The sequence below is a fragment of the Guptibacillus hwajinpoensis genome (genome assembly GCF_020171785.1).
Lineage (GTDB): Bacteria > Bacillota > Bacilli > Bacillales > Guptibacillaceae > Guptibacillus > Guptibacillus sedimenti.
This window is the reverse complement of record NZ_JAIVAE010000009.1, coordinates 115,344-230,686: the sequence shown is the minus strand read 5'-3', so window position 1 is coordinate 230,686 and position 115,343 is coordinate 115,344. Positions and strand designations below refer to the sequence as shown.

112 protein-coding genes, 1 tRNA gene, 3 riboswitches and 3 other annotated features (2 of these 119 cut by a window edge) are annotated in these 115,343 nt (G+C 40.4%); of the genes, 12 read left to right on the top strand and 101 right to left on the bottom strand.

The window, feature by feature from the left end:
• Positions 1-1,139 carry the 5' portion of an ArsB/NhaD family transporter gene (locus LCL91_RS14920; RefSeq protein WP_224883503.1) on the bottom strand. It extends 151 nt beyond the left edge of the window, so the window shows 1,139 of its 1,290 coding nt (coding positions 1-1,139); the start codon lies at positions 1,137-1,139; the stop codon falls past the left edge of the window.
• A 127-nt stretch (positions 1,140-1,266) separates the two neighbouring features.
• Between LCL91_RS14920 and LCL91_RS14915 the strand changes: the two genes are divergently transcribed.
• Entirely contained in the window at positions 1,267-1,656 is a 390-nt protein-coding gene (locus tag LCL91_RS14915; RefSeq protein WP_179886254.1) for a TIGR04086 family membrane protein, read from the top strand.
• Between the two features lie 38 nt (positions 1,657-1,694).
• Here the strand turns inward: LCL91_RS14915 and yajC are convergent, their stop codons facing one another.
• From yajC to nadB, 14 genes are all read right to left on the bottom strand, one after another.
• Positions 1,695-1,967 carry a preprotein translocase subunit YajC gene (gene yajC / locus LCL91_RS14910; RefSeq protein WP_159783435.1) on the bottom strand — a complete coding sequence of 91 codons (273 nt, stop codon included), beginning with the start codon at positions 1,965-1,967 and terminating at the stop codon, positions 1,695-1,697.
• Between the two features lie 40 nt (positions 1,968-2,007).
• Positions 2,008-3,150, bottom strand: a complete 1,143-nt coding sequence (gene tgt / locus LCL91_RS14905) for a tRNA guanosine(34) transglycosylase Tgt (RefSeq protein WP_224883501.1) — start codon at positions 3,148-3,150, stop codon at positions 2,008-2,010.
• Positions 3,147-4,193 (bottom strand): tRNA preQ1(34) S-adenosylmethionine ribosyltransferase-isomerase QueA, encoded by a 1,047-nt coding sequence (queA, locus tag LCL91_RS14900; RefSeq protein WP_224883498.1) that lies wholly within the window; start codon positions 4,191-4,193, stop codon positions 3,147-3,149. The genes tgt and queA overlap by 4 nt, the downstream gene beginning before the upstream one ends.
• Before the next feature lie 127 nt (positions 4,194-4,320).
• Positions 4,321-4,518 (bottom strand): DUF2905 domain-containing protein, encoded by a 198-nt coding sequence (locus LCL91_RS14895; protein WP_224883497.1) that lies wholly within the window; start codon positions 4,516-4,518, stop codon positions 4,321-4,323.
• A gap of 2 nt (positions 4,519-4,520) precedes the next feature.
• On the bottom strand, positions 4,521-5,519 hold the full coding sequence (gene ruvB, locus LCL91_RS14890) for a Holliday junction branch migration DNA helicase RuvB (RefSeq protein WP_224883496.1): 999 nt from the start codon (positions 5,517-5,519) through the stop codon (positions 4,521-4,523).
• A 12-nt stretch (positions 5,520-5,531) separates the two neighbouring features.
• A complete protein-coding gene (gene ruvA, locus LCL91_RS14885; RefSeq protein WP_224883495.1) occupies positions 5,532-6,134 on the bottom strand; it encodes a Holliday junction branch migration protein RuvA in 603 nt (200 codons plus the stop codon).
• A 582-nt stretch (positions 6,135-6,716) separates the two neighbouring features.
• Positions 6,717-7,253, bottom strand: coding sequence for a BofC C-terminal domain-containing protein (locus LCL91_RS14880; protein WP_224883494.1), 537 nt, complete (start codon positions 7,251-7,253; stop codon positions 6,717-6,719).
• A 102-nt stretch (positions 7,254-7,355) separates the two neighbouring features.
• The gene (locus LCL91_RS14875) at positions 7,356-8,105 is read right to left on the bottom strand and encodes a YebC/PmpR family DNA-binding transcriptional regulator (RefSeq protein ID WP_224883493.1); all 750 of its coding nucleotides are present in this window, start codon (positions 8,103-8,105) and stop codon (positions 7,356-7,358) included.
• A gap of 118 nt (positions 8,106-8,223) precedes the next feature.
• A complete protein-coding gene (locus LCL91_RS14870; RefSeq protein WP_224883492.1) occupies positions 8,224-8,850 on the bottom strand; it encodes a YhcN/YlaJ family sporulation lipoprotein in 627 nt (208 codons plus the stop codon).
• A gap of 80 nt (positions 8,851-8,930) precedes the next feature.
• Positions 8,931-9,839 (bottom strand): hypothetical protein, encoded by a 909-nt coding sequence (locus tag LCL91_RS14865; protein WP_224883491.1) that lies wholly within the window; start codon positions 9,837-9,839, stop codon positions 8,931-8,933.
• A complete protein-coding gene (gene safA / locus LCL91_RS22340; RefSeq protein ID WP_425589685.1) occupies positions 9,823-11,580 on the bottom strand; it encodes a SafA/ExsA family spore coat assembly protein in 1,758 nt (585 codons plus the stop codon). Before safA ends, LCL91_RS14865 begins: the two co-directional genes overlap by 17 nt.
• A gap of 184 nt (positions 11,581-11,764) precedes the next feature.
• Positions 11,765-12,865, bottom strand: a complete 1,101-nt coding sequence (gene nadA / locus LCL91_RS14855) for a quinolinate synthase NadA (RefSeq protein WP_224883489.1) — start codon at positions 12,863-12,865, stop codon at positions 11,765-11,767.
• Positions 12,862-13,704, bottom strand: a complete 843-nt coding sequence (gene nadC / locus LCL91_RS14850; RefSeq protein WP_224883488.1) for a carboxylating nicotinate-nucleotide diphosphorylase — start codon at positions 13,702-13,704, stop codon at positions 12,862-12,864. Before nadC ends, nadA begins: the two co-directional genes overlap by 4 nt.
• The gene (gene nadB, locus LCL91_RS14845; RefSeq protein ID WP_224883487.1) at positions 13,658-15,208 is read right to left on the bottom strand and encodes an L-aspartate oxidase; all 1,551 of its coding nucleotides are present in this window, start codon (positions 15,206-15,208) and stop codon (positions 13,658-13,660) included. Before nadB ends, nadC begins: the two co-directional genes overlap by 47 nt.
• Before the next feature lie 119 nt (positions 15,209-15,327).
• Between nadB and LCL91_RS14840 the strand changes: the two genes are divergently transcribed.
• Together LCL91_RS14840 and LCL91_RS14835 are read left to right on the top strand one after the other, a co-directional pair.
• Positions 15,328-16,452, top strand: coding sequence for an IscS subfamily cysteine desulfurase (locus LCL91_RS14840; RefSeq protein WP_224883486.1), 1,125 nt, complete (start codon positions 15,328-15,330; stop codon positions 16,450-16,452).
• A 38-nt stretch (positions 16,453-16,490) separates the two neighbouring features.
• On the top strand, positions 16,491-17,036 hold the full coding sequence (locus LCL91_RS14835) for a transcription repressor NadR (protein ID WP_160918663.1): 546 nt from the start codon (positions 16,491-16,493) through the stop codon (positions 17,034-17,036).
• An 87-nt stretch (positions 17,037-17,123) separates the two neighbouring features.
• Here LCL91_RS14835 and pheA read toward each other — a convergent pair whose 3' ends face one another.
• From pheA to LCL91_RS14725, 22 genes are all read right to left on the bottom strand, one after another.
• Positions 17,124-17,987, bottom strand: coding sequence for a prephenate dehydratase (gene pheA / locus LCL91_RS14830; protein ID WP_224883485.1), 864 nt, complete (start codon positions 17,985-17,987; stop codon positions 17,124-17,126).
• 9 nt (positions 17,988-17,996) lie between these two features.
• Positions 17,997-18,446, bottom strand: a complete 450-nt coding sequence (locus LCL91_RS14825) for an ACT domain-containing protein (RefSeq protein WP_098444400.1) — start codon at positions 18,444-18,446, stop codon at positions 17,997-17,999.
• A 105-nt stretch (positions 18,447-18,551) separates the two neighbouring features.
• Positions 18,552-19,835: a GTPase ObgE gene (obgE, locus tag LCL91_RS14820; protein WP_160918661.1), complete on the bottom strand. Its 1,284-nt coding sequence runs from the start codon at positions 19,833-19,835 to the stop codon at positions 18,552-18,554.
• A 9-nt stretch (positions 19,836-19,844) separates the two neighbouring features.
• Complete coding sequence (locus LCL91_RS14815; RefSeq protein WP_224883484.1) at positions 19,845-20,378, bottom strand: Spo0B C-terminal domain-containing protein; 534 nt, start codon at positions 20,376-20,378, stop codon at positions 19,845-19,847.
• 178 nt (positions 20,379-20,556) lie between these two features.
• Positions 20,557-20,847 carry a 50S ribosomal protein L27 gene (rpmA, locus tag LCL91_RS14810; protein ID WP_098444403.1) on the bottom strand — a complete coding sequence of 97 codons (291 nt, stop codon included), beginning with the start codon at positions 20,845-20,847 and terminating at the stop codon, positions 20,557-20,559.
• 13 nt (positions 20,848-20,860) lie between these two features.
• Positions 20,861-21,193, bottom strand: a complete 333-nt coding sequence (locus LCL91_RS14805; RefSeq protein ID WP_224883483.1) for a ribosomal-processing cysteine protease Prp — start codon at positions 21,191-21,193, stop codon at positions 20,861-20,863.
• Between the two features lie 11 nt (positions 21,194-21,204).
• The gene (rplU, locus tag LCL91_RS14800) at positions 21,205-21,513 is read right to left on the bottom strand and encodes a 50S ribosomal protein L21 (RefSeq protein WP_048312605.1); all 309 of its coding nucleotides are present in this window, start codon (positions 21,511-21,513) and stop codon (positions 21,205-21,207) included.
• Between the two features lie 13 nt (positions 21,514-21,526).
• Positions 21,527-21,601, bottom strand: a sequence feature (ribosomal protein L21 leader region).
• Positions 21,602-21,690: 89 nt separating this feature from the next.
• The gene (locus tag LCL91_RS14795; protein ID WP_224883481.1) at positions 21,691-22,839 is read right to left on the bottom strand and encodes a ribonuclease E/G; all 1,149 of its coding nucleotides are present in this window, start codon (positions 22,837-22,839) and stop codon (positions 21,691-21,693) included.
• A gap of 31 nt (positions 22,840-22,870) precedes the next feature.
• Positions 22,871-23,686, bottom strand: a complete 816-nt coding sequence (locus tag LCL91_RS14790) for a M50 family metallopeptidase (RefSeq protein WP_224883479.1) — start codon at positions 23,684-23,686, stop codon at positions 22,871-22,873.
• Positions 23,687-23,694: 8 nt separating this feature from the next.
• Positions 23,695-24,438 (bottom strand): M23 family metallopeptidase, encoded by a 744-nt coding sequence (locus LCL91_RS14785; protein ID WP_224883477.1) that lies wholly within the window; start codon positions 24,436-24,438, stop codon positions 23,695-23,697.
• Between the two features lie 178 nt (positions 24,439-24,616).
• Positions 24,617-25,417 carry a septum site-determining protein MinD gene (minD, locus tag LCL91_RS14780; RefSeq protein ID WP_224883474.1) on the bottom strand — a complete coding sequence of 267 codons (801 nt, stop codon included), beginning with the start codon at positions 25,415-25,417 and terminating at the stop codon, positions 24,617-24,619.
• Between the two features lie 19 nt (positions 25,418-25,436).
• Complete coding sequence (gene minC, locus LCL91_RS14775; protein WP_425589684.1) at positions 25,437-26,126, bottom strand: septum site-determining protein MinC; 690 nt, start codon at positions 26,124-26,126, stop codon at positions 25,437-25,439.
• Between the two features lie 29 nt (positions 26,127-26,155).
• Positions 26,156-26,701, bottom strand: a complete 546-nt coding sequence (gene mreD / locus LCL91_RS14770; protein ID WP_224883472.1) for a rod shape-determining protein MreD — start codon at positions 26,699-26,701, stop codon at positions 26,156-26,158.
• Positions 26,698-27,576 carry a rod shape-determining protein MreC gene (gene mreC, locus LCL91_RS14765; RefSeq protein ID WP_098444411.1) on the bottom strand — a complete coding sequence of 293 codons (879 nt, stop codon included), beginning with the start codon at positions 27,574-27,576 and terminating at the stop codon, positions 26,698-26,700. Before mreC ends, mreD begins: the two co-directional genes overlap by 4 nt.
• A gap of 16 nt (positions 27,577-27,592) precedes the next feature.
• Complete coding sequence (locus LCL91_RS14760) at positions 27,593-28,630, bottom strand: rod shape-determining protein (RefSeq protein WP_098444412.1); 1,038 nt, start codon at positions 28,628-28,630, stop codon at positions 27,593-27,595.
• 94 nt (positions 28,631-28,724) lie between these two features.
• Positions 28,725-29,396: a RadC family protein gene (gene radC / locus LCL91_RS14755; RefSeq protein ID WP_098445795.1), complete on the bottom strand. Its 672-nt coding sequence runs from the start codon at positions 29,394-29,396 to the stop codon at positions 28,725-28,727.
• A 52-nt stretch (positions 29,397-29,448) separates the two neighbouring features.
• Positions 29,449-30,027, bottom strand: coding sequence for a Maf family protein (locus LCL91_RS14750; RefSeq protein WP_224883470.1), 579 nt, complete (start codon positions 30,025-30,027; stop codon positions 29,449-29,451).
• 251 nt (positions 30,028-30,278) lie between these two features.
• Positions 30,279-31,277, bottom strand: a complete 999-nt coding sequence (locus LCL91_RS14745) for an SPOR domain-containing protein (protein WP_224883469.1) — start codon at positions 31,275-31,277, stop codon at positions 30,279-30,281.
• Between the two features lie 182 nt (positions 31,278-31,459).
• The gene (locus tag LCL91_RS14740; RefSeq protein ID WP_224883467.1) at positions 31,460-32,215 is read right to left on the bottom strand and encodes a prepilin peptidase; all 756 of its coding nucleotides are present in this window, start codon (positions 32,213-32,215) and stop codon (positions 31,460-31,462) included.
• 172 nt (positions 32,216-32,387) lie between these two features.
• Entirely contained in the window at positions 32,388-34,097 is a 1,710-nt protein-coding gene (locus LCL91_RS14735; protein ID WP_224883465.1) for a sensor domain-containing diguanylate cyclase, read from the bottom strand.
• A 112-nt stretch (positions 34,098-34,209) separates the two neighbouring features.
• Complete coding sequence (locus LCL91_RS14730; protein WP_224883463.1) at positions 34,210-35,505, bottom strand: bifunctional folylpolyglutamate synthase/dihydrofolate synthase; 1,296 nt, start codon at positions 35,503-35,505, stop codon at positions 34,210-34,212.
• 52 nt (positions 35,506-35,557) lie between these two features.
• Positions 35,558-38,200 carry a valine--tRNA ligase gene (locus LCL91_RS14725; protein WP_224883461.1) on the bottom strand — a complete coding sequence of 881 codons (2,643 nt, stop codon included), beginning with the start codon at positions 38,198-38,200 and terminating at the stop codon, positions 35,558-35,560.
• A 112-nt stretch (positions 38,201-38,312) separates the two neighbouring features.
• Positions 38,313-38,537: a binding site (T-box leader), on the bottom strand.
• 159 nt (positions 38,538-38,696) lie between these two features.
• On the opposite strand from LCL91_RS14725, the gene LCL91_RS14720 reads away from it, so the two are divergent.
• Positions 38,697-38,897 (top strand): hypothetical protein, encoded by a 201-nt coding sequence (locus LCL91_RS14720; RefSeq protein ID WP_098444420.1) that lies wholly within the window; start codon positions 38,697-38,699, stop codon positions 38,895-38,897.
• Here the strand turns inward: LCL91_RS14720 and LCL91_RS14715 are convergent.
• The 9 genes from LCL91_RS14715 to hemA all read right to left on the bottom strand — a co-directional run bounded on the left by LCL91_RS14715 (position 38,894) and on the right by hemA (position 48,169).
• Positions 38,894-39,859: a phosphotransferase gene (locus LCL91_RS14715; RefSeq protein WP_224883458.1), complete on the bottom strand. Its 966-nt coding sequence runs from the start codon at positions 39,857-39,859 to the stop codon at positions 38,894-38,896. The two genes, LCL91_RS14720 and LCL91_RS14715, sit on opposite strands and share 4 nt — an antisense overlap.
• Positions 39,852-40,727 carry a hypothetical protein gene (locus LCL91_RS14710; RefSeq protein ID WP_224883456.1) on the bottom strand — a complete coding sequence of 292 codons (876 nt, stop codon included), beginning with the start codon at positions 40,725-40,727 and terminating at the stop codon, positions 39,852-39,854. Before LCL91_RS14710 ends, LCL91_RS14715 begins: the two co-directional genes overlap by 8 nt.
• A gap of 61 nt (positions 40,728-40,788) precedes the next feature.
• The gene (gene spoVID, locus LCL91_RS14705) at positions 40,789-41,808 is read right to left on the bottom strand and encodes a stage VI sporulation protein D (protein ID WP_224883453.1); all 1,020 of its coding nucleotides are present in this window, start codon (positions 41,806-41,808) and stop codon (positions 40,789-40,791) included.
• Positions 41,809-41,951: 143 nt separating this feature from the next.
• Positions 41,952-43,238, bottom strand: coding sequence for a glutamate-1-semialdehyde 2,1-aminomutase (gene hemL, locus LCL91_RS14700; RefSeq protein WP_224883451.1), 1,287 nt, complete (start codon positions 43,236-43,238; stop codon positions 41,952-41,954).
• A gap of 24 nt (positions 43,239-43,262) precedes the next feature.
• Positions 43,263-44,240 carry a porphobilinogen synthase gene (gene hemB, locus LCL91_RS14695; RefSeq protein ID WP_224883449.1) on the bottom strand — a complete coding sequence of 326 codons (978 nt, stop codon included), beginning with the start codon at positions 44,238-44,240 and terminating at the stop codon, positions 43,263-43,265.
• Between the two features lie 12 nt (positions 44,241-44,252).
• Complete coding sequence (locus tag LCL91_RS14690) at positions 44,253-44,999, bottom strand: uroporphyrinogen-III synthase (protein WP_224883447.1); 747 nt, start codon at positions 44,997-44,999, stop codon at positions 44,253-44,255.
• Positions 44,996-45,925 (bottom strand): hydroxymethylbilane synthase, encoded by a 930-nt coding sequence (gene hemC, locus LCL91_RS14685; protein WP_224883445.1) that lies wholly within the window; start codon positions 45,923-45,925, stop codon positions 44,996-44,998. The genes LCL91_RS14690 and hemC overlap by 4 nt, the downstream gene beginning before the upstream one ends.
• Before the next feature lie 25 nt (positions 45,926-45,950).
• Positions 45,951-46,778 carry a cytochrome C assembly family protein gene (locus tag LCL91_RS14680; protein WP_224883442.1) on the bottom strand — a complete coding sequence of 276 codons (828 nt, stop codon included), beginning with the start codon at positions 46,776-46,778 and terminating at the stop codon, positions 45,951-45,953.
• 17 nt (positions 46,779-46,795) lie between these two features.
• Positions 46,796-48,169, bottom strand: coding sequence for a glutamyl-tRNA reductase (hemA, locus tag LCL91_RS14675; RefSeq protein WP_224883440.1), 1,374 nt, complete (start codon positions 48,167-48,169; stop codon positions 46,796-46,798).
• 237 nt (positions 48,170-48,406) lie between these two features.
• On the opposite strand from hemA, the gene LCL91_RS14670 reads away from it, so the two are divergent.
• Positions 48,407-48,883 carry a LiaI-LiaF-like domain-containing protein gene (locus LCL91_RS14670; protein ID WP_224883439.1) on the top strand — a complete coding sequence of 159 codons (477 nt, stop codon included), beginning with the start codon at positions 48,407-48,409 and terminating at the stop codon, positions 48,881-48,883.
• A gap of 39 nt (positions 48,884-48,922) precedes the next feature.
• Here the strand turns inward: LCL91_RS14670 and LCL91_RS14665 are convergent, their stop codons facing one another.
• From LCL91_RS14665 to LCL91_RS14550, 24 genes are all read right to left on the bottom strand, one after another.
• A complete protein-coding gene (locus LCL91_RS14665; protein WP_273832618.1) occupies positions 48,923-49,663 on the bottom strand; it encodes an amino acid ABC transporter ATP-binding protein in 741 nt (246 codons plus the stop codon).
• Between the two features lie 20 nt (positions 49,664-49,683).
• Positions 49,684-50,343, bottom strand: a complete 660-nt coding sequence (locus LCL91_RS14660; RefSeq protein ID WP_098444432.1) for an amino acid ABC transporter permease — start codon at positions 50,341-50,343, stop codon at positions 49,684-49,686.
• A gap of 75 nt (positions 50,344-50,418) precedes the next feature.
• The gene (locus LCL91_RS14655; RefSeq protein ID WP_369522962.1) at positions 50,419-51,234 is read right to left on the bottom strand and encodes a transporter substrate-binding domain-containing protein; all 816 of its coding nucleotides are present in this window, start codon (positions 51,232-51,234) and stop codon (positions 50,419-50,421) included.
• A gap of 282 nt (positions 51,235-51,516) precedes the next feature.
• Positions 51,517-52,098: a ribosome biogenesis GTP-binding protein YihA/YsxC gene (gene yihA, locus LCL91_RS14650; protein ID WP_224883438.1), complete on the bottom strand. Its 582-nt coding sequence runs from the start codon at positions 52,096-52,098 to the stop codon at positions 51,517-51,519.
• Entirely contained in the window at positions 52,095-54,416 is a 2,322-nt protein-coding gene (gene lon / locus LCL91_RS14645; protein WP_224883437.1) for an endopeptidase La, read from the bottom strand. The genes yihA and lon overlap by 4 nt, the downstream gene beginning before the upstream one ends.
• Before the next feature lie 282 nt (positions 54,417-54,698).
• Positions 54,699-56,366 carry an ATP-dependent protease LonB gene (gene lonB, locus LCL91_RS14640; RefSeq protein WP_224883436.1) on the bottom strand — a complete coding sequence of 556 codons (1,668 nt, stop codon included), beginning with the start codon at positions 56,364-56,366 and terminating at the stop codon, positions 54,699-54,701.
• Positions 56,367-56,563: 197 nt separating this feature from the next.
• The gene (gene clpX, locus LCL91_RS14635; protein ID WP_098444436.1) at positions 56,564-57,838 is read right to left on the bottom strand and encodes an ATP-dependent protease ATP-binding subunit ClpX; all 1,275 of its coding nucleotides are present in this window, start codon (positions 57,836-57,838) and stop codon (positions 56,564-56,566) included.
• Positions 57,839-58,163: 325 nt separating this feature from the next.
• Entirely contained in the window at positions 58,164-59,456 is a 1,293-nt protein-coding gene (gene tig / locus LCL91_RS14630) for a trigger factor (RefSeq protein WP_224883435.1), read from the bottom strand.
• 259 nt (positions 59,457-59,715) lie between these two features.
• The gene (locus tag LCL91_RS14625; protein ID WP_224883434.1) at positions 59,716-60,744 is read right to left on the bottom strand and encodes a tetratricopeptide repeat protein; all 1,029 of its coding nucleotides are present in this window, start codon (positions 60,742-60,744) and stop codon (positions 59,716-59,718) included.
• A gap of 243 nt (positions 60,745-60,987) precedes the next feature.
• A tRNA-Arg gene (locus LCL91_RS14620) sits at positions 60,988-61,064 on the bottom strand.
• 117 nt (positions 61,065-61,181) lie between these two features.
• The gene (locus tag LCL91_RS14615; protein ID WP_224883433.1) at positions 61,182-61,697 is read right to left on the bottom strand and encodes a metallophosphoesterase; all 516 of its coding nucleotides are present in this window, start codon (positions 61,695-61,697) and stop codon (positions 61,182-61,184) included.
• Positions 61,698-61,716: 19 nt separating this feature from the next.
• Positions 61,717-62,310 (bottom strand): XTP/dITP diphosphatase, encoded by a 594-nt coding sequence (locus LCL91_RS14610; protein WP_224883432.1) that lies wholly within the window; start codon positions 62,308-62,310, stop codon positions 61,717-61,719.
• Positions 62,303-63,061 (bottom strand): ribonuclease PH, encoded by a 759-nt coding sequence (rph, locus tag LCL91_RS14605; protein ID WP_224883430.1) that lies wholly within the window; start codon positions 63,059-63,061, stop codon positions 62,303-62,305. Before rph ends, LCL91_RS14610 begins: the two co-directional genes overlap by 8 nt.
• A gap of 120 nt (positions 63,062-63,181) precedes the next feature.
• Positions 63,182-64,267: a GerMN domain-containing protein gene (locus LCL91_RS14600; protein ID WP_224883427.1), complete on the bottom strand. Its 1,086-nt coding sequence runs from the start codon at positions 64,265-64,267 to the stop codon at positions 63,182-63,184.
• A 203-nt stretch (positions 64,268-64,470) separates the two neighbouring features.
• Positions 64,471-65,268 (bottom strand): glutamate racemase, encoded by a 798-nt coding sequence (gene racE / locus LCL91_RS14595; protein WP_224883425.1) that lies wholly within the window; start codon positions 65,266-65,268, stop codon positions 64,471-64,473.
• A gap of 27 nt (positions 65,269-65,295) precedes the next feature.
• Positions 65,296-65,748, bottom strand: a complete 453-nt coding sequence (locus tag LCL91_RS14590) for a MarR family winged helix-turn-helix transcriptional regulator (protein WP_224883424.1) — start codon at positions 65,746-65,748, stop codon at positions 65,296-65,298.
• A 196-nt stretch (positions 65,749-65,944) separates the two neighbouring features.
• Positions 65,945-67,672, bottom strand: coding sequence for a phosphoenolpyruvate--protein phosphotransferase (gene ptsP / locus LCL91_RS14585; protein WP_224883423.1), 1,728 nt, complete (start codon positions 67,670-67,672; stop codon positions 65,945-65,947).
• Positions 67,672-67,938: a phosphocarrier protein HPr gene (locus LCL91_RS14580; protein ID WP_098444446.1), complete on the bottom strand. Its 267-nt coding sequence runs from the start codon at positions 67,936-67,938 to the stop codon at positions 67,672-67,674. Before LCL91_RS14580 ends, ptsP begins: the two co-directional genes overlap by 1 nt.
• A gap of 31 nt (positions 67,939-67,969) precedes the next feature.
• Entirely contained in the window at positions 67,970-70,006 is a 2,037-nt protein-coding gene (gene ptsG / locus LCL91_RS14575; RefSeq protein ID WP_224883422.1) for a glucose-specific PTS transporter subunit IIBC, read from the bottom strand.
• A gap of 165 nt (positions 70,007-70,171) precedes the next feature.
• Positions 70,172-71,011: a glucose PTS transporter transcription antiterminator GlcT gene (gene glcT / locus LCL91_RS14570; RefSeq protein ID WP_224883421.1), complete on the bottom strand. Its 840-nt coding sequence runs from the start codon at positions 71,009-71,011 to the stop codon at positions 70,172-70,174.
• Positions 71,012-71,348: 337 nt separating this feature from the next.
• Positions 71,349-71,576 carry a helix-turn-helix domain-containing protein gene (locus LCL91_RS14565; RefSeq protein WP_369810531.1) on the bottom strand — a complete coding sequence of 76 codons (228 nt, stop codon included), beginning with the start codon at positions 71,574-71,576 and terminating at the stop codon, positions 71,349-71,351.
• Positions 71,577-71,815: 239 nt separating this feature from the next.
• Complete coding sequence (gene sdhB, locus LCL91_RS14560; protein ID WP_098444449.1) at positions 71,816-72,574, bottom strand: succinate dehydrogenase iron-sulfur subunit; 759 nt, start codon at positions 72,572-72,574, stop codon at positions 71,816-71,818.
• Positions 72,574-74,337 (bottom strand): succinate dehydrogenase flavoprotein subunit, encoded by a 1,764-nt coding sequence (gene sdhA / locus LCL91_RS14555; protein ID WP_224883420.1) that lies wholly within the window; start codon positions 74,335-74,337, stop codon positions 72,574-72,576. The genes sdhB and sdhA overlap by 1 nt, the downstream gene beginning before the upstream one ends.
• A 75-nt stretch (positions 74,338-74,412) precedes the next feature.
• Positions 74,413-75,021, bottom strand: coding sequence for a succinate dehydrogenase cytochrome b558 subunit (locus LCL91_RS14550; RefSeq protein ID WP_098444451.1), 609 nt, complete (start codon positions 75,019-75,021; stop codon positions 74,413-74,415).
• A gap of 306 nt (positions 75,022-75,327) precedes the next feature.
• Here LCL91_RS14550 and LCL91_RS14545 point away from each other — a divergent pair, with 306 nt between their 5' ends.
• Positions 75,328-75,768 carry a YslB family protein gene (locus LCL91_RS14545; protein WP_098444452.1) on the top strand — a complete coding sequence of 147 codons (441 nt, stop codon included), beginning with the start codon at positions 75,328-75,330 and terminating at the stop codon, positions 75,766-75,768.
• Positions 75,769-75,806: 38 nt separating this feature from the next.
• On the opposite strand, the gene LCL91_RS14540 is transcribed toward LCL91_RS14545, so the two are convergent.
• The 21 genes from LCL91_RS14540 to zapA form a co-directional block, all read right to left on the bottom strand.
• Positions 75,807-77,042, bottom strand: a complete 1,236-nt coding sequence (locus LCL91_RS14540) for an aspartate kinase (RefSeq protein ID WP_224883419.1) — start codon at positions 77,040-77,042, stop codon at positions 75,807-75,809.
• A gap of 230 nt (positions 77,043-77,272) precedes the next feature.
• Positions 77,273-77,461, bottom strand: a riboswitch (Lysine riboswitch).
• A gap of 79 nt (positions 77,462-77,540) precedes the next feature.
• Positions 77,541-79,322, bottom strand: a complete 1,782-nt coding sequence (gene uvrC / locus LCL91_RS14535; protein WP_224883418.1) for an excinuclease ABC subunit UvrC — start codon at positions 79,320-79,322, stop codon at positions 77,541-77,543.
• Between the two features lie 77 nt (positions 79,323-79,399).
• Positions 79,400-80,899, bottom strand: a complete 1,500-nt coding sequence (locus LCL91_RS14530; RefSeq protein WP_224883416.1) for a hypothetical protein — start codon at positions 80,897-80,899, stop codon at positions 79,400-79,402.
• A gap of 107 nt (positions 80,900-81,006) precedes the next feature.
• Positions 81,007-81,948 (bottom strand): FTR1 family iron permease, encoded by a 942-nt coding sequence (locus LCL91_RS14525; RefSeq protein WP_224883414.1) that lies wholly within the window; start codon positions 81,946-81,948, stop codon positions 81,007-81,009.
• Positions 81,949-81,977: 29 nt separating this feature from the next.
• The gene (locus tag LCL91_RS14520) at positions 81,978-82,739 is read right to left on the bottom strand and encodes a hypothetical protein (RefSeq protein ID WP_224883412.1); all 762 of its coding nucleotides are present in this window, start codon (positions 82,737-82,739) and stop codon (positions 81,978-81,980) included.
• Between the two features lie 64 nt (positions 82,740-82,803).
• Positions 82,804-83,577, bottom strand: coding sequence for a glycosyltransferase family 2 protein (locus tag LCL91_RS14515; RefSeq protein WP_224883411.1), 774 nt, complete (start codon positions 83,575-83,577; stop codon positions 82,804-82,806).
• Complete coding sequence (locus LCL91_RS14510) at positions 83,574-85,037, bottom strand: alkaline phosphatase family protein (RefSeq protein ID WP_224883410.1); 1,464 nt, start codon at positions 85,035-85,037, stop codon at positions 83,574-83,576. Before LCL91_RS14510 ends, LCL91_RS14515 begins: the two co-directional genes overlap by 4 nt.
• Positions 85,034-85,975 (bottom strand): lysylphosphatidylglycerol synthase transmembrane domain-containing protein, encoded by a 942-nt coding sequence (locus LCL91_RS14505; protein WP_224883409.1) that lies wholly within the window; start codon positions 85,973-85,975, stop codon positions 85,034-85,036. The genes LCL91_RS14510 and LCL91_RS14505 overlap by 4 nt, the downstream gene beginning before the upstream one ends.
• Positions 85,948-86,895: an NAD-dependent epimerase/dehydratase family protein gene (locus LCL91_RS14500; RefSeq protein ID WP_224883408.1), complete on the bottom strand. Its 948-nt coding sequence runs from the start codon at positions 86,893-86,895 to the stop codon at positions 85,948-85,950. The genes LCL91_RS14505 and LCL91_RS14500 overlap by 28 nt, the downstream gene beginning before the upstream one ends.
• Positions 86,896-86,982: 87 nt before the next feature.
• Positions 86,983-88,182: a hypothetical protein gene (locus LCL91_RS14495; RefSeq protein WP_224883407.1), complete on the bottom strand. Its 1,200-nt coding sequence runs from the start codon at positions 88,180-88,182 to the stop codon at positions 86,983-86,985.
• A 158-nt stretch (positions 88,183-88,340) separates the two neighbouring features.
• Positions 88,341-88,652: a thioredoxin gene (gene trxA, locus LCL91_RS14490; RefSeq protein ID WP_098444463.1), complete on the bottom strand. Its 312-nt coding sequence runs from the start codon at positions 88,650-88,652 to the stop codon at positions 88,341-88,343.
• Between the two features lie 251 nt (positions 88,653-88,903).
• Positions 88,904-89,881, bottom strand: coding sequence for an electron transfer flavoprotein subunit alpha/FixB family protein (locus LCL91_RS14485; protein ID WP_224883406.1), 978 nt, complete (start codon positions 89,879-89,881; stop codon positions 88,904-88,906).
• A 13-nt stretch (positions 89,882-89,894) separates the two neighbouring features.
• A complete protein-coding gene (locus LCL91_RS14480; protein ID WP_098444465.1) occupies positions 89,895-90,665 on the bottom strand; it encodes an electron transfer flavoprotein subunit beta/FixA family protein in 771 nt (256 codons plus the stop codon).
• A gap of 29 nt (positions 90,666-90,694) precedes the next feature.
• Positions 90,695-91,468: an enoyl-CoA hydratase gene (locus LCL91_RS14475; protein ID WP_224883405.1), complete on the bottom strand. Its 774-nt coding sequence runs from the start codon at positions 91,466-91,468 to the stop codon at positions 90,695-90,697.
• Positions 91,469-91,520: 52 nt separating this feature from the next.
• Positions 91,521-92,114: a TetR/AcrR family transcriptional regulator gene (locus LCL91_RS14470; protein ID WP_098444467.1), complete on the bottom strand. Its 594-nt coding sequence runs from the start codon at positions 92,112-92,114 to the stop codon at positions 91,521-91,523.
• Positions 92,115-92,356: 242 nt separating this feature from the next.
• Positions 92,357-94,048, bottom strand: a complete 1,692-nt coding sequence (locus LCL91_RS14465; RefSeq protein ID WP_224883403.1) for a long-chain-fatty-acid--CoA ligase — start codon at positions 94,046-94,048, stop codon at positions 92,357-92,359.
• A gap of 344 nt (positions 94,049-94,392) precedes the next feature.
• Entirely contained in the window at positions 94,393-94,800 is a 408-nt protein-coding gene (locus tag LCL91_RS14460; protein WP_224883401.1) for a DUF350 domain-containing protein, read from the bottom strand.
• Between the two features lie 17 nt (positions 94,801-94,817).
• Positions 94,818-97,163, bottom strand: coding sequence for an endonuclease MutS2 (locus LCL91_RS14455; RefSeq protein WP_224883399.1), 2,346 nt, complete (start codon positions 97,161-97,163; stop codon positions 94,818-94,820).
• 31 nt (positions 97,164-97,194) lie between these two features.
• Complete coding sequence (gene polX, locus LCL91_RS14450) at positions 97,195-98,910, bottom strand: DNA polymerase/3'-5' exonuclease PolX (protein WP_224883397.1); 1,716 nt, start codon at positions 98,908-98,910, stop codon at positions 97,195-97,197.
• Positions 98,911-99,430: 520 nt separating this feature from the next.
• Entirely contained in the window at positions 99,431-99,973 is a 543-nt protein-coding gene (locus LCL91_RS14445) for a CvpA family protein (protein ID WP_098444472.1), read from the bottom strand.
• A 6-nt stretch (positions 99,974-99,979) separates the two neighbouring features.
• Positions 99,980-100,240 (bottom strand): cell division protein ZapA, encoded by a 261-nt coding sequence (zapA, locus tag LCL91_RS14440; protein ID WP_159783630.1) that lies wholly within the window; start codon positions 100,238-100,240, stop codon positions 99,980-99,982.
• A gap of 151 nt (positions 100,241-100,391) precedes the next feature.
• Here zapA and rnhC point away from each other — a divergent pair, with 151 nt between their 5' ends.
• On the top strand, positions 100,392-101,342 hold the full coding sequence (gene rnhC, locus LCL91_RS14435) for a ribonuclease HIII (protein WP_224883395.1): 951 nt from the start codon (positions 100,392-100,394) through the stop codon (positions 101,340-101,342).
• A gap of 43 nt (positions 101,343-101,385) precedes the next feature.
• Here the strand turns inward: rnhC and LCL91_RS14430 are convergent, their stop codons facing one another.
• Positions 101,386-102,360 carry a nucleoside hydrolase gene (locus tag LCL91_RS14430; protein WP_224883394.1) on the bottom strand — a complete coding sequence of 325 codons (975 nt, stop codon included), beginning with the start codon at positions 102,358-102,360 and terminating at the stop codon, positions 101,386-101,388.
• 60 nt (positions 102,361-102,420) lie between these two features.
• A riboswitch (purine riboswitch) is annotated at positions 102,421-102,520 on the bottom strand.
• A 139-nt stretch (positions 102,521-102,659) separates the two neighbouring features.
• A riboswitch (purine riboswitch) is annotated at positions 102,660-102,762 on the top strand.
• Positions 102,763-102,900: 138 nt separating this feature from the next.
• Between LCL91_RS14430 and LCL91_RS14425 the strand changes: the two genes are divergently transcribed.
• Entirely contained in the window at positions 102,901-104,091 is a 1,191-nt protein-coding gene (locus LCL91_RS14425; RefSeq protein WP_098445797.1) for a NupC/NupG family nucleoside CNT transporter, read from the top strand.
• 43 nt (positions 104,092-104,134) lie between these two features.
• Here LCL91_RS14425 and pheT read toward each other — a convergent pair whose 3' ends face one another.
• The 3 genes from pheT to LCL91_RS14410 form a co-directional block, all read right to left on the bottom strand.
• Positions 104,135-106,543, bottom strand: a complete 2,409-nt coding sequence (gene pheT / locus LCL91_RS14420) for a phenylalanine--tRNA ligase subunit beta (protein WP_224883393.1) — start codon at positions 106,541-106,543, stop codon at positions 104,135-104,137.
• Between the two features lie 24 nt (positions 106,544-106,567).
• Positions 106,568-107,602, bottom strand: coding sequence for a phenylalanine--tRNA ligase subunit alpha (gene pheS / locus LCL91_RS14415; RefSeq protein ID WP_224883392.1), 1,035 nt, complete (start codon positions 107,600-107,602; stop codon positions 106,568-106,570).
• A gap of 65 nt (positions 107,603-107,667) precedes the next feature.
• Positions 107,668-107,893 (bottom strand) — a binding site (T-box leader).
• A 54-nt stretch (positions 107,894-107,947) separates the two neighbouring features.
• The gene (locus LCL91_RS14410; protein WP_224883511.1) at positions 107,948-108,700 is read right to left on the bottom strand and encodes a TrmH family RNA methyltransferase; all 753 of its coding nucleotides are present in this window, start codon (positions 108,698-108,700) and stop codon (positions 107,948-107,950) included.
• A gap of 138 nt (positions 108,701-108,838) precedes the next feature.
• Here LCL91_RS14410 and sspI point away from each other — a divergent pair, with 138 nt between their 5' ends.
• Positions 108,839-109,045, top strand: coding sequence for a small acid-soluble spore protein SspI (gene sspI / locus LCL91_RS14405; RefSeq protein WP_098444479.1), 207 nt, complete (start codon positions 108,839-108,841; stop codon positions 109,043-109,045).
• Positions 109,046-109,084: 39 nt separating this feature from the next.
• Here the strand turns inward: sspI and LCL91_RS14400 are convergent, their stop codons facing one another.
• Both LCL91_RS14400 and LCL91_RS14395 read right to left on the bottom strand, forming a co-directional pair.
• Positions 109,085-110,170 (bottom strand): M42 family metallopeptidase, encoded by a 1,086-nt coding sequence (locus tag LCL91_RS14400; protein WP_224883391.1) that lies wholly within the window; start codon positions 110,168-110,170, stop codon positions 109,085-109,087.
• An 80-nt stretch (positions 110,171-110,250) separates the two neighbouring features.
• On the bottom strand, positions 110,251-110,733 hold the full coding sequence (locus tag LCL91_RS14395; protein ID WP_224883390.1) for a dUTP diphosphatase: 483 nt from the start codon (positions 110,731-110,733) through the stop codon (positions 110,251-110,253).
• A gap of 96 nt (positions 110,734-110,829) precedes the next feature.
• Here LCL91_RS14395 and LCL91_RS14390 point away from each other — a divergent pair, with 96 nt between their 5' ends.
• Positions 110,830-111,225 carry a sigma-w pathway protein ysdB gene (locus tag LCL91_RS14390; RefSeq protein WP_224883389.1) on the top strand — a complete coding sequence of 132 codons (396 nt, stop codon included), beginning with the start codon at positions 110,830-110,832 and terminating at the stop codon, positions 111,223-111,225.
• A 63-nt stretch (positions 111,226-111,288) separates the two neighbouring features.
• Here the strand turns inward: LCL91_RS14390 and LCL91_RS14385 are convergent, their stop codons facing one another.
• The gene (locus tag LCL91_RS14385) at positions 111,289-111,861 is read right to left on the bottom strand and encodes a TVP38/TMEM64 family protein (protein ID WP_160918604.1); all 573 of its coding nucleotides are present in this window, start codon (positions 111,859-111,861) and stop codon (positions 111,289-111,291) included.
• A 140-nt stretch (positions 111,862-112,001) separates the two neighbouring features.
• Here LCL91_RS14385 and LCL91_RS14380 point away from each other — a divergent pair, with 140 nt between their 5' ends.
• A complete protein-coding gene (locus LCL91_RS14380) occupies positions 112,002-113,324 on the top strand; it encodes a cytochrome ubiquinol oxidase subunit I (RefSeq protein ID WP_224883388.1) in 1,323 nt (440 codons plus the stop codon).
• Between the two features lie 33 nt (positions 113,325-113,357).
• The gene (locus tag LCL91_RS14375; RefSeq protein WP_373560763.1) at positions 113,358-114,398 is read left to right on the top strand and encodes a cytochrome d ubiquinol oxidase subunit II; all 1,041 of its coding nucleotides are present in this window, start codon (positions 113,358-113,360) and stop codon (positions 114,396-114,398) included.
• 38 nt (positions 114,399-114,436) lie between these two features.
• Here LCL91_RS14375 and LCL91_RS14370 read toward each other — a convergent pair whose 3' ends face one another.
• The 3 genes from LCL91_RS14370 to rpmI all read right to left on the bottom strand — a co-directional run.
• Complete coding sequence (locus LCL91_RS14370) at positions 114,437-114,715, bottom strand: DUF1294 domain-containing protein (RefSeq protein WP_224883387.1); 279 nt, start codon at positions 114,713-114,715, stop codon at positions 114,437-114,439.
• 73 nt (positions 114,716-114,788) lie between these two features.
• A complete protein-coding gene (gene rplT, locus LCL91_RS14365) occupies positions 114,789-115,145 on the bottom strand; it encodes a 50S ribosomal protein L20 (protein ID WP_098444486.1) in 357 nt (118 codons plus the stop codon).
• 45 nt (positions 115,146-115,190) lie between these two features.
• Positions 115,191-115,343: the 3' portion of a 50S ribosomal protein L35 gene (rpmI, locus tag LCL91_RS14360; protein WP_048312400.1), read on the bottom strand. The gene runs 48 nt beyond the window's last position; 153 of the gene's 201 nt are visible here — the last part of the coding sequence; its start codon lies off the right edge, out of view — the gene reads right to left on this strand; the stop codon is at positions 115,191-115,193.

The following is a 115,343-nucleotide window of genomic DNA, read 5'->3' as shown; positions in this document are numbered from 1 at the left end:
GAAGCTCCAATTAACGTTCCATTCCCACCAAGACATGAACCTAAGGCAAGCGACCACCACAACGGATCAAGGTTCGTCATTCCATACCCAGAGAATTCTGAAATCACCGGGATCATGGCTGCAACAAATGGAATGTTATCTAAAAAGGCAGAGAGAATACCTGCTCCCCACAGAATAATAAGGGAGGTCTTAGGCAAATCACCTTCAGTATATAAAAGAATCGTCCTGGCAACTTCATCAATAATGCCTACTTCCTCTAATCCACCAATAAGGATAAAAAGACCCATAAAGAAAAATAACGTCACCCATTCAATCGATTCAAAAACTTCTTCCACCTTATGCTCTTTTTGAGTAATCAATAGTAAAAGAACTGCCCCCGCCATCGCAATATTCGTTAATTCAGTATGTAAGACAGGGTGCAAGAGAAAACCAGTAATTGTCATCAGTAATACGGCTGAAGACTTATAGAGCAAAGGTCCTTTTTTCAAATACTGAGACGCATCAATTTTTAACAATGACTGTCGATACGTATCATCTACAATTAATCCTTTCCGATAAAAAAACAAAAGACCTGTCATGATAACAGCATAAATGACCACAACAATCGGAGCTAAGTTATAAATAAAATCATTAAATTCAAGATGGTCAACTGCCTGACCAATCATAATGTTAGGTGGATCACCGATCAATGTTGCCGTTCCTCCAATATTGGATGATAAGATTACCGTTACTAAAAAGGGCATGCTTGTGATGTTTAAAATTTTCGTTAACGTCAGCGTTATCGGGACAAGTAGAAGAACCGTTGTAACGTTATCTAAAAGGGCAGATCCAACTGCAGTTAAAGTACCTATAACAGCGAGGAGTGGCAAAGGCTTCCCCTGCACCTGTTGGGCAAGCTTAATCGCGATATATTCAAATAATCCATTTTGACTTGTAATGGAAACCAGTATCATCATAGAAAACAAGAGGGCGATCGTATTCCAATCAACGTGGTTCATAAAAGCTGAATCAGTGGTTGTAATCCCTGTCAGCAACATAAGCAGCCCGCCGCCACATGCGACGATAGCACGATTGATTTTTTCGGTAATAATGCCTATATAAGCAAGAACAAATATGGTGAGTGCAATGATTATGTCCAATCCATACTGCCCCTTCCCTGTCCCGTTTCTAACATCGTATGACGGGCTGTCCGAATTCATGAATAGACTTCTAATTACTCAGTCGTCGAATAGAATGTACAAACTATCTTGTTTAAGGGGGAGGAAAATGAGATCTAAACACGCATTCTCAAGTATGGGGTCTGGCTTACTTGCGATTATTGTTATTGTGCTTGCGACTAGCGTCCTATTTTCATTAATTCTTCGCTTCTCTTCGGTTTCTGAAAAAGGAATTAGTCCACTCATTATTGTAGCGACTGTGATTGCCTTTTTTATTGGAGGCTTTATTTCTGGAGGCAAAGGGGGGGAACGCGGTTGGCTACTTGGCGGAGGAACAGCTTGTATGTATATCATGCTTCTTTTCCTCATTCAATACTTGGGATATCGCGTAAACATGAACCTCGAGCAGCTACTTTATCATGCTGGTTACGGTCTCATTTGCATTCTTGGAGGAATTATTGGGGTGAATGTTAAAGGTGGCAAGCATCGAGAAGCCTAGTAAAAAAGAGCGCCCTCCCTAGAGGACGCTCTTCTCAATTACTTGCTATTTTCAGTGATTGATTCGCGGATTGCCGCTCGGTCAAACACCATTTTTGTACCGTCTGTAGTGCGGATTGTAATTGTCCCTTCGTCCATTGCATCAATAATTCCATGCATTCCACCGATGGTTACAACTTTATTCCCTTTTTCTAGGCTAGCTTGCATTTCTCTCGTTTTCTTTTGACGCTTCTGTTGCGGGCGAATCAAAAGGAAATAGAAAATCGCGAACATTAATAGAAGCGGGACTAAATTCATTAACGTAGAACTCATACTCTTTTCACCCCTTTCCAGCAGTTACACAATCTATGGATTAAAAGTTTTTTGCATTTGGTTTATTAAACCCATACTGTTCAAAAAACTCAGCCTTAAAGTCTAGAAGACGGTCATCCATAATCGCCTGTCTAACTTGCTTCATCAAGTTTAACAGAAAATAAAGGTTATGGTAAGTCGTTAAGCGAAAGCCATAAGTTTCATTTGATTTTACAAGATGACGAATGTAAGCTCTCGTATAATTCCGGCAAACGTGACAATCACAATTTTCATCAAGCGGACGGAAATCTCGTGCATATTTCGCGTTTCGAACAACAAGACGACCGTTACTTGTCATAAGCGTACCGTTACGAGCAATCCGCGTTGGAAGAACACAATCAAACATATCCACTCCTCTAATTGCACCATCAATAAGAGAGTCAGGTGAACCTACTCCCATTAAATAACGCGGTTTGTGAGTTGGAAGATGAGGTGTTGTAAAATCTAACACGCGATTCATCACATCTTTTGGTTCGCCAACAGAAAGACCGCCAATTGCATAACCTGGAAAATCGAGTGAAACAAGATCCTCAGCACTTTGTTTCCTTAAATCTTCGTACTCGCCTCCCTGTACAATACCGAACAACCCTTGGATATCTTTCCGTTCATGAGCCGTTAAACAACGTTCTGCCCACCGACTAGTCCGCTCTACAGAACTCTTCATATACTCAAATTCTGCTGGATATGGAGGGCATTCATCAAATGCCATCATAATATCAGAACCTAGTGCATTTTGAATTTCCATTGCGCCTTCAGGAGAAAGAAAAAGCTTCTCACCACTCATATGATTTCGGAAGTGAACACCTTTTTCCTCGATTTGTCTGAGGTCACTTAAGCTAAATACCTGGAATCCGCCAGAATCGGTTAGGATAGGCTGATCCCAGTTCATAAATTTATGAAGACCGCCCGCTTCTTTTACAATATCGTGTCCTGGGCGAAGCCAAAGATGATAGGTGTTACTCAAAATAACCCCTGCACCCATTTCTTTCAATTCTTCAGGACTCATTGTTTTAACAGTTGCAAGTGTTCCAACTGGCATAAACATTGGGGTTTCAAACGTTCCATGGGGAGTGTGAAGCTTCCCAAGACGCGCACCACTTTGTTTACATGTTTTAATTAATTCATAGCGGATTGGTTCCGTCATTCTTTCGTACTCCCTTCCAAAATCAACATTGCATCACCAAAACTGAAGAATCGGTATTCCTCTTCAACAGCAGTACGATAAGCAGAAAGCACAAAATCTCTTCCCGCAAGGGCGCTTACGAGCATGATCAATGTTGACTGAGGCAGGTGAAAGTTAGTAATCAGTCCATCGATTGCTTTAAACGTATAACCAGGGTAAATAAAGATATCAGTCCAACCTGATGATTCTTCAAAACGGCCGTCATGGGCTGAAGCCACCGTCTCAAGCGTTCTTGTCGAAGTTGTGCCAACTGAAACGATTCGACCTCCATCTTCACGAACTCGATTCAAAAGGTCCGCTGTTCCTTTCGTAAGCTGATAAAATTCTCCATGCATTTCATGTTCAAGAATATTATCGACAGAAACTGGTCGGAATGTACCTAGCCCAACATGTAGCGTGATAAAAGCGATATGAACGCCTTTGTCTTCAAGACGTTGAAGCATTTCTTCTGTAAAATGCAGTCCTGCAGTTGGCGCTGCAGCAGACCCTCTATGCTTTGCAAAAACGGTTTGATAACGATCTTGGTCATCAAGCGTTTCTGTAATATAAGGAGGAAGTGGCATTTCACCAAGTTGATCAAGGATTTCATAGAAAACCCCTTCATACTTGAACTCTAATACTCGTCCACCATGTTCAAGTGACTCTTTACATACAGCTGTAAGACGTCCGTCACCAAATGAAATCACAGTGCCTGGCTTCACTCGCTTGGCTGGTTTAACTAACGTTTCCCATTTATCCTCTTCCATTTGCTTAAGCAAGAGAACTTCAATCTTGGCACCAGTTTCCTCTTTTGAACCGTATAGTCTTGCCGGCATCACCCGCGTATCATTCAAAACAAGACAATCGCCAGGATTGATGTATTCATCCAAATTGGAGAACTCTCTATGCTGAAGCTTTTGCTCTAATGGGTCTAAAACCATCAATCGCGATTTTGTCCGCTCTTTTAACGGGGTTTGCGCGATTAATCTTTCTGGAAGCTCAAAATCAAAATCATTTACGTTCATTTTTTTCACCACTATTTCTAAAAAATGTTCAACTTTATTGATTTTACCACAGCACTACCGATCCGCGCACCCTTAAGGGGCAGATCTCCTTCCCCCAGCTTGTAACTGACGGTTGGAAAGCTCCCCCTTATCTGAACTTACCTATAATAAAAAAAAGTAGTGACAGGACAATACTAACGATGATAGAAGTAACGATAGGAAAAAAGAATGTTGTGTTTCCTCTTTTAATTACCAGATCACCAGGTAACTTACCGACAAAGGACCACAATACACCAATAGCTAAAAAAGCGATACCTAAAACGATAAATAGCTTTGAAATGCCCATCTTTATTTAGGAACCTCCATACCAAAGTGTTCGTATACATGATGCGTCACCATTCGTCCACGTGGCGTGCGCTGTAGAAACCCAATTTGAAGAAGATAAGGCTCATACACATCTTCAATCGTATGACTTTCTTCTCCAATGGTGGCGGCAATCGTATCAACGCCAACAGGTCCACCACGAAACTTTTCAATAATCGCTAACAGAAGTTTGTGGTCAATATGATCGAGTCCGAGCGGATCCACCTGCATCATCTCTAGCGCTTGTGCAGCAAGCGTTGACGAGATAACTCCATCGCCTTTTACTTGAGCGAAATCTCTTACTCTCTTTAACAAACGATTAGCGATTCGCGGTGTTCCGCGAGAGCGACGCGCTAGTTCTACAGCGGCATTCTGATCCATTTCTACATTAAAAATATCAGCTGTTCTCATGATAATCGTTCGTAATTCATCTTCTAGGTAATATTCAAGTCTGCTTAAGACACCAAACCTGTCTCGTAAAGGGGCCGTTAATAACCCTGCTCTTGTCGTCGCACCCACAAGTGTAAACGGTGGGAGATCCAGTCGAACGGACCTGGCCGTTTCACCCTTTCCAATCACAATATCCAGGCAATAATCTTCCATTGCGGGATAAAGCACTTCTTCTACGCTTCTTGGAAGACGATGAATTTCATCAATAAATAAAACATCTCCAGGTTCAAGGGCCGTTAAAATAGCTGCTAAATCACCTGGTCGTTCGATGGCAGGACCTGATGTTGTACGCAAATTCACTTCCATCTCATTAGCAATGATAGCGGAAAGGGTCGTTTTACCGAGGCCTGGAGGACCATATAACAAAACATGATCCAGAGGCTCTTCACGCATTTTTGCCGCTTCAATAAACACTTCAAGATTTCGCTTTACTTTTTCTTGTCCAATATACTGAGCTAATCGCTGAGGACGGAGGCTATATTCTACGGATGAGTCGTCACCGACTTGTTCTCCAGATAGAATGCGATCTTCCACGTTACTCCCTCCTTATTGCTTCAGCATAAGCTGAAGGGCTTTCTTAATATACTGATCGGTTGTTAGCGTTTCTTCTAACAGTTTTGGTTTAACCTTCTTAATTTCTCGGTCTGCATAGCCAAGTGCTTTCAATGCTTCTATCGCTTCATCAAGTTCATGAGCGCCTTCTTCTTGCACCTCGTCAACTGCAAATAACCCTTCGATTGGAGCTCCAAAACCTTTCAGCTTTCCTTTTAAATCAAGGATAATTTGACGAGCTGTTTTCTTTCCAACTCCAGGAAACTTCGTTAAAAATTTTTCATCTTCCATCTCGATGGCACTAACTACCTTGTCCGGTTCGCCAGTCGCTAAAATAGCAACCGCTCCTTTAGGACCAATCCCTGATACATTTAACAGTTTCTCAAACAAAAGACGCTCTTCTCGAGTTGGGAAACCATAAAGAGCAATAAGATCTTCTCTCACATAATGATGCGTAAAAATTTGAATCGATTGATTTCGATATTTCTGAAACTCAAACGGATTGCCACAGTAGATTTTATAGCCAATCGAATTGGACTCCACCACAATGTATTCTGTATCAATATATTCAACCGTGCCTTTAATATATTCAATCAAAGCTACTCTCTCCCCTGTACATACGAACATGTATTTCTATCTCTCCATTCTACCATAAAAAAACGAAAAGCGGAGACGAGCGTTTAGAAACGGAGATATTGGAGCTCTTGAACGAGAACACGGTTTTTGTGTTCTTGTGAAAGAGTGAAATATCGCAGTTTCTGCGAGTCGCAGCTAGACACGAAAAGCGGAGCGGGCCCGTTTAAATCCGCAGAATGTTGGAGACCTTTCGAATGAGACGCTTTTTGTCTCAATCGAAAGGGCGAAACAGCCGGAGGATTTGGCCCGTGTAGCTAGACACAAAAAGCGGAGACGAGCGTTTAGAAACGGAGATATTGGAGCTCTTGAACGAGAACACGTTTTTTGTGTTCTTGTGAAAGAGTGAAATATCGCAGTTTCTGCGAGTCGCAGCTAGACACGAAAAGCGGAGCGGGCCCGTTTAAATCCGCAGGATGTTGGAGCCCATGAGATTGAGACGCTTTTGGTGCTCTCGTTATAGTTTGAAGTGACCGAGGGTCTGCCCACTGCAGGTGGATCTCATGAAAAGCGGAAGGAAGCTTAAATTAAACGCAAAAACCCGTCCTATTGGACAGGTTCGCTTTTGATTTTCGAAAAAGATTGAATCACATCTTCAAACTGATACCATGACTCTACAGGTATACCATTCATAAGTTGTTCTCGCCTTTGACTTTCAAGCTTACCTACATCAATTTGGAAGAATGTTTGAATCACTTTCTCATCGGCAGGGTCACCATCAAAAATAGTAAGAACACCATCCTCCGTTAAACCAAAATGACCATTTTGTTTACTTGCAGGTGAAATATCTTCAAAATTCCGTTCAAAAACCATTTTTCCTTCTTCCTGATCCACAAGTTGCCAGTCTGCATATTGACTCCAAAAATCCTCCATTGCCCAAATCGTTTCATATACGGATTGTTTTGTTGTCACACCATCAGCATAATTCGTTCGTAGTTCTACTTCGATGACTATCGGCCCTTCTTCTTGTAGAGACTCTGTCGTTACCGTTGCTAAACCGTTATTAGGCTCAAGAGCTTCGGCAGATGTTCCACCAAAAACTAGAAGAAAACCTAACAGAATGAGTGGATAAAGGTTTTTCATATATCTCCAACACCTTTCTTCCATATTCAATAAGTTCATGCCGTTAGCGTTTCCAACTTTTCTCTCTCTATTCATCAAAAAAAGCTACAGAAAATCTGTAGCTTAAAGTTGCTCATACACCTCATCATTTATTTCTGCATTATGATAAACTTCTTGCACGTCATCATTATCTTCAAGCTGTTCAATGAGCTTCACCATGTTCATACCATCTTCATCCTCTAGAGGGGCATACGTTTCTGGAATCATCGTGACTTCAGCAGATGAGAATGTTAAGCCGTCTGCTTCTAGCTGATGCTTAACCTGCTGAAACTCCTGTGGATCCGTATAAATCTCATACGCTTCCTCCGTTGTTTCCATTTCTTCTGCACCAGCTTCAATCACCTGAAGCAATAATTCTTCTCCATCAACTTCGCCTTCAGAGCGGTCAATGATCAGTAAACCTTTGCGATTAAATAAAAAGGATACACAACCATTTTCGCCCATGTTTCCATTATTTTTACTGAAAGCATGTCGTACATCGGCCGCAGCACGATTTTTATTATCCGTGAGCAATTGAACCATGAGCGCTGCGCCACCTGATCCATAGCCTTCATATATTACATTTTCGTACTGTACGCCATTTAAATCACCAGTGGCTTTCTTTATCGCACGATCAATGTTATCGTTCGGCATATTTGATGATTTCGCCTTATCAATCGCAAGTCTTAAAGAAGGATTTGTTTCCGGATCGCTTCCCCCTTGCTTAGCAGCAACAAAAATTTCCTTCGCTAACTTCATAAATACTTTCCCACGTTTCGCATCCTGTGCGTTTTTTCTACGCTGAATATTTTTCCATTTGGAATGTCCAGCCATCGGTACGAACTACTCCCTTCAAATAGAGTGATTTCTTTAACCGTAACATAGGAGTTACTCGACCGAAAAGTGTTCTGCATATGTAGGCGAGCAGGCTTCTGCCCACTCGCTATTTTGGTTACTTGTTGTTCTCAAAAGGACGCTTTGCAGCATTGCCTATGTCATCTAAAATCCCATTCACATCAGCTTGAACCTCTTCAAAGCCATTTCCATCTGCAAGACGGTTATTCACGTCGCCCATGCGACCAAAAACATCTTCGTCTGTTGAGATCGAAACATTTTTCTGCTTCGTTACTTTTGCGACCTCACTACGAACGCTATCCTTTACATCTGCATCATTTTTGTCGTTTGTATCAACGCCAATCATGATCTGATCACCGTATACAATTACACGAGAATCATCCACATTTTTAAGCTTGTTGATTCTCTTTGCAAGTCGAGTAGACAGTTCGTTGTCATAACCTGAATAATTATCATCGGTACGCATGTATCCTGGCCCGTTCATTCCATTACGTTTATCAATTTGCTTTTCATCTGGCGCTTTTACACCGTGTTCATAATCACGATCAATCATGTCTGTAACGGCACCTTCGCGATAATCACCGTTATTATCTTCGCTTGTGTAATATCCAATTGGACGTGTGGAATCATTATAACGTGTATCCATCGCCTCATTATCGGCTGTACACCCGATTAATCCACCTGCAAACATCATCGTAGAAAGCGTTAGAATTGTTTTCCTCAAATTTAAAACCTCCTTTCACCTTTAGAATGTGAGGAGGCTGATGTTTTTAATCTGTTAGTTCTAGGTAACAATGGTACCTATTAAAGCACTTGCCGAATGAATGCCGACCTTTTCTCTTTCTGCTGCTCTGTTTTTACCAATAGTTCATTTCTTCCATTTGGATTCATTAACCATTCACGGTAAAAATCAGCAGGATAAGCAAGAAGTCTTCTAAGGGAAGAATCTTCGATGCAATGACGAAGTGAAGAGATATGTGACTTCTCCCATTCCTCTAGCGACCAGTTACAGTGAGGAAGCATTCGATTTATCAACTGCAAATAATCATACTCACGCGGAGCGTAACTAATAAGATCACCATCAATTAAAAGCAACTGATCAAAATTAAAGATAAAGTTATGATGTGCAGGATCGCCGTGGACAATGCAATGGCGTCGATAACTAGACCGTTCGAGTTGTTCAATTTCCATCATCTCAGAGAGAACACTTTCACCAATCGTTAAAAAATAATTAATAAGCTCTTTCTGTTCACGAGAGAGTACCTCAGTTTCTAAATTATGCTTAAACCGTATGAAGCGGTTCGTCCATTTTCGAGTAAGAGAGACATACGGTATGTGCTTACTAACAATCCCCTGCACTTCATCTTGAAAATGATTGGTTTTTTCCATCGCAAGAAATCGATCTTCTCTAATACTATAGTCAAGCGCTCGCCCTTCTATTGCTTTCATGCAGGCAAACGTCAGTCCACCGCTTTCTTTCATCCACTCGCCATCTGCGAAAGGAATATAAGGAACAAAAGAAGTAGCACCAGCAAATGAAATTTCGATTTGTTTTTCTATCGTTTCTTTCTTTACTGCTGCTTTTAAAAAAACAGGCTCGCCATTGTAAGAAATCCCCCTCCAAACGAGTGAATTTATCTGCTTCATTTGTAGAAAAAAAGGGCGTATCCCCTGTAGGATAGCCCCATTTATTTTACTAACGTGATTCGGCATAGCTACTTTCCATTCCCATATAATCCATCATCGGCGCTTTATTAGCTCCCTGAACGAATCCAGGGTTCGCATATGATGGCATTTGTTGATAAGGCGATATTTGTTGATTTCCTCCACATCCACAGTTATGTTGCTGATAAGGTGAGACCATTGGCTGGTTAGGATAGCCAGGCGGCATCATCATACCACCTAAATTTTGATTGGGATAACCATAAGCACCCATCACAGCTTCAGGATATTCTTCATTTCCTTTATGAGCATATGGCGCAATACCATAACCATTCATTGCTGCCCCGGCTACTGATCCAGGATAGCCGCCATTGTTTCCTTTATGCCCATAGCCTTCATACGCCCCTGCTACGTCCTGATTTGGAAATCCTGGTGTTTGCATGCCTGCTACATTTCCTGGATAGCCGCCATTGTTTCCTTTATAGCCATAACCTTCATACGCTCCTGCTACGTCCTGATTTGGAAATCCTGGTGTTTGCATGCCTGCTACATTTCCTGGGTAGCCGCCATTGTTTCCTTTATAGCCATAACCTTCATACGCTCCTGCTACGTCCTGATTTGGAAACCCTTGTGTTTGCATGCCCGCTACATTTCCTGGATAGCCGCCATTGTTTCCTTTATGGCCGTAGTCTTCATACGCTCCTCCTACGTCCTGATTTGGATAACCGCTACCATACATATGCGCGCCAGCGACTGAACCAGGGTATCCCGGCATGCTTTGATTTGCTTTGTTTCCGTAGCTTGCTCCTGCAACATCAGAGCTTTCTTCACCCATACCATAGCTGTTCATGTTAGTGTTAGCACCAGCTACACTTTGATTTGGATAACCGTTTTGCTGGTAAGCCCCTGCTACGCTCTCTTCTCCTTTTTGACCATATCCGTTCATTTCAGCTCCTGCTACCGCACCTGGATAGCCGTTCCCCTTATTTCCAAAACCTCCATAGGCTCCAGCAACGTTTTGATTTGAATAGCCATAAGCTCCAGCTACTTCTCCAGGATATCCACCAGAATTTGCTTTACTTCCATACCCTTCATACGCTCCTGCTACGTTCTGATTGTTAGCGCCCATTTGTGCTCCACCCACAGAAGTCGGATAGCCAGGATAACCACCATTGTATTCTTTGTTCGCATAACTTGTAGTTCCAGCTACGTTACTAGGATACCCTTGATTCATTGGAGGTGGTGGCATTTCCATTGATGAAGACTCAAATTCACTTAACACTTCTTCATCATTCATTGGATAAAATAAATTTTCTGCTTTTTTGGCTTTTTCAACTGGTTTCTTTTCAGCTACTTTTTTTGCTTTCTCAACCGGTTTTTTCTCAGCTGTTTTTTTCGCTTCCACTTTCTTTTCAGGCTTTGTTTCTTTTGGCTTTACTTTCTTAGGCTTTTCTTCCTTGGGCATCATATTCATATTCATGTTCATATTTAACCCCATGTTTAACTCATTGTTGATTGGCATAGTCATAGACGGCTTTTCTACTGGCTTCATCGGCGCTTCTTTTTTCTTAGGCATTTCTTTGATCGGCATTTCTTTTTTCATTTCTTTGATCGGCATTTCTTTCTTCTTAACGGGAACACCACCCGATGGCACTTTCACTTTCATACCTGGCATAATCATATTAGGATTCTTAAGCTGCGTATTGACAGCTTTTAATTGTTCAAAATCGACGCCATATTTTTTAGCGATTTTCCATAAAGTATCGCCTTTTTGAACGACATGTATTTTCAACCTAAAAACTCCCTCCTGTAATCAGTACAATGAAATTCAGTACAGTGTATGCATGACTGGGCAGATTGCTACCTTTTTGAAAGGATAAGATCATCACATTAATATGCAAAGGAGAGGGCGCCTATGAGTAATGTCAATTTAAAAACGAAAAAGGAATCAAACATAACGTTTGATCCCCTGTTTTTTAAGCGCGAGCAAGCATTCGATTTAACGCTTGGATGGCATAGAATGCTGTATCTGAATCCACTTTAATCTGATTTGTTTTCTGCCCAACTACAGCTTCTTCAAGCGCCCATAGAAGATGAGGCAAATCAATTCGATTCATCGTTAGACAAGGACACATGTTTGGATTTAATGAAACGATTGTTTTATCGGGATGTTGTTGAATAATGCGATTAACAAGGTTCATCTCTGTCCCAATCGCCCATTTTGAACCAGGTTGTGCCTGTTCAATCGTCTCAATAATCATTTTTGTAGACCCAGAGAAATCCGATTGTTCCACAACTTCAAAACTGCACTCTGGATGAACGATGACGTTCATGTCAGGAAACTCTCGTCTCACTTTATCAATATTTTCCACAGTGAATTTTTCATGGACCGAGCAATGACCTTTCCATAATATCACTTTAATTTCATTATAATCTCCTTCGTACTCTAACGTATCTGTAATCGGATTCCATACGGCCATCGCCTCTAAAGGGACACCAAGTTCATAAGCGGTGTTTCGTCCCAGGTGCTGATCAGGCAAGAACAGGATGCGCTCTTTCTGAGTAAATCCCCAGTCAACCATTGCCATTGCATTTGACGATGTAACCGTTGCTCCACCATATTTTCCAACAAACGCTTTTATAGCAGCCGTAGAATTCACGTATGTTAAAGGAAGAATCGTATCACCAAAAAACATTTGAAGCTTCGACCATGCGCGCTCAGTTTGATGAATGTCCGCCATGTCTGCCATAGAACAACCTGCCCGCATGTCAGGAAGAATAACAGTCTGTTGGGTTTCTGTTAAAATATCAGCTGTTTCAGCCATAAAATGAACCCCACAAAAAATGATCGTTTCCGCTTTTTTATTACGTGCAGCAAGCTGCGCGAGTTGGAGAGAATCTCCTGTATCATCTGCAAACTGAACAACTTCATCCTTTTGATAATGATGGGCAGGAAGGTATAACCTTTCCCCCATCTCAGCTTTAATCGCTACAACCCTCTTAACCATCTCCTCTTCGGTAAGGTTTTTATATCGTTCTGGAAGACCAGGCTTTTTTAATGCATCTAAAATGCTCATTTCACTTCCCCTTTCAAACGTAAACTAATATCAAGACTTTTAACAGAATGGGTTAAGCAACCTAGCGAAATCATCGTAACTCCTGTTTGCCGATAAGTTGCAAGATTATCAAGCGTGATGCCTCCTGACGCTTCTGAAATTATCGGGTAGGGAACTAGCTTCGCATATGTGGCCACTTCGTTTGGCGAACAGTTATCAAACATAATCACATCAGCCTGAGCTTTTACGGCTTCTCGTACTTCCTCTTCCGTTGATGTCTCCACTTCGATTTTAGTCATATGACCAAGGCGTTTCTTTACATGTGTTACTGCTTTTTCAATACTTCCAAACTGTGCAATGTGATTATCTTTTAGCATTACGCCACCATCAAGGGTGATTCGATGATTAACCCCACCTCCGCACCTCACTGCATACTTTTCATACATCCGAAGACCAGGTGTCGTTTTCCTCGTATCACAAACACGTATAGAAGGATCGTTAAGAAGCTCAACTGCTCGAGCCGTCATCGTAGCTACACCGCTCATTCGCTGAATCAGATTTAAAATAACGCGCTCGCCTGTTAGTACTGCTCGTACTTTCCCTTTTACAGAAGCAACGACGTCCCCACTTTGAACAACATCACCATCTCTCACGTAAACCTCAACGCGACTACTTCCATCAAGTATTCGAAAACCAATTTCAATCACTTCTCTGCCACAAAAAACGCCACTTTCTTTTGCTATAAATAGCGCTTCTGATTGCTCGTCTGAAGGAAATAGCAGCTCACTCGACAAATCCGAAGTTCCTATATCTTCAATAAAAAATTGTTCGAGATCTTTCCTGACTTTCAACCCAATCATCCTGATACATCCCCCTAAGTATTCTTTTTTGCTTCCATTCTTGCAGTTGCTTCGGATAATCTGCTCGATAATGAGCACCACGGCTTTCTTTACGTAGAACGGCCGAAGTTGCCATTAGCCAGCTGACTAGCCCCATATTAGCTCGTTCAATTGACTGAAAATCCAACTTACCAACTTCGTCCGTTGCAATGGGGTGAAGTAACTTAAGCGCATAACTAAGCCCCACCCTTGTCCTTTTCATTCCAACAAATTTATCCATGGTTTCTTTTAGTTCATGGAGTGATAACGACGGTTCCGGTAATCTCGTATCTTGCTCTATTAACTCTCTTTTTCTTACGTCTTTATGATGATGCAAAATCCACTCAGCTGCTTCACGTGCAAAAACAATACCCTCTAAAAGAGAGTTGCTGGCCAGGCGATTAGCTCCGTGAACACCTGTATGAGCAACTTCTCCAAGAGCAAATAATCCATCAAGAGAAGTTCTACCAACGTGATCAGTTATCACGCCACCCATAAGAAAATGAGCACCAGGTTTCACTGGAATCATTCCTTTTGCCAAATCCACATTATGATTCTTACATTGCATCGCAATCGTCGGAAATCTCTCTTCAAACTTCGAAATCATCGAGATATCTAGGGAAACTGGCAACTCTTCTTCGTAAATTGCTCTTGCTACAATATCTCTTGGTGCAAGATCAAATTGTTCGTGTTTCCCTTCCATGAGACGCTCTCCATTAGCTGTAACCAGTACGCCACCTTCACCACGAACAGCCTCAGATATTAGGAAAGAGCGATCAGCATCCCCTGCATACATCGTTGGGTGAAATTGCATGAATTCCAGATCTGTTAATATTGCTCCAGCCCGATAAGCCATTGCAAGTCCATCTCCTGTAATGGCTGGATGATTTGACGTTACTGGATAGAGCTGCCCCGCTCCCCCTGTTGCAAGCAGCGTATAAGCCGCATTAATAATCAAAGTATCTCCAGCTTGATTGATCACTTTAGCTCCGGTACATTCTCCTTCGTCGATAAGTAGGTCAATCGCCAGATGATCTTCAAAAATGGTACATCGTTTTTTCACTCGATTAATTAGTGTATGGATGATTTCTTTGCCTGTGGCGTCACCACCGGCATGAAAAATTCGCGATACGCTATGCGCTCCTTCCTTACATCTTTGATACTCCCCATTCAAGCTTTTATCAAATCGCACACCCAAGTTGATAAGGTGTCTTAATTGCATTGGACCTTTTTTAACGAGGAGCTCAGTAAGTTCTTCGTTGTTATGAAAAACGCCAGCTCGGATCGTATCAAAAAAATGATTTGTCCAGCTATCCTCTTCTGTGGTAGCTGCAGCAATTCCACCTTGAGCAAGCTTGGAATTGCTTTCGCCAATCTTTGACTTTGTGATAATCATCACATTCTTCTTCAGTGAAAGAAGTTCAGCTACCATTAATCCAGCAACACCGCTCCCAATCACTAATACCTCAGTACTAACTTGATTCATGAAACCACTTCTCCCACTAAACAATGTATAAAAAACACAAAAACTTAACATCTGTCTTGACACCTATATTTACATATATTTAAATAAATAACAAGACTGAATATTAGTGAGGAGAAAAAATGATTTATCTTGATTATGCAGCGTCAACCCCAATCTCTGATATAGCGTTACATGCCTATACGCAATCCGCCAAACAATTCTTTGCAAACACTGAGAGTGCTCATGATGCCGGTACAGATGCTACTCATTTATTAGAAAATGCTCGTCGCTCCATCGCCTCGCTATTAAATGGCGATCCGAATGGAATTTATTTCACTTCAGGTGGAACAGAAGCAAACGTCTTAGCAATCCAAAGTATGGTAAAAACATTTTCACAAGGACATATCATTACATCTAGCGCTGAGCATTCTTCTGTATTAAATACATTTTCACAACTTGAACGTGAAGGTTACTATGTGACATACCTTCCTTATAATGAAAGCGGACAAATACCTCTTGAAAGTCTAATTAAAGCCATTCGCCCAGACACCATTTTAGTTTCGATTACTTTTGGAAATAGTGAGATCGGCACTCTTCAACCTATTAAGAAGATCGGCAAAGAGCTAGCGAAACGTCGGATTTTATTTCACACAGATGCCGTTCAAGCTTTCGGAAAAGTGGAGATTGATGTAAATGAATTATATCTTTCTGCCGTATCGGTTTCTTCTCATAAGTTACATGGCCCAAAAGGCGTTGGAGCTTGCTATATTTCGCCCTCGATCTCATGGAAGCAAATTTTACCAGGGACTGTTCACGAAAATGGATTCCGACCTGGTACTGTGAATGTTCCAGGTATTTTCTCCTTTGCAGCCGCTGCCGAGGATGCGATTAACCGATTGAATGCCGAACAAAAAAAATTCACGAACTTACGCGCTCACCTCGTGAACGAATTGGCACATCCGAATATTGTTATTGAAGGTGAACAGGGACTACCGCATATTATCGGTATCCGGATTAAGGGGCTTGAAGGGCAATATGTTATGTTAGAGTTAAACCGTAAAGGTATCGCTGTCTCAACGGGCTCAGCTTGCTCGGTCGGCCAACATCAACCTTCCAAAACTTTGCGGGCGATGGGAAGAACGAGTGATGAGGCGAGAGAACTCGTCCGCATCAGTCTTGGACGAGACACAACCATGCAAGAGATAGAAAAAGCCGTAGACGGATTTAAAGAAATCCTTACACGCTGTTCCGTAACAAAGATATAATAAGATAAAGATCGTGTTCTTGGAAAGGGGTTTTAGTTATGGGACAAGATGGAGAAAAAATATTAGGAGAGAATCGAAGATCACTACTTCTTCAATGGTTAAAAGAGAGCGAGAAACCATTGACAGGAAGTGATTTATCGAGTCGTACGAATGTTAGCCGTCAAGTAATCGTTCAGGATATTTCGTTATTAAAAGCAAGAAATGAACCGATTATTGCAACTTCACAAGGATATATCATGTTTAATACCGAAAGAGAAAATAGAAAGTATGAACAGGTTATCGCCTGCAAGCATTCACCCAAAGATACAAAAAACGAGCTTTATACGATTGTAGATCACGGAGGGACTGTTAAAGATGTTACCGTTGAACACCCATTATATGGGCATTTAACAGCTTCCCTGTTCGTAGGGAATCGCCTTGAAGCAGATCAATTTTTATCAAAGCTTTCCATGACAAATGCCTCGCTTTTATCTGAACTTACTTCAGGAGTACATCTTCATACCATTGAAGCTAATTCTAAAACACAGCTTGAAGCTGTCATTCAGGCATTAAAAGAACAAGGTTTTTTGTTAGAACAAGATTAAACGAGTGATGTTGAATAAAAAAACGCAAAAAAGAACGGTAGCAACTTGCGCCGTTCTTTTTTGTGGAGCGTATTTCAATGACACCAATTATTTAGGAGTTACGACGAAACATGGATACTCGCCTAGTACAGAAATCCCAATGCCAAGCGCTTGTATTTCCTCCATGACACCTTTTAAAAGCACATCACGGTTAGGACGTTCCACATCGATAATAAAAAAGTAATTTCCAAGTCCTGTTTTCATCGGGCGTGACTCAATTTTCGTTAAGTTTAGGTTACGCCACGCAAATGCAGCAAGCACTTGATGAAGTGCTCCTGGATAATCAGATGGAAGAATAATTTTATATGTGACACGATCTTCACGGAATAAAGGAGTTTTCGGTAAGGCTTTAGCAGTTTTGTGTAATACGAGAAAACGTGTGTCATTATCTTCCGTATCATGAATATCACCTTGAGCAATCATTAAACCGTATTTTTCTGCAGCAAGTTCGTTCCCGATTGCAGCCTCTTCAATCTTCCCAGAGTTTTGCACATGTTCAGCAGCAGCACTTGTTGAAGGCGCATTACTGAGCTCTGCTTCAGGTAACTCCTGTTGAAGAAAAATATGACATTGGGCAATGGCGTGTGGATGCGAAAGGACACGCTTTACTTTTTTCCAATCCTGTTGATCAGGGTGAATAAGCAAGTGCTGTCTGATCGGCAAAACGAGCTCTCCAACGATTGGTAGTGATACTTGTTGTGAGAGCAGGTCAAGCGTCATATTAACAGAACCTTCTATTGTATTCTCTAGCGGAACAACACCATAATCGACGTCTCCGTTTTCCACCGCTTCAAGGCAAGCGCGTATGGTTGGAAAAGGTGTACGATCCTCCTCATCAAATAACGTTTTTGCTGCAATTTCTGTAAACGTTCCTTCAGGTCCAAGAAAACCTATCTTTTTTTTGGTATCCATTTTCTCCCCCTATGCTCCAGATCCAATAATTTCAGCATTGTTAACCGCTTCAATTTCTTTAATTTTCACAAGTAAATCGTTTAAGCGTAAATTGGATTCTCCAATTTCCATTGTTAAGATAACCGTAGCATAGCCCTGTAGAGGGATCGTTTGGTTAATCGTTAATAAATTACACCCGAGCTGTGCGACTGTACTTAGCACTCTTGAGAGTGCCCCTGAACGATCCTCAAGGTGAACAGAAAGTGTTACAATCTGTTCAATAATCATTGTATGAAACGGTAAGATCGTATCGCGATATTTATAAAAGGCACTACGGCTTACCCCTACTTCATCAATGGCTTCTCTGACAGATTCAACCGTTCCACTTTCAAGAAGAAGTTTCGCCTGTAGCGTTTTTAACATCGAATCAGATAACACATCTTCTCGAACGAGATAAAAGTTCTTGTCTTCTTTGCTCATTCTTCCCCTCACCTCTATTTCGGCCAGCTACGGCCCATATTCGTCGAAGCATTGCGGCTATGTAAAAAAAGACCGTCCATCGATCAGGACAGTCTTCTTCGTTCATCAGTCTACGAACTCAAATTCGAACTCCAGAATCCGAACTGCGTCTCCGTCTTCAGCTCCACGCTCTCGAAGCGCTTCATCAATACCCATGCTACGCATCTGTTGAGCGAACCTGCGGACGTTGTCTTCTCGATTAAAGTCTGTCATTTTGAATAGCTTTTCAATTCTAGGTCCATTCACTACGAACGTTCCATCGCTATCACGTGTCACAAAGAATTCTGGTGCACCTTTCTCGTGACGATACATAACGCGAGTTTCTTCTTCCTTCTCTTCATCAAGAGGGAATTCAGGTGTTGTTTCAAGCTTGTCTGCAATTTCAAACAATACTTCCTGTACACCTTGACGCGTTACAGCAGAAATCGGATAAATCGGGAAATCTTCTTCTAACTTTTCCTTGAAAACTTCAAGGTTTTCTTCAGAATCGGGAAGATCCATTTTATTCGCGACAATGATTTGCGGACGCTCCATTAGACGCATTTTATACTGCTTTAATTCATCATTGATCTTTAAGTAGTCTTCGTAAGGGTCTCGCCCTTCCATACCAGACATATCAATGACATGAACGATAACTCGTGTACGTTCAATATGACGAAGGAACTGATGGCCAAGCCCAACTCCTTCATGAGCACCTTCGATAAGTCCAGGTAAATCAGCCATCACAAAACTGCGACCATCTTTCGTATCAACAACGCCTAGATTCGGTGCAATTGTTGTAAAGTGATACGCTGCGATTTTCGGCTTCGCTGCTGATACTACGGATAAAAGCGTTGACTTTCCTACACTAGGAAACCCAACAAGTCCAACATCAGCTAGCACCTTGAGCTCTAAAGTAACATCTTTTTCTTCCCCAGGTTCACCATTCTCTGAAAGCTCTGGCGCTGGGTTAGAAGGTGATGCAAAACGTGAATTCCCACGTCCGCCTCGTCCGCCTCGTGCAACCGTTGCACGCTGACCGTGTTCCGTTAAATCTGCAATTACTTCTCCGGTATCTGCATTTGAAACGATTGTACCAGGCGGAACTTTAACAACCATATCCTCTGCATTACGTCCATGCTGATTCTTTGAACGACCGTGTTCACCGGTTTTCGCTTTAAAGTGACGATTGTAACGAAAGTCCATCAGTGTACGAAGACCTTCTTCTACTTCAAATATGACGCTAGCGCCTTTTCCTCCATCGCCACCTGCAGGACCGCCATCCGGTACATACTTCTCTCGACGGAAGGCAACCATACCATTTCCGCCATCGCCTGCTTTAACAAATACTTTGACCTGATCTACAAACATACTTTCACCTCATTTAATCAAAAACGTGCTAACTAGCTCCTGTTCCGTTTGCTCTAATTCAATCAATTTAGCGCTTTTTACATCAGGATTCTCGAACGCCAGCTTGAGCTTGTTTTGATCGGAAACTTCACCCTGAAAGTCAAAAACAAGATGAATTTCTTCGTGGTACAACTGAAGCGTTAATAACAAGTGGTGATCCGCAGGCACTGTCACATGTGAATCAAGCACTGTTGTACATTGAGCAATTAACGCAATGAGATCTGCTTCGTAACCGCAAATATCATACTCGTCTCCGATCACTTCAAAATCCAACTGAAATAAATGGTTACACCAGTTAAACGTTAATATATATTCTGCAAGTTTCGGAGCATTTAAATTCGACAATTTTGCTTCCTGTCTCGACTGGATAATAATTTCTTCAATAATTTCCTTTGCCCTGTCCACATGATCCAGTGCAAGGTTGCCTTTGATTAACTGCAAACGATTTAACCAATCATGACGAGAATGGCGCAGAACATCAAAGGTATTCCACTTTTTAGACATAATTGCACTCCCAATGCTTTAACCATTTTCTTCATTATAACAATAGATGATTCATTCATGTTACCCTAAAAAGAAAACAATCTTATGCGTATTCATGTGCATCGTCACTTTTTCTAGATCATTTCGTCCATTATATCAAAAAACTCTAACCGAACGGTTAGAGTTTTTCTTAAGCTGCTTATGCTTCTTTAGCAACTGGATATACACTTACTTGTTTACGGTCACGTCCAAGACGCTCGAACTTCACGACGCCGTCGATTTTCGCATATAGAGTGTCGTCTCCACCACGGCCAACGTTTGTACCAGGGTAGATCTTAGTTCCGCGTTGACGGAAAAGAATCGAACCGCCGGATACGAACTCGCCGTCTGCGCTCTTCGCGCCAAGACGCTTGGAGATTGAATCACGGCCGTTTTTTGTACTACCTACACCCTTTTTCGATGCGAAAAACTGTAGATTCATTTTCAACATATTGTCCCACCTCCTATGTGTGAGTAATTTGGATATGCTTGCCGTATTCCTCGGCAATAGCGGAAATGGATACTTCCATTCCTTGAAGGAGAAGTTGAATATTCTCATCCGTACGCTGCTCCAAACGAGCTGGAACGGTACAGCTGAGATAACCACCTTCATCCTCCATGTCAACTATGAGATGTACATCGCAAAGGGATTCAATCGCGTTCACAGTTCCAATCGACACAGCAGAAACACCTGCGCATACTAAATCATAGCCGTACGGACCAGACTCAGCGTGTCCAGATAGGGAAAAAGAAATAATGCGATTGTCAGAATCGCGCTTCAAATTGAAACGTATCATCGTTGATATCCTTAAGCGTTAATTTTGTCGATAACTACTTTAGTGTAAGGTTGACGGTGTCCTTGCTTACGACGGTAGTTTTTCTTTGGCTTATATTTATAAACCGTGATTTTCTTACCTTTACCGTGCTTGTCAACTTTACCAGTTACAGTAGCGCCATCAAGCATAGGAGAACCAACTTTAATATCGTCTCCACCAACCATTAGCACACGGTCAAAAGTAACCGTTTCACCAGCTTCAGTGTTTAGAAGCTCGATGTAGATTTCTTGACCTTCAGTAACCTTGATTTGTTTACCACCAGTTTCAATAATTGCGTACATTACGTGCACCTCCTCTAATACTAAGACTCGCCATTGCAGGTGCTAGTAACTAGCTTAAAAACCTGTTTTTGAGCGGTTGTAGCTCTTTGGGTGCTTCCAAACGAACTAACCACTAAATCATACCACAGCGAAAATTGCGGTGTCAATGCAAGAAACGCGACTTCTTGCATTCCGAGCTTAAATCAGTTTGCTGAGAGGAAGTCCCGCCTTCTTTCGCTGCATTTCAAACAGACCCAGCTTTGTGAAGCCCGCGACCTTCAAACGTTTGTCTGTTTTTTCCTTCTTTTTCATTTGAGCGAATAACGTTTGTCGTTCTTTCTCATCTACCCTTAAAAAATCAACAATAACCATGCCACCAATATTTCGTAGTCGCAGCTGTTTTGCAATTTCATCGATTGCCATCAAGTTTACTTCAAAATGGGTCTGGTTTTTTGTCATTTTTCTAACACCACCACTATCTACATCAATTGCTGTTACCGCATTTGTTTCTTCTATATGTAGAGCTGCTTTCCCTATTTTAACCGTTTCCTCCATTCCCTCAATCGTTCTTTCAAGGAGATGAAGAGCGTTCTTCTTTTCGTCTTGAGACATCACTGTCGCCTCTTTTGACAATAGAGGCAGGAAGGTCTTAACCGTTTCATCGTCATTTGTCGCTAGTTTCGTTACTCGATGAAGAGGATAAAGTTTGCTAATTCGTTCAGCAAGGCCCCCGGATTTTTTTATAAAACACGGTGCTCGCACCGAAGCGGCGTAAACAACAAGCTGCTTCCACTCTTCACGATGGATGTAAAGCTCATCTAAAAGCTCTGCTTCACTCAATTTTCCTGCGCTTGTCCGAAAGATAAGCCCCTCTTGTTCAAGACAATGCTGGTGAGCAATTTGAAGAAGCTCTTCTCTCTTTGTTGGCAGCTGTTTTGATACGGCTGAATAACAGCCGTACGGCATATAGACGAGAGAATCACCAGTTAACGCAACCAATTCTGATACAATGGGACCTTTTCGATCCATCCCAGCGTGCTTGACCTGAACAAGAATGGGCTGACCTTCTTCAATACAATCAGAAACAGCCGGCATCCGTTCCCCGGCTGTCTTTTTTTGTTGTGAACAAACGAGTTCATCACCATTTAAAAGGCCTGGTTTTCCGCTACCAAGTGAAATAAATGCCGCATTCTTATCGTCTAAAATAGACGAGACTCTCCCTAGAATAATGTCTCCCTCATTTGGTTTTTTTGGATTGATTGTCTCAGCCCATATATCTGTTATTTCTTGATCTTTTACAATAGCGGCCGCCTGCCACTCGTTTTTTTTAAGAACAATGAATTCCATAGCCGCTCTCCTTTTTGCACTTTTCTCTAGTTTACCTAAATAGCGTACCAACTGCACAGCCAATTTGATTTTTCTTAAAATAGGCATGAAGTAAAACTTGCTCATCCGCCTTTACGTTTAAATCTGTGATGACGATTTGATAGTGATATCCACGATAAAATGTTGCGAGAAGATCTGTTAGCTTCATTTCAGGAGCTACTGAAACAACCTTTTTTTTCCCATCAAACGTTGTTGAATAACGTTCAAGTAAAAACCGCAAATAAATATAATGATGATGTTTCCACTCTTTGAACAATGATACGGAAAGAAAAATGATTACCATCCACAAATTTAAGTGAAATGGAAAAAAGACGATCGTTGCCACTATGAGTAAACCTAAACAAACAGTGGACGAATGAAGCATTACTCTATGAGAAGCTTTAAAAGGATAACGTAGGGAATATAATAAAAAAAGAAGCTTTCCGCCATCAAGTGGCCATATCGGCAATAAATTAAAGAGGAGAACCATTAAATTATGAAGTAGAAAAAGACTGTACATATCATCCCATAAACCCAAATAATAGAAGATCGCCCCAACTCCTATCATCCATACATGTTGGAATGGGCCAGCAAGAATAACAATAAGCTCTTCTTTTAACGGGCGGTTTCCATGCTCATCTACTACAGCAACACCACCAAACGGTAAAAGCACGATTTCATTAACTCGCCACCTAAAAAAACGAGCTGCTCCCGCATGTCCTAACTCATGAATAAGGACAACGAGGAACAGCAGCAGCATTTCTCGAAAACGCCCTGTTAGAATAGAAAGACCAATTGTCATCCAGAAAAGCGGATGGATCGTTATCATTCTTAACATTATTCGATTGGTACAACTTGAAGCGGATCAATAAACGCTTCATTTTTCTTTATGGCAAAATAAAACGTTCCTGTCTTGCCATCTTCAGAGTTTGAGACGCTTCCAAGTTGGTCCTTCGTTTGCACAAAATCGTAAAGAGAAACATCAATTGAATCCAGCATACCATACCATGACTCGCTTCCATCAGTATGTTGAAGAACAACCGTCTGCCCTATCCCTTCTTTATCTCCTGCATAGGTGACCACCCCTGCATCGATCGCTTCGACTCCAGAACTTAGGACAGTTTCGACCATAATCCCTTTTCCAGTCGTCTCAAAGTTCTCAAGTACTTTCCCGCTCGCAGGTAGCGCGTAGACAGGAGCTTCAGCATCCGAATTAGTTTCTGGAGATGTTGGAAATAAAGCAACTGGATTTCCAAAATTTCCTTCATACCAATCCTTCACTGAGGCAAACTGAAATTCTTCAGCCATCATATTAGTAACATAATCCTGGGCTGGAACGAGTCGATCGCTCTCTGCTTTAAATAAAATCCCTGCACCAAGGAATAAGCAGGCCGCAATCATCGCTCTCATTAAAAAGCTTTGCTTGTTAAAAAGCGGGTGAATTTTCATTTCAACATTTTGATTTGTAAGAGTAGGCATATGATCATGACTTTGTCTTAATCGAGGTGCTCCACGCATTGGCTGACGCTGCTTCTTTCTCGAATGGAGTCGTTTTCTCACATCATCCAGGTCTTTCCGCATTCCTCACCCATCCTTCCTATATGTAGTATTCAGTTTATGACTTGTCCTGAGCGGATATGTCATTTGAATACTTTCAAGAAGGAATGGGTTTGAGTTGTACGCTCAAACAGCGCCATCAATGTGTATGATAGACAAAGAATCCACCAACAAACAAAAAAATCCCGGCCGTGGCCGAGATTTAAGAACGCATTCCAAAAAACTTTTTCACTTTACTGAACATGCCTTTCTCTTCTTGAAGAGAAAGAAGCGGAACGGATTCACCTAAAATGCGACGAGCGATATTACGATAGGCAATCGAAGCTTTTGAACTAGGATCGAGCGCAATCGGCTCTCCTTTATTAGAAGCTGTAATAACCGTATCGTCATCCCCTACAATGCCAAGGAGATCAATCGCAAGTATCGAAACAATTTCGTCCACATCAAGCATTTCGCCACTTTCCATCATGTGGTTTCGAATGCGGTTTACGACAAGTTTCGGGGCTTCAATGTTCTCTTCTTTTTCGAGCAGGCCTATAATGCGATCAGCATCTCTTACAGCCGACGTTTCAGGTGTTGTAACAACAACTGATTTATCTGCACCAGCGATGGCATTTTTAAAGCCCTGTTCAATGCCTGCCGGACAATCAATTAACACATAATCGTAATCTTGTTTTAATTCATCGATAATTTTCTTCATTTGCGCTGGCTGCACAGCAGATTTATCTTTCGTTTGTGCCGCTGGAAGCATGTAAAGCGCCTCAAAGCGCTTGTCTTTAATTAAGGCTTGATGAAGCCTACATCTTTCCTCAGCTACATCGACAAGATCATAAATAATACGATTCTCAAGCCCCATCACTACATCAAGATTTCGAAGACCGATATCCGTATCAACCAGACATACTTTTTTCCCCGATAGTGCAAGAGCTGTTCCAATGTTTGCTGTCGTTGTGGTCTTACCCACACCACCTTTTCCGGAAGTAATGACGATAGCGTCTCCCACACAACATTCCCCTTTCTGTCTACAACCTAGTCAAATTCGGTCGTACTTTAGTCAGTATTTGAACGCGATCAACGCTAATTTCAGATTGACCGTCTTTGACAAAAGCACATTCTGCTTCATGAATGCTTGCCCCTACTTGATCAGGCGGCCTACTGATTAAATCTGCGATTTTAAGCTGCGAAGGTTTCATAACAGCGGCTGTAATAACCGCCTTCATATCCCCATAAGCCCCCGCATGAGCAATGCCTCGAAGTGCACCCATTACAAATATGTTGCCAAAAGCTTTAACAGTACCACCAGGATTCACATCACCAACTAGGAGAAGATCGCCTTCCACTTCAAGAACCTGCCCTGATCGTACCGTTCTCGCTACGGACGTAATCGTAGACCTCTTACGCTCTTCTTCGGCTTCTTCACGCGACATGACATTCGAATCAATGCGATCAATTTCTAGATTTTGCTTAGATTGAATCATCGCACGAAGTTCTTTTTCTTGCTTTTCTGTTAAATAACGATTCCCAAGCTTGAGCGTTACTGTAATTGTATGTCCTTCCGTCTGCTGAATATGACGAGCGGAAAGTTTTTCATCAAGTTCATTTATAACATCACGAAAAGCGCAGGAATCATCTAAAATCAGATTCAAGCCGTCTTTCGTTCCTTTAATCGTAACAAAATGCTGTGTTTGCTTTTGTACCATAGACAATTTCATTCACCTCAACATAGAATAATTCAACGTTGCTAAAGGAAACTCCTTCTTTTGGCCTGATTTTCTTGTCTACGGCTTTCAGATAAATCTTCAAGCAACCGTTTTACAGGGTAGTAAACAATAAGCAAAAAGATTCCATTTAAAAGTATGGAAGGAAGATAACGACTGTAGAAAAAGGAAGAAAAGGATACGTCGGTTACATTTATTAAAGAAAAGAGTTCATATACATAGAATTCCATCAATGTTACACCTAATAACCCAAGTATAAGTGTCGTAAACCAATTTAGATGAAAAACCTTCGATAAGTAACCGATTATGTAGGCTGCAACTGACATTCCAAACATATATACCCCAACAAGATCCGTATAAATCAAATCATGTAGTAGTCCAAAAACAACACCGTATAGGACACCATACGCAGGTGACAAAACCATCCCAATCATAACCACAATCACTGTTACAAAACGCGGGATGAGCTGAAAGTCAAAGCCGTATTGTTCAGGTGCGAACACCTGAAAAACGGTTCCTTCCATAAGAAAAAGAACAAATAGCGTTCCAACTAGAAAAAAACGCCTCATTCTTCTTCACCTTCCCCCTCATCAGGATTTACGTTTTGTGCCCCACGGTCGATGATCATGACATTATTAATATCATATAAGTCAGACGCTGGTTTCACATAAGCAGTCTGGGTTGTACCAACGTTATCCGTTTCAATATCAACAATTTCACCGATAACAATACCGCGTGGGAATATGCCACCATTTCCTGCTGTAATAACGGTTTGGCCTTTTTCTACTTTCGTATCTACCGGAATTTTAGAGAAAAGCAGTACTTCTTTTTCCGTATCATATCCTTCAATTGTTCCGAAAACATTCTTATCTTCCTGCGTCATTGCAGCAATTCGATTCGTACGATCAACATCACTCACTAGTTGAACCGTTGATGAGAAAGGCTGCACATTTTTCACTTTACCAATTAGACCATCAGGCGTAGCAACGGCCATATCCGCTTCTACCCCATCCTGTTCTCCCTTATCAATCGTTAACAAATCGTTCCAACGGTCTGGTGAACGCGCAATCATATTCGCATGGAAGGTTTGATAATTTGAAAGTCCAGTTGATGAGTCAATATTTAACTCACTTTTTAAATCTTCATTTTCTTTCTTGACGGTTTTCAGTTCTTCTGACACCGCAACAAATTCGTTGAGCCTCGACTTCAATAGCTCGTTTTCTTCATACATGTCTTTCATTTCTCCAATACTCTCAAATAAACCCGCTACTGAATTAGCGGGTTTATAGAAGATTGATTGAAGCCATCCAATGGAATCTTTAAAAAACTGCTCAGGCATTGTGAGTGCATCGCGTTCTTTCATTGATGTACCGATTAAGGCAACTAAAATAATAATGCTCACAAGCAATACAATGAGACGTTTATTTGAGAAAAATTGTGGCATGCGTTACACCTTCCAACTACTTCTGTTTAGAGCGGGAAGTTATACCAGCTCTAGATTTGAACAAATGGATATTTTCTAGCGCACGCCCGGTACCAATCGCAACGCACTCAAGTGGATTTTCAGCAACAATAACTGGCATTTTCGTTTCATCGCTAATGACCTGATCCAAGTTTCGCAGTAAAGCTCCGCCGCCTGTAAGAACAATGCCCCGATCCATAATGTCAGCCGCAAGCTCAGGTGGCGTTTTCTCAAGCGTTACTTTAACAGCTTCCATAATACTATTAACCGTATCTCGAAGAGCACCAGACACTTCATCTGCCGATACACTGATCGTTTTTGGAAGACCTGTCACAAGGTCACGGCCGCGAATATCCATCGCGTCAATGCCTTCTGTTGTTCCAGCAGAACCGATTTCAAGTTTAAGCTGTTCAGCTGTACGCTCACCAATCATTAAGTTATATGTTTTCTTCACATACTGAATAATCGACTCGTCCATCTCATCTCCAGCAATGCGAATTGATTCACTGGTTACAATTCCTCCAAGAGAAATGATGGCAACTTCTGTTGTACCCCCACCAATATCAACTACCATACTACCTGTTGGCTCCCAAACTGGTAAATCAGCACCAATCGCTGCTGCAAACGGCTCCTCAATGGTGTACGGTTCACGCGCGCCTGCCTGGCGCGTTGCATCTTCTACCGCTCTCTTTTCGACAGCTGTGATTCCTGACGGCACACAAACCATTACGTTAGGTTTACGTGCAAAAACGGAACGATTTTTTTGAGCCTGTTGAATAAAGTACTTCAGCATCGTAGCCGTCGTTTCAAAATCAGCAATAACACCGTCTTTCATTGGACGAAGTGCAACAATATTACCCGGAGTACGACCGATCATATTTTTTGCATCATTACCTACTGCCTCAATTGAACCTGTATCTGTCCGAAGTGCAACAACGGAAGGCTCACGAACGACAACGCCTTTTCCTTTTACATATGCCAGCGTATTAGCTGTACCTAAATCTATTCCCATATCTCTTGAAAATCCACCAAACATTTATGTTAAATCTCCCTTCAATTCAAGCAAAACTCATAACTATGATTATACTTCATCAGTATTAAAAACGGTAGTGGGAAAACTATTCCACAGCCTATACATACCCTTTTTCTTTTAAACTAATAAACTTCTGATCTCCAATAATAATATGATCGAGCATATCAATACCAAGCATTTTACCACACTCAGCAAGACGTTTTGTAACTTCAATATCTTCCCTGCTTGGTGTAGGATCACCACTTGGATGATTATGAAAGCAAATTAATGAGGCTGCTGAACGTCTGAAAGCCTCTCGGAAAACTTCTCTAGGATGCACGATTGATGCATTTAAACTTCCAACAAAGACGGTTTGACGATGCAACACCTGATTTTTCGTGTTTAAGTATAAGCAAACAAAATGCTCTTGTGATAAAAAACGCATGTCTTCCATCACATAATTCGCACCATCTTCCGGTGAACGAATCGTATAGCGCTCTTCTAATTGAAGACGACTTACTCTTCTACCAAGCTCCATCGCCGCAATCAGTTGAACAGCTTTGGCAGTACCCACGCCATTTAAAGAAGTTAACTCTTCGATACTGGCATCTTTTAATAGACGCAACCCCTCAAAATACTGAATAATGCGATAAGATAACTGAAGGACAGACTCCTGTTTCGTTCCAGTTCTGAGGATAATCGCCAGTAACTCTTGGTTGGATAACGTCTCAGGACCTTCTTTCACTAGGCGCTCTCTCGGGCGCTCTTCTTCAGGATAATCGCGAATCATTAACGGTGTTTTAAGCAACACGCTTCCTCCCTGGATTCATCTTCGTGTCTGACTAACGCTGAATCTCCGGAACAATTCCAAACGCTTGTAACTCTCGAAGCGTTTTGGAAATCGGAAGCCCTACCACACTATAATAATCCCCGTGAATACGTTTCACAAAGGCGGCACCGAAACCCTGAATACCATAACCTCCCGCTTTATCAAACGGCTCTCCGGTATCGAGATAATTCTCAATATCTACATCTGTTAAATCCCAAAATTCCACTTCAGTGGCTTCATAGAACTGTGAATGCTGCTCATTTGAAAGAATGACCACACCTGAATAAACGATATGGGTCCGACCAGACAAAGCTTTCAGCATCTGCCTCGCATGCTCGCGACTTTCTGGCTTTCCAAGAATATCGGCACCAAGCGTTACAACCGTATCGGCACCAATAACTATAGCGTCCGATTGATTCATAAATACATCATTTGCCTTTCCAAAAGCAAGCTGCTTCACAAGCTCAGAAGGGGGGACAGATTGAGAGTGATGTTCTTCAAAGCGGCTAACAATAATCTCAAATTGGAGGTTCACTTGCTCTAGAAGTTCTTTTCTTCGTGGAGACCCTGAGGCTAAGACGAGGCGCTTCATTTTACCACCCTTTTTTTGTAAATGATTCACAAGTGGGAAAAGGGCTTGATAACAGCTTATCAAATCCCTTTTCTTTCCACAATTTAATTTTCTAACGTTCCTCTACATTTTTCGTTTTACTTCGATTCTGTATGTGCATACAGTTAAAATTTGTTTAATCTTATTTTATTTCGTCCCGAAAATCATATTCAGGAGGGTTGCTTCCAACATTCATATCGTACCGTTAATTTAGTTACTCCGCAAATATCAGACTATTTCAAGCTTTCCACAACTTCTTGATAAGTTTCTAGCGCATCCAATAAGTGCTGCTGAGCAATCCATAACGAGGATACTGTTTTTTCTGATGAATAGGTTTCAATCTCTTTTGAGGCAGCACTCAAGTTTTCCGCTAAAGCTTTCCCCTCGCCCTCTTTCCATCCCTCTAACTTATCACCTTTTCCATTCCAGGTTTGAATCGCTTGCAATACATCAGTTACTTCACTATTTGATACTTCTCCATCTGATAAAGCAACTAGATCAAGCTTTGTTAGCTGTTCAATTAATTTCCTACCCTCTTGCAAATGTCTCTCCATTTCCGCACTCGCCACTACGCTAGTTCCATCAATCGTCCATAATTTCTTATAAACCTCCTGACCATTGTTTTCAAAATAAGCGGCAAGGGCATCCTGACCTTCAGCAGAAGCTGAGACGCCAATCAGCAAGAAGTATTTTTCACCTTCAAAAATCGTTGCTGGTAGACCTTGATCTTTTAGCTTTTCTTGAAATTCCCTGGCGGACTCTTTTGTTTCATACGCACCTGATTGCACAACATGAAGATCAAAAGATAAATCCGTCTGACTAGCTGTCACTGGTGCCGCTTCACTTGCCTTATTAGAGGGCGTTGCTACACTTTCTCCACCGAACACCATAAGTAAACCGAAACCAAATAAAACGCCAAGAGCGATCGCAAAGACCACTGAAGCCACCACCTTTTTATGCAAGGTAATGACATTCTTACTTGGTATGAAATGTTTTTTCTTCTTACGTCCAACTGGTAATCTTGGGTTCTTCATTGACTGATCAAAAAAAGAGGAGGCTTTTTTTTGACTATGCCGCTTCTTTAACTCTACGATCTTTTTAGAATCGCGACGCTCCGGTAAAATCCATTCAAATTCCTTTTCTTCAGCCGCTGCGCTTTCTTTATGTGTTTCTGGAGTCTTATGGACTTCATCATCTAGTCGAATTGAAATCGTCCGTCTCTCCTTATCCATTCCCATCCTCCTCAGGTACCGGCTTGTACTACAGTCTATGAAATCTCGGGAAATACTAGAACTTAAAATACTAGAGTTGAGCAGAACAACAACAAAAATACCCCCTCCATGAGCGAGGGGGTTTGAACCAAACTTATGTTAGTTCGAGGTCGAACAAGCTAAAGAGCCTGCTATTCGTTTTTTCATATAAGAAAATCAAAATACCATTGTAAGAGTTTTTCACCATAAATATACGTTATAAGTGCTGCCAACGCCACAGAAGGACCAAACGGAATACGCTGCTTCCTTTTTACTTTTCCAATCAATAACCCTGTGATCCCAATAATCGATCCAATTAAAGTAGAAAAGAAAAAGACGAGAATTAATTCTTGATAACCAAAAACAACGCCTAGCACCGTAAACAATTTAATGTCACCGCCACCCATTCCACCACGACTAATCAAAGCGATCAATAGTAGCAATAAAAAGCCTCCTATCGCTCCTATCAAAGGGCTATACCATGGATCCATCGGAACAACAATTCGACCCAAACTAAAGTAAGCTGCAAAAAACAAAAGAATGCGATTAGGAATCAACATATAGGTGAGATCTGAAACAAAAATAATAACGAGAAGCGAAATTAATCCATAGGTAATCATCAATTCTTTTGACCATCCGACCAAAATAGGTGCGGTTGTAAAAAGTAGTGCTGTAACGATTTCAACACATGCGTAAATAGGTGAAATACTTGAAAAACATCCCCTACATTTTCCTCGCTGAAATAAATAAGAAAAAACAGGTACAAGCTCAAAAGGTGAAAGCTCACGTTCACATGTTGGACATGATGAGCGAGGGATGACAATGGAGCGTTTGATCGGCACACGAAGACCAACAACATTAAAAAAGGAACCTAGCGAAAGGCCAATTAGAAATAAATAACTATGTAACAAAACCCCCATATCTTTCATCCTTCTTTATATTATTGTTTTTATTGTTTAAAGGTAATGGTAGATTTAAACCCAACCTTGTAGAAGAACGTGTCATTGAACCCATGCTGCGCACGAATCAACTGTATAACCCGACCCAAAGTGCTTATCCTTATTTTCCGAATTTTGAAGAATGGAGATTTCCTTATCCAACATAGCTTGCAACACGATTTCTACCCCGTTGTTTTGCACCAGTATACATGGCTCGATCAGCATTTCGTATTAAGGTTTGTGCATCTTTTCCCTGATCAGGCGCTGTTGCAACACCGATACTAGCCGTCACGTAAATAACCTGACGCTCGCCGTTATCCAAATCACTAAAGATCTCAAATGGTCGATCCGCGATGACACATCGTAAGTCTTCCGCAACTTGTAAACTCTCATTATGAAAATGATTTTCAAGCAAAACCACGAACTCTTCACCGCCAAATCGGGCAACGGTACCCTTATCTCCAATTTCCTCCTCAAGTCGATTAGCTACTCCACAAAGCACGTCATTTCCGCTATGGTGCCCAAATGTATCATTTACTTTTTTGAAATGATCTAGGTCGAGCAATATAATTGAAAATGGAGCAGGGTTTTCATCAAAATGGTTGTATTTCTCGTCTAATACCTCGTTAAAAAATCGGAAATTGTACAAATTCGTTAAAGGACATCTCTCACTTCGCCTTTTGGTCTCTTCATAATGCCTTGCATTATCTACAGCTACTGCTAAATAATTGGCTAGAATTTGCATCACAAGTATATGGTGTTTTTCATATGAACGAACGCGATCTGTTGCTAGTGTGATAATGCCGACGACCTTTTTATTGCGTTTCATCGGTACCGAAATAACAGCATTCGCTGTTTGGGGGAGAATTCCCTGGGTAAGATTTTTCCACTGCGCACGCTTCGTGTATAATCGGCTACGTCCACTACGCCAGACTCTTTTGCTAATCCCTTCTTCAAAAGAAGAATCTTTTGCGCTAGCTTGAATGCCTCTTTCCTTCTCAAAGCATTTAATAATTCTTAAATGCTCTACCTGTTCTGCATCCATAATGTAAGCATAATCAACTACAAACATATCCTTAACTTCATATAAAAATAAATCAAGAATTTCGTCTATATCAAGAGACTGAGTAATTTGCTGACCGATTTCACTCGTTTGTTGAAGTAGATCATTCACTTTTCGACTTGAGTAATACAACCTGAGCATAAGAGACGCTAACACAAATGGAACTCCAACAAAGAAAATGGCAATTGTTCCTAGATAGGTATGTAACATATAGAGAAGAAACCCAACCGGCAGCGTTACTCCTGTAGAAATGGCTTCCCAAAGCATATCTTTGTCAAAAAATTTTGTATTAACCTCTTTATAAATATAAATACGTAAAAAATGAAGGAGAATTTGATTAACAATGATTAATGAAAGAATATAGCCGATAGAGGGAACAAGCTGTGTAATCGCATTTCCAGAGAATTCGCCAGTGGATCCTCCAAGTAAATAAAAAAGTCCACCTGATACCAGGGAAACGATCATAAACATGAGCATATTAACTGGATAGCGATGACTATCTTTCTTTGTAACTCGCAAATTCAACAGAAAGACAAGGATCGCTAACTGAGTTAAAATCGTTTCCACGAATAAGCCATATCTGAGAAATACAGCTAGTGAAATCCCCTGAATAAAAAAAAGGTCTGTTCCTTTTACGTTTATTGGCATCATTGCAACGACAGCAAGAAGTACAAATAGCGCAAGAACATCGGCCAAATTCCCAGTAAAATCAGGGGGAAAGAAATAGAACGTTGCAAAAATGAGTAGTGGCCAACACAAGAGCCATACAATCCAAACTTTGCGTTTCATTATTGCAGTCAATTGTTTCCCCCTCCATCTTCTGTGGTAAAGAAGAATATTTTTCCATTTTAAAGTGGTTACGTTTCATTTTAGCAAATAGTAGCGAAAAAGTCCTATTTTTTTGGATTAAATTCTAATTTTTTAGAAAACGACGTACTTCTGATACAAAGTAGAGAGAGCCCGTAATGAGAACTAGCTCATTTTCACTTACTTGCTCAGTCGTTATTTGAATTGCTTTTTTCCAGTTTTCTTCATACGACTTGGCCGAAAAACTTGCTCGTTGAAATAAACTCTCAGCTGAAATAGCTCTTGGAAAACCAAAGGTAGTAAAGGTCATCTTTTGAATAAGGGGATAGAGAGGCTTTAACATTGACTCAATATCTTTATCTCCTAGTGCGCTGAAAATGACGTGAATATTCTTATTCGGATAGTGCTGCTCTAATGTTCTTGCAAGACTTTCCACCCCTTCTGGATTATGTGCACCATCTACAATGATAGTGGGGTTGGAACGAATCTTCTCAAATCGTCCTGGCCATGCTGCTCGTTTAAGTCCGCGCTGAACCATGTCATGTTCGATATGTAGACCATAAAAGACGCGCAAATATTCGAGTCCCATTAGTGCTGCAGCTGCATTTTTTACCTGATGCTCACCTTTCATCTGAATGTGAAGATCAGCTAGTTTACGATAAGGAGATTGAAATGAGAAGTGTTCACCTTCATCATCACTTCTCTTGTCAACAATGGAAAACTCTTCATTCAAACGATAAATTTTCGTCTTTTTCGCTTTTGTTGTTTCATGGAAGAGTGTGAGAACTTCTTCTTTTTCTGCAGTCGTAACAAGTGGTACACCTGACTTAATGATTCCCGCTTTTTCATACGCAATTTGTTTCAGGTCACTACCAAGGATATGGGTATGGTCATACCCTACATTCGTAATGACACTAATAAGCGGATGGATGATGTTGGTTGAATCGAGTCGCCCACCTAGTCCAACTTCCATTAAAACCAGATCTGGGTAGGCTTTAGTTCCAAAGTACAAAAGCGCGATTACCGTTATAACTTCAAACTCGGTAGGTGAACCAAGGGGGGAAGCTGCAGCCATTTCAACAAGCGGCTGAACCCGATTGCATAGCATCACTAAATCTTCTTCTTTAATCGGTTGTCCGTTAACCGCTATTCGTTCACTAAATGATTCGATATAAGGAGAAGTAAACGTCCCTACTTCATATCCAGCCTCCTCTAGCACTGTACGTAAATAAGTAACTGTCGAACCTTTTCCGTTAGTACCGCCAACATGCACCGTTTTTAACCGTCTTTCTGGATGGTCAAGCTGTTCTAGCATCCAGTCCATCCGCTCTAAACCAGGTTTAATGCCGTGATTTAACAAACTATGAATCCAACTTACCGCTTCATCATACGATTGAAACATTTCCTCTCCTCCTTAAAAGAAGACGAACCTCAAAAAGAGATCCGTCATTTGCTTATTTTTTAAGTTCGTTAATACGAGCTTCAACGTTGCTTCTTCTTTCGAGATAGTCTTTTTCTTTCGCTCGTTCTTCTTCAACAACTTTCTCGGGAGCCTTGCTAATAAAACGTTCATTTGAAAGCTTTTTCTGAACACGATCAACTTCAGAATCGAGCTTCTTCATTTCTCCTTTTAGACGCTCAATTTCTTCATCGATGTTAATTAAGCCTTCAAGCGGAAGGAATAGCTCCGCACCAGATACAACAGCCGTCATTGATTTTTCAGGTGCCTGTAGATCTGCTGAAATGGTTAATGTTTCAGGATTACAGAACCGCTCAATGTATTGGCTGTTTAGTTCAAGTTGCTTTTGGGCTTCTCCAGATTTCGGTTTAATACGAAGCTCAATCGGCTTGCTAGGTGCTACATTCATTTCAGCACGAATGTTTCGAACCGAACGAATAATCTCAGTTAAGAGCGCCATGTCAGCCGCTGCTTCAGGAAAGTGCAGCTCATCATTCTTCACTGGCCAGCTTGCAACAGTAATTGACTCACCTTCATGTGGAAGGTGCTGCCAGATTTCTTCCGTAAGGTACGGCATAAATGGGTGAAGAAGACGCATCGTTTGGTCAAGCACATAAGCGAGAACAGATCGCGTTGTTTTCTTCGCTGCTTCATCTTCGCCATATAGCGGTAACTTCGCCATTTCAATATACCAGTCACAGAAGTCATCCCAGATAAAGTTATAAAGGTAGCGACCAACTTCCCCAAATTCATAATTGTTAATGAGGCGCGTCACTTGTTCGATCGTATCGTTTAATCGAGTAAGAATCCATTTATCAGCTGTTGATTTTTCACCTGATAAGTCCAGCTCTTCATATGTCATGCCATCCATATTCATTAAGGCAAAACGAGAAGCGTTCCAAATCTTATTGGCAAAGTTCCAAGTAGACTCTACTTTTTCCCAATAGAAACGAAGATCCTGACCTGGAGATGAACCTGTGGATAGGAAGAAGCGAAGCGAATCAGCACCGTACTTCTCAATCACATCCATCGGATCAACACCATTACCAAGTGATTTACTCATCTTCCGTCCTTCAGAGTCACGTACAAGTCCGTGAATCAATACATCATTAAATGGACGTTGCTCTGTAAATTCAATGCCCTGGAAGATCATACGCGCTACCCAGAAATAGATGATGTCATACCCTGTTACTAAAACGTTCGTTGGATAATAACGGTTAAAGTCTTCTGCGTCTTCATTCGGCCATCCCATTGTAGAGAAAGGCCAAAGAGCCGAACTAAACCACGTATCGAGTACATCTTCATCTTGCTGCCAGTTCTCAATATCTGTCGGTGCTTCCAGTCCAACGTGAATCTCACCAGTTTCTTTATGATGCCATGCAGGAATGCGATGGCCCCACCAGAGCTGTCTCGAAATACACCAGTCGCGAATATTCTCGATCCAATTCAAATACGTTTTTTCGAATCGTTCTGGGACAAAGTTAACTTTGTCGTCTGATTTTTGAAGCGCAATTGCCTGCTCAGCAAGTGGTCCCATTTTAACGAACCACTGAGTGGAAAGGTACGGTTCTACTACAGCACCACTTCGTTCAGAGTGCCCTACAGAATGAACGTGCTCTTCAATATTGAAAAGAACCCCTTTTTCCTGCAAATCTTTTACTAGCTTTTTACGACATTCGAAACGATCCATTCCTTGATAGTCGCCTGCATTCTCATTCATTGAGCCATCTTCATTCATAACAAGGATACGCTCAAGGTTATGACGATTACCAATTTCAAAGTCATTAGGGTCATGGGCTGGCGTGATTTTAACAGCTCCAGAGCCAAATTCCCTATCAACGTAGTCATCTGCCACAATTTCAATCTCACGACCTACTATTGGTAAGATCGCTTTCTTTCCAACAAGATGCTTGTAACGCTCATCTTTAGGATGAACCGCAATTCCTGAATCACCAAGCATCGTTTCAGGACGCGTTGTTGCAATTTCGATATGCCCTGAACCATCAGCAAGAGGATAGCGCATATGATAGAAATGCCCCGTTACTTCCTGGTGAATGACTTCAATATCAGAAAGAGCCGTTTTAGTTTGGGGATCCCAGTTGATAATATATTCTCCACGATAAATTAACCCTTTTTCATAAAGCTTAACAAACACTTCACGCACCGCATCAGAAAGCCCATTATCAAGTGTAAAACGCTCTCTTGAATAGTCTAAAGAAAGACCAAGCTTCGCCCACTGACTGCGGATAAAATCAGCGTATTCTTCTTTCCATTCCCACGACTTCTCAAGAAACTTCTCACGTCCAAGATCATAACGAGATGTGCCCTCTTCACGAAGCTTGCCTTCTACTTTTGCTTGGGTCGCAATTCCAGCATGGTCCATCCCTGGAAGCCAAAGAACATCGTAACCCTGCATTCGTTTCACTCGTGAAAGAATATCTTGAAGTGTTGTATCCCATGCGTGCCCTAGATGAAGTTTTCCTGTAACGTTTGGCGGCGGAATTACAATTGTATAAGGCTCTTTCGTTTTATCACCTGTTGCTTCAAAAAATTTACTATCTACCCAGTACGGGTACCATTTTTGCTCGGTTGCCTTCGGATCGTATTTCGTCGGCATCGTTAGCTCTTTATTCACCATTGCCACTCTTCCTTTCCATTCAATAAGTCTTAGGCCGTTTGCATCGGATTTCTCGTTCTGTTTTCAGCTAAAAGGATTTTTTGGACAACAAAAAAACTTCCTCCATCCTTAGGAAAAGGACGAAAGAAGTATTTTCGCGGTACCACCTTTATTTACAGCTAAATAAACGTTAGCTGTACGCTTCATTCGAATAACGGGATTACCGGATTCTCCTACTACTATTTCAGAGAAACAGCTCAAGGGCGACTTCAAATGCTTCAATCCTGAGAAATCTTTCAGCGGATGATTTCTCTCTCTGAAGGGTTCACATTCTACTACTCCCTGTCTTTGCCTGTCGACTATTTGTATAAATAAGTTTACCGTGTAGATTCACGATCGTCAAGATACTAAGCGCCCTTTTTCTTAGCTTAGCCAGTTCTCTCTCTTCTTAATCACCCCATCCGCTTTCGCACATAGACTATTTGTAAGGACAGATGAAAACAAAGGGGCAAACACTATGAAAAAACGTTTTGGGGGAATGAATCGCTACCAGCTCCCGCCGGCTGTTTATAAATTCAGGGATATTTGCGCTCAATTTGTACCGCCGTTTATTGTATTCCAAACGATTCGAACGATACTTTTTCCAACTTCAGTCGATGTGCTGATCCTCATCATTCTTGTTGCATTAGAAGTGTGTTTTTATTTTGAATGGATCTAGAATGACTGCAGGACATTATGGATGCCATTCATCACTTCTATTTTTTTCGTGAATAACCGGACATGCTTAATATGGGGCCAGTGCTGACGATTCTCATTAAATCGGTTGACACTATTAAAGACTGATTCAGGGAAATATAAATAGCTTGCAAGCAGCTCCTTCTCTTCTTCGAATAATGAAAATTGCGTCTCATATCGAGTGATATGCGCTGTTATAGTAGCAGGATTAAATTGAAATGGGTGAACAGAGGAACGAATAAAATAAGCCAAATCCCGTACAGGCGTATCGACAACAGACCTTTCAAAATTAATAAAGTACCCCTTGCCACCATTCATAACATAGTGGGAAGGTGAACATTTTCCATGACAGAAAACACTACGATATCGTTTCGCTTCAACAACCTGTTCATACCAATTATCCAATCTTGTTTTGGCGAGGTCACAGTACTTCATTAACTGATGAAAATGAGTAACAAAAGTTAATTCAAAAGGTGAGAGATAAATTCGTTTTTCAATTGAGTTAACGTATTTCTCCATTTCAAACTGTCTGCTTTCTCTCATTAAGATCATCTTTTGATACGATTGTTTGATGACTTCTTCAGAGAATGCTTGATCTCTTGCTGTATATCCATGAAGTTCTGCAAGACTTATTATTAAGTTCTCCTCTTTTTGAGCAAATTGCTCTTCACCACCGCCCAGCCATGGTGTCAAATAAGCTACACCCGTACCTGTAAAAACAAAGGAGTCGCCGTATTTTGTTCGAATGAGTGGCACAAAACTTTCAAAATGAAGCTGTTTTAATCGATCCTCAATGGACAAGATACGATCCATCTGTTCTTTACTTAGCTTTGTCTCCTTTAAGGCAAACATTCCTCGATCCGTTTCAACCTTTGTTACTTTCCCCATTCTTACGACACGTTCTGGATATAAATCATATTGAAATAGAATTGCCGGATCACTCACTAACCGAAACCCTCCCCTCCGAAATGGAGAGCTGTACCGTACAGGTTATCTTTCTCATCGTTTCCCACTTTTCAACAAACTCCTCCATCACTTGATTTACGTTGACACCTTTATACTGAAGTGATTGAATACATGACCACCAGTCCCAAGGAGCGATAATCGTTTGAATAAGAACGTGACTCGTTTCGCTGTCGATCTCTTTGAATAAAGCATTAAAGCATTGTTTAAATTCTTCTTGACCTTTCTTTTCATACCACACATACATCGCTTTAGGGAGTACTTCATACACGGGAACAGGCTCTTCATCACTAATTTCAAAGTAGAATTGGCCCATTACTTCTTTTATAGAATGATTTGAAATTGGAATCGATAAATGTGAAATGCTTTTATTATAACTAAGGCGTTTTTTCACTTCTGGAATTAAACGAACAAGGAGTAAATACGGCTGTGGATATAGGGTCTTGATTGGACGTAACGCTTCTAAAGTCTCTCGGTAAGGAAACGTTGCAAGCCCATCATAATTGTTCACATCTACACTCACATCTATCAATGAGGAAAGAAGATAGCCTTCCATTTCAGGGAAATGTTCGAATGCAAACTCCTCTTCAACCGAATCATGAACCGACACATATCCTTGGTGTATTGGAATAAACGCCTCATGATCAATCGTTCGAATCATACGATTACATAGAATGCCATATTTAGAAAAAAGACGGTCGCGGAAGTTGAGATGATACTCAAGCAAATCCCGCTCCCGCCAATATGATAACTTCCGCTTACCTAAGTGTGTCATGATGACTTCGGGCTTTCGAACCCAACTCACTTCTTTAAATCCATATTTTTCAGCTATGATTACTAATACATCCATCTTTATTACTCCTTTTCACACCACCAAAAACAATCGATTCATAACGATGAGGCAAGAGAACTTACCGATTCACTGGTATATATAAGATCTGTCCTTCCTTTACCTCTTCTTCTTCAAGACGGTTTACGCGAGCAAGGTGACTTGGAAGAACACGATAGCGTTCTGCAATTTCAGACAATGAATCACCAGGTTGGATGATACACATTTTCATTTTCGAAAACTGCTCTTCTTCTTTTGTTAACATACTTGTTAAATAAAGGGCATTTTCTTCACGAGGTGTTTGTTTCTTTTGTTCAAGCATCTCTTCCTCATCATAATCGTTGGTTTGAGAAGAGCGCGTTTCTTCTACTATAGGATGATTGTTATATTCAGTTGATCCTTCCAGTTGGCGAGCCATCCGCGTTAGAAAGTCATACGTTGGTTCCAAGTATTCCTCATTTTCTTCAATTTCTGCACTCGTATTTGAATAATCAACTTCATCCGAATCAGCTTGTGCTCGCATATCTACTTGAGGGGTGCGTAAATGAGAGGTCTGTTCAAGTGATTCTTCCTCATGCTCAACGTATTTAATATCATTCTCCCACACGCTTTCCTCTTCTTGACTAAATTCACTTTCGTCTTCTTCCACCTCATCGACCTCTATTTCTACACGATTTGGATCACCCTGGATTCCACTAATGGATATGTCAGCTTTCAACTGAAGGCAATTCTCCTCCACTACCGTGTAGTCAAACGTATCCACCGTAACAAATATATCTTCTAGACTTCTAATACGACTTGCAGGAATCGTAATATCTACCGGAAATCGGTGTCCCATCGACGCCGTACCATCTTCTCTTACATGAACTTCATGAATTGAGCGGTAGGGAGATCCCTCACTGATATCTTCATGACCTGTTTGATCACGCTGCAAATATTCTCCCGTTAAATATAAACAGCCTTTCACAGCTACATAATCTTCATACTCTTCAATCGAAATTTCAGGATCAAGTGATATTGATAGAACCTCTTCAACTTCCTGTCCTTTCTTTAACCAGACCTGCTCCTCTACGGAGAAATGCAAATATGAGCCTTCAGGCATGCTTTCTCCTCCTTTCAAACATTATCCATACATTACACATGTATGAGTAATTCACAGGATTATGTCTATTTTGAATAAGATTGAGAAAGTTCCCTCTGTCTCCTCAATTAAAAAAGCTACTGGCAAATGCCAGTAGCTTTGGATTAAACAAGCTTTGAGAAAGCCGCTTCTGCAGCAGCAATTGTTTCATCGATATCGTGCTCAGTATGAGCTGTTGAAAGAAACATTCCTTCAAATTGAGATGGGGGTAGTGAAATTCCTTGGGCAAGCATTTCTTTAAAATAGTTTGTAAAGTGTTCAAGGTTAGAAGAAGATGCCGTTTCAAAATTAATCACATCCTCGTCCGTAAAGAAGAAACCAACCATCGACCCCGCACGATTCACGGTATGAGGGATATTGTATTTTGCTGCAGCTTTTGAAAGCCCTTCTCCAAGTCGCTCTGCTTTACGTTCGAAAGCCTGGTAGCTTTCTGGAGTGAGTTGGGAAAGTGTTTCATATCCTGCTGTCATCGCAAGTGGATTACCACTAAGTGTTCCCGCTTGATAGATCGGACCGCTTGGAGCAATTTGCTCCATGATTTCCTTTTTACCACCATAGGCACCAACCGGTAAGCCTCCACCAATTACTTTCCCAAGACAAGTTAAATCAGGCGTAACATTATAGTACCCTTGTGCACAATTGTAACCTACGCGGAAGCCAGTCATCACTTCATCAAAAATAAGAAGCGTACCATTATCCTCTGTGATCTTACGAATTTCTTCAAGGTATCCCTGCTGAGGTGGCACAACACCCATGTTGCCCGCTACAGGCTCGATAATAACACCAGCAATATCATCTCCGAACTCCTGGAAGGCATAACGAAGACTTTCAAGATCATTATACGGAACCGTAATGGTATTTTTCGCAATGCCCTCAGGCACGCCTGGACTATCAGGAAGACCAAGTGTAGCGACGCCGGACCCAGCTTTAATTAACAAAGAGTCACCGTGGCCATGGTAACACCCTTCAAACTTAAGGATTTTATTACGACCCGTGTAGCCTCTCGCTAACCGCAATGCGCTCATCGTAGCTTCTGTACCAGAATTTACCATACGGACAATTTCAATCGAAGGGACTCGTTCTATGACAAGCTCCGCAAGTTTTGTTTCATATTGACTTGGTGCACCAAAGCTTGTTCCAAGCTCCGTCACCTCTTTCAATCGATTCACAACCTGTTCATCAGCATGGCCAAGAATGAGTGGACCGTAAGAGAGTACATAGTCAATATATTCATTTTGATCGATATCGTAAATTTTAGAGCCCTTTCCTTTTTCCATAAAAATCGGATCCATGCCTACGGATTTAAATGCCCTAACTGGACTGTTTACGCCACCAGGCATCACTTTAGATGCTTCTTTAAAAGCTTCTTTGGAACGATCGTAATTACCCATTTTTGTAGTCCCTCTCTTTCAGTTCTATTGATCTAGCCAGCGAGCAGCGTCTTTTGCAAAATAAGTGATGATTAGATCTGCTCCCGCACGCTTCATGCTTGTTAGTTTCTCAAGGACAACCTCTTGTTCATTCAGCCACCCATTTTGACTTGCGGCTTTTATCATGGAATATTCCCCGCTGACGTTATAAGCAACCATTGGAAGTGGGAAGCGATCTTTTAGTTCGCGAATGATATCAAGATAAGAAAGGGCCGGTTTTACCATTAAGAAATCAGCACCTTCTTCAATGTCGCTTTCTGCTTCTCGAATGGCTTCGAGTCGATTAGCTGGATCCATTTGATACGTTTTGCGATCACCAAACTGTGGTGTACTATGAGCAGCATCACGAAATGGACCATAAAAGGCAGATGAGAATTTCACAGCATAGCTCATAATAGGAACATCAACAAAACCTGCTTCATCAAGGCCATGACGAATGGCTGCTACGAAACCATCCATCATGTTCGATGGGGCAATCATATCAGCTCCTGCTTTAGCTTGAGAAATCGCTGTTCTTGTAAGTAGTTGAAGTGATTCATCATTTTGCACATAACCATTCTCGATAACACCACAGTGCCCATGATCAGTATATTGACACAAGCATGTATCTGCAATAACAGTTAACTCAGGAAACTCCTCTTTAATTTGTGCAATTGCTTTTTGGACAATTCCCGTATCACAGTATGCCTCTGAACCAACGGCATCTTTATGATTTGGAACACCAAAAATCATAATGGATTTAATACCAAGATCAACGACTTCACGTACCTCTTCATTCAAACGGTCTAGTGAATAGTGATAAACACCTGGCATAGATGGAATTTCTCTTTTCACATTTTCTTCTTCAACTGCAAAAATCGGATAGATAAAATCCTCTTTATGTAAATACGTTTCTCTTACGAGGGATCTCATTGATTCAGAACGTCTTAATCGACGGTGACGATGAAAGTTTGCTTTTTCCATTATCTTTTCCTCCTATTTATTAAAAAAACGCTCAAGGCTTTCAAGCATTCCTTCAATGGTATATTGGTCAGGCACGACTTGCGGTACGATCCCGTAAGATCGCAGCGTCTTCTCAGTGATCGGGCCAATTACTACTATTGTGATCCCTTTAAGCAGATCTTTCAAATTGTCCGCACCAAGAAGTTCAGCAAAATGATGGACTGTTGACGAAGAAGTGAACGTAATCACATCACACGCCTGATTTTCCACTACGTCTCTTAACGCTGCCTTGGATTCAAATGGAATGACAGTGTCATAAATAGGTAGGTCAGTAACATCGTACCCTAATTCATTTAATTGCCCCGGTAATACCGCTCGACCAAGATTTCCCCTTGGTAGCAGTATTTTCTCATTGGGCTCAGCTTGCTTTGCTAGTGCGGCAACTAGTCCTTCCGCAACAAAATCATTTGGCATAAGATCAATCTGAATTCCATACCGCTTAAGGGCTTTTGCTGTTTTGCTTCCAACCGCGCCAACTTTTATACCTTTTGGAATATTCGCCTGCTTTAAGAAAAAACGTACGCCATTGGCACTCGTAAATAAGAGCCAGCTATATTCGCTTAATTCAATCGAATTTAACAATTGATTTCGCGGTTGGAACGAAATAAGAGGGATTTCAATCGAAATCCCCTCTCTTTCTTCAATTAATTTCGTAAATGTCCCTGCCTGCTCCCTAGCTCTCGTGACCATTACACGCTTTCCTGAGAGCGGAGAACTCATTGATCTAATTCCTCTTTCACACGATCAAGGATGTCCTTAGCACCCTGTTCCTTCATTCGATTCGCAAGCGTATTTCCTACTTGTATAGGATCACTACCCATTTCCATCTCTTTAATAATAATAGATCCATCCGGTTCTCCAACAAGGCCCGTAACCGTAATTTTGTCACCATTAAGCGTCGCATGACCTGCAATCGGAACCTGACAACCTCCTTCAAGTGTATGAAGGAAAGCGCGTTCTGCTAACACTGTTCTCGTTGTTTCTTTATCGCTAAATTTCTCAAGAATCGCTTTTAACTCATCATCGCTCTCTCGACACTCGATGGAGAGTGCTCCCTGCCCTACAGCCGGTACGCACAAGTCAGGATCAAGGTACTCTGTGACAATTTCTTTTGACCAACCCATGCGATGTAGACCTGCAGCTGCTAGCACAATCGCATCGTAATCTTCATCTGTTAATTTACGAATACGTGTGTCAATATTGCCGCGAATCCACTTAATTTCAACATCAGGTCGTATCGCTTTTAACTGTGCCCCGCGCCTTAGACTACTTGTACCAATCACAGCACCCTCAGGTAGTTCTCTAAATGTTTTTTTTGATTCAGAGATAATCACGTCTCGATGATCTTCCCGTTCTGGAATACAGCCAATCATTAGACCCTCCGGAAGAACTGAAGGCATATCTTTCATACTATGAACAGCCATATCGATATCACCGTTTAACATCGCGTCTTCAATTTCCTTCACAAACAACCCTTTTCCTCCAACCTTGGAAAGGGTGACGTCCAAGATTTTGTCACCACGAGTGACAATCTCTTTTATTTCAAAATCTACGCCGGGGTTTAACTCCTTTAACTTACTGATCACCCACTTCGTTTGAGTAATCGCTAATTTACTTCTTCTTGAGCCTACGATAATTTTACGCATTGTTACTCCTCCAACCTGTTCTCCCTTATACATACCAGAAATGAAATTCTGACAATGTTCCAGAAAGGAAGACATTAATTAATACAATAAGAAACGCAGCAACATTCCATAACGCTAGGGAACGCCCTTCCATCTCTCTAGCCACTTTTTGATATAAGTAGGTACTATAAGCGCCTAGTACAAAGAATGAAATAATTACTTTAGCATCGAGCAGGCTAAATTGGTCTACCTTTAAAATAGCCCAAACAATTCCTAATATAAGACTTAGTAATAGCAGTGGAACACCGAGAACGCTACATAAATAGGACAGCTTCTCAAGCTGGGATAGGTCGCCAAATCTTCTTAATCGTTTATTCCATTTTTTTCTCTTCAACATCTGGTAAAGAATCAAATACATAATTGAAAAAATAAACGAAAGCGAAAATGCTCCATATGATAAAAATGCCATTGTAATGTGAATAATCGACAGCTCAGACATCAGTTGTTCCGTGAGCAGACTTGAAGCCTGTTCTCTAGTAGCAAATAAATTGATCGCCATAATGCTGAAACCGAGTACATTTGCAAAAAAGACAAAAAAATCGACTCGAAAAAACCAATTAATCAAGAGCGATAGCGAGACAATCACCCACGCATAAAAAAATAACCCCTCAAAAGGTGTTAAAATCGGGAAACCGCCAATTTCAATAATCTGCGTTACAAGAAACGCACTTTGCAGCACCCAGACAATAGAAAGCAACCAGAAAGCAAACTGATTTACTTTCCGGTTGTTCTGCAGGAAATCAATAAAATAACCCAGTACACTAAGAGCATAAAGTAGTATGGTTATATCATAAAGCCAGCTGGCGTTCGTCACAAATCATGTCTCCTCTCCTAGGAGCGCAACTGCGATGCCTGTAATAAAGGGGAGTAGTCAACGGATTCATGCTGCCTTTTTTCTTCGTTTTCTTTCACTCGCTGCTTATGAAGTTCTCTCTCAATTTCTTCTTCAATCGCAAAGATTTTCGTGAAGATCTCAAGCGACTCCTCTGCATTTGGCTCTGCAGCCATCTCCTTTACCCGAACAATAGGATCACGTAGCAGCTGGTTCACTATACTTTTCGTATGTTTACTTAATACTTTTCGTTCTCGATCCGTTAAGTTAGGCAATTTACGTTCAATACTATTCATTGTTTCTGCTTGAATCGCAAGTGCCTTCGTACGTAAAGCTGTAATCATTGGTACAACGCCGAGTGTATTAAGCCACTCTCTAAATTGAACAAGATCTTCTTCAATCATTAGCTCAATTTTCTCTGCTTCTTTCTTACGTTCTGCAATATTGGTTTCAACAATTCCTTCTAGATCGTCAATGTCATACAAGAAAACCGAGTCCATATTATTAAGGGATGGATCTAGATCTCTCGGAACAGCAATATCAACCATAAATAATGGACGACCTCTGCGCTTTTTGAGAAGCGGTCTTACATTTTGCTCGGTTAGAACATAGTTTGTAGACCCAGTTGAACTGATTAGAATATCTGCATCAGTAAGCGCAGTTTCTACTTCATCCATAGAACGAGCCTGTCCCTTAAAACGCGAAGCAAGCTCTGTTGCTTTCTCAAGCGTACGATTCACGACCGTTACTTGATCTACACCGTTACTTTGCAAGTTCTTAGCAGTGAGCTCACCCATTTTGCCTGCGCCAAGAATAACAACGTGTTTATTTTGCAGTCCACCAAAAATCTTCTTCGCTAACTCGACTGCAGCATAGCTGACTGAAACGGCGTTTTCTCCAATTTCGGTTTCCGAATGGGACCGTTTAGCTAGAGTAATCGCCTGCTTGAAAAGCTGATTAAAAATGGTTCCTGTTGTCTCTGAGTGCTGAGCAAGCAAGAAAGCATCGCGAACTTGTCCAAGTATTTGCGTTTCCCCGATAACAAGAGAGTCAAGTCCAGATGCTACACGATAAAGATGTTCTGTCGCCGCATCGTTTTCGCGAATGACTAGATATGGTGAAAATTCTTCTTTCTCAATTCCGAACCATTCAGATAGAAAAGCTTTTGAATAATATCTCCCTGTATGAAGCTGGTCAGCAACAACATATAACTCTGTACGGTTACAAGTTGATAAGATCACAGCTTCTAGAATACTTTTAGAGTGACGCAACTTATCTAATGCTTCAGGCAAATCATTCTCCTGAAAGGAAAGTTTCTCTCGTATTTCCACAGGGGCTGTTTTGTGGTTCAACCCTACGACCAGGATGTGCATCGTTCCACCCCCAAAAAATTGTTAACCAAACCTAATCTTTTGCTATCATCTATCACTATTATAACATGTGACAAATTGCACAGAGTTATATAATGTGAACAGACTATGAAAGCAATTATGATATGATGAATATAGAATTATCTCTGCATATTATTAGTAATCATACAACTATTAATGTACCAGAAAATCAATTGTATAGCAAAACTTGCGTATCTCTTTCAACTAGGAGGATTTTCATTGAAACGTCAAAGTATATTTCCGGGTGTTTTATTTATTGGAATCGGACTTTATTATTTATTTCAAACGCTAAACCTTCCCTTTTCAGATCATCTCATGAACTGGCAAGTTATTTTAATTGTGATAGGTCTCGCCATGATCTTTCAAGGTTTTATTGCAAAAGAAGGGAATATGCTTTTTCCGGGGATTTTGCTCCTTGGGCTTGGCGTACATTTCTATTTTGTCTCTAAAATCGCTGTTTGGCCAGATAGCTGGGGAATGTATACACTAATCCTAAGTGCAGCTTATCTGGTTACATACTATAAAACAAAAAAAACCGGTCTCGTTCCTGGGTTACTTTTACTCGCCCTTTCCATTATTGAACTTCTTTATTCTGGTTTAGAACTCTGGCTTAACTCCACTTTTTCCTTTGTTGGAAAGTTTTGGCCGCTCGCATTAATTCTTATTGGAATTTATCTTGTAACGAAAAAAAAGTAAGGGGCCATCACCCCTTACTTTTTCATTCCAAAATTCATGTTATAAAATAGAACTTAAGAAGTCCTGCGTTCTCTGTTCCTTTGGTTCACTAAACAATTCACTTGGGTGGCCTTTCTCTACAATTTTTCCATCGTGCATGTAGACGACCCAATCTCCAACCTCTCGAGCAAAACCCATCTCATGTGTGACGACAACCATTGTCATACCCTCTTTTGCTAGTTCTTTCATCGTAGATAGAACTTCTCCCACTAATTCAGGATCAAGCGCTGATGTCGGCTCATCAAACAGCATAATATCAGGCTTCATGGCAAGTGCTCGCGCAATAGCAACTCGCTGCTTCTGACCGCCAGAAAGTTTATTAGGGTAGACATTTGCTTTATCTCCAAGACCTACTTTTGCAAGAAGTTCCTTTCCCTCTTTCTCCGCTTCGGCTCGCTTTAATTTTTTTACCATCAACGGAGCTTCAATGACATTTTCTAAAACCGATTTATGAGGAAAAAGGTTAAAATGTTGAAAAACCATGCCGACGCGCTGTCTGACTTTATTTAAATCGTTTTTTTGAGGGTCAATCGTTTCACCTTCAATAATAACGTTTCCGCTATTTTTGATCTCAAGAAAATTCATGCACCGAAGCAGCGTACTCTTACCAGAACCACTGGCGCCTATAAGCACGACAACGTCGCTTTCATTTACTTCAAGATCAATATCTTTTAGGACGTGAAGATCTCCAAATGATTTGTTCAATTTCTCTACTCGAATCATTTCCGCTTTTTCTACCATCGACAGCACCTCTCTCGTTCTTAATCACTAGCAGATAATCGTTTTTCAAGGAGATTAACAAGAAGCGTGAAGATTAATACAAGGACGAGATAGTATACAGCTACTATAAGTAAATACGTCATCTCATCAAACGTTCTTGCCCCCTGTGTAGTTGCAACGCTAAACAATTCTGGAAGGGCTATAAATGCTGCTAGCGAGGAATCTTTCAATCCAATGATAAATTGGTTACCAAGTGGTGGCAACGCTCTTCTAAAAGCCTGTGGGAGTATAATGCGTCGCATCGCAAGTGTATGACTCATCCCAAGAGAGCGACCTGCCTCCATCTGACCTTTGTCGATTGATTGAATGGAACCACGAAAAATTTCTGCAATGTAAGCCCCATTATGTAGGGCAAGTCCAATTGAGGCAGCCCAAAACTTAGGGATGTTGAACTCGGTTAAACCAAAATAGAAGATAAAAATTTGAACTATTAGCGGTGTACCTCGAATAACAGCAATGTACACATTTGCAATCCAATTTAATATCTTTGATTGTGAAATTTTAAATAAAGCAAAAAATAGACCAATAAAAACAGCTATTAAAACAGATACGAATGTAACCCGAATTGTAAGCCAGAGTCCTTCAAAGAATACTGGATAGCTCTCTAATAGCGTTTCAAAAAAATGAGCAAATGTTGGCAAATGCGATCAGCTCCTTAGAATTCAGTAACATTACAGGTAAAAAAGGAATGCGCGCACCGCACACATTCCTCAAACTTACTCACTTTCAGGATTCTGGGTGATATCGACTCCGATGTATTCCTCGCTAAGTTTTGTTAACGTTCCGTCTTCTTTTAACTCTTCTAGAGCTTTGTTAACCGCTTCAAGAAGATTTGAGTTTTCCTTCTTAATCGCAACAGCTTGTTCACTTGTTCCTAACTGCTCTACTTTCTCAATCTTAAAATCCTCTTCCATTGCCTGTTTGCCTGTAATATCATCTGTTATCACCGCATCATGCTTTCCTTCACTTAGGGCGCGTAACGCAGTTTGGTCACTATCGTAATTGGAAATTTTACCGGTGTACTCTTGTGCTGATTTCTCATAAGTTGAACCTTTTGAAACAGCTACGTCTTTACCTTCTAGGTCTTCTACACTCTGAATTTCACTACCAGGCTGAACATAAAGAACAGGTCCTGAATAATAGTAGGGCTCACTAAAATTCACGGCTTCCTTACGTTCATCAGTAATCGTATGACTTGCAACCGCTGCGTCATAACGACCAGATTGAATAGCAGATACCATCCCGCTAAATTTAAATTTTTCAACGGCGGGTTCAAGATCAAGTTTTTCCGCAATGGCTTTACCTACCGCAACGTCAAATCCATCAAGATCACCATTTGCATCTACTGTGCTAAATGGAGGAAACTCCCCTGATACAACATAACTAAATTTCCCATCCTCCGTTAATTCCAATCCGTCTTCTCCTTCAGAACTAGATGTTCCACTACTTTCTTCATTTCCTCCGCACGCTGTTAAAACAAGTAAAAACATTACCATAATAGCTGTGAGAAAACTCCATTTTCTTTTCATCATCCCATGTCCCCCTTGTACGACTTTTCTTATATGCAGTTAGGATTATGTAAACTGCGTTATTCCTATCATACCAATATTTAGACATTTCTTTCAATTCTGACTCATAGTCTTTACACCCCCTATTCCAGCCTAAGCTCTGATAGCACACAAAGAGCCGGTACATTCTTCTTTTTCCTCTACTTTATTCCCATTCCCTTTCCAATCCAATTAAAAACATTCTTTTCTTAATAATCTGAAAATAAAACCCATAGAAAAACCCGGTCCTTTGACCGGGTTCGAAATCTATAAGTAGGATTTTATTGCATTCCAGACATCCTCTTTTCCCTGTCCAGTATGAGAAGAAAATGTAACGAGTCGATCTGTTGGTTCAATTTTTAATGTCTGACTTACAACTTTTAAATGTTTTTGCCATTTCCCTTTAGGGATCTTATCCGATTTTGTCGCTACGACAATCACCGGAATTTCATAGTGCTTTAACCAATCGTACATTACCACGTCGTCATTTGAAGGGGCATGGCGTAAATCTACGATTTGGATGACTGCTTTTAACTGATCGCGATCAGTTAAATAGGTTTCGATCATTTTGCCCCAGGCATCTCTTTCTTTCTTAGATACCTTAGCAAATCCGTAACCGGGCACATCAACAAAATACAAACGTTCATTAATAAGATAAAAATTAAGCGTCTGGGTTTTACCAGGTTTTTGAGAAGTTCTAGCAAGGTTCTTACGATTAATCAGTGTATTAATAAGCGAAGATTTCCCAACGTTTGATCGTCCGGCTAAGCCAATCTCTGGCAAGCCTTCTACTGGGTACTGTTCTGGTTTAACAGCACTGATAATAAAATCTGATTTTGTTACTTTCATTTGTTCTCCCCCACAAGTGCGGTTTTTAACACTTCGTCCAGATGTGACACTGGAAGGAATGTTAAATCTTTGCGAATGCTTTCTGGAATATCATCCAGATCTTTCTCATTTTCTTTCGGCATAATAATTGTTGTTAATCCAGCACGGTGAGCACTAAGGGACTTTTCCTTTAGTCCACCAATCGGAAGAACTCGTCCTCGAAGCGTGATTTCTCCTGTCATCCCTACGTCTCTTCGAACTGCCTTACCCGTTAACGCAGATACAAGGGCTGTAGCGATTGTAATTCCCGCAGAAGGACCATCTTTAGGTGTAGCACCTTCTGGAACATGGATGTGGATATCGTTCGTTTCATGGAATGTTGGATCAATCGAGAGCTCTTCAGATTTCGAGCGAATGTAGCTGAACGCAGCCTGTGCTGATTCCTTCATCACATCCCCTAGCTTGCCTGTTAAGATCAATTTGCCTTTTCCTGGCGAGAGGGATACTTCAATTGCTAACGTATCTCCTCCTGCGGTTGTATAAGCGAGCCCTGTCGCTGTACCAACTTGATCTTCTTTTTCAGCCTCACCATAACGGAACTTCGGATGACCTAGCAACTCTTCCAGCATTGTTTCAGTAACGATAACTCGTTTTTTCTTCCCTGATACAATTATTTTTGTTGCTTTCCGGCAAACCGTTGCAATTTGACGTTCTAGGTTACGCACCCCAGCTTCTCGTGTATAATGACGAACTAGCTTATAAAGACTCTCTTCTCTAATTTGGAGATTCCCTTTTTTCAACCCATGTTCTTCAAGTTGCCTAGGAACAAGGTAGTTTTTAGCAATGTTCACTTTTTCAATTTCCGTATATCCTGCAATTTGAATCACTTCCATTCGATCAAGAAGTGGCTCAGGAATTGTTGAAAGGTTATTTGCAGTTGTCACAAACATCACTTTTGAAAGGTCATAAGGTTCTTCAATATAGTGGTCACTAAACGTATTATTTTGCTGCGGATCCAACACTTCCAATAATGCTGAAGATGGATCACCACGGAAATCATTCGACATTTTGTCGATTTCATCCAATAGGAAGACCGGATTGACAGTACCCGCTTTTTTCATGCCACGGATAATACGACCAGGCATCGCACCAACGTAAGTTCTACGATGTCCACGAATTTCTGCTTCATCACGTACACCACCGAGAGAAATTCGAACAAACTCACGGCCAATTGACCGTGCAACAGATCTTGCAAGTGATGTTTTCCCAACTCCTGGTGGTCCAACAAGACAAAGAATCGGTCCTTTTAACGACTTTGTAAGCTGCTGAACGGCAAGGTATTCGAGCACTCTTTCTTTCACTTTCTCGAGACCATAATGGTCCTCATCGAGAATTTTTTCAGCATGATTAATGTCAAGATTATCTGTTGTCTCATTGGACCAAGGCACTTGTATTAACCAATCGATATAGTTCCGAATGACAGAACTTTCAGCAGAGCTCTGTGGAATCTTTTCATAACGATCTAGCTCTTTATATGCCATTTCCTGAACGTTTTCAGGCATATCGGCTTCCTCAATTTTTTCCTTTAAAGTAGCAATTTCACCAGTTTTGCCTTCTTTTTCACCAAGTTCTTTTTGAATAGCCTTCATTTGTTCACGAAGGTAGTACTCTTTTTGTGTTTTCTCCATTGAGCGCTTTACACGTTGGCCAATTTTCTTTTCAAGATCAATTACATCTTTTTCATTTTGAAGAATTTCAATCAACTTATTCAATCGTTCATGTGAACTATACGTTTCGAGAATTTCTTGTTTTTGGCGAATCTTTAAAGAGAGGTGAGAAGCAATAATATCAGCTAATCGCCCCGGCTGTTCAATATCACTCACTGAAGCAAATGTTTCCGCCGTCACCTTTTTTGAAACTTTAATGTATTGTTCAAACAAATCAAGCACTGTGCGCATTAACGCTTCGTCTTCCACATTCATATCAGCACTTTCATCGATTTGTTCGATCTCAACTTCGTAAAATTCTTCTGTATCTTTAAACTCAATAATCTTGCCTCGCTGAAGTCCTTCAACGAGTACGCGGATTGTACCATTTGGTAATTTCAACATTTGCTTTACAGTAGCAAGTGTTCCAATTTCATAAATATCCTTTACTTCAGGTGTTTCTATCTCCACTTCTTTTTGTGTAGAGAGAAAAATCTTTTGATCATCCATCATGACCTTTTCAAGTGCTTGAACCGACTTATCCCGGCCTACATCGAGATGAAGAACCATTGAGGGATAAACAAGCAATCCTCTTAAAGGTAGCAATGGTAATGTTTTATGTTCATTTTTCAATCATGGCACCTCCAGACAACAAACTATAAAAACGTTATGAAAATCATTTTTAATCCGAGCTTATACTATTGATAAGTTGTACTTCATTGTATCCTAAGTTTCTTCTACTTGTCTAATCATCCCTGCTCAAACTCTAAAAAAACTTATATCCATCAGGAAACTTACTACGTAAAAATAGTAGCAATTTCTTCCTTAAAATGAAAACCGTTTAGGCAATTCGATGTGTAACCGTTGCATAGAAAACTAGATGGATCACTATTGCAAAAAGAAAAACCCCGCCCGTTAACTTCCTGGCTGGGATTTTCCAATAACAATGGAAGGGAATTCTTGGGGTTTTCCAGTTTCAAACGCAGCATCAAACACTTCCGAGAGATGTGTAACGGCTACAACTTTAATACCTTTAATTATTTGCAACATTTCCTCATCGTTTTCTTTCGGAATAAGCGCTAGTTCAGCTCCGGCATCACGCGCAGCCGTAACTTTTGCAAAAACACCGCCTACTGGCTTAACAAACCCATGAATACTAATTTCACCCGTCATCGCAATTTTATTACTAACAGGAGTTCCTTTAATTGCTGAGTAGATCCCTGTTGCAATGGCTACACCTGCTGATGGACCATCTACAGGTACTCCTCCAGGAAAATTAATATGTAACTGATAAGCGTCTACAGGAATGCCCATGGACTTTAATACAGTCATCACATTTTCTACGGAAGATTTGGCTAAACTTTTTCTTCGTATGGACTTTGATTGATTTCCGATGCTTTCTTCTTCTACAATTCCTGTAATGGTAACGGAACCTTCTTTTTCTAATTTTCCTTTAACTGCCGTGACCTCAATCTCAAGTAACGCACCAGTATTAGGTCCATAAACCGCCAGCCCGTTCACAACACCTACAGCCGGATAAAGCGGTACTTTTCTTTCAGGTCGAGGCGAAAGCCGACTCGCATGGACGACCCATTCCATGTCGGTAGCCGTTATCCGATCACGGTTTTCTGTAATGGCTAGTCCAGCTGCTATTTGCATTAAATTAACTGCTTCGCGCCCATTCCTAGCATATCGACTTACTCGTTCAATTCCATCTTCATCAAGAGTTAAATTTAGCTTTTTGGCTGCTCTCGTTGCAATTCGTGCGATTTCATCCTGACTTAGCTCACGAAAATATACTTCCATACATCTTGAACGAATAGCAGGGGGAATGTCGTCAGGTGTTCTTGTTGTAGCTCCGATCATCCTAAAATCTGCTGGTAGTCCGTTTTGAAAGATATCGTGTATGTGATTCGGAATCGTTGTGTTTTCTTCATTATAATAAGCACTCTCAAGATAAACTTTACGATCCTCAAGCACCTTCAATAACTTATTCATTTGGATCGAATGAAGCTCTCCTATTTCGTCAATAAAAAGAATACCGCCATGAGCATTCGTAACTGCTCCTTGCTTCGGCTGAGGAATACCCGCTTGTCCCATCGCTCCTGCACCTTGGTATATAGGATCATGAACAGAACCGATTAATGGATCCGCTATCCCTCTCTCATCAAACCTGGCCGTCGTTGCATCCAACTCTACAAAGACAGCGGACTGTTTAAAAGGTGTTCTCCGATTACGTTTCGCTTCTTCCAATACAAGTCTTGCTGCTGCCGTCTTTCCTACTCCAGGGGGGCCATAAATGATAACGTGCTGTGGATTTGGCCCACAGATCGCAGCCCTTAACGTACGAATTCCTTCTTCCTGACCAACGATTTCTGAAAAGCCTGTAGGGCGAATACGCTCTGATAACGGTTCGCTTAAAGAAATGCTTCTTAATCGACGTAAATGCTCCATTTCTTTTCGTGATTCTTTATCTATAGAAACCTTTTGAGTTCGCTGATTCCGAAGTAAATTCCAGAAATACAATCCTATGACAATCCCAAAAAACAATTGTATTGCTAGTGCTATCCCTGTCCAATTCATACTTCTACCTCCTGATGATTGATCAATAGCACTAGTATCTCCTCAGCATAGGTTCCATAAACCGGAAATGAACAAAATGACTAGCCGAAAGTTAGCATTCAACCCACTAAGTGTAAGACCGAGAAGGATATCATGTTAATTTAGGAGGAGCTATACATACAAAAAAACCAACCACACTTTAGTGGTTGGTTTTTAGATTAAGCACTCTCTTTTGGCGATTTCTTGTCTTCATCGATGACTGAACCATCTTCAAGGATTAATTTAGGTGTCGTTTTTTCGCTTACTGTAGAAGCAGATAATACGCACTTTTTAATTTCATCACGTGAAGGAAGATCATACATGACATCAAGCATAATGCCCTCAATAATGGAACGAAGTCCACGCGCACCTGTTTTACGTTCAATTGCCTGTTTCGCAATTTCAACAAGTGCATCATCTTCAAATTCAAGCTCAACATCATCAAGTTCAAGAAGCTTTTGATATTGTTTAACAAGCGCATTCTTAGGTTTAGTAAGAATTTCAACAAGTGCTTCTTCATCAAGCGGCTCAAGGCTTCCAATAACAGGAAGACGGCCGATGAATTCAGGAATAAGTCCAAAGCGTAGTAAATCTTCTGGAAGAACTTTACCTAGATATTCACCAGGTTTGAGATCCTCTTGTTTCGCTTCACCACTAAATCCGATAATCTTCTTACCAAGTCGACGCTTAATAATTTGCTCAATTCCGTCAAATGCCCCACCACAAATAAAGAGAATATTTGTTGTATCAATTTGAATAAATTCTTGATGTGGATGTTTTCGGCCACCCTGTGGAGGTACGCTAGCTGTTGTACCTTCAAGAATTTTAAGAAGGGCCTGTTGAACACCTTCACCAGATACATCACGTGTGATCGATGGATTTTCCGACTTACGAGCTACCTTATCAATTTCATCGATGTAGATAATTCCTTTTTCGGCTTTCTCCACATCGTAATCCGCTGCTTGGATTAGCTTAAGAAGAATGTTCTCAACATCCTCACCAACATAACCAGCTTCTGTTAACGACGTAGCGTCTGCAATAGCAAAAGGTACGTTTAGAATTCTAGCCAGCGTTTGTGCAAGTAATGTTTTACCACTACCGGTCGGTCCGATGAGAGCAATGTTACTTTTTGCCAACTCTACATCATCAGGTTTCGAAGATGCATTGATTCGCTTATAGTGATTGTAAACAGCTACTGATAATGACTTTTTAGCCTTCTCCTGTCCAATGACATAGTCATCAAGAATCTGGCAAATTTCATGAGGTTTCGGTACTTCTTTGAAATCCACCTCTTCTTCAGTTCCAAGCTCTTCTTCAACGATTTCAGTGCAAAGTTCAATACACTCATCACAGATATAGACACCTGGTCCTGCAACTAACTTACGGACTTGATCCTGTGTTTTACCACAGAATGAACACTTAAGTTGTCCTTTTTCATCGTTAAATTTAAACATGAATTCACCCCTAACCTTTGATCTCGATGAAACCCGAGTAGGTCTATCTGGAAAAGGATCTCCGTCTGTTCATTCGAACTCTGATTATCAAAAGCAATCATAACGGTTATCCACCACTGGTTTCTCATCCTATTTATGTACTGAAATTGTATCATATAACACAAAAGGATACGAAGTAAAACGACTCTTTATAGCTTATTATGTATCGAGTGATTGTCTTACTACTATGTTTAGCAACTTCGTGTCATTTCATTACTACTTCTTTTTGTAAAAACAAGGCGCAATTAAGCGCCTTGTTCAAAATAAGCCAGTCTATTAGCTTGAATTATGCTTTTTTACTGTTATCTACAAGAACATCAATTGCTTTACGAATGCGTAGGTCACCTTTAAGTGCATCAGTGCCACCTTGCATCGTTAACATGGAACGAATTTGTTCTTCTTCCATGTTGTACATTGCAGCCATTTTAGAAAGTTCTTCGTTTACTTCTTCTTCAGAAACTTCCACGTTTTCAGCATCTGCAATCGCTTCAAGCGTTAAGTTTGTACGTACGCGCTTTTCAGCGTCTTCTTGCATTTGTTCGCGAAGAGCTTTCTCATCTTGTCCGGAGAACTGGTAGTACATTTCAAGGTTCATGCCTTGCTGTTGTAGACGCTGCTCAAATTCTTGAAGCATGCGATCTACTTCTGCATCTACCATTGCAGATGGAAGATCAATTTCACTGTTTTCAGCAGCTTTTTCAATCAACGAGTCTTTCTTTTGAACGTCAGCATCTTCTGCTTTTTGTTTTTCAAGATTTTCTTTCGTTGTTTTCTTAAGCTCATCAAGCGTTTCAACTTCTTCATTTACGTCTTTAGCGAACTCATCATCAAGCTCAGGAAGCTCCTTGCGCTTAATGTCATGAATTTTCACTTTAAAAGTAGCTTCTTGTCCAGCAAGATTTTCAGCATGGTACTCTTCAGGGAAAGTTACTTTAACTTCCTTCTCAGCGCCAGCTTTCTCACCAATCAATTGCTCTTCAAAACCAGGGATGAAAGTGTTAGAGCCAATTTCTAATGAATAGTTATCGCCTTTTCCACCTTCAAATGGTTCTTCACCAAGGAAACCTTCGAAGTCAATAACAGCAGTATCGCCTTCTTGAAGCTCGCCATCTTCAACTACTACAAGCTCAGCTTGCTTTTCTTGAAGTGACTTAAGCTCAGCTTCCACTTCTTCATCTGTAACATTAGTGTCTTGTTCTTCTACTTCAAGACCTTTGTATTCGCCAAGTTTCACTTCAGGCTTAACCGTTACAGTTGCTTTAAAGATCAAGTTTTGACCTTTTTCCATTTGCTCAACGTCAACTTCAGGACGATCAACTGGCTCGATACCAGATTCGTCAATTGCTTCTGAATAAGCTTTAGGAAGAATAATATCAAGAGCATCTTGATAAAGAGATTCTACACCAAAACGTTTTTCAAAAAGAGAACGTGGCATTTTTCCTTTACGGAATCCAGGAACGTTAACCTGTTTTACAACTTTTTTGAATGCTTCATCAAGCGCATTATTTACCTCAGCAGCGTCTACCTCAACAGTAAGGACGCCCTGGTTACCTTCAAGCTTTTCCCAATTTGCAGTCATTTACACATTACCTCCAACAATAAATATATTTCCACTAATCGAGCGTTTAAAAAAGATGACGCCTTTTGGAGTATAAAAGCGTCTACTGTCTTTTAAACGGTCTCTTTTACTAGTAAATATGGGTTTGCAACTATTGTATTATAACATAGAACAGCGAGTTTTCAACACATACGGCGTGAATGAAAACCGTTTAGCCATAGTACAGCTTAACGATAATGACGCGTTAGCGCAAGCAAAACCATTTCGTTTCCATGTATTACTATTCGAATGGCCGATAAAAGGGTTGATTCTCAATATTCATGATTCGATTCGCAGCTACTTCGAACTCGGAAGGCTTTACTTCGTAAAACATACGTAGATCTTCATTTGTTACGTCTTCACCGTTCATTTCAGCTGCAACCTTATGGACAGCAGCTGCCCATACTGAACTATTTGAAGGTTCTGCTTCAAATGGTGTAATGGCAAATAAATAGTGCCACCAAATTTGCATGCACATTTCAAATAGTGCAGGATTCCCCTGCTCGACAACATCAGAGAGCTTGGATTTCACACTTAAGGAGAAATCTTGTAAAAAGATATCCTTTAATGTAGCTGGATTCACCTTGATTTCTCTTCCAAACTTATGTACGACAACTTCTTGATCCAATTCCTTTTCTCTCAATACTTGTAAAACAAGACTTTTTAGAAGAGGATCCTTGTTTGTTGCATTTAAATATGTAAGATATACGGGGAGAGACTTTTGTTCATCCACAGTGCTTAATTTTTGAATGGCTAACCACTGTTTTTCCGTCTTATCGCTCTCCAAATAATCAATGAGCTTGTCAACATCTTCCTCGTGACCAGCATCATAATCAGCCTCAGAATCAAGGTCATAGCTTGTCATTTGTCTGCTAAAATGTAGCAGCTGGTAGAGCGACTCCGCAATGTTAGACGGAAGTTGATTTTCTTGTAATACTGCTTCGATCATCGTAACTACTTTCTGATACTTTCCAAGCTGAACTAAAATTGATATGTATACTTGAAAAATGTCGTAATAGTCCCCGATCCCCTGCTGCATCATTGTTTCACAGCGTTCAGACGCTTCACTCAAATTGCCCATCTCCACTAGGCTTAAAACCATTCCAAAATGCCCCTGTGGATGTTCCGGCTCAATTTCAAGTAGCTGACTAAAATGTTCATGCGCTTTTGTTATTTCTTTAGCTTTTAGTGCTGCCATTCCTTTTTCGACAAGCTTACCTGCCACGTTTGGAAAATAAACTATTTTCCTTTCATCCTTTTCTTTATCCATGACGTAATCGCTCCACTCTCTTATATTCTCTATTAAAAGAGTTTACAGCAGGAAAGGCGCAGCTACGATTAGATATCAGTTTATCAGTATCCACCTGTAAACTCAAGCTGAAGCACGCTACCGGAATCTGAAATCCTTATATCTGTTTACTTATGATTGCTGTAAAAGTCCATTAGCAACATCAGATATACAAAAAAAGCCATTCTATCACAAAGGATAAATGCCTTTAAAGAAAACATATAATGGTGTCCCAGGCAGGATTCGAACCTGCGACCCACAGCTTAGAAGGCTGTTGCTCTATCCTGCTGAGCTACTGGGACATTGTTAGTATAAATCAATTCAGTTTCTAGCGACATGTATTACTATATCGAATCACATTAGTAAAGTCAATAGGAAACAATAGAAAAAAAACACAGCATGCGCTGCGTTTTTTTCTATTATGAAAGAGTAAACGTTGAGGAAATTTCCTCAATCACTTTTCCATTTTCATCATGGTATGTGACTTCAATTGCATCACTCGTCCACTCCACAATCGCGTAAGTTTGAATAGCGGGTTTTCTCGGAAGTTTCACACTGCCTGGATTAAGGTAAAGCGTACCATCTTCGAATACTGTTAACACTTCATGCGAATGACCAAAGCAAACTAAATCTGCCTGAGCTTCTTTTGCTTTATAGTGCAATTTCATTAAGCTCATCTTTACATTATACAAGTGGCCGTGCGTAGTGAAAATAGTTTTATTTCCCACCGTTCGTACTAACTCATCTGGATAGCGGTCATCAAAGTCACAATTCCCTCTGACTCTTACCTGGAACGGAAGCATCTCCTCAGCATCATAATCAAATTCAGAGTCTCCACAGTGGATCATACAGTCCACTTCATGCTTATGGCGTTCTACCAGATGGTGTAATTCTTCATTAGAGCTATGATTATCACTTACAACTAGTACTTTCACATTACGCCACCTCTTTTCATTAAAATAATTCCTTAAACACCTCTTCTAAACGATCGAGTGCTTGCCCCCTATGAGAAATCGCATTTTTCTCTTCAGGAGAAAGTTCAGCCATCGTTTTATCATAAGAAGGAACGTAGAAAATCGGGTCATAGCCAAATCCATAGCTTCCAGAACGTTCAAACGTAATCATGCCACTGCACGTCCCCGAGAAAATTTCTGTGTTTTGACCTGGTATGGCTACTGCGAGGACACATTGAAAGGAGGCGTGTCGCTTTTCTTTAGGAACATCTTTCATTTCCATTAATACTTTATCAATGTTTGCCTCATCATCTTTTTCTGGTCCTGAATAACGAGCAGAATACACGCCTGGGTCTCCATCAAGTGCATCGATAACAAGTCCTGAGTCATCAGCAATAACAGGCTGATTTGTCAGCTTCATGATTGCTTCCGCTTTTAAAACTGCATTTTCAGCGAATGTACTGCCTGTTTCAGCTACATCCGGAGAGTTTTCAATGTCAAGTAAAGAAAGAACACTCAGCTCATCAGATTCAAACCTCCGCTTAAATTCTTTTACTTTGCCCTTATTTTGCGTCGCAATAAGCAGTTTACGCATCTGCTGATGATGCCTCCTTTATCTTAGTCGCAAAGTCTCCGATTACTTCAGCTTGTGTGTTAATTAATTCTTCCACACCAGTTTTTCCAAGTGCAAGCATTTCATTAAGTTGGTTCATGTTAAACGTTGCTTCTTCACCTGTACCCTGAAGTTCAACAAATTCTCCGCTTCCCGTCATCACAATATTCATGTCTACTTGAGCAGAAGCATCTTCTTTGTAACATAAATCTAATAAAGCTGAACCATTACGGTCAATGCCAACAGATGTAGCTGCAAGGAAGTTCGTTAACGGCATTTTCTTAATTTGCTTCCGATCCATTGCTTTTTCTACAGCTATTGCAAGAGCGACAAATGCTCCTGTAATGGAAGCTGTACGTGTTCCACCATCGGCTTGAATGACATCACAATCAATCCATATCGTGCGCTCACCAAGCGCTTCAAGGTTAACCACGGTTCGCAGCGCCCTTCCAATTAACCGCTGAATTTCCATCGTACGACCAGCCACTTTTCCTTTACTTGATTCTCTTATATTTCTCTGCTCAGTCGCACGCGGTAACATGGCATATTCAGCAGCAATCCACCCTTTGCCCTGTCCACGCATAAATGGAGGAACTCGATCTTCAATTGAGGCAGAGCAGATTACTTTTGTCTCGCCTACTGTAATTAAAACTGAACCCTCTGGATGTTTTATATAATCTCTTTCAATATGTACTTCTCTTAACTCATTTTTTTGACGCCCGTCAACTCTCATACTTGTCCTCCTATTAGCAACTCTTCCTTTTTCTCAACAACAATCATGTAGTCATTTACCTCTCTTAATAAACATAAAAAGAGGCAGTATCCCTGCCTCTACATCCTATCATATTCTATTTTAAAAACCCACTTTGTTAACGTCCTCTGGTCTTGAAACCGGCTCAGACAGAGCGTTTCCAGATTCATCAATCACTTCCGAATGGCCATCTACGGTTATTGCCACTTCTTTAATGTCTGCTTGTTCAGTTAACGATAAAACAAGACTATTTAACATATCTTGCTCGAGCACCATTTCTTCAGATCCTGTTAAAATCGCCTCATTGAAATCAAGTGTTAACAAACCATCCTCTTCATTAGCCCCCAATAACTTAATATCTTTAGAAAACTGACTAAATAATCCAGATTGCACAGGCGGCCCTTCCATTAAACCCTTCAATACTCCTCGTACATCATCAGAAACGCCTTCCATCCGCTTGGTTACTGGTACATAATAGGAGTAATCTTCATTTTGAGCCATGAAGTAGACTGTAATGTCTTCACTATTGGAAACATCCACAACATTGCCCATCTCATGATTTATACCATTTGCCCTGCTCACATTTTCTCCAATTGGCGTGCCATTAACGGGCATTTCTGTTTGATCATAACCATTGATTTGAATCTTCACGTTCTCTACACCATCAAATTGGGTAAGAGTCCATGTAACTGCTTCAAGAATTTGCTTCTCATTTTCAGCAGCATAGTCTTTAAACTCATTTGAAAAATCGACTACTAACGTTTTATCCATCTGGTCAATTCCTTGAACAACTGTACCTGCAGGTAACACTGCTTTAAACCCGTTAGGTAGCATTTCGGTTACTGGACCGTCCACCACGAGATATTCAAGCGCTTGTTTCGCAGCGCTTTCCACTGCAGGGAGCTGAAAACTTTGAGGCACTACCATCCCATTGGCATCCAGTAGATAAAGTTGACGGGTCGTCATTTCAGTCACTTCTTCAGAAGGTTCTTCACCAGTTGCTTCTTCTACCTCTCCTTCCTTAGTTGCGCCAGTTTCATTATCCTCCATCTGCTCCCCTTCATTAACATAATCGACCTTTGGAGGATCAATTTCCTTAAGTGACTTTTCAAAACCAAATCCACAGCCAGATATCGTTAGTATACATGAAAGCAACAATAGCGCGAATCCAATCCCGCGTAAACGCATAGCTATCCCTCCCCGGATGGTTTGTACTACCATTTATACGAGTTATATTTCAATTTATACCTGACTGTTGATAATTAGTTGTGTATCCATATTGAAAGGTAAAGGAATGAATGATTCGATTGTTCGTTATGAAGCTTAGTGATCAGGAATGTTTTAGAGCGTCATTCTAATTTTCTATAATAAAAACTCTAATCCAAAGTGGATTAGAGCTCAATACGTTTTACATTTTTCACAGGATATTCTAGCCAATGGCTCGCAATCCTTGTAAAATTATCTATCGATCCAGTTGTTAGAAAGGTATGGGAAGGTCGGTTATCACCAGTATATAGTAGCGAGCTATATTCTAAGATACCACTTACTTCATAAGCAGTTTCATCACCGGAACAAATAATAGTCGTCTCTTCTCCCATCACTGATTGAATAACCGGTTCTAACAATGGATAATGAGTACACCCGAGAATCAATGTGTCAATCCCTTTATGAAGCAGGGGAGAAAGGGTATTTCTAACAGTTTGGTAGGTTTCTTCACTGGATAGATTACCCGTTTCAACAAGAGGAACGAAAGGAGGACATGCAAGGCTTTCCACCTTAACATTGTCATCAATTGCTTTTAATGAATATTCATAAGCCCTACTTTTAATCGTGCCAGCTGTGCCGATAACCCCTATATACTTATTCGTTGTTTCTTTGATTGCACTTCTTGCTCCAGGATGAATCACGCCCCTTACTGGTATGTTGAGTTCATCTTGAATTTCTTTTAGAACGACTGCTGTAGCCGTATTGCATGCAATTATTAACATTTTAATTTGATATTTCTCAAGAAGATAATTTGTCATTTCCCACGTAAACTGCTTTACTTCAGGCGCAGTCCTAGGTCCGTATGGACACCTTGCCGTATCGCCTAAATAAACAATTTCTTCCTTTGGTAATTGACGCATTATCTCTCGAGCTACCGTTAAACCGCCAACTCCAGAATCGATAACCCCAATTGGTTTTTTCAAAACATTTCGCCTCTCTACTTACCGGTCCTATTCGTTTTTTTTCATTTCGTCATAAAGCAAATGCAAACTTTCTTCCAATGCTTTAACTTGATCACCTGAAAATTTTCGTGTAATCTTCTCCAAATAGACCTGTCTTTTATGAATAACTTTTTTAATAATGTCATTTCCCTTATCAAGTATATGAATTCGAACAACGCGACGATCGTGTGGGTCTTTGACTCGTTTTACTAGATCTGTTTTCTCCATTCGATCGACTAGATCCGTCGTAGTACTACAAGCAAGGTACATCTTATTTGATAGCTCACCAATGGTTAAATCTCCATATTCAGAAAGCCATTGGAGTGCTAGAAATTGAGGAGGTGTAATGGAGAATTCACTTAAAAGTTCACGTCCATTTTGCTTAATGATACCCGCCACCATCCGAAGTGATTTCTCTATATCAACAATCGAAGCTGGTTCTCTCGTTAATTCATGAGACATTCATTCTCCCCCTTATTTTATCCTATAGTCTATTTTGATTGTAGACGCAGTGAATTGCAAGAAGAGTGTTATACTTTCAGCTTCCTTTACCCATTCAATTTGTGCTAACTCGATCTCACACGCTATGAGACACTCATCAATTATTTTTTAGTCCCTGTTGAACACACATTAAAACGAAAAAAAGAGCTATAGTTTCCTATAGCTCTTCCGTTGCGAAATTTTCTTGTACATAGGTAACCACTTCTTCATTTGTTGCAAGTGAGAGAATGTGATCGATGTGCGAAGAAATTTCTTCTTTTGAAAGCTTCGTCATTTGACTTCTAGCAGGCAAAATTGACGTTGCACTCATGCTGAATTCATCTAGGCCAAGACCAAGAAGTATCGGAATCGCAATTTGATCTCCAGCCATTTCACCACACATACCAGCCCATTTACCTTCTTTATGAGCTGCGTCAATAACCATCTTAACAAGTCTAAGAATCGCAGGGTTATATGGTTGGTAAAGGTAAGAGACTTTTTGATTCATTCGGTCAGCAGCCATCGTATATTGAATAAGATCATTCGTTCCAACACTAAAGAAGTCAACTTCTTTAGCAAAAACGTCTGCCATAGCAGCAGTTGCTGGAATTTCAACCATCATTCCAATTTCGATTTCTTCTGAAACTTGGATTCCTTCACCAATTAGCTCCTCTTTAACAGTAAGAAGCATTTCTTTCGCCTGACGGAATTCACCAACAGTGGCGATCATAGGGAACATCACTTTAAGATTTCCAAACACACTAGCACGAAGAAGCGCGCGAAGCTGCGTACGGAAAATCTCTGTTTCTTCCAGGCAAAGGCGAATCGCACGGAACCCAAGGAAAGGATTCATTTCTTTTGGAAGGTTTAAGTAAGGTAGCTCTTTATCTCCACCAATATCAAGCGTACGGATGACAACGGGTTTGCCGTCCATTTTCTCAAGAACTTCTTTATAAGCATTGAACTGCTCTTCTTCTGAAGGTAATTCATTACGCCCCATATAAAGGAATTCAGTACGGTAAAGACCAACACCTTCGCCGCCATTTTCAAGAACTCCTTTTACATCTTCAGGTGTTCCAATGTTCGCAGCAAGTTCAACATGTTTTTCATCTTTTGTTGTCGTAGGCTCATTTACAAGCTTTGCCCATTCTTGCTTTTTGGCTTCGAAGTGTTCTTTTTTCTTCGTATATTGTGCGATTTCTTCTTCAGTAGGATCAACAATTACATTACCATCGATTCCATCAATGATCACGATCTTACCTTCTACATCTTCAGAAGTAATTGTTTTCGTTCCAACAACAGCCGGAATTTCCATTGAACGAGCCATGATGGCAGAGTGAGATGTTCTCCCACCAATATCAGTCGCAAATCCTTTAACAAACTGCTTGTTTAACTGAGCAGTGTCAGAAGGAGTAAGATCTTCTGCTAACACAATCACTTCATCTGTAATCGCTCCAGGAGAAGTAAACGTAACGCCTAGTAAATGAGCAAGCACACGTTTGGATACGTCACGAATATCAGCAGCACGTTCTTTCATGTACTCGTTATCCATATTTTCAAACATGCTAATAAACATATTCGAAACGTCGCTCATAGCACTTTCAGCATTTACGTTCTCGTTATTCACTTTATCTTTAACCGCATTCAACAACTCTGGATCAGATAAAACGAGAAGATGAGCAGCGAAAATCGCTGCTTTATCTTCCCCGAGCTGTTCATTGGCGTGGTTTTTTATTACTTCGAGTTCTTCTTTAGCACGATGAACGGCCGCTTCAAAACGTTCGATTTCAGCACCTGTATCAGAAATTGAAGTTTGTTCAATTTCAAGAGCCGGGTTTTCGAGTACGAACGCTTTCGCAATAGCTATCCCCGCAGAAGCGCCAATTCCAGTCAGCTGGTTAGACATTATTTGCCTAGACCTTCGTTTTCCATAACTTCAGTTAGTCCTGCAATCGCCTCATCAGCATCTGATCCTTCTGCTTTGATAGTGATTTCAGAGTTTTGTTGAATGCCAAGGCTCATTACGCCCATAATTGATTTAAGGTTTACAGACTTTCCGTTATAATCAAGCGTTACGTCAGAGCTATATTGACCTGCTTTGTTTACTAGTGCTGTTGCCGGACGTGCATGAATTCCTGATTCGCTTGTTACTGTGAAATTTTTCTCTGCCATTTTAAATTCCCTCTTTCAATTGTTATATTTTTTATTTTGATATTGTGATAATATCTTTGTCTTCCCGAGAAACAGTACCTTCTTTTGAAAGGTCAATCGTTTCTCCCTCTTCAAGGTTTGTGAACACAATAGGCGTGATTGTTGAGGTTGCATTTTCTTTAATATAAGCGAGATCAACTTTCATTAGCTTTTGGCCTTGTTTAATTTCATCACCTTCGCTAATAAATACTTCGAAACCTTCACCTTTGAGATTAACCGTATCAATTCCAACGTGAATTAGAATTTCACGACCATTAACAGACTCAATACCAATTGCATGCTTCGTTGGGAACACATTCATTATTTTGCCATCAACCGGTGCAACAATCAAGCCATCAGTTGGTTCAATCGCAAAACCGTCACCCATCATCTTACCAGAGAACACCTGATCAGGCACTTCCGTAATTGGCATGATTTTTCCTTCTAAAGGAGAGATGAGATGATCTTTTCCTTTAACACCAGAAGGTTTTTCAGTCTTTTCTTCTTTCTTCTGATCCTGAAGTGGTTTTGGTGTTTTCCCACTAATAATATCTCTAATCTGGCCTTTCAGCCCATCAGATTGCGTTCCAAAGATTGCCTGAATGTTATTTCCTACTTCCATAACACCTGAAGCACCAAGGCGTTTTAGACGTTTTTTATCAACTTCACCTTTATCTGCCACAGAAACACGCAGTCGCGTAATACAAGCATCTAGGTTCGTGATATTGCTTTCGCCACCAAGGGCTTGAAGCACATTGTAGGCTAGAGCAGTATTTTCTTGGCCGTCGTCTGCTATTTCATCTTCTTCATCTTCTTCACGTCCTGGCGTCATTAAGTTAAACTTACGAATCGCAAAACGGAAGCCGAAGTAGTAGATTAAAGCAAACACTAATCCTACCGGAATAACTAACCACCATGCTGTTCTACCTTGTAGAACTCCGAATAGAAGGAAGTCAATAACACCACCGGAGAAAGTCATACCAATTTTAACATCAAGTAATGCCATAGTCATAAAGGAAAGTCCTGCAAAAATAGCATGAATCCCGAAAAGAACTGGTGCAACGAATAAGAATGAGAACTCAAGTGGCTCAGTAATTCCTGTTAAGAAAGATGTCAGCGCAGCTGACCCCATAATACCCGCTACAACCGCTTTCTTTTCAGGTCTAGCTTCATGGTACATTGCAAGTGCTGCTGCAGGAAGTCCAAACATCATAAACGGGAATTTACCGGTCATGAACGTTCCAGCTGTAAGCTCAGCACCATCTTTTAATTGTTCAAAGAAAATCTTTTGATCTCCACGGATTATGTCACCAGCAGCATTTGTGTACTGCCCAAACTCAAACCAGAAAGGTGAGTAGAAAATGTGGTGAAGACCGAATGGAATCAATGAACGTTCAATGACACCGAACACAAATGCTGCAAGAGCAGGGTTCGCATCAAGCATGTTGTGAGAGAATGCATTTAGACCTGATTGAATTGGCGGCCAAACAAAAATCATGATGACGCCAAGTATCAAAGCTGAAACCGCCGTAGCGATTGGAACAAAACGTTTCCCAGCGAAGAAGCCAAGATATTGAGGAAGTTGAATATTATAATACCGTTTATACATAAAGGAGGCAAGAATACCGACAATTATCCCTCCAAATACCCCCGTTTGAAGAGTAGGTATCCCTAATACATTGGCATATGATGCGCTTTCAGCTACTTGATCAGCCGAAACGCCTTCAAGCACGCCCATCGTAATATTCATAACAAGGAAACCAACAATTGCGGCAATACCGGCAACTCCGTCTCCATCTGATAATCCAATCGCTACACCAACCGCAAATAGTAGAGCAAGGTTAGCGAATACAATCCCACCAGACTCTTCCATTACTGTAGCGAGAAGTTGAAACCATTCTGCGGACATGAATGGTAATTTTTCAAGCAATGTTGGGTTTTGGAAAGCATTACCAAAACCAAGTAGAAGACCAGCAGCAGGTAATATCGCCACTGGAAGCATTAGTGCTTTACCAACGCGTTGTAAAACCCCGAAAGCTTGTTTAAACATTTGTTTTCCTCCTTTTATTTTTCCCCCAAAGAATTTAAATATAAAAAAGGCATGAGTGGCGGTACGACAATTCAATCAGGATATACTATACCCCAATCAATTTTTGTCATTCCGGTTTCACTCATGCCTGATCGTATCAGTAACACGTTACCGTTAAGTATTTAGTTATTTAGGAGAAAGCCTTTGCAAGTGCATTGTTAAGTAAACTGCTTCTGCATCAGGAAAATTCGTTCGAAGTTCCCTTTGCATTATCTTAATCAACTTCCATGACAGATTATAGCACACAGGATATTCTTCTTTCAACACTTTTTCTAAACGTTCGTGAGCTTCAACTGGCTGATTCAATTCACTTCGTTCAATCGCATGTCTCAAATGACGAACAAGTCGTAAATAATCAATTCCAGTTCGATCAATGACAAGGTGTAATGAGTCTTCAATCACATGTACCAATTGATTGATTAAAGCTGAATATTTATTAAGTTTTCCAACACTACGATTTGTAATGGCACTATGGATATGCAGTGCAACAAAACCGATTTCTCCATCTGGAAGAGCGACATCTAGCTTATGGTTAATGTGCTGAATCACTTCTTCAGCAACTGTATATTCTTTTGGATACATCGTTTGCGTTTCTACTAAAAAAGGATATTTCACATCTAGGCCTTGACGAAGACGTTTAATTGCAAAAGAAAGATGATCTGTTAATGACACATGAATATGTTCATCAAGTTGAGAATCTAATTTATCTTCAATCAAAGATATCGAATCATTCATAATGGCAATAAAAGATTCCGAAACATTCGGCACCAATAATTTGTATTGTTCTTGCTCATGCTTATCGATAAGAATAAAATACTTGTCTACTTTTGATTCATCTAGCCTTTCGCCCTGTTTCTGATTAAATCCGATACCTTTCCCAGTTAATACCACTTCAGTATTTTGGTCAGAAATAGCAATAACGACGTTGTTATTCAGAATTTTCTTAATTTCAAATCCACCATTCATGTTCAAGTTCCCCTCATTAAACCGGTTTCATTTGTGATTATGAACGTCCTAATGATAGTAAATTACAGGTATTACGTCAATGAGAAAACGTTCCAATCGATCGTCTCCCCTCCATCATAAACGTTTTGAGAGTATTTTTCACCTTTACGGATTATATTTCTTTTCTGTCGTTATTATTGGAGACTATATATACATGTGCCTCTAAATCGATAAGCCACCTTTAGTTATTGGAACCGACCCACAAAATTTATCTTACCGTTATCTTAGAATAGTTTAATAACTACCTAACAAATCTCTATACTTAATAGGAAAAACCGGCTTTATTAAGCCGGTTCAACTAAATTTCTAACTCTCCCAGTCGAAGCAATTCAACAACAGCCTGAGAACGCCCCTTTACTCCAAGCTTTTGCATCGTGTTCGAAATGTGGTTTCGAACTGTTTTTTCGCTAATAAACAGTTCTTCTGCGATTTCTCTTGTTGTTTTGTCTTGAACAAGTAGTTCGAAAACTTCTCTTTCTCTTTTGGTTAATAGTGGCTTTGGTCGGTAGTGGTTCCCTTTCAACATTCCACCCTCCTCGATAGGGCAACAAAGCTACTTCAACTGAAATCCTATAGTCCATACAATATATGAATTTCTATCAGTCGTGTTACATTTATTCATATTTTCTACCTAATATCTTTAATAAAACCAATATGACAACCTTCGCTCTTGTTCATCATTTCCTGAGAAATATCGTAAGTAAAAGGAGAAGCATACATCCAAAACTATCTTCATGAAAAAAGATCCCCAAAAGGGGATCTTTTTTAGTGATCACTTCCAAAGAAGTTTTTAAATGTTTGAAGTGAAGTCGCTCGATTCATTGCAGCAATAGAAGTTGTCAATGGAATGCCCTTCGGACAGGATTGCACACAGTTTTGCGAGTTACCGCAATTGGCGAGGCCCCCATCTCCCATTAAACCTTCAAGACGTTCCTCTTTGTTCATTGCACCTGTTGGATGGGCGTTAAATAAGCGTACTTGAGATACAGCCGCCGGGCCAATAAATTCAGAACGGCTGTTTACGTTAGGACATGCTTCAAGGCAAACACCGCAAGTCATACATTTTGATAGCTCATAAGCCCACTGACGTTTATTTTCTGGCATTCTTGGACCTGGACCAAGATCATAAGTTCCATCGATGGGAATCCAGGCTTTTACTTTCTTAAGCGCATCAAACATTCTACTCCGATCGACTGCCAAATCACGCACGACAGGGAATGTTGTCATCGGAGCCAAACGAATCGGCTGTTCAAGCTGGTCTAAAAGAGCTGTACAAGATTGGCGTGGTTTACCGTTAATCACCATTGAACAAGCTCCACAAACTTCTTCAAGACAACCCATTTCCCAAATAACTGGAGTTGTTTTCTCCCCATTCGCATTAACAGGATTACGACGAATTTCCATTAAAGCAGAAATCACGTTCATGTTTTGACGATAAGGAATTGTAAACGTTTCTTCATACGACGCAGAATCAGGGCCATCCTGCCTTTTTATTTTAAGAGTAACGGTTTTCTTTTCACTCATCATTTATTCCCCGCTTTCTTCTTAGAATAATCACGTTTACGAGGTTTAATTAATGATGTATCTACTTCTTCGTAGTAGAACTCTGGTTTGTTGTTAACTGCATCGTATTTGGCCATGGTTGTTTTTAACCACTCTTCATCATTACGTTCAGGGAAATCAGGCTTGTAATGTGCTCCACGACTTTCATTACGATTTAAAGCACCGATTGTAATTACTCGTGCTAACTGCAGCATGTTTGAAAGCTGTCGTGTGAACGAAGCCCCTTGATTACTCCATTTGGACGTATCATTAATATTGATATTCTCGTAACGCTCCATCAACTCTTGGATCTTTTCATCCGTTTCTTTCAACTTATCATTATTACGCACTACTGTAACGTTGGCAGTCATCCATTCGCCAAGCTCTTTATGAATTTGATAAGCATTTTCTGTACCATCCATCTTCATAATCGCATCTTGTTTCGCTTGCTCTTCTTGTTGGTGTTTCTCAAATAAAGAAGAAGAAAGATCTTCCACCGTTGATTCTAGTCCATTAATGTAGTCAACTGCATTCGGACCTGCAACCATTCCACCATAAATAGATGATAGAAGAGAATTTGCTCCAAGACGATTACCACCATGTTGAGAATAGTCACATTCCCCAGCTGCAAACAATCCTGGAATATTTGTCTGCTGATTAAAATCAACCCATAGTCCACCCATTGAATAGTGAACAGCTGGGAATATTTTCATAGGTACTTTGCGTGGATCGTCTCCCATGAATTTTTCATAGATTTCAATAATACCGCCAAGTTTAACATCTAGCTCTTTCGAATCTTTGTGAGAAAGATCAAGGTAAACCATGTTTTCCCCATTAATTCCAAGCTTTTGACTAACACAAACATCGAAGATTTCTCTTGTCGCAATATCTCGCGGAACAAGGTTACCATAAGCCGGGTACTTTTCTTCAAGGAAATACCATGGCTTTCCATCTTTATAAGTCCATACACGGCCACCTTCACCACGTGCTGACTCACTCATGAGGCGAAGTTTATCATCACCTGGAATTGCAGTTGGATGAATTTGAATAAATTCACCATTTGAATAAATTGCTCCTTGCTGATAGAGCGCTCCAGCTGCAGATCCGGTATTAATTACTGAGTTTGTACTCTTACCGAAAATAATACCAGGTCCACCTGTCGCCATAATAACCGCATCAGCTTCAAAGCTTCGGATTTCAGAAGTCGTTAAATTTTCACCAACCACACCGCGACAAACACCATCATCATCGAGAATAGCTGATAAGAACTCCCATCCTTCATACTTCGTAACAAGTCCTGCTACTTCATGACGACGCACTTGTTCATCTAGCGCATAAAGAAGCTGCTGACCAGTCGTAGCACCCGCAAACGCAGTACGGTGATGCTGTGTACCACCAAAGCGGCGGAAATCAAGAAGACCTTCAGGTGTACGGTTGAACATAACACCCATTCGATCCATTAAATGAATAATACCTGGTGCCGCATCACACATTGCTTTTACAGGAGGCTGATTTGCAAGAAAGTCTCCTCCATAGACAGTGTCGTCAAAATGTTCCCAGGGAGAGTCACCTTCCCCTTTTGTATTAACAGCCCCATTTATCCCCCCCTGTGCACATACAGAGTGAGATCGTTTAACTGGAACGATGGAAAGTAGATCCACGTTCATTCCTGCTTCAGCAGCTTTGATGGTTGCCATTAATCCTGCTAGGCCGCCTCCAACTATCACTAATTTACCTTTACTCATAAGAACGGTTCCCCCTTAAATGCTGGCTCTGTCTGAAAAATTATGTATCAGACGTGGTGAAGACAGTTCACTTTCTTATACAAATGCAAACAATGCGCGCATGCCTACTACTGAAAGTGCAACGAAAATAATCATTGTGACATAAGTCATCACACGCTGTGATTTTGGTGTTACTGTAAAGCCCCAGCTTACGAAGAATGACCATAAGCCATTGGCGAAGTGGAATACTGTACCAAGTACACCGATAATGTAAAAGATCATCATGGCTGGATTTGATAAGATATCAACCATCATTTGGTAGTTCACTTCAGCTCCCATTGCAGCCTGTAATCTCGTTTGCCAGACGTGCCATGTTACAAAGATTAATACGACCACGCCTGAGATCCGCTGCAAGTAAAACATCCAGTTACGTAGATAGCCGTAGCGACTAACGTTATTTTTGGATTGAAATGCGATATAAACACCGTAAATCGCATGAAATAAGAGCGGTAAGAAAATGACAAAAATTTCGAGCACATACCTGTATGGAAGACTCTCCATAAAGTGAGCTGCGTCATTAAATGCTTCGGGCCCTCTTGTTGCAAAATAGTTAACTGTTAAATGCTGAATAACGAAGAGTCCGAGTGGAATTACTCCTAGAAGCGAATGCAATTTTCGGCTTACAAAGTCTCGACTTGCGGCCATGTTTTGTGTGTCCCCCTTTTAAGTTGTTAAGCTACCATCTGCCAGTGCATTTTTTCTATTAAAGAAGTCTTTGCATGCACAGAAATCATCGCTTTCTGTCGATTATATTGTGACATACCCATTGTACTCCCATCATTTAGGACCGTCAAGAAAACGCGTACATTTTGAGTTTTCAAAATTGCTTTGCTAGACTTTTATTTCTATCTATTGAATACGCTTCCTTTGTTGTAAATTCTATCGTTTATGCTATGGAGGATTTTACTATTAAACGTTATAATAATTTAGTAGAAAAGCTGGGAGGAATTTATGTTTAAGAAGCGTACAAACTCGATTGATTACAGCCATGAACTAGAAACAACTGCTTTTGGGTATGAATTCTACCGAGAAATTCTTATTCCTGAACTTCTTGGAAGTGAGCAGCCTGCTGTTTTATACTGGACTGGAAAAGAAATGGCCAGACAGTTCCCTCTCTCCACACGAGAAGAGATTGAAGAGTTTTTCCAACGTGCTGGTTGGGGGCGATTATCAATTGTACAAGAAAAAAAGAATGAAATAACGTTCGATCTTCATTCAGAACTCATCACAGAACGCAAAAAAACAAGTCGTATTGCCTGTTATCAACTAGAGGCAGGCTTTCTTGCTGAACAATATCAAAACATGCTCCATTGCATTGCTGAGGCCTATGAAATTGATAAAAAGAATGACATTCAATTTACAGTAAAATGGGACCCGAAAGATCAGATTTGATTAATAAAAAGGAGACCACGCCGTGGTCTCCTTTTCGATTACATTTGATTAACAGGTGTTCTCTCATCTAGCTGGAATTTGTCATGTAAGGACTCAATTGCATAAATCATTTTTTCTTCTGGAACGATCGTTGATACTTTGATTTCTGATGTGCTAACCATCTTCATTTCAATTCCATGTTCAGCAAGTACTTCAAACATCTGTGCAGCAACGCCTGGATTCGAAATCATACCAGATCCGACTATTGATACTTTAGCTAGATCTGATTCATGATAAATATGTTCATAAGGAAGTTTCACTTTGATACGACGAAGGACATCTAGCGTTAACTCGAGAGAAGCAGTTTCAATTGAAAACGAGATGCTCGTTGTATTTTTCTCTCCCGTGCTTTGAATGATAACATCTACGTTTATGCCATTTGAAGCAAGGGATGAAAATAGAGATGGGAGCGTTGTAAGCTCATTCGGTAAACCTGAAATTGTTATTTTTGTCACATTACTTTCAAAAGCAAGACCTCTAACGACTAAATTTTGTTCCATTGATACGACCTCCTCAATTAATGTTCCGGGTTCATTTGTAAAGCTTGAGCGTACCTCAAGCAGGATATTGTAGTTTTTTGCAAACTCAACTGCTCTCGGATGCAAGACACCAGCGCCCAGATTGGCTAGTTCAAGCATTTCGTCATACGAAATCGTCGAAAGCTTTCTTGCCCCTTTCACATAGCGAGGATCGGTCGTATAAACGCCATCTACATCTGTATAAATTTCACAACGATCCGCTTTAAGAGCGGCTGCAATTGCGACAGCTGTTGTATCAGAACCACCGCGGCCAAGCGTTGCAATGTCAGATGTATCCGTTAACCCTTGGAATCCTGCAACAATCACGATTTTCCCTTCAGCAAGGTGTTGATTCATCCGGGAAGCATCTATATCAAGAATTCTTGCATTACCATGAAACGTTTCGGTTTTAATTCCAGCCTGCCAGCCTGTTAGTGAAATAGCTTCGTATCCTTCTTCATTTAAGGCCATTGAAAGAAGTGCCGTTGTCACTTGTTCACCAGTCGTTAGGAGCATATCAAGCTCTCTTGGAGATGGTTTAGAAGTAATTCCTTTTGATAACCCCACAAGTTCATCCGTTGTTTTCCCCATTGCGGAAACAACTGCTACAACCTCGTCTCCATTGTTTACAGCTTCCATTAGTCTTTTGGAAACATTTTTAATTTTTTCTACATCTCCAACAGACGTACCTCCGAATTTCAATACACGTAGTCCCACTCTCTCCATCCTTTCTTTCATACAGCTTGGTTATCACTATGCGTTTTACTCGCATCTTACTCATACTCACGAATTTAAGAGTCGAAATGGATAAATTGCTCCGCTAATAAAAAGCGATGCCTTTGTTTTTTTATATACTTTAATGATTCTTTTCGCTATTAAAGTATAAAAAAACAACAATGAGAAAAACCTCACTGTTGTTTTCATAACAAATCCAAGAAAACGTCCCTTTGTGAGATAGTTCTCCATCCAATTCCCGGGTAGGTATTGGATGACAGCTCTGCATTTATTCAATACAGATCCAGTTTCAGACGGATAAGCGCCTTTCCACTTCGGCAAATTCCCCTTTCAACTACGATCAACGAGTCTTAACACTCTCCCGTAAGCTTACTAATGGTTTTTGCGCCTCTACCATCACTTCAACTTTCGAAGTGTGGAACTATTAAATTTCACTCATTATAACGAACTTACGTGAATGCCGCAAGATGTTCTTGAAAATTAATTTGAATGATTTTCAAATCGAGCCACAACTTCCTCCGCTACATTCATCGGTAATCCGGCATTATGAAGATCTTCTGCAGTGGCTTCTTTCATCCTTTTAATGGATCCAAAATGATTCAACAACTTCTTTTTTCTTTTCTCACCTATACCTGGGATGTCATCAAGGCTTGATTTAAGCATTGATTTACCTCGAAGCTGTCGATGAAATGTAATAGCAAACCGATGCACTTCATCCTGAATTCGCTGTAAAAGATAGAATTCTTGACTATTTCTTGGTAAGAATACACCCTGTGGAGGATCTCCAATGAGAAGGTGAGATGTTTTATGTTTCTCATCTTTAGTAAGAGAGCAAACCGGAATTTCAAGACTAAGCTCATTCTCAAGAACGTCTTTTGCTGCTTGTATTTGAGCAATGCCACCATCAATGATAATTAAATCAGGGAGTGGTCCACTTTCTTTTAACACTCTCGAATATCTTCTTCTGACAACTTCTTTCATTGATCCTACATCATTTGGACCATCAACCGTTCTTATTTTATACTTTCGATATTCATTTTTCTTTGGTTTTCCATCAATAAACACCACCATCGCTGAGACTGGGTTGGTTCCCTGGATATTTGAGTTATCAAAAGCTTCAATTCGAAGAGGTGCGTCTATACCGAGCTGATCGCCCAAATTTTCAACAGCATCAATCGTTCTCTTTTCATCCCGTTCTATTAATGAGAATTTCTCATTAAGTGCAATCGTTGCATTTTTCATTGTAAGCTCTACAAGTTCTTTTTTCTTTCCGCGCTTAGGTTGATGAACAGGAATTTGAAGAAGTTCTTCAACCATCTGAGCATTTACCTGCTGAGGAAGTAAAACCTCTTTCGGTTTAGGATGATTTTGCTGAAGGTAGAACTGACCGATATAGGTTAAGAAATCTTCTTCAGCGTCATTATAGAAAGGAAAAAGCGAAACATCTCTTTCAATTAATTTCCCTTGACGTACAAAGAAAACTTGGACACACATCCACCCTTTGTCAAAGCTGTAGCCGAATATATCTCGATCAATGCCATCATTGGATTGGATTTTCTGTACTTCCATTACTTTATCGATATGAAACATTAAATCTCGAAACTCTTTTGCTCGCTCGAAATCCATGTTTTCTGACGCAGTCATCATTTTTCGTTCGATATCTTCTTTTACTTCTTGATGACCTCCATTTAAAAAGCGGGTAATGCCCTCAATCATTTCTTTGTTTTGTTCCTTCGTAATGTCGTTAACGCAAGGCGCAAGACATTGTCCGATATGATAGTAAAGACAGACCCGATCAGGCATCTTTCGACATTTTCGCAATGGATAGAGACGGTCCAATAACTTCTTTGTTGCACTAGCTGCATAGGCGTTTGGATATGGACCAAAATATTTCCCTTTATCTTTTTTGATTTTGCGTGTAGTGATTAAGCGCGGCTGCTCTTCAGCCGTTATTTTAATATAAGGATAGCTTTTGTCATCTTTAAGCATGACGTTATATTTTGGATCATGTTTTTTAATTAAATTAAGCTCTAAAATAAGAGCTTCAAGATTTGTAGAAGTAACGATATATTCAAAATCGCGTATTTCGCCTACTAGACGCTGAGTTTTCCCGTCGTGTGATCCGCTAAAATACGAACGCACTCTATTTTTCAACACTTTCGCTTTCCCGACATAAATGATCGTTCCCTGGCGATCTTTCATCAAGTAACACCCGGGTTGGTCAGGAAGAATCGCTAGCTTATTTTTCAAATGTTGTTCCATACTGACTCACCTCTTTGCTCCCTTTCAAGGCGTATCTATGTTCCCCTTTTATTGTAACATAGTCACTCTTCAACCGATTACTGTTGAAACTCATATAACACGATATCATGATAGACAGGGTCATAAAGCGGTGAAGAATGAAATGTTTGGACTCGTTTCACTTGATCTTCAATCGGTATCCCTTGTTTTGCAAACCCTTCAACTACTTGCTCTGTTAAATACACACGATGATTATCATAATAACGAAGATCTGCCAGAAAGGATGAATAAGTGTAAATTTGTTCATGTTCAAATGAAACACGATTAAAAGACATTACCCTTGTTTCTTCCCAAGTATACACAATAAGCGGTTCAGTCTCGTCTTCTAGGTAATCAATTAATTGATAAACAGCCGCTGGATCGTTTGCTTCCTTCATGGTTGTATAAGAAACCGCTGACTGCACGCTAATTATGACTGCTAACAATAGCAGCATTCTTTTCGACCCATCACATTGTTTTTTTAATCCACACCATAGAAATCCAAGCAATACCATTCCTGGAAGCGGGAGAATATGGCGAGGCTTATCTATATTCTGTGCAAATAAAGCCCAAAGAAAATAACTAAAGATCATACTGACAAACGCCCATCCAAACCATGAGACTTCCGTAATCCTTATTGGTTTCTTCACTCGAACCATTGTTAAGTATACTAAGAGTGCTATGAGTAATAACAATACGAAAAGGTTTTGCCCACCAATCCCTGTCCATCCAATATTATTTAGAAACAGATGAGATAGACGCTCAAAAAAAGAAGTCGATGCGGAAACAGCTGTTCCTCCCCATTCTTCAAAGTGACCTTCAGAGAAGCCTAATGCGAGCTGAAGAAAAGCAGCGACCCCTCCTTCAGAAACAGCAAGACCTCCAACCCATATGAACTGAAAAACTACTGCCACTAGCACTTGCATCATCAAAAAAGAGAGATATTCTTTTGTTGTGAATTTGTTTTTTTGATAAATTAATAGCAAAACGAAGCCAATTCCGAACGGTAAATACGATAATCGCACCCCTAGTAATAAACTAAAGAAAAACGAAGATATTACGATCCAAACAGTTGAATGTTTAATAAAGCCCTGTTGTAAACTCCACATATACCACCAGAGAATTGCAACCGCTGAAGCTTCACTCATCGGTTGAACGGTTAGGACATTTACAAACACCATAGATTGAATAAGACTGACGGCTACAATGCTAAACGTCTTTGAGAGAAACGATCGACTTATTCTATACATTGGATATATGGCAAGTAGCATAAGAAGAGAATTCCACGTTGCAAGTGCCTCAGCTGGATTAAAAATCCATTTATTTAGCCAAATGCCTCCAAGAATAAAATAAGGATACCCTGGAAAATGTGGCTGCATTGCAAATAAATCAAAACGATCGAGGGCTAAAGTAAAGTCAACCTGATCCCAGGAACGTGGGGACTCGATTGCATAAATAAATCTCCACCATACGAGGAACATAAGGCTAATGAGTGACACAACCCATACCAGAGTATGAATGGCATACCGTTCCTTTCGATTTCTAAAAGCTCGATTCATTTTGTATCATCCTTTTCAGTTTCAAACAGAGGCGCAAAGCTATCGTTTGCGATACTAATGATGAAAAAAAGCACAAGACGATTTATTCCGCCTTGTACTTAGTCAGTTTATTTTACTGCAGATTCATTCATCTCGTTCGTTGCTTTGAAAACAGCTTTATTATTAGATTCTTTTACTTCTGCTTTTACTGGCTCTTTCTGGTGATTGACGAGCAAGTAAATTACGGTAAAGTAACCGACATACCCTATAATTTCTTCAATGGAAGGCATTGAGGAATAACCAAACAATGCTTTAAAGAAGATACCGATATCACCAGAGAGTAACGGAGCTACCCCTTGATCTCGCACGTAATGGGCATAGTCAATTGGATGTTCAGGTAAAAACCATGTTAAGTCATACACATGAGGCATAACACTGCCAATTAATTTAATATCCTGCATCATTGATATTCCCTGTACAAATAACCCACCTGCAATGAGTACAATAAAAATACCAGTGATCTTAAAGAAGGATTTAAGTGGAATACGCATCGTACCTTTAAAGAAAAAGTATGAAACGGCGGAAGCAATTAAGACTCCAGTAATCGCTCCCCATCCTTCAAATCCTTTCCCGATGTCCCCTCCAGTAATTGCTGCAAAGAAGAAAACAGTTTCAACACCTTCTCGTAGAACAACTAAGAAGGAGTGAATTACCATCCCAATAACATTACCTGTCGTGATATATTCCGTCATCTTCCCCTCAGTTTTACCTTTAAGGTTACGGCTATGAGACGCCATCCAGAATACCATTTGAGTTAATAAAACAGCTGAGATAAGCATAATGGAAATCTTCAGGTAGATCTCGCTTCCCATCGCAGCGAATCCTGTGAAAACAACCTGAAACAGCATGGCAACTCCAATACTTGCTACAACAGCAAGACCGGCTCCTAACCAGACAAACTTGTTATACTGGCACTGTCCCATTCGTTTCATATAAGTGGTTATGATTCCAATAATGAGAAGCGCTTCAAGTACTTCTCTGAACATGATCAGTAATGCCTGAATTTCCATTAAACTTTCCCCTTTCTACAAACAAATGCTTAGCGACGACGCTTTCTTGTTGTATAAATGACAACTCCAATAATTATTACTAAAAGAATGATGAGCGGGATCCAATTCGAAAGTTGACCTAAATCAGTCCAATCTGTTTTCCCACTCGACGTTTCTTCTTCCGTCGCACTTTCACCAAAGTGACCGATCTCAACCGATTTCATTTCAAAATGGTCTTGTAATCCATCAAGAATAACTTTCTTGCTTTCAGCAAACTGTTCTTCATTCGATTCCTTCTCACCAACCCCGAACAAACCAGGATTACCGAGAGAATCAAGTATAACTTCAAACTCATTTTTTATTGTTTCGTCAAGTTTAGGATTTGAGTCTTTCACTACTGGAGAGAGCGTTTTATATGTAGCATCTGCTTTACCAACCAATTTTCTTGTCGTATCATACTCTTCAAAATCCTTCTCTACATTTTCAAGTCTTCTAGAGATATTAAGCACGAGAATTTGCTGCATATTTGTCATCACAGCTTCTTCATTCTCATTGTCTAATTCAGTTTGAACAGCCTGAACCGCATCATCACCCATATGTAATTGTATTTCTTCTTTGACAGAAGAAAATATTTCGTTGGCTTGATTAAAATTAGGAGGAGATTCATTTAATTTAGCAGACATCTCACTATAGGCTTCAGCTACTTTTTCTTCAGTAGGATCACCATAGGAATAAGCTTGAGCAAGATCTGGTACAGCAAGAGTACAAATAAGTATTAGTAAAAAGACTGATGATAGAATGCGTTTTTTCATTAGAAATCCTCCTCATTGATAATGATAATGATTATCATCATTGAAGTCAATAACAGATCGGTAATTAGTGTGACTTTTCTGCCATGATTGCTTCTCTCTTGTTAAGATCGAGATCATGGGCGTGATAGTTGATCGCTACCTTCTGAACGGGGCGAGTCATTTCCTTAAAAATCGCTGGTAAAACGGAAGTTAAATACGCTTTGAATTTAATATAGGATTCACCTGTCGAGCGTACTTGATAAGTGATTGGCACTTCCTTAACTCTAAATCCTTTTCTAACAAGATTTAATGTTAGTACCTGAGCATAGTTGTAATCATGAATAATTTCACTGTGCTCCATCGCCTGTCTTGAAAAAACCCTCATTCCTGATTGCCCATCATAAATCCACTTTTGCAAAAGGAGTGATTGAAGAAACGTAAAACAATAATTGCCTAGCCGCCGATGTAATCGCATGCCATCAATCGTTCCTTTAAACCGAGATCCCATCACATAGTCTGCTTCGCAATTAAAAACAGGTTCGAGTAGGTCAGGTAACTGCCATGCCGGGTATTCATTATCAGCATCAAGCATAACGCCAATATCTGCGCCAAGTTCGATGGAGTGAGAAATTCCTTTTCGAACCGCAGCGCCAAGTCCTTGATTTGTTTTAAAAGAATAAATGTAGTCTGCACCTGCTGATTTAGATACTTCTACAGTTCGATCCGTAGACCCATCGTCTATCACTAATACACTTACGCGAACGGTGGGATGAATATCTCTTGGGATTTGTTTGATTACTTCACCAATCGAATCCTCTTCGTTGTGTGCAGGTAAAAAAACAATGACGTGTTGCTTCATTTTATTACTTCTTCCTTCCTATCTTGAAAAGCTTCCTCTAGAATTGCTCCCCTACTATGCGATGGAATAGGGGCTCCAAGTAAATGCGCCACTGTCGGTGCAACGGACGTAAGGCTATGTTTTTCTTCGACAATTTTACCTTTAGCAATCGATGGGCCATTTAAGAAAAATGGCACGAACCGTTCCCCTTCATCAAGATGGCCGTGTCCTCCGATTCCATCCGCCTGTCCATGATCAGCGCATACAATCAAAGTTGTGTTTTCCATAAACCCATTTTCTTGTAGGAAGTGAACATAATCTTCTACTAATTTATCAGCTTCTTCAATTTTTTGAATGTAATCATCATACAGTACACCTCGTGCATGCCCAGTTTGATCAGTACCAATTAGCTGTACCGTAAAGAAGTCAGGGTTTTTATCTAGCATTATCTGACGAGCACCTTCCATGATTTTCGTATCAGCCACATCATTATTCATAACAGCCGTGACAGTATCAACATCATTACCCATCGCATCAACAAGGTGAGCAATTCCGAGAAGCCTTCCTGTCTTTCCAACCTTTCGTAGTGAATCAAAAATCGTTTCTACTTTTACACCTAGATTCCAAACCATATTGGACTTGATACCGTGCTCAAGTGGATATGTACCTGTCATCATAGAAGAAAAGCAAACAACAGTACGAGCTGGATAAACAGTTTCCATTTGACTGTATTCTGTCCCATTTTTCTTTAAAGAATCAAGGAATGGCGTGTTCGCTTCCTGAAATCGTTCTTTCCGCATCCCATCAATCACGATCATAATGACGCGCTCGTTTGTAGGAGTAGATTTCACTGGTTTTGTGTAGTCCGATTTCACTGCTGGTTTCCAGTCAAACAGGTAATGATGAAGAATAAAGCTAAACAACCATATTCCTGCATAAAAGAAAGCAAGTGTTGTCCAATCAAACGCACTTCTATTCGTGAGAGAAGTTTCAATAACCGCGGTCCAGATCGATAAAATCAACAAAAATTTAGGGAGCTGTTCTTGTGCGTTACCGCTCGTGGAATCACTATTCTTAAGTACCAACTTCCAGAAGCGAGTGAAGTTCAGCCAACTTGTTCCAATACGAAGATGATAGTAGAACGTGCCCCAAAAAAAGACAGTAAAGAAAAAATAAAGGCCGATCCCAAGCATAGCCGCTGATAAGGAGAATTGATCAAAAATCAATAAATATCCTACGAGAGGAATCCACAAATAATTTCGTAGAAATAAAGGATAATCATAAACATAATAAAGTACGAGAATTGGTAATACAGCAACGAATCCTAGAAAAAATGCTCCCCAAAACGCGCCCGAAGTCCACTGCGTAATAAATAATAACAACATCGTCCCCGTTACAAAAATAGGGGTAAATGGTTTACCTTCATTTAGAAGATTCCAGCATCTAGCTGCTATCTTTTCAAATCCTGAAGCTTGTTTCATGATGTTTCTCCTTTCTTTTTCATAAACGACCTCAACTCCTGAAATCGAAGAGGGTAAAGATAAAAAGCAACTAAACCAGAGACAAAAGAATAAGCATATTTAAAAGCATGAGTAACAAGCGCAATTGAAAAGGCTTCTTCCCATCCAATACCAACCTGATGAAGTGAGAAGCTCATCACACTTTCATAGGTGGCAAAACCTCCAGGAGCAAGCTGGAACACTCCTGATCCAACTGATAAAGCGGTTACCCACATAGCGTCCAAATAGGCAAAGTGATGGTTAAAGCCAGCAACGGAATAAACGACGATTCCTTCAGCTATCCAACTGAGACATGAAATGAGGAAGATAAGAACCATGTAAGGCGAGTTTACTAGTTTCTTCATCATAGCGAACTGTTTGTACAAAAAACCCGCATTAGCCTTCTTTCTTACATACAGGATAAGAATTAATACGATCACTAAACAGAGAGTTAGCATTCCTAATAAAAACGTTGTACTAATCGAAATCCCAAAAAGTTCTGCACCAATCATGGCAAAAACACCAAGCCAGAAAAGATCAATTGCACGTAGGATGACAACAGATTGAATAGATGCTGTCCATTGTCCTTTTTGTTTATGTGCAAGAACCCCCATTCGTACAGCCTCTCCTCCCTTAAACGGTAAAAGGTGGTTAAAAAACAAGCTGTAAAAGATTCCTGCTAAATAAACTCTCATGGAAATGGTCCTATCAACAAGTAACCTCCAACACAAACCTCGTAATAAAAAAGAGGACGTATACCCGATAACCATTACAAACAACAAGCCTGGGTTGCTGATTAACTCTTTAGTAAGGGTGGTTAGCGTAGTAACATTAAATTCATTTAACAGAAGAAATGCAAAGAGAGAGAGTAGTAACAAGCCAAATACCCATTTTATAACTCGTGATAGCTTTTTGCCCATTCAATTGTCCTTCTTATCCCTTCTTGAAAGGTTACTTCAGGAGAATAGCCCAGTTCATTTCGTGCCTTACTAATATCTCCCCACGTATGCCGAACATCTCCTAGCCGAAACGTATCTTCTCTCACCTTCGCACTTGGAAAATACTGAGTAAGCAATTGGATCAACTCTGTGAGATGCACAGGTGATCCCGAACCTAAATTATAAACTTCAGATAAGCCCTCCTGCTTAAAGGCTAACGTTATGCCCTGAATAATATCATCAATATAAGTGAAATCTCTTGATTGCTCGCGATCATACACGGTGATCTCCTCGCCTTTTATCAACTTATCAATAAAGAGAGGAATCGCCATGTCTGGTCGCCCCCACGGTCCATATACGGTAAAGAATCGCAGTATCGTTAATTTAAAGCCATAGAGCGATTGATATGCGTGACAAAACGATTCTGCTCCTGCCTTCGCCGCTGCATAAGGTGATTTCACTTTCCCACTAGCTTGCTCTTCCTTCACTGGACCCGCTTCTCGACTTCCGTATACAGAAGAAGACGATCCGAACAAAATATGAGGTATACCAGCTTCACCCGCTGCACTTAAAACATTCACGACTACTTTGATATCCTGGTCGATATAATCTAATGGATGTTTTAATGAAAATTGAACACCAGGAAGGGCAGCAAGATGGATTACTTTATCATAATTGTGGGCTTTGAAATGGGCCGATGTTTGATCAGCATCTAACAAATCAAACCTATGTACACTTACAGGTCCATTTTTCTTAATTTCCTCTAATTGTTCTACCTTTCGCTCTACATGATAATATGATGAAAAATGATCAATAAGCGACACATGGTGACCAGCTTTTAAAAGCGTTTTTGCAAGACTACTGCCTATAAAACCTGCCCCTCCAGTAATTAATATCTTCATACTATGCACTCCCGCTATACACTTCAATCTCTAAAAAACTTAATGACAAGAGAAATGGCCGCAATTAGCGGCCATTTCAATCTAAAACTATTCTACTACACTTTCTAGTGTGGTCAAAATTTGTTCACTTAGTTTATTTGCCTCTTCAGCGTCGTTATCCGAAACAGCATCAAACCAACTTTGTGCATCTTCGTACACGGCATTTGTCTCATCTTCACCTAGTGCTTCCATTAACGGCATTTCGATAGCTTTTAAGAAAACGTTGGCTTCCATTGCAGCCTCTTTTCCTTCAGAAAGATTGTTTTCATCTAATTCAGCAACTTTTTCATGATAGCCTTTAATTTTTCCAGCAAATGCTTTTTCGAACAAGTTAGATACTTCATCTGCTTTAATAGCCTCTGGATCATTGCTAATATCGAATAGCTCGCTTAGCTTCTGTGCAGCTTCTTCATCTCCGCCTGAGAGAGATCCTTTAATAGCTTGATAAAATCCAAGTGCTTCTGTTTGCATAATTTGAAGCTCTTCTGTTTCACCAGAGCCTACGGCTTCTTGAATTTTCTCAGCATAAGAATTCGCTGCCAAGTAGTAGCTCTTATATATTGATTTATCAGTTACTTGCTTTGTTACAGAAAAGTTTTCCATATCTCCTTCAGAAAGAGCGTCTTCCTGTGCTGAAAGACCATTATTGATGTTTTCTACAAGACTAGAATCTCCTTCAAGTTCATAATAGGAGTCTCGCTTTTCTGCAGTAGGAACAAATACTTTCTCAGCAAGCATTTTCACTTCTTCAAAATGAAGCATAGCTTCCTCATCTTTTCCTGCATCTTTTGCATCAATTACCGCCTGTTGAAGAGACTTTTGTTTTTGATAGAAATAGGATTGAGTCCCTTTATCAATCATCTGACGAGCAACATTTTGGTCAATCTCGCCTGATTTACCAGCTTGAATACCTGTCGTAATAAAAGTATCAAATTCACTATCGATTTCATTTACAGCACTTTTCAATTCGTTTGAGTAAGTGGATTCAATAAGATCCCAATCCACCTCTTTTTCTTCTTTCATGTTGTTGAGCTCATTCAACATCTCTTGGTACGCTTCTACCTGCTTCGTAGTAGCAGCGCTTTCAATCGTCATGTCACTTGACTTTGTTTCTGATTTCGAAGCAGAATTTGTTTGTTCCTGAGAATTGCTACCTGTATTTGCAGCATTTTCAGAATCATTACCACATGCAGCGAGAACCGTAGCTGCAAGCGTAATAGAAGTAAATAGCATCGTTGATTTTTTCATTATGTAAAACTCCTTTTCATCAGGTCGTTTATCCATGATGATTATATCGAGAACGATTATCAGTGTCAATAGCGTTTCTTTTGGATACCCCACAAAAAAAACACAAAAAAAAGCATTCGAATCTGATTAACAGATTCGAATGCTTTAATCATTCTTCCTTATTGATGCTTAGAAAGTGTTTGGGCTAGTGCTTCTTTTGGTTGGAAGCCGACAACCTGGTCAACAACCTCACCATTTTTGAAAACGAGAAGCGTTGGGATGCTCATTACACCAAATTTGCTTGCTGTTTCCTGATTTTCATCAACGTCAAGTTTTACTACTTTCACGTCGCTCATTTCAGCGTCAAGCTCTTCTAGTACAGGAGCAATCATTTTACAAGGGCCACACCATGGTGCCCAGAAATCTGCAAGAACGAGACCTTCACTTGTTTCTTGTGCAAAACTTTGATCTGTAGCGTGTACGATAGCCATACTGTATCTTCCTCCTTAAACATTTATCACTTGAGAATACCAGGTTAAGGCCGGTTGCCTCAGTGTGCTCTGCCATCTTGATATGTCATCAACTGGCACAAATTGAGTATATCATTAATCGTCTTTCTGATTCCATTCTTTTGACTTACATTCATTCTTCCCTATCTTTTAGAGAATAAAACGCTCGCACTAAAAACACGATTCATAATTAACTTCATCAAAAAAGCGAGCTGTATTAGCTCGCTTTTTTCTTAGCTTGTTTGTAAAACTTTTTTGAATTCCTGTGTCAGAAGTGGCACCACTTCAAACAAATCTCCAACTATTCCATAGTCCGCTACACTAAAAATGCTGGCTTCAGGATCTTTATTAATCGCAACAATAACTTTTGAGTTAGACATACCCGCTAAGTGTTGGATGGCCCCTGAAATTCCACAAGCAATGTAAAGGTCTGGCGTTACCACTTTACCTGTTTGCCCAATTTGAAGCGAGTAATCACAATAATCAGCATCACAAGCGCCGCGAGATGCCCCTACAGCAGCACCGAGAAGATCTGCAAGTTCCTGTAGCGGTTCAAATCCTTCTTCACTTTTAACGCCTCGACCGCCAGCGACAATCACTTTTGCCTCAGAGAGGTCGACACCGGAAGTTGATTTACGAACGACTTCTTTAACAATTGTTCGAAGATCTTTAATTTCTACACTTTCTTCAAATACTTCTCCAGAGCGTGATTCGTCACTCTCGAGAGCAGCAATATTATTTGGACGAATTGTAGCAATAATAATGCCTTCTTTTATTTTTTTCTTCTCAAATGCTTTACCAGAATAGATTGGTCGTGTAAAAACGACTCCTTCTCCATCAAGTTCAATACCAGTAGCATCTGAGATAAGACCAGCATCAAGCTTACTTGCAAGGCGTGGCGCTAAATCTTTCCCCATTGATGTATGTGGCATTAAAATAGCATCAGGATCGATGCTCTTAACGATCTGTAAAAATGCTTGCCCATAACCATCACTTGTATAATTTTTTAGTTTTTCATTTTCCACTTTAATGACACGGTCCGCTCCGTAATGAAAAAGTTGATCTGTTAAAGAGCTCACGTTTTCTCCAGCAATGGCTGCAATTACTTCGCCACCGGCTGCAATTTCTTTCCCTGCACCAATTGCTTCAAATGAAACATTTCGTAGTTCATTGTCACGCGCTTCTGCAAATACGAGAACTTTTTTGGCCATGGTTAATCCCCTCCTAGATAACTTTCGCTTCCTGGCGAAGTAATTTCACTAATTCTTCCACTTGATCTCCAATTTCACCTTCAAGTACTTTTCCAGCTTCTTTTTTAGGTGGCAAATAGACTTCAATGGTTTCTGTTTTAGCTTCAATTTCATCCTCATCGACATCAAGATCATCATAATCAATTTCTTCTAGAGGCTTTTTCTTTGCTTTCATGATTCCTGGGAGCGATGGATAACGCGGTTCGTTTAGCCCCTGCTGAGCTGTAACAAGCAATGGGAGTTGCGCTTCAACAACTTCCATGTCCCCTTCTACATCACGTTCCATTGTAGCCGTTGTTCCATCAATATCGAGCTTCGTAATCGTGGTTACGTAAGCGATTCCAAGTTTTTCAGCAAGGCGTGGACCAATTTGACCCGTGCTGTTATCGTTTGATACATTTCCGCCAAGAATAATATCGTATTCTTTATCCTCGAAATAAGCTGCAAGAAGGGCAGTGGTCGTATACTGATCGCTTTCATCAAGATCTTCATTGTTAATAAGAACAGCTTTATCTGCGCCCATTGCTAGAGCTGTACGAAGCTCTTTTTCAACTTCTTCATCCCCAATGCTCACCACTGTTACTTCTCCACCATGATCGTCGCGTAGTTGAATCGCTTCTTCTATCGCATACTCATCATATGGATTAATAATAAATTCAACGCCTTCTTCACTGATTTTCCCATTTTCAATCACGATTTTTTCCTCTGTATCGAAAGTTCTTTTCATAATGACATAAATGTTCATATCTTTATCCCTCCCTGAATTAATTTACCTTATTTATCTTGAAAGTTTGGCGGACGCTTCTCGATGAACGCTCGAATGCCTTCTTGTCCATCTTCTGAAGCGAATGCCTTTCCAAAATACTCTCGTTCTTTTTGAACGCCTTCATCAAATTTTTCTGTTTTTGAATAAGTAAGTAGTTTAAGAGCATAGCTTACAGCTACGGCGCTTTTCTTAGCAATTTTTTCAGCGAATTCTTTCGCTTTTGGTAGAAGGTCTTCCTCGCTATATACCTGATTTGCTAAGCCAAGTTCTAATGCCTCGCGTCCTGAGATGGGTTCACTCGTAAGTAGCATTTCAGCTGCTTTTGCTTTTCCAACTAACGCAGGCAGTCGTTGTGTACCTGCAAATCCAGGGACCAAACCTAACTGCAGCTCAGGCAGACCTAGCTTGGCATCTTCTGTTACGAAGCGAATGTGACATGCCATTGCTAATTCTAGACCTCCTCCAAGCGCAGCACCATGAATAGCGGCAATGATCGGTTTTGAGAACGCTTCCATTTTATCAAATAATTGTTGCCCATAGCTACCCAGATCCGCAAAGCCTTCTTCAGTGCTAACCGTTGTGAATTCTTTAATATCAGCACCTGCTGAGAAGAACCTTCCTTCACCAGAGATCAAGATTACCTTTGTCTCAGGATCGTCTTCAATTTGAGTGAATGCCTCTGACAATTCTCGCAAAACGTCGGAAGCTACAGCGTTAGCTGGAGGACGATTCAACGTAATATGCGCTACTTTGTTTTCATTCAAAATGTTTATGAACTCCACTTCTCCACTCCTCTCAGTACTTTACTATCCCGGTCAAAGCCGGGATATCTATTTATTTGCTTAAGCCGTTAATTAAAAGATGATGAAGCGGCTTAGCAAGTGGTTCCAATTCGAACTTGTGATCTTTCATGACCCAGTTTGTGACGGTTTCATCAAGTGTTCCAAAGATCATTTGTCTAGCAAGGCGAATATCTAATTCCTCTATAAATAATCCTGACTTAATCCCCTCATGCAAGATGTGATCCACAAGCGTTAAGTATTTTTTTAATACTTCGCCAATTTGCGCGCGAAGTGCTTTGTTCGTCTGTCTTAATTCTAACTGAGTTACAATTGCAAGTTCATAGTCAGAACCAAGGTGTTTGAAATGCATATCGATCAGCGTAAACAATTTATCCATTGCATTCTCTTTTTTTGCAATTTGTTCTTCTGTCTTATCGATAAAGCTTCCCATTTTTTTCTGAAATAACGAAATGAGCAGATCTTCTTTATTTTTAAAATAAAGATAAATCGTACCGTCTGCCACTCCAGCTTCACGCGCTATTTTAGATACCTGCGCCTGGTGATACCCATTCTGGGCAATGACTACAACGGCTGCATCAATAATCTTATCGTATTTCGGACCCCTTTTTTTCCCCTTTTCTACCATATGAAGTTCTCCTTTATTCTTTATCCGGCACTCACATAAAAATGAATGAGTGTTCATTCATAATCTTATTGTAGCGATACGACCACAATATTGTCAACATTAGATTTCTGAACGAGCGCTCGGTTGGAATCAGGAGATTTTTCACAAAGCAATCATACCACAAAAAAGCAGAAATGTGCGAATTTTTCCAGAATAATTGTAACTTTTCCGATCATTCTAAGAATATAGAAGAAAACCAACCGCTATAGCGATTGGTTTTCTTTTGCTCTCTCTTCATCGACAAGCACTCGTCGCAAAATTTTCCCAACTGTTGTTTTAGGAAGCTCTTCTCTAAATTCATACAATCTTGGCACTTTATAAGCCGCTAAATAGCGACGACAATGCTGATTTAACTCATCCTCTGTTACATTTGCAGTGTTCTTTAACACAACAAACGCTTTCACCGTTTCACCACGGTAAGCATCCGGTACACCAATAATCACAGCTTCTTGAACAGCAGGGTGCTCATATAAAATCTCTTCGACTTCTCTAGGATATATATTATAACCGCCAGCAATGATCATATCTTTTTTTCGATCCACAACATAGAAGTAACCTTTTTCATCTCGATAAGCCATATCTCCAGTGTATAGCCAACCATCTTTTAACACAGCTGATGTTTCATCTGGTCGATTCCAATAGCCCTTCATCACTTGAGGACCTTTTACAATAAGTTCTCCTATTTCCTTTATCTCAGCCTCTTCATCAGCTGCATTGACAATCTTCGCATCCGTATCAGGCCACGGAAGCCCAATGCTCCCTACAACTGTACCATCTAAAGGGTTGGAATGAGTAACAGGTGAGGATTCTGTTAACCCATAGCCCTCAACAAGGCGACCGCTTATTTTTTCTTGAAACTTTTGTTGAACTTCAATTGGAAGTGGAGCTGATCCACTTATACAAGCCTTGATTGATGATAAATCATATCGATCAATATCAGGATCATTCAGTAAAGATATATAGATAGTAGGTGCACCGGGGAAAAGAGTCGGTTTTTGTTTTTGAATTGTTTTCAACGTATCCTTTGGCTCAAATTTAGGGAGAATGATCATTTTCGCCGCATACATAATTGATAAATTCATTACACAAGTCATTCCATACACGTGGAAAAATGGGAGGATTCCTAGCACACGTTCTTCACCATACTTCGCATCATGAATCCAGTGCTTACATTGCATTGTATTAACCACAAGATTGAAGTGAGTGAGCATTACCCCTTTGGCAAGACCCGTTGTACCGCCCGTATATTGAAGAAGAGCAAGGTCTTCTTTTACATTAACATCTATCTCTATCTCTTCGTCCTTACCAGATGCTACCCATTCTTGAAACGTATGAATTTGATTTGTTGAAGGCATTTCCACAAGCAATCCTTGTTTTTTCTGTTTTTGTACTAAAGGATAAAGCATATTCTTAGGAAATGGTAAGTAATCTTGAATTTTTGTTACAATAATATGTTGCAATACCGTTTTATCTTTTACCTTCAAAACCTTAGGCAAGACGAGGTCAAGGCATATCATCATATCTGCCTGAGAATCTTTTAACTGATGTTCAAGCTCTCTTTCCATATAAAGGGGATTCGTTTGGACAACGACCCCTCCAGCCATCAGAACAGCATAGTAACTAATAACTGCCTGAGGACAGTTTGGCAGCATAATCGAAACTCTACTACCCTTTTTGAGACCATTTTCACGCAATGAATTTGCGAGACGTCTTGAGCGCGTATGAAGTTCTTGGTAAGTTAGCTCTTTTCCAAGGAAATGAACGGCTTTTTTGTTAGGATGCTTTGAAGCTGCATCCACAAGATAAGCATGGAGAGGCTTCTCCTCATATTCAATTGAGGTCGGTACTCCATTTTGATAAAAATTAAACCACTCTTTTTCGGGCATTTGTATCATTTTTTATCAACCTCCCTTTCACGTCTCCTTCCAAACCAAATCTCTCTATAAGATAATTATAATGAAAACGCTTCAATTATCCTATCTTTTTTTGATTTTTTTGAATACATTGGCATTTCTCGTCGTAAAAGGGAGACAAGTTTAGTAAAATAGTTTAGTTTCATATAAAAGAATTATCTGTCCCAAGCCTCTTAATTAATCGATATGTAAAGAAAAGAAGAACAGGATCGGCCTGTTCTTCTTCTCATTCAAACAAAATAAATCAAATATATCATTCCTGCAATAAAAAAGATTCCTGATACGACCATTAGAACTTTCCATAACGTTTCCATAGTGTGCTCCTCTTATGAAATCCCCGCACCAATAACAAAAGACAGTCCAATTGATATAACCATTGAAATAAATCCTACTGCCCGGTTATCCGCTGCTATTTCTTTATCAATTCGAAATTTAGGTGTCAAAAATTCAAAAGTAAAGTATCCAATTAACAATAGTAAAAAACCAAAAACGCCCCACCCCATCATCGTGACAAGAGAATCGTTATGCTCAATCGAAAAGCGAAAAATGTTTGCGATCCCAAAGATTTTCCCGCCTGTAGCCATAGCTACGGCGAGATTTCCTCTTTGGATTTCTTCCCAGTTCCGATATGATGTCACAAATTCAAAGACTGATAAAAACACGATCATGCAAACAATAACAACACTATAATTTGCCGCGGTTTGAAATGCTACACTATCCCAAAACTGCTCCATCGTTTAAAATCCTTTCTCTACTTCAGTTCAACGACGGTTACGCCACCGCCACCTTCATTCATGCCACCCATGCGAAGGTTTTTCACTCTCGAATGGCGTTTCAACCATTCATGAACACCTTTTCTTAGAGCGCCAGTGCCTTTTCCGTGAATAATTGAAACCTGATGATAACCAGCAAGTAAAGCGTCGTCAATATAGCGCTCTACTTCCATTTGTGCATCTTCATATCTTTTACCCCTTAAATCGAGCTCCGTTTTGACCTGACTATTATTTCCTCGTACCGTAACAAACGGTTTGCGCTCTACTGCGGGCTTAGATTTAATCGGTTCAAGATCATTAGCTTTTACATTCATTTTCATAATACCTAATTGAACCTGATATTCGTTCTTTCCGACTTTTTCCACGATATGACCTTTTTGGTTAAAACTAATTACCTTTACTTCATCTCCAGGTCCATACACTTTTTCTTGCGCTTTTTTCTGTTTTGGCTTTGATGTCCTTAATTCAGGTTTAGCATCCTCGAGCTGCTTCTGTGCATCGATTAACTGATGCTCTTTAACCGAACCTTTTTGGAAAGTACGAAGATCTTGTATGATTTTCTTTGCCTGTTCCTGTGCTTTTTCTACCTCTTCGGCTGCTTTTCGTTCCGCCTCTTCAAATAATCGCTCACGCTGATTTTCAAATTTCTCAAGCTGTGCCTCAAGGTCTTTCTTTAAGGACTCTGCTTCTTTCCTAAGATCAAATGCTCCCTGTCGATCCAATTCCGCCTGCTTTTGACTATCCTCAAGAGAAGAAATCATACGATCCACTTTATTGCTTTCGCTAGAAATTTGCGACTTAGCATCATCGATAATATCATCCATTAGGCCAAGGCGTCTTGAAATTTCAAATGCATTGCTTCGACCAGGTACGCCAATTAATAGTCGATAGGTAGGACGTAACGTCTCTACATCAAATTCTACACTCGCATTCATAACACCTTCACGATTGTAAGCATACGCTTTTAATTCGCTGTAGTGGGTCGTTGCAATCACTCTCGATCCACGGTTATACACATAGTCAAGGATGGAGATCGCAAGTGCAGCACCTTCCTGTGGATCGGTTCCCGCACCAAGCTCATCAAAAAGAACGAGACTATTGTGATCAATATTTTTTAAAATCTGAACAATGTTCGTCATGTGAGAAGAAAATGTGCTCAAGCTCTGTTCAATTGACTGTTCATCACCAATGTCGGCAAAGATATTCTGGAAAACTGCCATCGTGGAGCCTTCATCAGCCGGAATATGTAATCCGGATTGAGCCATAAGTGTAAGGAGACCAGCAGTCTTAAGCGTTACGGTTTTCCCTCCCGTGTTTGGCCCTGTGATGACGAGTGAAGAGTAATCTTTGCCAAGATAAAGGGAAGAAGGCACAACTTGGTCCTGAGGTAGAAGCGGATGACGGCCCTGCCTAATTTCAAGTTCTCCTTCATCATTCATCGAAGGGTTTGTTGCTTTTAATTCATTTGCATAAAGAGCACGCGCAAATATAAAGTCAATGTCGGCTAGCACCTCGACATTGTGTCGAAGCGTATCAGATGCTTCTGATACGCTTCCTGTAAGCTCAGTTAAGATCCGCTCGATTTCAAGCTTTTCTTTCACTTTTACTTCTTTCAACTGATTATTGATTGAAACAACCGATTGAGGTTCAATAAATAATGTTGCACCTGATGATGATTGATCGTGAACCATTCCACCAAATGAACCTCTGTACTCTTGCTTCACCGGAATCACATAGCGTTCATTTCGAATTGTAACGAGCGCATCAGAAAGCATTTTTCTTGTGCTTGACGAGCGAATAAGACTTTCTAACTTCTCACGGACGCGTGACTCAAAACTCCGCAGCTGCGTTCTTAAGCGTCGTAATGCATCGCTCGCTGAATCGAGTACTTCTCCATCCTGATCGATACAGGCGTTAATTTCTTTTTCAAGATCTGTCTCTGGCATAATTTGGTGAACTAAATCTCCTAGAAGAGGTAGCTCAACACCATCCTCGATCATATTTTCAAGAAAGGTTTTAAAACGACGTCCTCCATAAATAGTGCTAGAAATATCGAGTAATTCAGAAGGATTTAACGTGCCACCAATCTCAGCGCGCTTCACACTTTGTCTAATATCACGTATTCCTCCTAACGGAGCTTGTCCGCGAAGGCGAATCACTTTTCTTCCTTCTTCTGTCCCTTCCAACTGATGATTCACGTCTTCAAGTGAAAATAAAGGCGTCAATTGTTCAACTTTCTGCTTACCTAATGAGGATGAAACATGTTTCCCTAATCGTTCTTTTACTTTATCGTATTCAAGTAGCCGTAATACTCTTTTCTGCAATGGTCGTTCCTCCTAAGAAAACGGAATATAATTAGTGATGCCGATGAAAAAAAGCTTCCAGATCTTTTGGCGTATACGTATTTAACACGCTCTCTTTACGCAGCCATCCTCTTCTTCCAGCTGCTACACCAATTTCCATATGTTCAAGCATGTCCATGTGATGGGCATCTGTATTTATCATTATTTTAACATGATTGTCTTGTGCTTTTTGAAGCCATTCAGCCGCAAGATCTAAACGGTTTGGATTCGCATTTAACTCAAGTGCAGTTCCCGTCTCTTTTGCAAGTTTAATGAGCTTATCGTGATCCAGAGCATACCCGTTTCGTCTTCCAAGTAATCTTCCAGATGGGTGTGCGATAAGATCTACATGGTGGCTTCTGAGCGCTGTTTCAAGCCGCTTCATAATCGTATCTTCATCTTGAGAAAAGGACGAATGAATGGAAGCGATGACGAAATCCATTTCAGCAAGCAGCTGATCGTCATAATCTAGTGTACCATCTGGCAAAATATCCATTTCGACTCCAGCAAATATTTTGAAGTCTGTCCATTTTTTGTTCAGTCGGTTAATTTCTTCTCTTTGTTCTCGTAACCTCTCTGGTGTTAATCCATTTGCAACTTTTAAATACTGCGAATGATCCGTAATTGCGATATAAGAATACCCCTTATCTCTAGCACGTTCAGCCATATCTTCTATCGTATACGCCCCATCGCTCCAGGTAGAGTGCATATGTAGGTCACCTTTAATATCTGAGAGTTGCACGAGATCGATTTTGTTTTTTTCTGCTTCTTCAATCTCACCACGATCTTCACGAATTTCTGGGGGAATATAAGCGAGTCCAAAATGAGCATAAAATTCTTTCTCATTTTTGAACGTGATAACTTCACCTGTTTCAACAGACTCTACTCCATATTCACTAATTTTCTCGCCTTTCTTCTTAGCAATTTGTCTCATCTTCACATTATGAGCTTGTGAACCAGTAAAATGGTGTAGGGTTGAAGCGAATTCTTCTGGTTTTACAAGCCTAAAATCGACTGAGACGCCATATTCATCATCAAGCTCAAGCGTGATTTTTGTATCTCCTTTAACGATGATTTTTGAAATTCCTTCTAGTTTAAGGAGCTTTTCTGATACGTCAGCAGCAGCAGTTGTAGCAATAATAAAGTCGAGGTCTTTAATGGTCTCCCTCACACGACGCAAACTGCCTGCCCGTGCAAACTTTTCGATTTGCTCCAATTCGCTTAGTTGTCGTTCAATCTTTTCTGCAAGTGGAAGCATGTAAGCAATTGAAAGTCGCTCAGGTCGTTTTCCTGCTTCTTCGATCGCCTCTAAGATCTTCTCCTCACTTTTCTTTCCAAACCCAGGGAGCTCCTGAATTTGTTCCGCTTCGCACGCTTTTTTTAATGTAGCCATATCAATAACACCAAGTTCTTTGTAGAGCTTAGCAAGTTTCTTTCCACCAAGACCTGGTAATTTCAATAAAGGGACAAGACCAGACGGCACTTCTTTCTTCAAAGTCTCAAGCGTTTCTGACTCGCCATTTTCAAGAATCTCGTTTATGACCGCTGCCGTCCCTTTTCCAATTCCATTAAGCTCAGCCGGATCTTCAATTTGATCCATGCTTCGATCATCCGTTTCCAGCGCACGCGCCGCCTTACGAAAAGCTGATATTTTAAAAGGGTTTTCACCTTTAAGCTCCATATAAACCGCAATATCTTCTAAAAAACGAATCACATTCTTCTTATTCATCCCATACTCACCCTTCATAAAAAGATCATTACTACTATCGTATCCATAAACCCAAACAAATCCAATTATTTTTACTTGAAAAGCGAAAGCGCCTTGCTTATCCCCGATAAGCATAAGACGAGCCTAAATGTGGCGCTCTTTGCCACAATTAGGATTGGCTTATAACCTCGAGGGGATAGGCGCAGCAGCTAGACATGAAAAGCGGAAGCGTCCGTTTAGGTCCGACAAGCGCTGGAACCTTTCGATTTGAACACGCCCTTTGTGTTCAGAGCGAAAGGTGAAGCGACTCGAGGACCTGGGCGCTGCAGCTAGACACCGAAAAGCGGAAGCGCCCCGTTTAGGTCCGACAAGCGCTGGAGCCTTTCGATTTGAACACGCCCTTTGTGTTCAGAGCGAAAGGCGAAGCGACTCGAGGACCTGGGCGCTGCAGCTAGACATCGAAAAGCGGAAGCGACCGTTTAGGTCCGACAAGCGCTGGAAGCTTTGTATTCACAAACAAATAACCCTTCTAGTTGAAGGGTTATGCGACATGAGTACTCCATAAATCTTTTATTTGTTCCGTTAACACGGGGGTATGTTTAACGATGCTTTCTGCAAGAAACGAATTTGAAATCGCTGTTTGGACGGTTTCATTTGGTACAAGTGCTGCAATAAATAGAAACAAGAACACGACAATATATACCTCTACAAACCCCAGCACTCCTCCTAGCCAGCCGTTCACTGTTCTTAAGATAGGAAGATCAGCAAGAAAGTCGAGCATCGATCCGATAATTTGCATGAGGATTTTAGTACCAAAGAACAATAGCGCAAACGCAATACCACTATAATAGGTAGCTTCTAAATTAATCGCTTCAAATACCATCGCAGTTGAAGAAGCTTCGTTTCCAAAGGATGGATATGGGATCCACAGCTTTAGATGAGGCGCAAGATCTTTAAAATACAGATAGGCCACTATAAACGAAACGATAAATCCAACTAAATGAACAACTTGTAGGATCAGCCCTCTACGAAGACCAATAAGAAAACCTCCTACCAATACTATAAAAAGAATGAGATCAACCATCTATCGTTATTCCTCTTCTCTCAGTTTTTTCTTTAAATCTTCAAGTTCTTTCTTAATCATGACGTAATCATTCACAATATTCACCGCTGTTAATACAGCAAGTCGCTTTGTATCTAAATAAGTATTCATTCCTTTAATCTCATTCATCTTCTCATCGACTAATTTCGAGACTTCAAGAATATGTTGATGACTTTTATCACCGACGATTGTATATTGTTCACCATAGATTTCCACAGTTGTACGAACTTTACCACGACTGTCTGTCACCCCATAAGCCTCCTATCACGAGAAAGAATCCTAACTTGTATCATAGCACGAAAATAAGTGTTTTTAAAATACAGCGCTCCCGAACCATTCTTCTTGGTTAACAGATTCTGATATAATAGGATGCAAGCATAGTTCACAAAGGAGTTTTGTTATGTCACAGGTTGTATTAACTGTATCACCTACCATTATGAATGAAATTAAAAAGAAATACAACAGTCACTTAAGCGATAAACAACCCCCAGGGAGCGTGTTCGTAGCGAAAACGTCAGCCTGTACTATTACAGGCTATAAATCTGGAAAAGTCATGTTTCAGGGGGCAGCTGCAGAGCAAGAAGCCAAACAATGGCAATCGAGCGGAACAGTGAACCCCAAAAAGCCTACAGGATCAAAAAAGAAAACCGTTGGTGACCACCAATACGCCCCTCCGCCCACTATCTCAACGCTATCAGCAATCGGAAGTGATGAAGTTGGGACAGGAGATTTCTTTGGTCCTATAACCGTCGTTGCAGCTTATGTAGACCAAAACCAAATTCCGCTTTTAAGAGAACTTGGTGTAAGAGATTCTAAGGGGATGAAAGATCCCGAAATTATCGAGATCGCACGAAATCTAATAAAAACGATCCCATATAGCCTTCTTATTCTTCCGAACGAAAAGTACAACAACATGCAAAGAAAAGGAATGAACCAGGGTAAGATGAAGGCGCTATTACATAACCAGGCCATTCAGAATGTGACACGGAAAGTAGACGGCTACGATGCGATTTTAATCGATCAGTTTGCAAAACCAGAGATTTATTTTAATTACTTAAAAGGTCAATCAACGGTCATAAAAGAAAACGTCTATTTCGCCACGAAAGCAGAGGAAATCCATTTAGCTGTTGCAGCTGCTTCAATCATTGCTAGATACTCCTTTGTGATGGAAATCGATCGGCTTGGGAAAGAAAACAATGTAAAACTTCCGAAAGGAGCCGGCCCAGCGGTAGACCTTGCAGCTGCTAAATTAATTCAAAAGCATGGTAATGACGTACTTGAAAAAATAGCCAAGATGCATTTTGCCAATAGCCTAAAAGCAAAGAAAATCGCAGATCAAGCTCGGCATTAAACTATCAAAAAAAGCTGGCTCACAGTGAGCCAGCTTTTTCATATTACAAATAGAGTTGTGGTGCTTCTAACCCATCCTCGGCTAGAAGCATAACAGAAGTAAAATATTGAAAGAAAAGATCACGATCTACATCGTCGACAACGATAACTTCACGGCCTGTTTTATCCAGCACCGTTCTCCCCTGGCTTACGCCGTCCTTTTCAACACGACAGTTTACTTTTCTCGAGTGAATGAATGACTGAGGTGTGACAGAAACAGTTGTAAGCACGTCCCATAAGTAGTATGTCGAATTGGTTTCAACATGTACAAGAGGCGGGCACATCGCATAACATTGCCCGATGAAATCGACCCCAATTTCTTTTCGCTGAGCTGCCCACATATTTCTAATATCATTTGTTAATGGAACCTGATTTGTACTTTCAAGCGCCACCATTTCAATCGTAATTGACGTATCAAAGACAGTCGCAACCGCTTCTGGATCCCAGAACGCATTCCACTCTGCCGTCCCATCGTGCTCAGGTTCTTCGACATTTCCTGTTTCTAAAAATGTGCCACCCATCCACACTAACTTTTCAATTTTTTGTTCAATCGCTGGTGCTACTTCTAACGCTCTAGCAAGATCAGTTAAAGGACCAGTAAAAAGAAGCGTTATCGGTTCTAAACTGCTCTCAAGTACATCAATCAAATGCAGATGGGCTGGTCTTTCTGACAATGGCGTATTCACTTGATTTGATTCATTAAGAATCGGTAGTGCGTCAACGTAGAAAGCATGCATGCGCCAATCTTTAGGAAACGGATTAACCCCTCTTGAATTTGAAGCCGATACATTTAAATCAATCCCTTTTCCAAAGCGATCAATGATTTTTCTGCTCGCTGAAACAGCCGGTTCTAAATAGCAATCAGCTGGAATAACTGAAACGCCTACAAGTTCAACCTCATCCATGTTCAGCAATAAAAAGAGTGATGCTAAGTCATCCACGCCACCGTCATGATTAAAGTACACCTTTGTTTTCTCCATTTATATCCTCCTGTACCAAACTCTCATGTCCTTTACTACCGTCTCTACCAAACGCCGTTTTATGAAAATTCATTTACTCATAGTCCTATTATTTCAGGTAACAGGGTAGAAACGTGCAGGCCAATTCCCGACATATATGAGTTTCCATTTTTAAATCACTTTGTACTCTAACAGAGCGCGAATAAGGAAGCAACATGTAATATTTTGTCGAACGCTTACAAATAGTACTGGAATTTTCAAAACATTGTTACTTTACTAATAGGTCTTGCTACCTATGAAATCTTCTGATAGATTGATGAATACAACTTCACATTTATCTCTATATAATTTTGGAAATAGGGTCCAAAGAGTATCTACCCAGCGACCGAGAATTGCTGGACTATAGGGAAAGTATGGCATCGTCGATTAGACAAGTATGTTTTGTTTTTTCGTGCCGAACTTCTTCCTGTAAACTCGGACTTTTCTATAAAGGACGGGTTTTTTATTTACCCAATTTTTATTTGTGAAGCAACAATTCTTTTTCAGGGGGAATCAGACATCATGAGTATTTTAACAGGACTACTCTCTATTATCGGCGTCCTTGCAATTGCATGGTTAATGAGTAACAAGAAAAAATCAGTAAAGTGGAGAACGATCGGGGTCGGTATCCTCATTGAAGGTCTTTTCGTTCTATTCGTATTAAAAGTTAATGCTGGGAAAGTTATGCTAGAAAAGGCTTCAGCTGCTGTACAAAACGTGATCAATTATAGTAACGAAGGGATTCAATTTGTGTTTGGAGGATTATATGAACAAACAGATTTAACGTTTGTTTTTGCGATCAATGTCCTCGCCGTCATTATCTTCATTTCAGCTCTAGTATCAGCCCTTTATTATATGCGCATCATTCCTTTAATTGTTCAAGTTATTGGTGTAACAATTGGTAAATTAATGGGTACAACAAAAGTTGAAACGTTCAACGCTGTCGGAAATTCGTTTCTAGGCCTAGCAGAAGCACCTTTACTTGTAAAACCTTATTTGAAGATGCTTACGAGATCAGAAATCTTTGCCATCATGGTAGGTGGTACAGCATCTGCAAGTGGAGCCATTCTCGTCGGCTATTCGCTTATGGGAATTGAGCTAAAATATTTATTAATCTCCGTCTTTAGTGTTCCTTTCGTCTCGCTTGTTATCTCTAAAGTGATGGAACCTGAGACTGAAGTATCACAAACGAACGATAAAGTTAAAATGAAAAGATCTGAACACGCAAACGTTTTTGAAGCGATTGCTGAAGGTACGGTAAGTGGCGTCATGCTTGCCCTTAATATCGGTGGCCTTCTGATCGCTTTTATAAGTATCCTGGCTGTAGTTAACGGCATGTTAGGTGTAGTAGGAACAGACCTTAGCACTATATTAGGTTATATTTTCTATCCATTCTCACTACTTGTCGGTATTCCAGCTGATGAAGCCTTTCGCGCTGCCTCCATTATCGGCACAAAAATGTCGATTAATGAATTTGTTGCCTTTCAAAATTTAACGGCAATTCAAGATCAGCTCTCTGATAAAACAGTCGCCATTCTTTCTGTAGCGCTATGTAACTTTGCCAACTTCTCATCCATTGGTCAATTAATTATTGGGCTAGGCTCACTTGAACCTTCAAAGCGTTCACAAGTATCAAAGCTTGGATTAAAAGCGATCATTGGCGGAACTCTTGCCTCATTTATCACAGCTATATTTGTTGGAATGTTTATGTAAAACTTGCATTAGAAAAGCCTCCCTGTCAGGGAGGCTTTTTTTACTATTGACGAAGTGCAGCTCCAAACTGTTCTTCTACTGCTTTAAGAACACGGTCATGCGCTTTCTTTACTTCTTCTTCCGTTAACGTTTGTTCAGGATTGTAATATCTGAGAGAGAAAGCTAGTGATTTTTTCCCTTCATCAAGATGTTCCCCTTGATAGACATCAAACAATTGAATCTCAACAAGCTTAGATCCACCCGCTTCTTTAATGACGCGCTTCACTTCACCTGCTTCAAGTGACTCGTTCACAACGAGCGCAACGTCTCTTGTAACAGATGGGAAACGAGGAAGCTTCTTGTATTTTAGATGAGCAACATCCGCTTTAAGTAATTTCTCAAGATTGATTTCAAAGACGTATGTTTCACTTAAATCAAGCTCTTTCTCTACTTCAGGATGAAGCTGACCAATGTATCCGATAAGCTCTTCATCGAGATAGACAGCTGCTGTGCGACCCGGATGAAGCTTAGGCTCTTCTGCACGTACGAAGGTGACACGATCTTCGACACCGAATTCTACAGCAAGTTCTTCAAGAATTCCCTTTACAACAAAGAAATCTGCCGCTTTCTTTTCTTTTTGCCACAGATGCTCTTGCCACAGTCCTGACACAACACCAGCAAGATGTTCTTGTTCAACCGGTAGCTCATCACCTGGTAAGAATACAGAAGCTGTTTCATAGAAAGCAATATTCTCTAACTGACGGTTTCGGTTATATTGAGCAACCTCTAATAAGTGAGGGATTAAACTCGTTCTAAGTTCACTTCTTTCTTCACTCATTGGCATCGCCAGACGAACAGCTTCTACTGACTCATCAGAGAAGAAATGACGCTTTGATGGTGAAGTAAGTGAATACGTAACCGTTTGGTATAGACCTGCACCTTCAAGCGTGCGGCGAACATGGCGGCGTTTCCCTTGATATTCTGACAACTGACCAGGTGTACTTTCTGTAAGAGGTAACGTTGCAGGAACATTATCATATCCGTAAAGACGTCCTACTTCTTCGATTAAGTCCTCTGATATTGTAATATCCGGGCGACGTGGTGGTACTTGAACCGTAAACGTGCCACCAAAATTTTGATAAGAGAATTGCAAACGCTCAAAGATTGCAGCAACTTCTGTTTCAGTAATTTCTGTTCCTAGAACTTGATTAATTCGATTTACTTCAATGCTAACGTCAAGAGCTTCAATTGTACGAGCACCTTGCTCAGCAATGCCTTTTAGAACTGTGCCTCCAGCAATTTCTTGAATAAGCTGAGCCGCACGTTCGCTTGCGCCAACAACGCGATTACGGTCAATTCCTTTTTCAAAACGAGCACTTGAATCACTTCTGAGTCCGAGGTCTTTCGATGACTTTCTGACAAGCTTACTATTAAAATAAGCGGCTTCAAGTAGGATCGTTGTCGTATCCTCTTGCACTTCAGAGTCAGCTCCACCCATTACACCAGCAACAGCAACAGGTGTTGACCCATTGGTTATAACAAGATGTTCACTTGAAAGCGACCGTTCCACATCATCAAGAGTGACAATTTTTTCACCTTCAATTGCTCGGCGGATAACGACTTCCTTTGATCCAAAGCGATCATAATCAAACGCGTGCAGCGGCTGACCATATTCAAGTAGAACATAGTTTGTAATATCAACAACATTATTAATTGGACGAATACCAGCAGAAACAAGACGATTCACAAGCCACTGTGGCGAAGGTTTTATCGTTACGTCTTTAATTACGGTAGCCCCGTAATAAGGATTATCCCCTTCATTTTCTACACGAACTGACACATATCCTTCTACGTCTTCATCTGAGCGAACAAGCTCTGGTGACGGAAGTTCAATCGAACGATTCAATACCGCACCTACTTCATAAGCGACACCAATCATGTTCATCGCATCCGCTCTGTTCGGTGTAAGACCCAGCTCAAGAACTTCATCATGAAGGTTTAAATATTCAAGGGCATCTTCCCCAGGTGTCACATCTTCACTAAATACAAAGATTCCATCAGCATATTCCTTCGAAACAAGTTTACTTTCAATTCCAAGTTCTTGTAGCGAGGAAATCATACCGTGAGAAGCTTCTCCACGCAATTTTGCTTTCTTAATTTTGAAATTGCCTGGAAGTACGGCGCCAACTTTCGCAACGGCAACATATTGACCCTGTGCAATATTTGGTGCTCCGCAAATAATTTGGACTGGTTCTTCCTCACCGATCTCAACTTTACAAATATTAAGTTTGTCAGCATCAGGATGTTGCTGACATTCAAGAACGTGACCAATCACCACTCCGCTAATTCCTTTATTAAGCTGTTCAACTGTCTCGACCTCAATACCACCTTTTGTGATTAGGTCTGCCAGTTCATCAGCTGAGTAACTATCTAAATCTACATACTGCTGTAGCCAATTCATTGATACAAGCATTTGTTCTCCTCCTTACCAATCGTTCTATAGTGAGTTAAATTGTTTAATAAATCGACTGTCATTTGTATAGAAGTGACGGATATCATCAATGCCATATTTCAGCATTGCAATGCGCTCTGGCCCCATTCCAAATGCAAAACCAGTCACTTTCTCCGGATCGAATCCTGACATACGTAGCACATTAGGGTGCACCATGCCTCCACCAAGAATTTCAATCCATCCAGTTCCCTTACAGACAGAACAGCCGTTACCACCACAATTAAAGCAAGAAATATCCATCTCTACAGATGGTTCTGTAAATGGGAAGAAACTAGGACGAAGGCGAATTTCACGTTCTTCTCCGAACATTTTCTTCGCAAATGATTGAAGAACACCCTTTAGGTCACTCATTCGAACATTTTCGCCAACCATTAATCCTTCAATCTGCATAAATTGGTGAGAATGAGTCGCGTCATCCGTATCACGTCGGTAAACTTTCCCCGGCACGATGATCTTTACTGGGCCTTCACCATTTAACTTCTCCATTGTTCTCGCTTGCATTGGTGATGTATGCGTACGTAATAACGTTTCTTCAGTAACGTAGAAGGAATCTTGCATATCACGAGCAGGATGATCTTTTGGAAGATTTAGCGCTTCGAAATTGTAATAGTCTGTTTCAACTTCTGGTCCCTCTGCAATTGAGAAGCCCATACCAAGAAACAAGTCTTCAATTTCTTCAATTACCCTTGTTAATGGATGATGGTTTCCTCTTTTCACTGGACGACCTGGAAGAGAAACATCGATCGTTTCCTTCTTTAATCTTTCTTCTACGGCTGCTTTTTCTAAACGAGCAATTTTCTCCTCAAGTTGATCCGAAATCGCATTTCGTATTTCATTAACGAGCTGCCCCATTTTAGGACGCTCTTCTTTTGACAATTTCCCCATACCTTTGGAAATTTCGGTAATCGGTCCTTTTTTCCCAAGAAACTTCACTTTGATATCCTGTACTTCCTTCATGGAAGAAGCTTGCTGAATTTCCGACAGCGCTTCTTCTTTTAACGCTTGTAAACGTTCTTGCATCGTTTCAACCTCCACTTCATTTTCGTGTTACTCTCTTTTGACAATAAAAAAATCCTCGCTCCCCAGAAAGGGGCGAAGATTTGATTTCGCGGTACCACCCTAATTCACCGATAGGTTTCAACTATCAGCCTTAAGCAAAGAATAACGGCTTGTAAACCGATCCGCTTTCGAACGAACAAAGCGGCAACTCCAGAGTGAATTCGGCAACGTCCCTATAGAAATGCTTCCAGTCACGGCATTTCCTCCCTAAATAGGCAGTGGCAGCTTACTACTCTCTATCATTGTTTTTATCATATATAAGTTGCTTTTAATTATAGAAAAAAAATGCTATATCTGCAAGTGCAATTATGAAGGAAGTAGCCCATACATCAGAATTCCAGCAGCAACAGCAACATTAAGCGACTCCGCTTTTCCATAAATCGGGATATACACGTTCTCATCAGCAAGATTTTGAAGCTCTTCCGATACGCCATTTGCTTCATTCCCTAGAATAACCGCAAACTGAGAACGTCCTTTTAAATCATCATAAGGAGTTCCTCCACTCACTTCTGTGGCGTAGATCGGCATGTTAAGCTCTTTGAACTTTTGCACTTCTTCTACAAGATCTGCTTTTTTTACAGGGAGGTGATAGATAGACCCCTGAGTAGAACGGAGCACTTTACTATTATAAGCATCCACTGTTCCATGTCCAAGAAGAATGCCGTCGTAGCCAGCACTATCCGCTGTACGGATCATTGTTCCTAAATTACCTGGATCTTGTATAGCATCAAGGAGTAAGAATCTCCCTGCACTTGGGAAATGAGGTTCCACCATTTCACATACCGCCATGATTCCTTGAGGCGTTTCGGTATCCGTTAATTCTTGCATCACTTTCTCAGTTACAGTATACACAACAGGACGTTCTTTAAACGGATAGATGGATACATCATTGCCTTCCGTTACAATCACTTCAATAATTGGCGCATCAAACTTCGCCGCCTCTTCAACGATATGCGGTCCTTCAATGAGATAGCTTTGAGCTTTCTCTCTCCCCTTACGCGTTTGGAGTTTTTTCCAATCTTTTACTTTTTGATTTTTTGCGGATTCAATAATCATTATGCTCTCCTTCAGTTTTCAATGTTTCTATTATAAAGGGTTAAATGGGAAGATTCCAATAGTACTCATGAAATTTATTGCATTCGCTCATACTAATGATGCTTGATCCAACAAGCGAATGAGAAAGGTGAGGTGGAAAGCATGGACCTTAACTTACGAAAAGCAATTCTCGCCAATATTAATGGCAACAACGAGGAACAGATTGAAGCGACGATCCTCGATGCCATCCAAAGTGGCGAAGAGAAAATGCTCCCTGGACTAGGTGTTCTTTTTGAAATACTATGGAAAGAAGCACCTGAAAATGAACGAGAGCAGATGCTCTCTTACATGGCTCAGGGTGTAAATTAACGAGCAAAATCCGGTGGCCAAAGCCACCGGATTTTGTGTTTAATTGAAAATAATTTCTTTTACTTTATCAGCATCAAGCTTTTTAATCACTTCAACAATTAAATTAACCGCATTTTCAAAGTCATCGCGGTGAAGAATCGCTGCGTGTGTATGAATGTAGCGTGTCGCAATAGTGATAGAAAGAGCGGGTACACCGTTTGCTGTTAAGTGAATTTTTCCTGAATCCGTACCCCCACCTGCAATGGAGTCAAACTGATAAGGGATGTTGTTCTCGTCAGCAGTATCTGTAACAAAATCACGAAGCCCTTTATGACCGACCATTGAAGCATCGTACATAATAATTTGAGGACCTTTCCCCATTTTCGATTGAGCGTCTTTATCGCTCACTCCAGGAGTATCGCCAGCAATACCAACATCAACAGCAAAACCGATATCTGGTTTAATCATGTTTGTTGCGGTTGTCGCTCCACGAAGACCTACTTCCTCTTGGACTGTGCCAACACCATATACGGTATTTGGATGGGTTTCACCTTTTAGCTTACGAAGTACTTCAATCGCAATTGCACAGCCAATACGATTGTCCCATGCTTTTGCCATAAGCATTTTTTCATTATTCATGACAGTGAATTCGCAAATCGGAACAACGGAATCTCCTGGCTTTACGCCCCATTCCATTGCTTCTTCTCTGCTTGATGCACCGATATCAATAAACATATCTTTCTTATCAACTGATTTCTTACGCTGCTCAGCAGGAAGAATATGTGGTGGTTTTGAACCGATCACGCCCATAATATTGCCATTACGAGTCATCACGTTTACACGTTGAGCAAGCATCACCTGTTCCCACCAGCCGCCAACAGTTTGGAAATAAAGGAATCCTTTATCGTCGATGCGGGTAACCATAAAGCCAATTTCATCAAGATGTCCTGCAACCATAATTTTAGGGCCTTCTGCATTACCTTTTTTAACAGCAATTAAACTGCCGAGGTTATCATACATGATTTCATCAGAAAGAGATTCAATATGCTTCTTCATTACTTCGCGAGGTTCACGTTCGTTACCTGGAACACCATTCGCATCTGTAAGTTCTTTTAGCATCTGTAACGTTTCGTCTAGCTTTGCCATATGTATTGCCCCCTTAATATGTATTCACTGTTCATTATAACGGTTTCCGAAATATTTAACAATTCAGAGCAGTCTTAACCCTAATATCCCTGGTCCTGGCGATTATGATTCACTTTATTTTTTTTCAAATACGCCTCACCTATTTCTTTATACTCAAGTCCAAGTGTTTGTCCCAAAGTTAGGTAACTCTCCATTAAATTGTAGTAAGGTTCTTCTTTCTTACTAGCAAGTCGATCAATCGCGCGATAGACATCATGAAAGGCCTGTACTTCTGAAGAGGCCGTTTTTTCTGGCAGGCCTTCAAACTCAGTGATACCTAACTCTAGTCCTAATGATAATATAAAATGAATCCCGTCAACATACTCCTCTAAAATCGTTTCTTTCGGTGAAGGTTCTTTTTTACTCCAATATTTAAAGCAGCGCGTTTCATTCGCAAGTTCTCCTAATTCAACTTTAAGAGCAAGAAGCTTATTTTCAAACAAATCAACGTCATCTAGCCGGTGTTCTTGTACAATTCGATCATCTAATTGTTTTTGTAATGTAAATAATAACTCAAAATTCATTGCAATCGTCCCTTCAAAATCTTTTCATTTTATGAAACCTTTCTTTATCATATACGTATAGAGAATAGAAGCATAGTGAAAATGAGGTGCTGACTAATGATACTTATCCTATTTCGTCTTGTCATTCTCGTAGCCATGGTTTTGATTGCTTATTCTGTCATTCGCTTTTTTATGGATCCAAAACGCAAGCTCGAAAAGGCCTACGATCATAAAGAATACTATTTTTTCGATGACTCGTCCAATGTTCGAAAGAATTTTCTTGTCACTTACAAAGGAGCTCTCTTTGAAGGTGAAAAATACCTTGGAACAACCAAAAATTCTTTTGATATTATCACGCTTTCGATAGGCGTAAAAAACGCTTCAGAACTTTATTTACTTGAGAAGGAAGATTTCTATTTTCTAGAGAAAGAAATGGACATCCGGTATCCAAGCGCTAAGATTGAATGGAAAAGCCCTGTGAAAGAATTTCTTCGCCACCGTGAAGACTCATAATGTCAAAATCCCCCTCCAAAAATTGGAGGGGGATTTTATCTATCATCCTATTTCGAAATCGATTTACCTTGCTGGTTGAAAAAAATCCTCCCATTTCATAACCCATTCCTTTCTTTTAAGTAAAAAGAAAAGAATAACAAGGCCTAACAGCATTAATAGAATAAGTACTGGGTCAAAACCACTGATCGCTGTTCCAAAGAAGGAATAAAACAGTGCAAGAGGCAAGTTTGATATTAGAGACGAGCGAAGATAATCGGGAAAATCTTTTGACACCTCAATTAAACAAAGCGAAATAAAATGAAAATGAACAAAGGGTACCAGTCTTAGAATGGCAATCTGCCCAACTGACATAGGCATATGCTTTCGCGTCCATCTTTCCTTCATTCGAATGATTTTCTTGAACAAACCCGGTGTTCGTTTCACGACCAGATAAAAAACCGAACTTACAACGGTAATGCCAATCACCGAATAAATCGTTCCATATATAGCTCCAAACAATACACCGCCTGCCACACAGACCACACTAACTGGGACAAAAACAAACTGACGAATAAAATGAAAAATAATGAAATAGAACGGGGCGTAAATTCCGCTGTTCGATACAACCTCAACAAGCGGCAGGACGAGCTCATTCATGATGTTCCCCCCTTCCTTTTACCTTTATGACAAGAGACGAGCTGTTATGTCAAAAAGTGAACCTCCAAGAGAATATTTTCTGGAAATACGTGGACAATAAGGGGAGATTTGATGAGAACGGTAATTGGAGGGGATATTAGATGGATGAACTCGTGATTGCTCGTTCATTGTTTGGCATGACAATGGGCGTACATATTATTTACGCTACTCTCGGAGTAGGGCTACCCTTAATGGTGCTTGTAGCTGAACTGATGTATCAAAAAACAAAAGATAAGGATTATGCACTCATGGCGAACAGGTGGACAAAAGGGTTTGCCGTATTACTCGGAGTCGCTATTCCAACAGGAACGATTGCAGGCGTGCAGCTTTCTCTGTTATGGCCAGGATTTATGGAGGTTGTAGGACGAGTCATTGCCCTACCATTCCAAATTGAAATTTATGCCTTTTTCCTCGAAGCACTTTTTATGTCGATTTATGTTTATGCTGCAGATCGACTTTCTCCGCTTATGCGGATCGTTAGTGTTACACTCGTTGCCTTTGGCGCAAGTGCTTCAGCGATACTAATTACGAATGTCCACGCTTTTGAAGGCACACCAGCTGGATTTGAAATCGTAGATGGGAAATTTGTTAATGTGGATCCGTGGGAAGCATTTTTTAATCCTTCCTTCATTGTTACAGCAGGACATGTCACAGTATCTGCCCTTATGACAGGTGCTTTTGTCATTGCTTCTATTGCTGCATATAAAATGATTCGTCAACGAGGAAATACACGTGAATATAAATTTCATCACAAAGCTTTAATGATGGGACTCGTTATTGGAGGAATTTTTTCAATTCTAACCGCATTAAATGGGCATGAATCTGCTCAGCAATTGTATCAATACCAGCCTGAAAAGCTGGCAGCAGCAGAAGGCTTATTTGAAACACAAACGCATGCCCCACTTGCCATAGGCGGCTATACGGATAAAGAGGAACGTGAAGTGAAGTGGGCCATCGAAGTTCCCTGGGCGCTCAGCTTTCTAGCTGACGATTCTTTTGATACAGAAGTGTTAGGGCTTGAAGAATGGCCAGAAGATGAGTGGCCTCCCTTGTTTGTTCATACTTTATTTAATGCAATGGTTGGGATCGGATCTTTATTGATGCTCCTATCCATCGTGGGGTTTACTTGGTACAAAATTCTGAAACGAAAAGAATTCCCACGCTGGCTGATGTGGGCATTTATTGCCGCTGGTCCTCTTGCTATCACTGCTATTGAATTCGGATGGATCTTCGCTTGTACCGGAAGACAGCCATGGGTTATTTATCACGTGATGAAAACAGAAGAAGCGGTGACAACCTCTGGAAACATCGGACTGCTATTTGTTCTATTTCTCATTGTTTATATTATTCTCATGATTTCAACAGTGCTCGTGCTGCGTTATTATTTCAACCGTAATCCAATTAGTGAAGAACTTGATCAATAATCCTAGGAATCGTACGTCTATTAAAAATAAGAGGTGAACAACATGTCAGAAGCATTCTACGCCATCACATTAATTTGGGGACTTGTTTTCATTTATGCGGTTATGGCGACTATCGATTTCGGTGCTGGGTTTTGGTCGATGATATATTTAAATCGAAATAACACGAAAGCAACGAACATAGCAAACCGCTACCTTTCTCCTTCCTGGGAAGTAACAAATGTTTTCATTGTAGCTATCGTTGTAGCGCTCTTTAGTTTCTTTCCTGGAGCGACATTTACTTTAGGGACAGTGCTACTTATTCCTGGCAGTTTAATTATTTTATTACTTGCGCTACGCAGTGCCTTTCTCGTCTTTTCCCATTCAGCATCGGAGAATTATAAGCGAATCTTAACACTCATTTCAGGAATTACAGGTTTCCTAATTCCAGCCCTTCTGATTTGCGTGTTACCGATTACACACGGTGGGTTTATCAAAACAACAAACGGAGTTGAACGTTTGTTATTGAGTGAATTGTTTACAAGTCCAAGTGTCTACGCGTTTATGGCTTTTGCTATCTCAAGCACACTTTTTCTTTCATCACTTTTACTCTCTGATTATTCAAATGTTTCAGCAGATCAAGAAGCTTATCAAACGTATAGAAGAGATGCCATACTCGTTGGCCCAATCTCACTTGCGATGGCAGGTTTGCTCGTTCTCACCATTCGAACAGAAGCGCCATGGCTTTATGAAAGGCTTATGGACTATGTGCCATGGTTGATTGGTTCAATGATCACTTTTGCGATCGGGTATCTCGCTCTCTTTATTCCAAGAAAAACAGGAGTCGGCATCCCTAGACTTGCTATGATTAGTATTGTTATTCAGTATTTACTAGCGAGCTATGCTTATGGATCAGCGCATCTGCCTTATATCGTTTATCCAAATGTTACGATCGAAACAGGCTTTACAGATCCTGCTACCTTTCGCGCACTAATTGTCACGTATATAGTCGCTTTCTTTATCTTAACACCAGGCTTTATTTATTTCTGGCGCCTCTTCTTAAAAGATAAACGGTACCTTAAACAAAATGAATCTTAAACACAAAAAAACGCAGCATTATGCTGCGTTTTATCATTTTACTTATTCAAGTAAACAGAAGCGCTTATCAAAAGGATATGTACAATTATAACTGCAGGAATGCCGTAAATAAATTGAGAATGCTTCGTTTTATGTCTAAATCGTTTCATACCAAAATAGCCTCCGATACTCCCTCCAATTACAATAAAAAACCACAACGTCTTCTCTGAAATCCTTCGCGCTCTCTTTTTTGCTCTTCGTTTGTCTACTCCCATTAGAATAAAACTTCCACTATTAATAAGAACCAAATAAATAATAAATAGAATAAGACCGTTCACTTCTAATCTTCTCCTTACTTAAAGCTTTCTACAAAAAAACCATCCTCAAGGTGTGAGAATGGTTTTTGAGAACTTATTTCAAGTTTTCTTTTGCTTTTGATGCTAGTTCAGCGAACGCTTTTTCGTCGTTAACTGCTAGCTCAGCAAGCATTTTACGGTTGATGTCGATACCAGCTGTTTTAAGACCAAACATCAAACGGCTGTAAGAAAGTCCGTTCAAACGAGCTGCCGCGTTGATACGAGTGATCCAAAGCTTACGGAAGTCGCGTTTTTTCTGACGACGGTCACGGTAAGCGTACATGTTTGATTTCATAACTTGCTGATTAGCAACTTTGAAAAGCAAAGATTTCGATCCGTAATATCCTTTTGCGAGTTTTAACGTTCTTTTACGTCTGCGACGTGTTACGTAGCCACCTTTTACTCTTGGCATACTAAACCCCTCCTAATTTCTGTGTCTAAATAATATGAAAACCGATTACTTCTTGTTGTAGATTAAAGTCTTAATGCGCTTGAAGTCACCTGCGGAAACAAGAGAAGCTTTACGAAGCTTACGCTTCTGCTTTTGAGACTTGTTACCGAACATATGGCTAGTGTAAGCACGGCTGCGCTTAAGTTTACCTGATCCAGT

Coding starts and splice junctions, on each gene's coding strand:
- LCL91_RS14720 (WP_098444420.1), top strand. CDS start 38,697: ATGAAAAAACGTTTTGGGGGAATGAATCGCTACCAGCTCCCGCCGGCT.
- sspI (WP_098444479.1), top strand. CDS start 108,839: ATGGACCTTAACTTACGAAAAGCAATTCTCGCCAATATTAATGGCAAC.
- LCL91_RS14785 (WP_224883477.1), bottom strand. CDS start 24,438: ATGCGGAAAGACCTGGATGATGTGAGAAAACGACTCCATTCGAGAAAG.
- rpmA (WP_098444403.1), bottom strand. CDS start 20,847: ATGTTGAAAATGAATCTACAGTTTTTCGCATCGAAAAAGGGTGTAGGT.
- LCL91_RS14520 (WP_224883412.1), bottom strand. CDS start 82,739: ATGAAAAAACGCATTCTATCATCAGTCTTTTTACTAATACTTATTTGT.
- LCL91_RS14500 (WP_224883408.1), bottom strand. CDS start 86,895: ATGAAGATATTAATTACTGGAGGGGCAGGTTTTATAGGCAGTAGTCTT.
- tig (WP_224883435.1), bottom strand. CDS start 59,456: ATGACTGCAAATTGGGAAAAGCTTGAAGGTAACCAGGGCGTCCTTACT.
- pheS (WP_224883392.1), bottom strand. CDS start 107,602: ATGCAAGAACGTTTACAAGCGTTAAAAGAAGAAGCGCTGTCGGAAATT.
- radC (WP_098445795.1), bottom strand. CDS start 29,396: ATGATTCGCGATTATCCTGAAGAAGAGCGCCCGAGAGAGCGCCTAGTG.
- tgt (WP_224883501.1), bottom strand. CDS start 3,150: ATGACGGAACCAATCCGCTATGAATTAATTAAAACATGTAAACAAAGT.
- polX (WP_224883397.1), bottom strand. CDS start 98,910: ATGAATAAGAAGAATGTGATTCGTTTTTTAGAAGATATTGCGGTTTAT.
- mreD (WP_224883472.1), bottom strand. CDS start 26,701: ATGAGGCGTTTTTTTCTAGTTGGAACGCTATTTGTTCTTTTTCTTATG.
- LCL91_RS14430 (WP_224883394.1), bottom strand. CDS start 102,360: ATGGAGAAAACAAAGGTGTACTTTAATCATGACGGTGGCGTGGATGAC.
- LCL91_RS14815 (WP_224883484.1), bottom strand. CDS start 20,378: ATGTCTAAAAAGTGGAATACCTTTGATGTTCTGCGCCATTCTCGTCAT.
- LCL91_RS14725 (WP_224883461.1), bottom strand. CDS start 38,200: ATGGTGAATAAAGAGCTAACGATGCCGACGAAATACGATCCGAAGGCA.
- LCL91_RS14525 (WP_224883414.1), bottom strand. CDS start 81,948: ATGGAAATTCAGGCATTACTGATCATGTTCAGAGAAGTACTTGAAGCG.
- rplU (WP_048312605.1), bottom strand. CDS start 21,513: ATGTACGCAATTATTGAAACTGGTGGTAAACAAATCAAGGTTACTGAA.
- LCL91_RS14505 (WP_224883409.1), bottom strand. CDS start 85,975: ATGGGCAAAAAGCTATCACGAGTTATAAAATGGGTATTTGGCTTGTTA.
- LCL91_RS14760 (WP_098444412.1), bottom strand. CDS start 28,630: ATGTTTGGTGGATTTTCAAGAGATATGGGAATAGATTTAGGTACAGCT.
- LCL91_RS14835 (WP_160918663.1), top strand. CDS start 16,491: ATGGGACAAGATGGAGAAAAAATATTAGGAGAGAATCGAAGATCACTA.
- LCL91_RS14515 (WP_224883411.1), bottom strand. CDS start 83,577: ATGAAGCAACACGTCATTGTTTTTTTACCTGCACACAACGAAGAGGAT.
- LCL91_RS14480 (WP_098444465.1), bottom strand. CDS start 90,665: ATGAACATTTATGTCATTATGAAAAGAACTTTCGATACAGAGGAAAAA.
- rplT (WP_098444486.1), bottom strand. CDS start 115,145: ATGCCAAGAGTAAAAGGTGGCTACGTAACACGTCGCAGACGTAAAAGA.
- LCL91_RS14395 (WP_224883390.1), bottom strand. CDS start 110,733: ATGAATTTTGAGTTATTATTTACATTACAAAAACAATTAGATGATCGA.
- obgE (WP_160918661.1), bottom strand. CDS start 19,835: ATGTTTGTAGATCAGGTCAAAGTATTTGTTAAAGCAGGCGATGGCGGA.
- spoVID (WP_224883453.1), bottom strand. CDS start 41,808: ATGCCTGAAGGCTCATATTTGCATTTCTCCGTAGAGGAGCAGGTCTGG.
- yihA (WP_224883438.1), bottom strand. CDS start 52,098: ATGAAAGTAACAAAATCAGATTTTATTATCAGTGCTGTTAAACCAGAA.
- LCL91_RS14580 (WP_098444446.1), bottom strand. CDS start 67,938: ATGGCAGAGAAAAATTTCACAGTAACAAGCGAATCAGGAATTCATGCA.
- nadB (WP_224883487.1), bottom strand. CDS start 15,208: ATGAATCAAGTTAGTACTGAGGTATTAGTGATTGGGAGCGGTGTTGCT.
- glcT (WP_224883421.1), bottom strand. CDS start 71,011: ATGAATGGTGGATTTGAAATTAAGAAAATTCTGAATAACAACGTCGTT.
- LCL91_RS14880 (WP_224883494.1), bottom strand. CDS start 7,253: ATGAAAAACCTTTATCCACTCATTCTGTTAGGTTTTCTTCTAGTTTTT.
- hemL (WP_224883451.1), bottom strand. CDS start 43,238: ATGGGTAATTACGATCGTTCCAAAGAAGCTTTTAAAGAAGCATCTAAA.
- LCL91_RS14710 (WP_224883456.1), bottom strand. CDS start 40,727: ATGGATGTATTAGTAATCATAGCTGAAAAATATGGATTTAAAGAAGTG.
- mreC (WP_098444411.1), bottom strand. CDS start 27,576: ATGCCACAATTTTTCTCAAATAAACGTCTCATTGTATTGCTTGTGAGC.
- LCL91_RS14495 (WP_224883407.1), bottom strand. CDS start 88,182: ATGAAAAAATCAACGATGCTATTTACTTCTATTACGCTTGCAGCTACG.
- LCL91_RS14510 (WP_224883410.1), bottom strand. CDS start 85,037: ATGAAACAAGCTTCAGGATTTGAAAAGATAGCAGCTAGATGCTGGAAT.
- LCL91_RS14485 (WP_224883406.1), bottom strand. CDS start 89,881: ATGGCCAAAAAAGTTCTCGTATTTGCAGAAGCGCGTGACAATGAACTA.
- LCL91_RS14385 (WP_160918604.1), bottom strand. CDS start 111,861: ATGAATGAGCTCGTCCTGCCGCTTGTTGAGGTTGTATCGAACAGCGGA.
- clpX (WP_098444436.1), bottom strand. CDS start 57,838: ATGTTTAAATTTAACGATGAAAAAGGACAACTTAAGTGTTCATTCTGT.
- hemA (WP_224883440.1), bottom strand. CDS start 48,169: ATGCACATCCTGGTCGTAGGGTTGAACCACAAAACAGCCCCTGTGGAA.
- nadC (WP_224883488.1), bottom strand. CDS start 13,704: ATGATTGGGTTGAAAGTCAGGAAAGATCTCGAACAATTTTTTATTGAA.
- queA (WP_224883498.1), bottom strand. CDS start 4,193: ATGAACGTAAATGATTTTGATTTTGAGCTTCCAGAAAGATTAATCGCG.
- nadA (WP_224883489.1), bottom strand. CDS start 12,865: ATGAGCATTTTAGATGCATTAAAAAAGCCTGGTCTTCCAGAACGATAT.
- LCL91_RS14445 (WP_098444472.1), bottom strand. CDS start 99,973: ATGGTTGATCTCATTCTTTTTATAGTATTGGTAGGAGGTTTTCTTATT.
- LCL91_RS14460 (WP_224883401.1), bottom strand. CDS start 94,800: ATGGAGCAGTTTTGGGATAGTGTAGCATTTCAAACCGCGGCAAATTAT.
- LCL91_RS14465 (WP_224883403.1), bottom strand. CDS start 94,048: ATGATACAAATGCCCGAAAAAGAGTGGTTTAATTTTTATCAAAATGGA.
- LCL91_RS14400 (WP_224883391.1), bottom strand. CDS start 110,170: ATGGCAAAGCTAGACGAAACGTTACAGATGCTAAAAGAACTTACAGAT.
- LCL91_RS14665 (WP_273832618.1), bottom strand. CDS start 49,663: ATGGTAGAAAAAGCGGAAATGATTCGAGTAGAGAAATTGAACAAATCA.
- LCL91_RS14545 (WP_098444452.1), top strand. CDS start 75,328: ATGTTTAAGAAGCGTACAAACTCGATTGATTACAGCCATGAACTAGAA.
- ptsG (WP_224883422.1), bottom strand. CDS start 70,006: ATGTTTAAACAAGCTTTCGGGGTTTTACAACGCGTTGGTAAAGCACTA.
- LCL91_RS14915 (WP_179886254.1), top strand. CDS start 1,267: ATGAGATCTAAACACGCATTCTCAAGTATGGGGTCTGGCTTACTTGCG.
- rnhC (WP_224883395.1), top strand. CDS start 100,392: ATGTCACAGGTTGTATTAACTGTATCACCTACCATTATGAATGAAATT.
- lonB (WP_224883436.1), bottom strand. CDS start 56,366: ATGAATTGGACAGGGATAGCACTAGCAATACAATTGTTTTTTGGGATT.
- LCL91_RS14590 (WP_224883424.1), bottom strand. CDS start 65,748: ATGTCTCATGAATTAACGAGAGAACCAGCTTCGATTGTTGATATAGAG.
- LCL91_RS14805 (WP_224883483.1), bottom strand. CDS start 21,193: ATGATACGTTTCAATTTGAAGCGCGATTCTGACAATCGCATTATTTCT.
- LCL91_RS14425 (WP_098445797.1), top strand. CDS start 102,901: ATGAGTATTTTAACAGGACTACTCTCTATTATCGGCGTCCTTGCAATT.
- LCL91_RS14825 (WP_098444400.1), bottom strand. CDS start 18,446: ATGAGCAAAGAAGACAAGAACTTTTATCTCGTTCGAGAAGATGTGTTA.
- LCL91_RS14530 (WP_224883416.1), bottom strand. CDS start 80,899: ATGAATCGAGCTTTTAGAAATCGAAAGGAACGGTATGCCATTCATACT.
- sdhB (WP_098444449.1), bottom strand. CDS start 72,574: ATGAGTGAAAAGAAAACCGTTACTCTTAAAATAAAAAGGCAGGATGGC.
- LCL91_RS14790 (WP_224883479.1), bottom strand. CDS start 23,686: ATGATAACGATCCATCCGCTTTTCTGGATGACAATTGGTCTTTCTATT.
- LCL91_RS14795 (WP_224883481.1), bottom strand. CDS start 22,839: ATGGAATTCATTGTTCTTAAAAAAAACGAGTGGCAGGCGGCCGCTATT.
- minC (WP_425589684.1), bottom strand. CDS start 26,126: ATGAAATTGTCTATGGTACAAAAGCAAACACAGCATTTTGTTACGATT.
- trxA (WP_098444463.1), bottom strand. CDS start 88,652: ATGGCTATCGTACACGCTACAGATCAAAGTTTTGCACAAGAAACAAGT.
- LCL91_RS14550 (WP_098444451.1), bottom strand. CDS start 75,021: ATGGCCGCAAGTCGAGACTTTGTAAGCCGAAAATTGCATTCGCTTCTA.
- LCL91_RS14380 (WP_224883388.1), top strand. CDS start 112,002: ATGGATGAACTCGTGATTGCTCGTTCATTGTTTGGCATGACAATGGGC.
- LCL91_RS14390 (WP_224883389.1), top strand. CDS start 110,830: ATGATACTTATCCTATTTCGTCTTGTCATTCTCGTAGCCATGGTTTTG.
- LCL91_RS14600 (WP_224883427.1), bottom strand. CDS start 64,267: ATGCGTTTACGCGGGATTGGATTCGCGCTATTGTTGCTTTCATGTATA.
- LCL91_RS14470 (WP_098444467.1), bottom strand. CDS start 92,114: ATGGTAGAAAAGGGGAAAAAAAGGGGTCCGAAATACGATAAGATTATT.
- yajC (WP_159783435.1), bottom strand. CDS start 1,967: ATGAGTTCTACGTTAATGAATTTAGTCCCGCTTCTATTAATGTTCGCG.
- LCL91_RS14745 (WP_224883469.1), bottom strand. CDS start 31,277: ATGGATAAGGAGAGACGGACGATTTCAATTCGACTAGATGATGAAGTC.
- LCL91_RS14625 (WP_224883434.1), bottom strand. CDS start 60,744: ATGGATAAAGAAAAGGATGAAAGGAAAATAGTTTATTTTCCAAACGTG.
- LCL91_RS14655 (WP_369522962.1), bottom strand. CDS start 51,234: ATGATGAAAAGAAAATGGAGTTTTCTCACAGCTATTATGGTAATGTTT.
- LCL91_RS14730 (WP_224883463.1), bottom strand. CDS start 35,505: ATGTTTCAATCGTATGATGAAGCGGTAAGTTGGATTCATAGTTTGTTA.
- LCL91_RS14840 (WP_224883486.1), top strand. CDS start 15,328: ATGATTTATCTTGATTATGCAGCGTCAACCCCAATCTCTGATATAGCG.
- LCL91_RS14740 (WP_224883467.1), bottom strand. CDS start 32,215: ATGGGGGTTTTGTTACATAGTTATTTATTTCTAATTGGCCTTTCGCTA.
- sdhA (WP_224883420.1), bottom strand. CDS start 74,337: ATGAGTAAAGGTAAATTAGTGATAGTTGGAGGCGGCCTAGCAGGATTA.
- rph (WP_224883430.1), bottom strand. CDS start 63,061: ATGAGAGTTGACGGGCGTCAAAAAAATGAGTTAAGAGAAGTACATATT.
- LCL91_RS14895 (WP_224883497.1), bottom strand. CDS start 4,518: ATGGGCATTTCAAAGCTATTTATCGTTTTAGGTATCGCTTTTTTAGCT.
- hemC (WP_224883445.1), bottom strand. CDS start 45,925: ATGCGTAAAATTATCGTAGGCTCAAGAAGAAGTAAATTAGCGATTACT.
- pheA (WP_224883485.1), bottom strand. CDS start 17,987: ATGGATACCAAAAAAAAGATAGGTTTTCTTGGACCTGAAGGAACGTTT.
- LCL91_RS14875 (WP_224883493.1), bottom strand. CDS start 8,105: ATGGCTGGACATTCCAAATGGAAAAATATTCAGCGTAGAAAAAACGCA.
- hemB (WP_224883449.1), bottom strand. CDS start 44,240: ATGGAAAAAGCAAACTTTCATCGTCACCGTCGATTAAGACGTTCTGAA.
- LCL91_RS14610 (WP_224883432.1), bottom strand. CDS start 62,310: ATGCGTAAACTGCTTATTGCGACGCAAAATAAGGGCAAAGTAAAAGAA.
- pheT (WP_224883393.1), bottom strand. CDS start 106,543: ATGCTTGTATCAATGAATTGGCTACAGCAGTATGTAGATTTAGATAGT.
- LCL91_RS14865 (WP_224883491.1), bottom strand. CDS start 9,839: ATGCCGAATCACGTTAGTAAAATAAATGGGGCTATCCTACAGGGGATA.
- uvrC (WP_224883418.1), bottom strand. CDS start 79,322: ATGGAACAACATTTGAAAAATAAGCTAGCGATTCTTCCTGACCAACCC.
- LCL91_RS14565 (WP_369810531.1), bottom strand. CDS start 71,576: ATGTTGAAAGGGAACCACTACCGACCAAAGCCACTATTAACCAAAAGA.
- LCL91_RS14750 (WP_224883470.1), bottom strand. CDS start 30,027: ATGAAGCGCCTCGTCTTAGCCTCAGGGTCTCCACGAAGAAAAGAACTT.
- LCL91_RS14690 (WP_224883447.1), bottom strand. CDS start 44,999: ATGAGTTCTCCGCTCTCAGGAAAGCGTGTAATGGTCACGAGAGCTAGG.
- ptsP (WP_224883423.1), bottom strand. CDS start 67,672: ATGTCTAACCAGCTGACTGGAATTGGCGCTTCTGCGGGGATAGCTATT.